Raw genomic sequence first — 96612 nt, 5'->3', positions numbered from 1 at the left:
TCTGTGATGAAGTGTCGAATAGAGTAAATATTGCATCGCCTCCTGCGATTTCAGTTACGTTAGATCAGAAACAAGATGAAACTTGTAATCCTGGTGATGATGCCTCTATAGAAGTAGTTGCTAATGGAGGAACACCTCCATTCCGATATCAACTAGAAAGTGAAGATAGCGGAGGTGTTATTTCAATACGGGTTCCATTCCAAACAACAACAACAATTTTTACAGGGTTGGATGCCAATAATGCGACTACAAATGTACTGTATAGAGTACGAGTTTTAGATGCCAATGACTGCCCATCAGACGAAACAATAGTTATAAACCCACCAGTACCTTTAGGATTAAATGCAATTGCACCAACGCTATTGACTTGTTCTGATAGTGAAGATGGTACAATTACTGCTACTGCTACAGGAGGCCAAGGACCTGGGACGTATTTCTTCATGTTAACATTCCCGGATGGTTCACAATCTGGAGCGATTGCAAGTACAACAGATACTTTCCAGTGGAATGATCTTAAACCAGGTAACTATATTGTTACGGTTACCGATAATTTAGCATGTGAAGCTGTTCAAGATCCTGTGATTATTAATGCTCCACCAGCTGTAACAATAGATGTAACCCAGGGGCCAATAACTTGTCTTGCTCCTAGTCCTAACCCGATAACGGTTACTGCAGGAGGAGGAACTCCTGGTGGATATGTGTTTAGTAGTGATGGAGTTACCTTTGTTGCTGGTAATATTTCAGCTACAGTCCATGAATTTACTTTACCTGCAGGAGATTATAATTTCTATGTGAGAGATGTGAATGGGTGTGTTTCTCCTGCGTCTAATACAATACCAGTACGAGATCCAGTTCCATTACAAGTAGCATTAGATTCTAGTAACACGTTTATTGTTTGTTTCGGTGAGCCAACAGGTTCTATTGATGCAAGTGTTACAGGAGGATTAGGTAATTATGGCTATCGAGTAACAGGTACAGATTACTTAGGAAACGCAGTAACATTACCTGGCCCATTAGCTACAGATACACAAACGGCAAGTTTCTTTGGCGATTTACCGGCAGGAACTTATAATTATACAGTAACTAGCGGAGATTGTGTAGATAGTGTAACACCTTTTGAAATACGTCAACCAACAGAATTTATAGCACAAGCGTTTGCAACGCCTATTTCATGTAATGGAGAGACGGACGGTACTATACGAGTAGCTGCAACTGGAGGTACATGGCCTCAATACTTCTACTCCTTATATAATAGTGCAGGAAATGCTGTGTTTACATTTATAGAAGATGACTCTGATGGTATTGATTTTGAGCATACGTTTACAGATTTACCAGCAGACACCTATCGAGTAGAAGTAGAAGATGCTAATGGTTGTCCAAGAACTATTATTGATATTCAGATTATAGAACCGGCACCAATTTTGGCTACTGTAAATGCTACAACTCCAGAGGATTGTGCGGGAGATATGAATGGTACAGCTACTTTATCTATTACAGGAGGGTTACCACCAACAAATCCAGCAGATCCTAGTTATTTCTGGAGTATTGATGGGGTAACTTATCAACCGGTTACCGATCCTGCGAATTTGTTTATAGATAATCTACCAGGAGGTACAACTACAGTATTCATTAGAGATTCTCAAAACAATGCAAACTGTCAGGGAGCCTTTAATATTGATATTGAACCAGGTGTTAACCTTGCTGGTGAACTCGTTCCAGAATTAGTATGTCCTATATTTGATTATAGTGATCCTACGAGTCCTGTGATGACTAGTGAAGAGCAATACTTTGTGAGTTTTGATATTGTTGAAGATTCACAAGGATTAGGTATTATTTATACTTTAAATGGTATAAACGGAACACCAAACCCACCTAATAATTCGAATTTGACAGGTAATTTTGAGGTTATCCCAGGAGAGTATGAAGGTATTATGGAATACCAAGGATGTACACGAACAGTAGATACTATCGAGATTCTTGAGTATACTCCATTGGCAATACCAGTTGCTCAAATGACTAATAATCCACAAGATCCTAATGAATATCAAATCATAGCATCAGGAGGAAGGCCATTTGAAAACACTCCTTTCTATGCATTCTCATTTACGATGCTAGAAGAAGGAATGACATTGGATCAATTAGAGCCTTCAGATTATACAGAATTAGATGGAAACATTTTTGTAATACGACAGACTGCTGATTATGTATTGCGTGTTGTTGATGCAGATGGTTGTGAGGTCCTTACGGTTCAGAATCTGACTTATATTAATATTCGTATCCCGAATTACTTTACACCGGATAGTCCTAATAGTACAGCAGAAGATCGTTTCTGGTATCCTAGACAGATTACTCCTAATATAGATGATCCTTTCTTCTTTGAGAACATGGAAGTAATCGTCTTTGATCGATACGGAAGAATGTTAGCAGAATTTAAAGGAGACCAACAAGGATGGGATGGTTTATACCAAGGAAAACAACTTCCATCAGGAGATTATTGGTATTCTATAATTCTGAATGATGTAGATAATAGAGAATTTACAGGCCACTTTACATTATATAGATAATATATAGAGCCTTAGTAAGTTATAAGACTATATGGTAAAAAGCCAGATGGTATAGAAAGAGAAAAGTTAATGATCTGTAATTTTTAATATTAGATGAAGAAGTATATTATCATATTTAGCCTATTTGCAAGTTATTGTACTTTTGCTCAGGAGTTTTTTGCTCCTGTACAAAACCAATATATTGCAGATAACCCATATTTGATATCCTCGGCCTACGCGGGTATTGGAGATTGTTGGCAGATCAGAGCTTCGGGTTTTGAGCAATGGGTAAGTATCGAGGATTCTCCAGGTACACAATCCTTATCAATAGATGGTAGAATATCTGACCGTTCGGGTGTAGGTGCAATTCTGTTTAATGATCAGAATGGATTTACCACTCAAAAAGGGATTCAGTTATCTTTTGCACACCATTTAACACTAAGTGAATATAATAATCAATACCTATCGTTTGGGATTAGCTATAAGTTTACCCAATTTGGTATCGACACTTCGAGGTTTAATAATGGAGACCCTGACAACCCATTTAATCCTGGATTAGCAGATATAAGTGTAAATGATTCTAATTTTGATATTGGATTGTTATATCGTATTGGTCGATTCTTTTTGAGTGCCAATGCTGTGAATTTATTACAGAAAGAGATTGATGATTTTAATCCAACCGAACCTTCACAAATACAGAACTATTATCTATATACTGGATATACATTCTATCATAGGTTTAGTGATATCGAGGTAGAGCCTTCTGTATTGTATCAAAACTTTGCAGGTGATGGTCGTTCTACAGCAGATCTTAACCTAAAGGTTCGTAAAATGCATCGTGAAGATTATTATTGGATAGGCGTTAGTCTTCGATCTTTGGTTGATCAGGATTTTAAACCACTTTCTGTATCTCCCATGTTGGGGATCAAAAAAGCTAATTTTTATGTTGCATATGGATATCAGATTAACGTAAACGAAGTTTTACAACCGACCACAGCAGCAGGATCACATATGATCACGCTAGGATTTGATTTTGGTTGTAGACAAAGTAAATGTGGATGTACCTATTAATAAGATTTTAAAAGAAATTCTAAAATCCTGCTTTAAACAAAGCAGGATTTTTTTTGCCTAATTATTTACTTCTAAAACTGTATAGCACCGATTAGATAGAAATAACACTAATTAATACGCTTCAGTACTATAAAATGTTTTATAAAGAAACTACATATAGCCCAAAGATGGCCACTACAAAGTAACAGGTGATTGTTAAGGCCCCTTGATAATCTTTTGCTACTCTTTGCCCAAAAAGCAACATTAAAAGCGTTATACAGGCTAAAAACATAGCCAAAACGGCATAGCATGTAATATCATCTGTAATAAGATAATAAATACCAATAACGCAACATACAGCCGTAATCATTTCAATGATTAAAACAATTGTTAAAAGAAGAGGAACCATATTCCCCATAAAAGTAGAAGCAAAATGTTCTTTTAGCCAACCAAGGTTTCCTTTCCAATCGATTATTTTATCGATCCCTGATTGCAAAAAAGTAATGAGAAGAAATAGTAAGATGGTTATTGAAACAATATTATTTATAAAATTATCCATGTGAGATTAGTTTAGAGTATCAAATATAGAATAAGATTTGAGACTAAAAAATGTTGATTTTTAATTTACTATCCTTAAGTATTAACAGGCAGTAAACTATACATTATGAACTTTTTTTATGTAATAATCGAGTAAGCTTTATCGAGAGATCGGTAAGGATTATTTTTGCATTACCATTTCGTTCTATATGATAAGCAGCATCTTGAAGTTCGTTACAGATATCCATAATATTGCCACCGTGTATAAAAGGAGCAAAGTTTTTTAATTTAAAACCATTTGTATTTGGTTCTAGAAAGACCAAATCTTCTGCACCATAATTAAGTAACATTGCTTGTCTGAAAAAATCCAGGCAATATTTTAGAAACTTTTTTTGTGTTTCTCTTCCTGTACCTGCAATAGATTCACTCCAGGTGATTAAGTCATTTACAGCAGACTTATTCCCTTTGGCTTTAAATGCTGTACGTACCCATTGTATAAACCAATCTTCAAATTGATCATCACCACCATCATGGTGTAGCAGGTGTAAAGCTTTACTATAATCACCATTAGCCTGATGTGCTATTTTTAAAGCATCGCTATCAGAAAGATTCTCTTTTTTCTGAAGCGCTTCTTTTATTACCTGTTCTCCCAAAGGAGGAAAATGTAATACCTGGCATCTGGATCTAATGGTTTGTATAAGCTGCTCCTCATCTTCTGTGATAAGTATAAATATGGTTTTCTCAGGAGGCTCTTCAATTAATTTAAGAAGCTTATTAGAAGCGGCAATATTCATTTTATCCGCCATCCAGATCAACATTATTTTATACCCTCCTTCATAGCTTTTTAGTGAAAGCTTTTTAACGATTTCAAGAGCTTCATCTACTCCTATTTGACCTTGTTTTTTTTCAATTCCAAGAGAAAGATACCAGTCAAAAATACTTCCATAAGGATTTTCATTTACAAAATGCCTCCACTCCTCTGCAAATTGATCAGATGTGGGATGTTTTTTTACCTTATCGTTTACAGCAACAGGATATACAAAATGCAAATCAGGATGCGCCAGATGATCAAATTTTACATTACATGACTCAAGACCATTTGTATTTTCCCCATTTTGATTTTGGCACAAAACGTATTGTGCATAGGCAATAGCCATAGGTAAAGTCCCACTACCATTTGGGCCAACAAAAAGCTGCGCATGAGGTATTCTTTGACGATCAGCACTGGTGGTCAAATAGCTTTTGATATGTTTTAAACCTAATATTTCTGAGAAAAGCATGGGCAAATATAAGAGATACCTAAAAAAGAAAGCAGATCTATAAGATATAAAACCTCATAAAAATTGAAGAATCCATAAATTACCAATACAGTAATTAAAACATGTGGTATTTATTTAACCTCAGGATGTGCACTCATAACAAGTATTACTTATTATCTCTCTCTAGAAAATCCTTTCTATAAATACCAGAGCTAAACACAAAATAAATTAGTGTTGACCTTCACAGAAAATTAGGAAGTTATAACCCTTTTAGATAAACTCCCAGTAGCAGAAGTACATATCCTGCTAGTACAAGCCAATTACTATTTGCTGCCAGAACAGGGTGAATATGTGAACCTAGAAGGCCTAAAAGAACAAGTACAATACTTATGATTACTGTAATTTTTTTTGGTGTGCGTGCAGATAAATTACTCATAATTAGATAGTTGTTTAGTGTTTTGTAAATACAATATAAAAATAATTTTTAACATAAAATCCTGTGTAGATATTTTACCAATGCAAACATGACGTTAATAGCTTCGAAGACTTATCTTATTCTAAGGTATCTAAATGGTAAGTATGAAAATAGGATAGAGTACTCGATTTTAAAATAAATATCAAGATGACAACTTTTTTGGTTTGATAGTAATACGATTATTTAACTATGATTCTTTTATTGAAAAAAGGGTTTTTATAAAAATTTGATAAAAGTGAAAAATTACCTCTGGTTTCGAGCAATTTTTCTATCAGATTTTGATGTTTTTAATGAAATAGAATTATTTTCGTTTGCGAAAAACCAATTCAGTATCATGAAGACAATTGACGATTTTAATTTTGAAAATAAAAAAGCATTAATTCGAGTAGATTTTAATGTTCCTTTAAATGAAAATTTTGAAGTAACAGATGACACTAGGATTCAGGCTGCAAAACCCACAATAATTAAGGTTTTGGAAGATGGAGGGAGTGCGATCTTAATGTCTCATTTGGGTAGGCCAAAAGGTGTTCAGGATGAATTTTCATTAAGGCATATCGTAGAAAAAGTTGCAGATATTCTTGGAGTTCAGGTAAAATATGTAGCTAACTGTGTTGGTCAGGAGGCAGAAGATGCTGTTGCAGCCTTAAACTCTGGTGAAGTTTTATTATTAGAAAACCTAAGATTTCATCCTAATGAAACAAGCGGAGATACTGGTTTTGCAGAACAATTATCAAAACTGGGAGATATCTATATAAATGATGCATTTGGTACAGCTCACAGAGCACATGCTTCTACTACTATTATAGCACAATTTTTTCCTGAACGAAAATGTTTTGGTAATTTATTAGCAAAAGAAATAGAAAGTATTGATAAAGTATTAAGAAGTGGAGAGAAGCCAGTGACTGCTGTTCTGGGAGGATCAAAAGTATCTTCAAAAATTACGATAATCGAGAATATTCTAGATAAAATAGATCACTTGATTATTGGGGGAGGAATGACTTATACTTTTATTAAAGCTCTCGGAGGCCAAATAGGGGATTCTATTTGTGAAGATGATAAACAAGAGCTGGCATTAGAGATTTTAAGAAAAGCTAAAGAAAAAGGAGTAGAAATTCACCTTCCTGTTGATGTATTGGGAGCAGATGCATTTGATAATAATGCAAACACTAAGGTTGTTGCTGTTAATACGATTCCTGATGGTTGGCAAGGACTTGATGTAGGGCCCGAGACAATGAAAGTTTTTCATGATGTAATTTTGAAATCGAAAACCATATTATGGAATGGACCATTGGGTGTTTTTGAAATGGAAAATTTTGCTAAAGGAACTATAGCATTAGGACACTCTATAGCAGAAGCTACAGCAAATGGAGCATTCTCTCTTGTAGGAGGAGGAGATTCTGTAGCAGCAGTAAAACAATTTGGTTTTGGCACTAAAGTAAGTTATGTTTCTACAGGAGGAGGAGCTATGCTAGAAAGCTTAGAAGGTAAAACACTACCAGGAATAGCTGCAATAGAGAATAAGTAGCGTGTAATTTTGTAAGAAAACACTTATTTTTTATAAAAATTATGAAAAAACGGGCGTTTTAACCGTTTTTTTAATGTTTTTAACGCTTTGATTTTTTGCAGTTTAGAAAAAAAAGTGCGATTTTCGCTGCTGTATTGTTGATAACATGTTAAAAACAATACAAATAGCCCCAATTTTCCGTTGAACTAAAAGCAAATGCATTTGTAAGATGAATAACTATTGCACATTATTTCTTTCTTTTCTATTAGTTTCGGTTTCGTTAATGGGACAAGAAACATCATCAGAGAAACAATCAACTCCTCCAAATACCAAGGAGATTGTACTTGATAAGACTCAGGATTTAAAACAAGATACAGTTCGAGTCGTAGATACAACTCAAGTAATCAAAACAACGGGAGAACTACAGACAACTACCATTACATCGACAAGTGTAAAAGATAGTGTGATTTACGTAGCAAATGACCATCCTAAGATGTCACAGTTAGACTCTATCTGGAAACAAGAATTATATAACTCTAGCCTTTTTGATACCATTTACAAATCAGTTACCGAACTGAAATATGAACCAGTAGAATATGTTGATCTTCCTACCGATACGTTAAAAGCAAGATTGGCAGAACTAAATGCACGTACACCTTTTAATGTAGAGTACAATCCTTCATTAGAGAGCGTGATCAAGAGATATTTAAAAAACAGACACAAACATTTAGAACGCTTAATGGCACTAAGCGAATTTTATTTTCCACTTTTTGAGCAGGAGTTAGACAATCAGAACATTCCGTTAGAAATAAAATACCTTGCTATTGTAGAGTCTGCTTTAAAACCTAGAGCAAAGTCCAGAGTTGGAGCTACAGGATTGTGGCAATTTATGTTTGGTACCGGTAAAATGTTTGGTTTAGAAGTAAGTTCATACGTAGATGAGCGTATGGATCCGATAATGTCTACCAAAGCTGCTTGCAAATATCTTTCTAATTTGTATAAAGTATTTGGAGATTGGGATCTTGCTTTGGCTTCATATAATTCGGGGCCCGGTAATGTAACCAAGGCCATTCGTCGTAGTGGAGGATATACAAACTATTGGAATATCAGACATAATCTTCCTAGAGAAACTGCGGGATATTTACCTGCTTTTTTGGCAACAATGTACATTTTTGAGTATGCAGACAAACATGGTTTCAAACCTAGAAAACCAGAGTTTGCCTATTTTGAAACCGACACCATTCGAGTAAAGCAAATGATCACATTAGATCAGGTTTCAGAATATATAAATATTGATATCGAAGAATTACAATTTCTAAACCCTTCCTATAAATTAGATATCATTCCATATATCAAAGATGAAGATTATGTATTGCGATTACCACTGGATAAGATTGGTCCTTTTGTTACTAATGAAGATCAAATCTATACATTGGCAAAGGCAGAATTTGATAAGCGCGAAAAACCATTACCTAAATACTTTGAGGCAAATGATCGGATTCGATATCGAGTACGTAGCGGCGACTATTTGGGAAAAATTGCGAGACGCTATGGCGTTAGAGTAAGTCAAATTAAAAAATGGAATGGTTTACGAAGTAATAATCTTAGAATTGGTCAACGTCTTACCATTTACCCTCGTAGGCCAGTAGTAAGTAAATCTAGAAAAACTACAACAAAAAAAACTTTAACTAAGGTTGCAGCTAATAGCTCAGAGGTATATACTGTTAAGACGGGAGACACTTTATGGAGTATTTCTCAAAAATTTAAAGGAGTATCTGTCGAAAATCTTAAAAATTGGAACGATATTAGTGGTAGTGGTATAAAACCAGGTATGACACTGAAACTTTCAAAATCATAACCGCTAACTATTATCTATCTTATGAGAAAATTATCCCTCGCAATTGTTTGCCTGCTTTGTATTTTTAGTTGTACAGAAGAGGTTAAAAAAGAAAAAAGCCAGAAGAGTCAGGAGTCTATGGCACACTCTAATGGAAGAATAAATCACCTTTCTGTGGTTGTAGATAATGAGCTATGGAACAGTAGTGTTGGTGATACTATAAGAAAATATTTTGGAGCCGAAGTACCGGGTCTACCTCAAGAAGAACCATTATTTACATTGCGACAAATACCAATGGAAGCCTTTACCGGACTTACAAAACAGAGTCGTATTTTTCTGTGGATCAAAAAAGAAGATGGAGGAGAAAATAAATATGGATTATTAAAAAATAAATTTTCTAATCCTCAAATCGGTGCTGTAATTTCTGGAGCTACCGATGATGATATTACCACTTTGATTCAGGAGAAACATGAAATGATCGTTTCAAAATATAAGTCTTTAGAAACTAAAGAGAAACAAGCTATTATCAAAAAGTCCTTAGAGAGAATTCCACAGCTACAGGAAAAATTAGGAATCACTTTAAATATTCCTTCTGCATATCGTATTGCCATTGAAGAAGACAAGTTTTTTTGGATACGTAAAAATATTAAGCATGGTAGTATGAATCTTATGATCTATGAATTACCATTAGGAACGGTAACCAAAGATTCTAATACAGTTTCTAGTATCATAAAAATGAGAGATTCTATAGGAACAGTAAAAATTCCTACTCCAGAAGTTGGTCATTTTATTACAGAAGAGGCATATGCACCTTATCTTTACGAAATTGAGTTAGATAATAGATTTACTTTCGAGACCAAAGGAACCTGGGAGATCAAAGATCGCTTTATGGCAGGTCCATTTGTTAATTATGCTATAGAAGACATTGCTAATAATAGATTAATGGTATTAGAAGGTTTTGTATTTGCTCCTTCGGTTAGTAAAAGAGATAATATGTTTGAGCTCGAAGCAATTATAAAAACAATAAAATTCGAGTAAGTCTCATATACATTGCAGAAATTTAATATCTATAGGTTTTAATTCACAACTTGTTATAAAAGACAGAAATCTCTTTTAAGAGAAAACACTTAAAATGAAGGTGTTTTTCTCAGGATTGGTATAAGAACTATTTAATCTTACTACTACTGAGTTTTTTAATTCTGAAAGTGCGTTTTTAACTAAGACCCTAGCAGCTAATTAATGTGAGTTTTAAAGTTTGTATATACTAGAGAAATTAAATATAAATAAGGGCTTATGAATCACTTTTTGCTAACACTATTATTGTTCTTTTTTTCGATAGGATTAAATGCTCAGAATAATAGTAGTTCATCGCGCTCTGCACAACAAGCTAATAATGACTACTTTAGTGTGCCTAGAGAAACATTATACCTGCATTTGGATAAAAGCACCTATATTACTGGAGAAGAAATATGGTTTAAGGGATATGCTTATGATCGACAAAATAATCTTCCTTCTTTTGGCTCAACAAATCTCAATGTTCAATTATTTAATCAAGAAGGAAAAGAACTATATAGTGGTTTGTTTTTTGGCTCTAGAGGTAATTTTAGAGGTAACATAAAAATTGATTCTACCTGGAATAATGGTAGCTACTACCTAAGAGCATCAACGAATTGGATGAATAATTTTATAGAAGATGAGTCCTATATAAAGAAAATAGAGATCATAAAAGAATCCATTTCCAAAGAAATTGTCACAGAAAAGTTAAGATATGATTTTCAGTTACTTCCCGAAGGAGGTTATCTAGTCTCGGAAACAGATAATAGCATCGGGTTTAAGCTCATTAATAATAGAGGTTATGGAGTACATTTCGATAAAGGGTATGTTGTTGATGATCAGGAAAATAGAATTGTTTCATTTGTGTCAAATAGATTTGGCATGGGTAAATTTAATATACATCTAAGATTAGGTAAAAAATATAAAGCCGTTATACAGTTCAAAAATGGTGAGAAAATACAAGTGCCGTTTCCTCAAATACAGACTAAAGGCATAGCTATAAATGTTGATAATATGCCAAGAGATTATGCGCTAATAGAGTTTAATACTAATACAAAAACATTGGAGGATTTAAACGGTGATCATTATTATTTATTGGTTAAACAAAACCATTTATCAAAGAAAATTCCTTTACATTTTTTACCAAACGAACTAAAGAGGAGAATCTCATTAAAAAGAGACGTTTTTTATCCAGGAATAAATACACTAACCGTGTTTAAAGAGAAAACTCCTATTGCAGAAAGATTATTGTTTAATTCTTTTGATAAAATTGTTGAGGACATTAGTGCTTCTGGCAACAAGACTATAAAAGATTCTTTATCGATAAATATCAAGGTGCCTGCAAAAAAAGGAGTGAGATATGATCTAAGTATTTCTGTATTACCTGAAGGCACAAAATCAAATAACCCCAATGATAATATTTATTCGGCAATGGTATTACGACCTTACTTAAAAGGTTTGATAGAGAATGAAATATATTATTTTACTGATGTAGATAGAAAAAAAAGGTATGATCTTGATTTATTATTGATTACTCAAGGCTGGAGTAAATATAGTTGGAAGAGAATCTTTAATAATAAACCTAACATATTGTATGGATTTAATCAAGGGTATAAACTGAAAGGAAAGATACAGGGAAAAAACAAAGATGATATATATAAATTATATATGCATCCAACTATATATCAAAAAGGTCATTTTATTGATGTTGATAATACAAATTCTTTTGAATTACCCAATTTTTTCCCTGAAAAAGGAGAAGAAATTAAACTTTCTGGGGTAACCTCTGATGATGTTTTTGTAGAGCCAAGATTATATTTGCAAATACTATTAGATCAGCATAAAAAGCCACTTAATGATATTGTTATTTCACAACAAAATAATATAGAAAGCAAAAATATAAACAAGAGCATAAAAATTCCTAAAGGGTTTATTGCCGATAATATTGAGGTTTTAGATGAAGTTTTGTTGAAGGCAAAAAGTAAAGAAGAATCAGAAAACACAAGTAAAGTACCATTGCTTAAATACATTAAAAATAATTCTAAAAAAATCACTCCTAAGATAGCTAGGGATTTCCCCGTCATATTAGACTATATTAAGTCTGTAGGAAGGTTTTATATACGAGATCAGAGACCAGTTACTTCAGATGTAGTTATTTACAGCCGTGCCCCAAGTTCTATAAATTTTCCTACTCAGGTTCCTGTATTTGTAGATAATGTTGAGTTAAGAGGCGATAAAAGTATATTAACAGTATTGCGAACTAATGAAGTAGATAGAATTTATATTGATAAAATAAGTTATGGTTTGGGTGCCCGAGGGGGTGCAGGGGCATCAATAAGGATATTTACTAGAAAAGTTCCTTTAGGATCAAAAATTGACGTCGATGAAAATTCTGTAGAATACACAATGGAAAAGGGATTTGAACCTGTTAAAGAGTTTTATAATCCAGGATATTCAAACTATCTTGATTTGGGATTTATAGATTATGGTTTGATTCATTGGCAACCTTGGGTCGATTTTAATAAAGATGGCTTTGGAACGTTTAAGATTAAGAATACCAACTTAGAGAACATTACACTTTTTATTGAAGGAATGGGGAGTGATGGAAGTTTGATATCCAAGATTCAAACAATACGTCTGAATTAGAATTTTGTGACACGTCTTGTATGTATAAAAGCAATTTTCTAAAAAATTGTAGAAAACTTTCTCTTCAGTATAAAATAATCTTTCATTTTTGGCATTATATTTAGCGATTCCAAAAACTTGATTTTATGAGTATCGTTTCTTTTATAGCGAAGCAGATTCCTGTTTCAGAAAAACAAATTGCGAAAACTATTTCCTTACTAGACGATGGGGCTACAATTCCCTTTATCTCTAGATATCGTAAAGAGATGACGGGAGATCTTGATGAGGTAGCTATTGGTGAAATTGTAAAACATAAAACTGCTTTTGAAGCTTTAGTAAAAAGAAAAGAAAGTGTATTAGCTACGATCAAAGAGCAAGAAGCATTAACTCCAGAGTTAGAGAAAAAAATCCTGTCTGCAGATACACTTACACAAGTAGAAGATTTGTATTTACCATACAAGAAAAAAAGAAAAACTAAAGCTTCTGTAGCCAAAGAGCAAGGGTTAGAACCCTTGGCTAAGATCATTATGCAGCAAAGAGAAGAAGAAATTCTTTTTGTAGCCTCACAGTACCTAAATGATACCGTTACTAGTGAAGAGCTAGCATTACAGGGAGCAAGAGATATTATAGCAGAATGGATTAATGAAGATGAAAAAATAAGAAATAGATTACGAAGACTATATCAACGCAAAGCTACAATAGCCTCTACCATAATTAAAACAAAAAAGGATGATGCAGCAGCTCAGAAATACTTACAATATTTTGATTGGGAAGAACCACTTCATAAATGTCCATCGCATCGGCTACTAGCAATTTTAAGGGCCGAAAATGAAAAAATAGTAAGAGTAAAAATTGCAGTACCAGAAGATGATGCATTAGATATCATAGATAGTGTGATGATCAAAACAAATGTTGAAGCTTGTACAGATCATATGTTTTTGGCTGGTTCTGATGCTTATAAACGATTGTTAACACCAGCAATCTCTACAGAAATACTCAATCAATTTAAAGAAAAAGCAGATGAAAATGCGATAAAAGTTTTTGCACAAAACTTAAAACAATTACTATTAGCCTCGCCACTAGGACAAAAGAGAATACTAGCTTTGGATCCAGGTTTTAAATCAGGATGTAAAGTGGTGTGCCTGGATAACCAAGGTGACTTACTGCATAACGAGAATATTTATCCTCATCCTCCACAGCGAGAAACTACAGGAGCCATTAAAAAAATACGATCTCTTGTAAATGCATATAAGATTGAAGCTATTGCTATAGGAAATGGTACCGCTGCTCGAGAAACAGAGGCTTTTATTAAAAAGATACCTTTTGATAAGCCAGTCCAGGTGTTTATGGTAAATGAAAGCGGAGCTTCGGTATACTCGGCGTCTAAAATTGCCAGAGCAGAGTTTCCTACTTATGATGTAACTGTACGTGGTGCAGTATCTATAGGAAGACGATTAGCTGATCCTTTGGCAGAATTAGTAAAAATTGATCCAAAAGCTATAGGAGTAGGACAGTATCAACATGATGTAGATCAAACCAAGCTCAAAAACGAATTGGATACGGTAGTAATGAGTTGTGTAAACGGTGTAGGTATTAATGTAAATACCGCTAGTGTTCCGCTATTAAGTTACGTTTCGGGTATTGGTGAAAAACTCGCAGAAAATATTGTAGCATATCGATCAGAAAATGGAGCGATACAATCACGCGAAGAGCTCAAAAAAGTACCAAGATTGGGAGGAAAAGCCTATGAGCAGGCAGCAGCTTTTTTACGAATTACAAGCCCTAAAAACCCACTTGATAATTCTGCAGTACACCCAGAGCGTTATAAATTAGTTTCGAAAATGGCAAAAGACGCAGGAGTTCCTATAAACGAATTAATAGGGAATAGAGAGGCTATTACAAAAATCAAACTACAAAACTATATTACCGATGAGGTAGGGCTTCCTACATTAACCGATATTGTGAGAGAATTAGAAAAACCTGGTGTAGACCCAAGAAAAAAAGTAACTGTCTTTGAGTTTGATCCTAATGTAAAAACCATAGAAGACATAAAAACAGGAATGAAACTACCAGGAATTGTAAATAATATTACAAATTTTGGATGTTTTGTCGATATAGGGATTAAAGAAAGTGGATTAATCCATATCTCAAAATTAGCAAACGAATATATTAGCGATGTAAATGCTGTAGTACAATTACATCAACACTTGATGGTTACCGTAATAGAAGTGGATATAAACAGAAAGAGAATTCAGCTTTCTCTTATAGACTAAAATATACAACCAAAAAACATTGTAATTTCTTGTTTTCATACTAACCACAAATTAATATCTCTATCAATTTGTCGATTATGAATTGAAAAGATACATTCATTAGCTGAAATTGTATAACTACCAATTCTATATCATAATTATTTTCTGATATGCATATGTTTGATTTTTAAGAATGTCTAATATTTAATATTTAAGACAAAAGAATCAATAAAAAGCACCTGTTTTATTTCTAAGGATTTAAGAACTATAACTTTTCTAGTACTATGGCTATTTAAAGAAAGCAATACCCTTGTTTTTAAAGCTTTAAGAAACTCAGGAAATTTTGGTAAGTAATTATGAAAAAATACTTGTATTTAATTTTAATATTTCTTTTTAAAATTGTTTCAGCGCAGACTATCGTCGATGTGCATACGGCTAACACAAATGTTATTGTTGTTGTTCTTGAAATGAGCGTAGAGAATCAGGATGTAATTCCCTCTACTTCAGGTTGGACTGTAAATGGCACTATTCCTGTTTCTATTGGAAGAGGAGCTGGTGTTTATGACGAAAGAAAGTATGATTGGACGGTGGGATATTATGAGATTTTTGTACGACATAATATATATCTCGAATTAAATCAAAATTTAGTAAATAATACAAACTATACTATAATAAGCCCCTACGGCACTACATCATTAGCTTTTTCTGATACCGAAGTATTTTGCGAATCAATTAAGGTAAATCAAGAAGGGTATAGTGGAAACGCAACAGGAAATTATGCCAACTTTGGTTATTACGGCGGCAATCTGGGATCCACAATGTTTGATGTGATACCAGATTATCAAGTAATTAATGAGAATAATACCGTGATTACTTCAGGAAAACTGATCTATTGGGGAGATGATACCGATATAGGACTGGCAACTTCTGGTGAACATGTATATAGGATAGATCTATCCAATGTTCCTGTAGGAGGACCATACCATATTGTTGTAAATGGGGTTGGCAGATCTTACTCCTTTGGTGTTGGGAATAATTATTTGCGTAAAATAGCCGAGGTTCATGCACGGGGGATGTTTCATCAACGTTGTGGTATCGAACTCAAAAGGCCATATACAGAATATGAAAGAGAAATATGCCATGAAGAAAGTGCTTTTACTATGGATACATGGTCTTCTTCGAGTTTTATTGATGTGCCGAACGATGCAGAAATGCATGCTGTTATAGGTGGATATCACGATGCAGGAGATTTTGACAGACGACCTTATCATACGGTTATTCCGATAACAATGCTTTCAACTTTTGAAGCATTTCCTCAAAATTTTATTGACAGGCAATATAATATTCCAGAATCAGGAAATGGAATTCCTGATTTTCTTGATGAAGCTTTATGGGGCGTTTTAATTTGGGAAAATTTACAACTCAATCAGGATAACTGGGATAACCCAGATGATTTTGGAGGCGTAATGCAAGGAACCGAAACCATGGCGCATCCGACATATGGAGCACATAGAGCAGATTATGAAGATGATCGCCAATATGGTACTTTTGAAGTTGGGATTAAAACAACTCTTGAAGCAGCCGGAATGTTTGCACAAGCTTCCAGGATTATCGAACCTTATGACTCTGACAGGGCTTCGGATTTGTTTGCAAAGGCCGAACAGGCATGGTCTTATATAGACAGAAATTATGTTTCCGGAACACATCGTGGAGCTATGTTGTATGCTGCCTTGCAAATGTATCTGGTTACCGCTATAGGTAATGATACAGAGGATGCACAGAATAGGTATCATACACTATTTAGAGAAGAAGTATTAAACACTATTATTAATGGAGGAACATGGCCAGACCAGTACTTAGGAGGTAATATGTCTGCAACAATTAAATCTTCTCAGTTTATTAGTTATTTGCTTGTAAGTGATATTTATACAGATCCCACTATCAGCGAAGGATTGCTAAATGCACTCAAATTTCAGGCTGATACCGGAGGATATATGGGTTGGAATGAAAATGATTTTCCATATGCACAAGGTGTTACAAAATATAATGGATGGGGAGCTTCTACTGCACAAGGTAGATATACAGAAGATCTGGGTTATATGATGCGGTTAAGCACTTCAGAAGAAGATAAGCAACATTATTATAACCAGATAAGCAATTATGCCAATTATTCTCTAGGGTTAAATCCACAAGGACATAGTTATGTAACAGGATTGGGAGATAAACAACCTATAAGTCCGGCACACCTCGATAGTTACTATACCAAATACGGTGAATTACCAGGCGGAGGTGCACAACCGGTCATCGGAAATGTTCCTGGTATAGTTATCTATGGTAGTACCGAGGGTAGAAGTGGGCAACCATATCAAAGAGTTATTACAGACAAACTTTATCCGGCTTGGGATGACTTACCTGGGTTAAGAAGATGGAGTGACGGATGGTCTCTTATTAACGGAAATGAATTTACTACATGGGAAACAATGGTTTGGAATGTATGTATGTTTGGAATCCTCTATGATGCTTCTATTGATGAAATAGAAGTAGTAGTAGAAGAAGAAGTAGATGATATGGAAGAATCTAACAACGAGTTTCTTATTTATCCTAATCCTTCAGAAAATACGATAAATATTAACTATTCTGAATTAGAAGGAACCAGAGTAGAGATAATAGATATGATAGGTAAAAGAATTTATCGTGAAGTGGCAAGTCAAAATGAACACTTTATTAGGCACTCGTTTGCAAAAGGAGTATATTTTTTAACTGTTTCTAAAAAAGGAGAAACTCTCGTTAAAAAGTTTATCGTTCAATAATAATTTGATGGTTTAATATATTACATTTTTAAAAAATAAAAATATAAAAAAACCCAACTCTCATGAAGTTGGGTTTTATATATAAGGTGTTTCAGAAATTATTTTTTCTCATCAATCTTAGGATCTTCTTCTTCTTTTGAGGCATCCTTAAATTCTTTTATACCACTACCAAGGCCTCTCATTAGCTCGGGAATCTTCTTTCCACCAAATAAAAGCAATACAATTGCTACAATTAGAGCAATTTGCCATGGGCCAATCATTCCTAAAAATATACTAGATAATATCATGATCTTAACTATTAGATTACAAAGTTAGCAAGAAATGATTAAATATATGTTTTTAGCTGTTAAAAAACGGATTTTTATATCAATTTTATCAAAATCAATAGACGATTTACCTATCAAAACCGTTGTGTTTATCTCTGACTGAATATTTACATCTCATAAGATTAACTTTTTGTAAGAAAGACGTTTTTGATTAAAATAATAACACAATAATTTGATAAAAAGACAAAATTAGAAGGTAAAATGTAAATTTCGCAGGTAAAAGGTAAACCCAAGATGAGTTCATTATGTATATTTGCGATTAATGATACCGATTTGATAACATTCTTTATTGAAGATGTAATCTATGGCAAAAAAGAACAAAGAACAAAAAAAAATTACCAAGAAGCTACTTAATAAGTATCGCTTGGTTATCCTTAATGAGGATACTTTTGAGGAACGAATATCATTTAAATTAAACAGACTTAATGTTTTTGTAATGGTTACTATTACCTCAATTGTTTTGGTAGCAGGAACCACTTTTTTAATTGCATTTACGCCGCTTAGAGAATATATCCCAGGATATTCTTCTACCTCACTCAATTTGAGAGCTAACAGATTGGTGGCTACTACAGATTCTTTGGAGTCAGTGATTAATATAAATCAGGAATATTATAAATCGATCAGAAAAGTACTTACAGGAGATGTAAAAACTGTAGAATTTGATATTGATTCTGCAATACAATCCCAAAAACTAAATCCTGAAGAGATCGATCTTAAACCTTCAGAACAAGATATAAAACTTCGTGAAGAAGTATCTAAGGAAGATAAATATAGTCTATTCGAAAGTGAAAAATCAAGCTCTGATTTTTCATTGTTTCCACCGGTAAAAGGTAACATTACTTCTAACTATAATATGAATGAAAAACATTATGGTATAGATGTAGCGGTCCCCAAAGATACCCCGGTAAAAGCAGCATCTTCTGGGACTGTAATTTTTTCTGAATGGACTGCAGAAACTGGTCATGTAATTATACTTAAGCATAGCAATAACTTACTTACAGTATATAAACATAATGCCTCTCTGACCAAGCGACAAGGAGAACAAGTTAAGGCCGGAGAAGTAATTGCTACAGCAGGCTCTACGGGAGAGTTGTCTACAGGGCCTCATTTACATTTTGAATTATGGCGAGATGGATACCCGACAGATCCTTCTAACTTTATTGATTTTGAACAATAATTATCTATGTCCTTAAAAACATTAGGAGCTAAAGTATTTGCTAAGCGAATTCGCAAAAAAATTAATAAATGGGCATCAAACCCAATAAAAACTCAAGAACAAGTTTTTGCAGACCTTATAGAAAAAGCAAAAAACACGGCCTTTGGTAAAGATCATAATTTTCAGGATATAAAAACATATTCAGACTTTACACAAAATGTCCCCATACGAGATTATGAAGAATTAAAATCATATGTAAATCGTGTTGTAGCTGGCGAGAATGATGTACTTTGGCCAGGAAAACCATTATATTTTGCGAAGACATCGGGAACTACAAGTGGCGCAAAGTATATTCCTCTTACCAAGGACTCTATGCCTACTCATATTAGAGCGGCTCGTAACGCGATTTTATGCTATATTGAAGAAACCAAAAAAGCAGATTTTGTAGATGGTAAGATGATATTTCTTCAGGGGAGTCCAGAGATGAGTGAAAAGAATGGAATATTATTAGGAAGACTCTCAGGAATAGTAGCGCATTATGTACCAAAATACCTTCAAAAAAATAGAATGCCTAGTTGGGAAACTAATTGTATTGAAGATTGGGAACAAAAAGTCGATGCTATTGTTGAAGAGACAGTACATCAGAATATGAGTGTGATAAGTGGTATTCCGCCATGGGTACAAATGTATTTTGAAAAACTACAGCAAAAGACAAATAAAACTATAGGAGAACTTTTTAAAGGCTTCGAACTCTTTATATACGGTGGTGTAAATTTTGAACCTTATAAAGCTACATTTGAAAAATTAATTGGCAGAAAAGTAGCAGGTATCGAATTGTATCCGGCTTCAGAAGGGTTTTTTGCATTTCAGGACAGCCAGAATGAAAAAGGAATGCTTTTGCAACTGGATTCGGGGATGTTTTATGAGTTTGTAAAGGCAGATGAGTTTTTTGAAGAAAATCCAAAGAGATTAACTATTGGTGAGGTCGAAATAGGAGTAAATTATGTAATGCTGGTTTCTACTAATGCTGGGTTATGGGCATATAATATTGGAGATACAGTATTGTTTACAAACACATCACCTTATAGAGTAATTGTTTCTGGTAGAATAAAGCATTTTATTTCAGCATTCGGAGAACATGTGATTGGTAAAGAAGTTGATCAGGCAATTAAAGATGGTATAGAAGCCACCGGGATAATGATTAATGATTTTACTGTAGCACCACAAGTTAATCCAGATCAAGGTGAATTGCCCTATCACGAATGGTTTATAGAATTTCTAGAAACTCCAGAAGATACGGGGAAATTAGCTTTAGAAATTGAGAATTCGTTGCGAAAACAGAATTCATATTATAATGATTTGATCGAGGGAAAAATATTGAGGACATTAAAAATAACTCCAGTTTCTAAAGACGGATTTAAAGATTATATGAAATCTGTAGGTAAACTAGGAGGGCAAAATAAACTTCCAAGACTTTCTAATGATAGAAATATAGTAGATGTACTCACAACTATAATAGACAAATAGTCCTAATTGAATTTTAATGTTCAGTTAGTATACTTATATTTGCTAGGAAAAATTTATGGCAAATCTTATATTACAAGGAAGAACAAGAGCTCAGGAAAGCTCTAGCGCAATTGAACGCATGTACATAACTATGCGCCATCTATTTAATAGAGGTTTTTATAAACCCATGGGAGTTTCTGGAGATACGCTTAGAGAGGCATTGTTAATACTTCGCCCAGAGATTTATGGCTCTGTCGCAGAAGAAAAAGTAGAACTTAATGGATTACTCTATGTTATTGATCGCTTACCATTTGGTATTGAAGAATGCCGATATATTAACTTAACAAGTGACGAAGGATATAAAAACTCTCACTTTAAAGCTATAGTACCTCCCAAAAGACGTAGGAACTGCTATCGTATAGATGATGAGCAAATGAATATCGAGATTACCAGAGGGCGATCAGAAATATATGATATTCTTACGCACCTTACCTTTTTATTTATAGAATCACATAAGATCATGAATCGAGTAGTGATTAATGAGCAGGGTAATGTTACCAGAGATTGGCAAAAATTAGAAAAAGCTGTAGCGTCTAAAAAAGATTTAACCAAAGCCGAAAGAGAAGTCGCTTTGACCCATACAGCTAATATTTTAGGAAGAACCTTTGAAGAAGTTTCTTCTGTATATGGTAGTTTTTCTTGCCCAGAAAACAAAGAGCGGTTTTTAGATATTATTTATTGGCTGGGTAAGCTGGCGATAGAAGAATCAATTGAAGATGAAAAGAGAATCGTAACCTTTAGTCCAGTATTAAGAGAAAGATTGGGCCATCATATTCATGGAGAGATTTGGGCAAATACGATTAAAAACAAATTAGAAGAATTAAATTTACTTGATCGCCCAATTCACATCATTAGTGCTAATATGCATAGTGTAATGAATACATTATATGCTTCTGTTGCTTTAAAAAATGAGTTGAAAGATAAAAGTATTTTTGACGTTTATGAGTCATTAAGTGATAATAAAAATGACAAACTAAGAGCAAAAGTACGAAAGTTAGCCTTGCAAAAAGGAATGACTTATATAGAAGATCAAAGTGGAGCAAATATAAATGTACAGATATTTGATACTGCTCAATATGCAGATTGTGAATATAAAAACCTAATAGTAGATATCGAAGATAGTGATAAACCTGTAATTATCGTAATGGATTATGCATTTGGAGAACAGGCATATGAGACGATGGATGAGCTATTAAAACCATATATAACTACCCAGGGAGCCAAAACACATATTGATGTTAAATCTATTTCTATTATGGGTAAAGCGGGCATTCTTGAAGGAGGAAAAGGAGATATTATGATACCATCTGCTCATGTTTTTGAAGGGACAGCAGATAATTACCCGTTTAAAAATCAGTTAAAAAAGAAAGAATTAGAAGGACATGGCATTGATATCTATGACGGAGCAATGATTACAGTTCTAGGAACCTCTTTGCAAAATAGAGATATTCTGAAGTTTTTTCATGATTCTACCTGGAATGTAATTGGACTGGAAATGGAAGGAGCACATTATCAAAAGGCGATACAATCAGCTTCTAAACTTAGAGGTAGTATCAGCCCAAAAGTAAAAGTACGATACGCTTATTATGCTTCAGATAACCCCTTAGAAACAGGGAGTACATTAGCTTCTGGAGGCTTAGGGACTACAGGAGTAAAACCAACATACCTAATAACTGAAAAAATAATAGAACAAATATTTAAAGAAAGATAGTAATTATGGGTAATGAAAATTACAATGACGAAATAGATTTAATGAAAGTTTTTGGAATGATCAAGAAGGGTTTTAAAATTTTTTTAAGATTGATTATTTCTGTAGTTGTATTCTATAAAAAAAAATGGATTTTATTTTTTATTTTGTTTGCTATTGGCGGGGTTACGGGTTTTTTACTAGATCAAAATCAAGGTGAAAAAGATATTCATATACAAGAAATTATAATCGAACCAAAATATAATAGTGCAAAGTATATTTATGATTTTATAGAAGAGTTGGGAAATAATTTTCAAGACGATAATTTTCTTAAGAATCTAGGAATTAACTTGGATCATGCTAAAAACATAAAAAAAATCTCTATTGAACCCGTGATAAAAGGCACAGATGTTTTGGATAATTTACAAGAGCGATATAAAAATAGAGATTTTTTTAAAGATATAATGACAGCATATGAAGAAGGTAAATTAGAAGAAGAAGGGTTTAGAGATTTTTATAAACATCATAAACTCACTATTAATTTCAACAAAAAAAATGAGTATAATAGTAAAATGATTTCGTCTATTTTAGGATATATTAAATCAAATCAATATTATACAGAAATATCGGATCTTACACTTAAACAAAACAAAATTGATATAGAACGAAATAAGAAATCATTACAATTTATTGATACGTATTTGAGTAATTTGGAAAAATCACCATTAAAGGCAGAAAACGAAGCCATTATTATTTCCTCAGGATCAGAATTGCCTATGGTTTCTATAGCCTCTCTGTTACAAAAGAAAGAACTTTTAATAGAGTTGATTAATGACCAGGAACGTGCTTTGATTCTTGACAAAGAAATGTTTTCTTTTGTCGACTATGGAGACGTTATCTCAAAACGCAAAAAACTATTCAACCGTATGATGTTTATAACCCCACTACTTCTTATAGGACTGGTTTCTTTATTCTACTTTCTTCGATATTTGAATGCAGAGATAAAAGAATTTGTTAAAGACGAATAATAATAGATTTTTACAATTTTTAATACTTGTTCTTTTAGGAAGTATGCCTTGTCAAAACCTATGAAAGAACTAATAAAAAGCAATAATTATGCTATATCCTTTAAAATTTCGACCAATTCTAAAAGAAAAAATATGGGGAGGGAATAAATTAAAAACTATTCTTAATAAACCTATAATAGATGAGAATACTGGTGAAAGTTGGGAAATATCAACGGTGGGTGATGATATTTCAGTAGTATCTAATGGGAAGTTAGAAGGAGAAAAACTAGATCACCTAATTAAGGAGTATAAAGAAGATTTATTAGGTAATAAAGTATATCAAGAATTTGGGGATCAATTTCCTTTGTTAATTAAGTATATCGATGCCAAAGAGGACTTATCTGTTCAATTGCATCCAAACGATGTATTGGCAAAGAAACGTCATAATTCTTTTGGAAAAACTGAAATGTGGTACGTTGTTCAAGCTGATTCTGATGCGAAGTTAATTGTTGGTTTTAATAAAGATACCACAAAAGATGAATATGAAACGTTCCTGAAAGAAGGGAAAATTACAGAATTGCTGAATTTTGAAAACATTTCAAAAGGAGACAGTTATTTTATTAAAGCGGGAAGAATACACGCAATTGGAAAAGGATCATTGATTGCTGAAATTCAACAAACGTCAGATATTACGTATAGAGTTTATGATTGGGATAGAAAAGACAGTAATGGAAATGAAAGAGAATTACATACAGATCTGGCATTGGATGCACTGGATTTTAAAGGAGATAGATCTTTTAAATTAGAATACGAAAAGGATAAAAACCAAATTAATAACCTTATTTCTGGCACATATTTCACAACAAATACACTTGAAATTAATCATGATTTAAAAAGAGATTACAAACACCTAGATTCGTTTAAAATCTTGATGTGTGTTGAAGGAAGTGGTGAAATAAGAATCGATGATAATTCTACAAGTATCTCATTTGGTGAAACAATATTGATTCCAGCTGAAATTGAAAACTTACAAATTATAAGCAATAGTCAAGGGATGAAATTATTAGAAGTTTATATCTAATATATTATGAAGGGAAACATATTAATAACTGGAGGTGCAGGATTTATAGGGTCGAATTTTGTGAACCTTATTTCAAAAAATGATGATTCAAAAATTATCAATCTTGATGCATTAACCTATGCTGCTGATCTTGCTAATATTGAAGTCCAAAATGACACAAATTATACTTTTATAAAAGGAAATATCTGTGATTGGAGTGTGGTTGAAAAAGTTTTTATAGAACATAATATTGATACCGTAGTTCATTTTGCTGCAGAATCTCATGTTGATAACTCTATTGAAGGCCCAAAAGCATTTATTGAGACCAATATTGTCGGGACTTTTAATTTGTTACAAGCTGCATATCAGACATGGATGAAAGCTCCAAATCAACCAAAGTTAGAATTTGAACACGCTCGCTTTTTACATATTTCTACAGATGAGGTCTACGGTACCTTAGGAAAAACAGGCCTTTTTACCGAAGAAACACCTTATGCACCAAATAGCCCATATAGTGCCTCAAAAGCGTCTTCTGATATGTTAGTTCGTAGTTACTTTCACACCTATGGCTTACCAGTGGTAACAACAAACTGCTCAAATAATTATGGTCCTAGACAGCATAATGAAAAACTGATCCCAACTATCATTAGAAAAGCTATTAATGAAGAAAATATACCTATATATGGTGATGGTAAAAATATAAGAGATTGGTTATATGTTTTGGATCATTGTAAAGGAATAGATTTAGTACTACGTACTGGGAAAATTGGAGAAACTTATAATATTGGAGGAAAAAACGAAAGAGAAAACATATATATTGCCACTACTATTTGTGAAATTTTAGACACTATAATTCCAAGGAGTACTACTAAATCATACAAAGACCTTATTACGTATGTTACAGACAGACCTGGTCATGATTTTAGATATGCCATTGATGCTTCTAAAATTGAAAATGAATTGGGATGGGATGCCGAAGAAAATTTTGAAACAGGTATCAAAAAAACAATACATTGGTATTTAGAAAAATATAAAGAACAATAGTTTCGTTTGATAATTTGAATGACTATTTCATACAATACATTATAGCAATGAAAGGAATAATATTAGCAGGAGGATCGGGAACACGTTTACATCCGCTTACACTAGCGATTAGTAAACAATTAATGCCGGTTTATGACAAACCAATGATATATTATCCTCTTTCTACATTGATTGCTGCAGGAATTAGAGAGATTTTAATTATCTCTACTCCTCAAGACTTACCATTATTCGAAAAACTATTGGGTGATGGCAAAACCTATGGTTGTCGATTTGAGTATGCTGTTCAGGATCAACCTAATGGACTAGCAGAAGCTTTTATTATTGGCGAAAAATTTATTGGCGATGATAAAGTAGCCTTAATACTAGGAGATAATATATTTTATGGATCTGGATTAGAAAAACTGTTAGAAAACAATAATGATCCCGATGGTGGTATTATATATGCATATCATGTTCAAGATCCAGAACGATATGGAGTTGTTGATTTTGATAAGAATGGAAAAGTTACTTCGATAGAAGAAAAACCAAAACAACCAAAATCAAATTATGCCGTACCAGGAATTTACTTTTATGATAATAAAGTAGTAGAAATTGCCAAAGCCATTATGCCAAGTGCTCGAGGAGAATTAGAAATTACCGATGTAAACAATGTATATCTACAACAAGGAAAATTAAAAGTAAGCATACTTGATAAAGGTACAGCCTGGTTAGACACAGGAACATTTAACTCTCTTATGCAAGCAAGTCAATTTGTTCAGGTTATAGAAGAACGACAAGGACTTAAAATTGGAGCCATAGAAGAAATAGCATATAAAAAAGGTTTTATTGATAAAAATCAGCTTCAGGAATTAGCAAAACCATTATTAAAAAGCGGCTATGGTAAATATTTATTACAACTAGATTAAGATGGAAATTCAATCTACATTTATTGACGGATGTTTTGTCCTTAAACCCAGAGTATTTGATGATAAAAGAGGCTCTTTTTTTGAGAGTTTTAATCAAAAAATATTTGAAGAAATTACTGGGTTAAAGGTCGATTTTATACAAGATAACCAATCTATTTCTAAAAGAGGAGTGCTTAGAGGGTTGCATTTTCAAACGGGTGACTATACGCAAGCAAAATTGGTTAGGGCAGTTAAAGGAGAAGTATTGGATGTGGTTGTTGACCTAAGACCTCATTCTAAAACATATAAAGAACACTTTTCTATTGTGTTAAATGATCATAATAATTTTCAGCTATTCGTTCCCAGAGGTTTTGCACATGGATTTATTACATTGAGTGAAAGTGCAATTTTTAGCTATAAATGTGATAACTATTATCATAAATCTTCAGAATCAGGAATCATATACAATGACCCTGACCTTTCAATTGATTGGAAATTAGACACTTCTGAAATTCAATTGTCAGACAAAGACAAAGATTTAGCTTTTATAAAAGATTTAAAATTATAATATCATAAAAAGCACACTTGTTTTTTAAGGTAAATACCTGATGTTAAAAAAAATGTTAACGCTCATTTTTGTTTAATTTTTTTTGTTAATTTGCTCTAGTTTCTTTTTAAATTATAAAAGAAAAACCTGATTTTTTTGGGAAAGCATACATACAAATGCTTTATAATTGACGTTTTTCCTACCCTATCGTCAAAATAATAACATTTCATTGATTCTAATAAATAAGAGACTTTTTGTACATGTTCTCCTGATTTTGAATCTGCGATATTATGTTATTTAATTTTATTTAAAGTTTATCAATTTTTGGGCATGATTGCTCTTTAAAACAAATTAACCTACGACGATGAAAGAAAACACTTCAGAAGAAATTGACTTGGGAGAATTATTTAGATTGATTGGAGATACCTTCAATAGATTTATCGGGTTTATTAGCAATATTTTTAAAAGCCTTTTCCATTTTTTTGTCTTATTTCTTAAGTTTATAAGAGTTCATTTTTTTAAATTTACTATTGCCATATTTATAGGAGCCATACTAGGAGGATATTTGGATTATAAATCCCAATCAGTATATAGATCTTCTATGATTATAGAACCTAATTTTAATAGTGTTCAACAACTATATAATAATATTGAGTTTTATAATCAGTTAGCTGGGCAAAGAGAAAACAAAGCTTTATCAGAAGCTTTACATATTAATGAAGAAGAAGCTCAGGATATTAGACACGTTAAGATAGAATCATTTTCTGATCAAACACAACGAATAAAACAATTTAGTGAGTTTATAAGTGAATTGGATTCTATATCTCAAAGAAAAGTTGATTATGACGATTATTTAAAAAATTTTAATGACATCAATGCAAAATTTCACAAAATACAGATAGAAGCAACATCTCCTGAGATTGCAAAAAAGTGCCAGAAAGCAATTGTAAAATCTATAGAGAACAATGAGTATTTTACACTTCAGAAAGAGATAAACGATAGAAATATTGCGCTTAAAGACTCAATTATAGAACAACAACAGGAAGAGATTAGTGAGTTACAGGCATTTTATAAGAAAATTAAAATTATAGAAGCTAAAAAACCTGATGGGACTACTAGCATCAATCTAGCTGAAAACCAACCAGATCAGGTGTCAGAGATTGAATTACTTAATCAAGCCAGAAAATTAAAGGATGAAAAAATTGAGCTAAATAATGAAAAAGCAAATACGAAGAATACCATTAATATTATTTCAGAATTTCCAAATAAAGGAGTATTGGTAAATGATTTTTTTAATAAAAAGATTGTATTAATGCCTATAGTATTTGTTACTGTCTTATTTTTGGCATTAATTCTTATTTCGTTGAACAAATATTTGGCGAGTTATGAAAAAAAAGAAATACAGAATTAAGTAAATTCATAAATGAAAGAATCATTGAAAAGGAAAAGTGTCTTGATTGTAGGATCAAAAGGTCAATTGGGACAATGTATAGAAAAAATTAAGAAAAACTATCCTGAATTACAATTGTATTTTGCCAGTTCTGAAGTCTTAGATATCACAAAAAATGAAGAGGTACAACATTTTTTTAAGAATAAGTCATTCAATTTTGTAGTGAATTGTGCTGCATATACCAACGTAGAGCAAGCAGAGAAAGAACCAGAAAAAGCTTTTTTGGTTAATGCAACCGGAGTACTAAACTTGGTACAAGCCTGCAAAGAATATAATATCACACTTATACATACATCTACCGATTATGTTTTTGATGGGGCTAAAAAAACTCCTTATGTCGAAGAAGATAAGCCAAATCCCATTAATGAGTACGGAAAATCAAAATTAGCTGGAGAACAGTATATTGAACAAGTATTTGAAAAATATTTTATTATTAGAACCTCTTGGTTGTATTCAGAATTTGGTCATAATTTTTTTAAAACCATTTTAAAAAAATCTGAAACGGAACAAGAGTTAACCATTACAACTTCAGAAACGGGTACCCCAACAAATGCAAATGATCTTGCAAAGTTTATTCTTGACTTAATTTTAGATGATAATCAAAAATATGGCCTCTATCATTTTAGTAACCTAGGTGCAGCGACTTGGTATGACTTTTGCCAAGAAATTCTTAAGGTTTCGGGTAAACTTGATGATATAATGCTTAAAAGAATAGATAATTACCATACTTTTGCACAAAGACCTAAGTATAGTGTTTTAAGTAAAGAAAAATGTATTGATTCTTTCCAATTCAAAATTTTGAATTGGAAAAATTCATTAAAAAATTTACACTCAATTATTCAATGAAAAAAAACCTAATTGTTTTTGGGACAAGACCTGAAGCTATCAAAATGGCACCATTGGTAAAAGAATTCCAAAAACACCCAGATAATTTTATAACTAAAGTTTGTATCACAGCGCAGCATCGAGAAATGTTGGATCAGGTATTATCTTTTTTCGATATAAATCCTGATTATGATCTGAATTTAATGAAACCTGATCAAAATTTATATACACTTACTGCAGATATTATTATCGGTTTAAAATCAATTCTTGAAGAGTTTCAACCTGATTATGTATATATACATGGAGATACCACAACTACTATGGCTTCAAGTATAGCAGCCTTTTATTCTGGAGCTACAGTTTGCCATGTCGAGGCGGGATTAAGAACATTCAATATGAAATCTCCGTTTCCTGAAGAAATGAATAGATGCGTAACAGGAATTGTATCTAATATTCATTTTTCACCTACTGAGACGTCAAAACAAAACCTTGTTAATGAGAGTAAATCTTTAGATTCTATATTGATAACAGGAAATACGGTTATAGACGCATTAAAATTTAGTGTTGAAAAGGTTAATGACAGTAAATTTGAAGATAAAGAGATAGAACAGCTTAAAAAAGTTGTTGATATAGATAAAAGATTAATTTTAGTTACAGGGCATAGAAGAGAAAATCACGGTCAAGGTTTTATAAATATTTGTGAAGCTTTAAAACAAATAGCAAAGGATAACCCTGATACTCAAATTATTTATCCGGTACATTTAAATCCAAATGTTCAGAAACCCGTATATAAGCTTTTAGACAACATCGATAATATCGAATTAATTTCACCTCTTTCTTATCCAGCTTTTGTATGGCTGATGAATCAATCTTATTTAATTATTACTGATAGTGGAGGAGTGCAAGAAGAAGCACCAAGTTTGGGAAAACCTGTTTTAGTAATGAGAGATACAACAGAACGACCTGAGGCTGTGGATGCCGGAACAGTAATTTTAGTCGGAACAAATAAAGACCGGATAATTTCTAAAGCAAATAAACTTTTGAAAGACGAAGTAGCTTATCAAAACATGAGTAAACTTCATAACCCATACGGAGATGGAAAAGCTTGCCAAAGAATAGTAAGTTATATATCAAAAAACTAAAAATGGAAAATAAGCCAAGTGTTGTTATGGTTGGTTTGGGTTATATTGGACTCCCAACGGCAGCCTTAATAGCTCAAAATAACGTGCATGTTCATGGAGTTGATATCAACCCAAAGGTAGTAGAAACTATTAATAAAGGAGAAGTTCATATTGTCGAACCTGAGTTGGATAAAGCAGTTTTGGAAGCTGTAACACATGGATATCTAAAAGCTGATACAAAACCAGTAAAAGCAGATGTTTATTTAATTGTGGTTCCTACTCCTTTTAAGGGTAAAAATGAACCTGATATTTCATTTGTAGAAGCTGCTACACTTGCAATAATTCCTTTGCTGAAAAAAGGTGACCTGTACATTATTGAGTCTACTTCTCCTGTTGGAACGACAGAGAAGATGATGGAATTAATTTATTCAGAACGTCCTGATCTGGAAGGGAAATTAAATATTGCATATTGCCCTGAGCGTGTATTACCTGGTAATGTTATGTATGAGTTAATACATAATGATAGAGTTATTGGAGGTATTGATGATAAATCAACAGATAAAGCGGTAAATTTTTACAAAGAATTTATTAAAGGTAGTTTACATAAAACTAATGCAAGAACGGCAGAAATGTGCAAGTTAGTTGAGAATTCTTCTCGAGATGTTCAGATTGCATTTGCCAACGAATTATCTCTTATTTGTGATAAAGCAAATATTAATGTATGGGAATTGATAAGTTTAGCGAATAAGCATCCAAGAGTTAATATTTTGCAACCTGGTTGTGGTGTCGGCGGTCATTGTATAGCGGTAGACCCTTATTTTATAGTTGCAGATTATCCGATGGAATCGCAAATAATAGGTAAAGCTCGTGAAATAAATAATTACAAATCTTTTTGGTGCGCAGAGAAAGTACAAACTGCTAAACTTGAGTTTGAATTACAATATGGAAGAAAACCAAGTATAGCTTTAATGGGATTAGCATTCAAACCAAACATAGATGATTTAAGAGAATCTCCAGCCAAATACATTGCACAGAAAGTATTACAAAATGCTAATAATGAAGAGTATTATATAGTAGAACCAAATATAGAAAGCCATACGGTATTTAAGCTTACTAATTATTTAGAAGCTATTGAAAAATCAGATATTATAGTGTTTTTGGTAGCACATGAAGAGTTTAAAAACTTAGATATAACAAAAGATAAAAAAATATTAGACTTTTGTGGAATCATTAAAGAAAAATAAATGGATTTAGATCAAAATAAGATTGCAATAATAGGTTTAGGCTATGTAGGTCTTCCATTGGCAGTTGAGTTTGCAAAAAAATATGAAGTTTTAGGGTTTGATATTGATACGAATAGAGTAAAAGAATTACAATCTGGGTACGATCATACCCTAGAAGTTACGGATGAGGATTTGCAAGAAGTTCTTCAAATTAAACTTAAAAATAAAGGCTTAACATTAAGTAGTGATACAAATGATTTAGCAGAAAGTAATATTTATATAGTTACAGTCCCAACACCAGTAGATAAAAATAATCGTCCAATTTTAACACCTTTGATTAGAGCATCAAAGATGATAGGCGGGTATTTAAAAAAAGGAGACATTATTGTATATGAATCAACTGTATATCCTGGTGTAACAGAGGATGAGTGCGTTCCAGTATTAGAAAAAGAAAGTAAATTAGATTTTAACAAAGATTTCTTTTGTGGGTATTCTCCGGAGAGAATAAATCCAGGAGATAAAAAACATACTGTTACAAAAATTAAAAAAGTCACTTCAGGTTCAACACATGAAGTAGCTTCAAAAATAGATGAATTGTATGCTTCTATCATTGAAGCAGGTACTTTTAAGGCATCTTCAATTAAGGTAGCAGAAGCAGCCAAAGTAATTGAAAATGCGCAAAGAGATATTAACATTGCATTCGTAAATGAGCTGGCAAAAATTTTCAATAAATTAGATATTGACACTCATGATGTTTTGGAAGCTGCAGGTACAAAATGGAATTTTCTACCATTTACACCAGGATTAGTTGGGGGACATTGTATAGGAGTCGATCCTTTTTATTTAGCACAAAAAGCACAGGAAGTAGGGTATCATCCGGAAATTATTTTAGCTGGAAGAAGATTGAATGATGGCATGGGAGAATACGTTGCATCCGAGGTTCTTAAACTAATGGTAAGAAACGAGATTACTATAAAAGGTGCCAAAGTTTTAATGCTTGGGATTACATTTAAAGAAAATTGTCCTGATATAAGAAATACTAAGGCCATAGATCTATATAGAAGTTTAGAAACGTTTAACATGAATGTAGATATTTATGACCCATGGGCTTCTAACCAAGAAGTAAAAGAGGTTTATAATATTGATTTGATTAATGAATTGAAAATGAAGTCATATGATGCAATTGTTCATACAGTTTCGCATAAAGAATTTTTGCAACTAGAATTAAACAACATAAAGAAAAGCTCTAATTCTGTCGTATATGATGTTAAAGGTAATTTAAACCAAAATTTGATAGATAAAAGATTATAATAAGCAATGTCTAAAATAAAAAATTCAAGGGTTTTAGTAACAGGAGGAGCTGGCTTTATAGGTTCTAATTTATTAGAAAGGTTATTAAAGCAGGATAACGAAGTTGTTTGTTTAGATAACTTTTCAACAGGAAAAAGGGAAAATATTATAGAGTTTGATAAGCACAAATCATTTAAGCTTATAGAAGGAGACATCCGAGATTATAAAACATGTAAAAAAGCAGTCACAGGCTGCGATTATGTTTTACATCAAGCAGCTTTAGGTTCTGTTCCAAGATCTATTAATGACCCCTTGACATCTAATGAAGTTAATGTATCTGGGTTTCTTAATATGCTAAAGTCTTCAGAAGAAGCAAAAGTCAAAAAATTTGTTTACGCAGCTTCTTCATCTACCTACGGAGATCATCCTGGTTTACCAAAAGTTGAAGATAAGATAGGTTCTCCACTATCTCCCTATGCAGTTACAAAATATGTAAATGAATTGTATGCAAAGGTTTTTTCAGATATTTATGAAATAAATACAATAGGGCTACGATATTTTAATGTTTTTGGAAGAAAACAAGATCCTAATGGGGCATATGCAGCGGTAATTCCAAAATTCATAAGTCTTTTGATGCAGAAAGAATCACCTATCATAAATGGTGATGGATCGCACTCTAGAGATTTTACCTATATTGATAATGTTATTCAGATAAATCAGCTAGCAGCACTAGCTGATGACAAAGCCAATAATACGGTATATAATGTTGCATATGGTGAGAATACAAGTTTAAATGGAATGGTAGATATTTTAAAAGACCTACTATCTCAGTATGATAAATCTATAAATCTGGTAAAAATCGTCAATGGTCCAGAGCGGAAAGGAGATGTTAAACATTCGTTAGCAGATATTTCAAAAGCTAAGGAGTTATTGCATTATTCACCTCAATATAGTTTTAAAGAAGGAATTAGAGAAGCTGTAGATTGGTATTGGAATAATTATGGAAATTAAAAATGATAAAATGGATTATTTTGTGCACGAAACTGCTGTGATCGACAATGGTTGTAAAATAAGATCTGGCACTAAGATTTGGCATTTTTCGCACATAATGACGGATTGCGAAATTGGAGAGTCATGTAATATTGGTCAAAACGTTGTAGTATCTCCTGGGGTTAAGTTGGGCAGAAATGTTAAAGTTCAAAATAATGTATCGATATATACAGGTGTTATATGTGAAGATGATGTTTTTTTGGGGCCATCTATGGTTTTTACAAATGTTATCAATCCAAGAAGTGCGGTAAATAGAAGAGGACAATACGCCCAAACAATTGTGAAAACAGGGGCTTCTATAGGAGCGAATGCCACTATTGTATGTGGGAATAACATTGGAGAATATGCTCTAGTAGGAGCGGGTGCAGTAGTTACAAAAACGGTTAAACCATATGCGCTTATCGTTGGAAACCCTGCAAAACAAATCGGTTGGGTTAGTGAATATGGTCATCGATTAAATTTTAAAAAGAATCATATAGCAGTTTGTCCAGAAAGCAATCAAGAATATGAATTTAACCCAAAGGATAATACGGTAAAAAGGATTAAATAATGATGATGAAAATAGATTTTGCTAATTTACCCAAAGCCTATCAAGAACATAAAACTGCTATTGATCAAGCAATGACTAGTGTAGTTTCTTCTTCAAGATTTATTATGGGAAAAGAAGTTGTTAAACTAGAAAATGCCTTACAAGAGTTTACGAAGTCAAAGTTTGCTATTACATGCTCATCTGGAACAGATGCTCTTTTATTGGCAATGATGGCTCTAGATATTAAACCTGGCGATGAGATCATTACTACTCCATTTACGTTTATAGCAACTGCAGAAACTATTGCTTTATTAGGAGCAGTTCCGGTATTTGTTGATATTAATCAAAACACTTATAATATTGATGTTAACTTAGTAGAAGAAAAAATTACATCAAAAACAAAAGCCATAATGCCTGTGTCACTTTACGGACAAGTTGCTGACATGGACGAACTTAATGCATTAGCTAATACGTATGATTTGGCTGTTATTGAAGATGCTGCACAAAGTTTTGGAGCCACATATAAAAATAAAAAAAGCTGCAATCTTTCTACAATAGGATGCACCTCCTTTTTCCCTGCAAAACCTTTGGGTTGTTTTGGTGATGGAGGAGCTCTTTTTACAAATGATGAAATTCTGGCTAATAAAATAAGTAGTATTAGAATACATGGTCAAACTCAAAGATATATTCATAAATATATAGGTATAGGTGGTCGACTTGATACTTTACAGGCTGCTGTTTTATTAGAGAAGCTTAAGCATTACGATAGAGATGTGGAAAGGCGTCAGAATGTAGCTAGAATGTATAACGAATTTTTAGAAGGTAAAACTAAGGTACCATTTATTGAAGAGCATAATACTTCTGTATGGGCTCAATATTCGATACAAGTAGAGAATAGAGATGAAGTTCAAAGAAAATTAAAAGAACTGGGTATTCCTACTGCTGTACATTATCCTAAACCATTACATTTGCAAGAATGTTTTTCATATTTGGGCTATAAGGAGAATGATTTTTTAGTTAGTGAAAGAGTTTCGAAACAGATTCTAAGTTTACCAATGAACCCATATTTAAAAATTGAGGAGATTAAATATATTACAGCAGTGTTAAAAGACTTATTATGAAAAATTTTGCCCTGATAGGTGCTTCAGGTTATATTGCACCGAGACACTTAAAGGCCATAAAAAATACAGGCAATAATTTAATAGTGGCTCTGGATAGATTTGATAGTGTTGGAATTATTGATAGCTATTTTCCAGATGCTGATTTTTTTGTCGAGTTTGAGCGTTTTGATAGACACATAGAAAAACTTCGCTATAAGGATGTGGAACTAAATTATGTAAGTGTATGTACACCCAACTATTTGCATGATGCGCACATTCGGTTTGCGCTCAGACATGGTGCTGATGCAATCTGCGAAAAACCTTTAGTTTTAAACCCATGGAATATTGATGCTTTGCTAAGAGTTGAAGAAGAAACTGGACAAAAAATATGGAATATATTACAGTTGCGAGTTCATAAAAGTATCATCGAATTAAAGAAAAAGATTGATGCCGCACCTAAAGATAAAATTTTTGATGTTGACCTTACTTATTTAACATCTAGAGGAAGGTGGTATTATACCTCTTGGAAAGGTGATGTTTCTAAGTCTGGAGGCATAGCTACAAATATTGGAGTTCACTTTTACGATATGTTATCTTGGATTTTTGGAAATGTTAAGAGCAATACTGTCCATGTCCATACTCATGATAGAGCATCGGGCTATTTAGAGTTTGAAAGAGCAAGAGTGCGTTGGTTTTTATCTATTAATTATGATATTCTTCCAGAAGAGATGAAAGCTAAAAATCAACGTACATATAGATCGATAACAATTGAAGGAGAAGAACTTGAGTTTAGTGGCGGATTTACAGATTTACACACAAAAGTTTATGAAGATATAATAGCCGGAAAAGGCTACGGCTTAAATGAGGCAAGGCAAGCTATTGAAATAGTACATGACATAAGAAATAAAAAACCAATTGGTATAAAGGGAGAGTATCACCCCTTTGCCAAAATGGAATTATCAAAACATCCATTTGGAAAACTCTATAAATAAAAAAACATAAACATGAAATTAAAGGATTCAAAGGTATTAGTAATCGGAGGAGCAGGATTTATCGGAGGATTTGTAGTAAGTGAATTATTAAAACATGATGTAAAAGAAGTTGTGATCTATGATAATTTCGCTCGCGGAAAACAAGAAAACATAAAAGAAAGTATAAAAGACCCTAGATGTTCGATATATCCCTTTGGTGGCGATGTAAGAGAAATTGATATTCTGGATACCGCAATGCAAGGTATGGATTATGTATTTCATTTGGCAGCTATGTGGTTATTGCACTGTAAAGATTATCCAAGAACCGCATTTGACGTTAATGTGGCGGGAACCTTTAATGTTTTAGAAGCGTGTGTAAAAAATAAAATTAAGAAATTGGTTTCTTCTTCTTCTGCCTCAGTATATGGCGATGCTATTGAAGTTCCAATGACCGAATCACACCCATTCAATAATAAAAACTTTTATGGTGCTACCAAAATTGCAGGTGAAGCAATGGCCACAGCTTTTAACGATCGATATGGATTAGAGGTAGTTGGATTAAGATATATGAACGTATACGGTCCCGGTCAGGATCAGCACGCTGTTTATAGTGGTGTGGTACCTATTATGTTAAATAAAATTGAAGCAGGAGAACAACCTGTGATAAACGGAGATGGTAGTCAAGCTTACGATTTTATATACGTTGAGGACGTAGCAAGAGCCAATGTGGCAGCTTTAGAATCAGACATTAAAATAGGTAATTACAACGTTGGGACCGAAGTTCAAACATCAATTAAAGAACTTTGTGATACCATTTTAGATTTAAAAAAATCTTCTTTAAAGGTTAAATATGTGCCGTATTCAGAAGATGATTCTAGAGCGTTGGTTCAAAATAGAATAGGTTCTCGTCAAAGAGCAGAGAAAGAAATCAATTTCAAATACAAATATTCGTTAAGAGAAGGATTACAAAAACTAATTGATTGGAGAATTAGTGAAGGAATCGATTCACCGAAATAAGTAATGTCAAAAAAAATTGCAATAGTAGGAGGCGGAATAATAGGCTTGGCAGTTGCTTATAAATTGTCAATGCTTAAAAGCGTAGGTAGTGTTACGGTTTATGAGAAAGAAAAAAATGTTGGCCAGCATCAATCTGGACGGAATAGTGGAGTATTGCATTGTGGTCTATACTACAAACCGGGTTCTTTAAAATCACTTTTGTCTGTTCAAGGGATTAGAGAAATGATTTCCTTTTGTCAGGAATATGATATCCCTCACGATATCTGCGGAAAGGTGGTTGTGGCCACTACAGATCAGGAGGAAAAATCACTAGAGACGTTAGCAGGAAGAGGAGATAAAAATGGATTGCAAGGGCTAAAATATCTTTCTAGTGATGAATTGAAGCAAAGAGAACCTTACGTCAAAGCAAAAAAAGCACTTTTGGTTCCTGAAGAAGGTATTGTTGATTACAAAAAGGTAATGTTAAAACTGGTAGATCTTATAAAAGAAAATGGAGGAAGAATTTTGACTGACACCAAGATTGAAAAAATACAAACTTCAAATGCAAATGAAGTTGTTATAAATACCGGTAATCAGGAAGAAACTTATGATTACTTGATAAGTTGTGCAGGCTTATATAGTGACCACTCTTATAAAAAGTTAACTCATGAAACTTCACCTCTAAAAATTATACCTTTTAGAGGTGAGTATTTGATGTTTAAACCAGAAATGAATCATATGGTTAATCATTTGGTTTATCCAGTACCTGATGCCAAATATCCTTTTCTTGGAGTTCATTTTACTAGACTTATGGGAGGAGAGAGGGAAGTTGGACCTAACGCTGTTTTTGCATTTAAACGAGAAGGATACAATACATTTAGCTTTTCTTCTAAAGAGGCTTTTGAATCACTTACTTATAAAGGATTACTGAAGTTTTTTAAAAACAATTTCGTATTCTCCATGGGAGAGTTAAAATCTTCTGTAGCCTCTTCTGCTTTTATTGCTAAGGCAAAGAAAATGATTCCAGAAGTTAATGCAGATATGTTTGTTAAAGGAAATGCGGGTGTAAGAGCACAAGCAATTTCTCCATCAGGGGAACTAATAATGGATTTTAATATTATTAGGAAAGATAGGCAAGTTCATGTTTTAAATGCACCAAGCCCTGGTGCTACGGCCTCATTAGCAATAGCATCTTATATTATCGATCAATACTTAAAAGAGTTAAAATAGTTACGAATTGTTTAAGCTATAAGTTTTAAAAAATAGAAACATGATAGAAAAAAGAAATATTCCAATCTCATTGCCTGTTACCGGAGAGGAAGAATGGCAAGCAGTCAAAGAACCATTAATGAGCGGATGGTTAACGTCGGGTCCTAAGGTAAGGCAATTCGAAAAAGAGTTTGCAAAGCGTCATGAAGTTAAACATGCACTTGCCGTTACTAGTGCTACTACCGCTTTACATTTAGCATTAGTTGCATTGGATATTAAAGAAGGAGATGAGGTTATTGTACCCGCATTTACTTGGGTTTCTACTGCAAATGTAGTTTTATATCAAGGTGCCAAAGTTGTTTTTTGTGATATCGATCCAACAACTTTTAATATTGATCCTAAACAATTAAAAAGCAAAATTACTAATAGAACCAAAGCAATAATGGTTGTTCATTTGTTCGGACTCTGTGCCGATATGGATGCTATCAAACAAGTTGCTGGTGATATTCCATTAGTAGAAGATGGTGCTTGTGCTGCGGGAGCTGCCTATAAAAACGTTCCAGCTGGTGGACTTGGAGATGTTGGATGTTTTTCTTTTCACCCTAGAAAATCAGTTACTACCGGAGAAGGAGGAATGATTACTACCAATAATGCTGAATTAGGAGAAAAGATGGGAATGCTTAGAAACCATGGAGCATCAATATCCGAAGAGCAACGTCATCACGGACCTAAACCTTTTATTCTTCCCGACTTTAATATGATGGGATATAACTATAGAATGACAGATTTGCAAGGAGCAGTTGGGATTGTTCAATTATCAAAACTTGATCTTTTTATTGATGAACGCCAAAAATGGGCGGATTTTTATAAGGAGAAATTGGGAGAAATAGAATGGTTTAAACTACCACAAGTTAACTCAGATTTTAAACATGGATGGCAAAGTTTTGTTGCTCTGATAGATGAAGATAAAGCACCATTTAGTAGAAATACTATTATGGAAAAACTCCAAGAACAAGGAATATCAACTCGTCCAGGAACACATGCTGTCCATATGCTTAATTATTATGCTGATAAATACGAAATAGAGCCTGACGAATTTCCAGGAGCTAAACTTGCAAATGATACTTCTATGGCGATTCCGTTACACAACAGAATGACCAAAGATGATTACGAATATGTTGTTCAAACTATTCTATCATTATAGTTATTTCCCAAATTAAAGATAAATGAAGAAGCTCGATTATATAGATCATATAGATGCACTAAGAGCCATTGCTGTATTATTAGTAATACTTTTTCACCTTGATTTTGATTTTGTAAAAGGTGGTTTTATAGGTGTTGATGTATTTTTTGTAATAAGTGGATTTTTAATTACCAGAATTTTAAAACACGAGTACGAAACTACCAGCAAAATAAGCTTTAAAAACTTTTATTCAAGAAGAGTAAGGCGATTGTTACCTTCTTTATTTTTAATGATTTTTCTTGTTTTTATTGCTGCTTTTTTAATTTTTGCTCCTTCAGATTTTATGAGGTTATCAAAAGTAATGCTAACCTCTTCCGTTGCGGTTTCAAATTTTTTCTTTTTAAGTGAAGCAGGGTATTTTGATATTTCGGCAAATTTAAAACCTTTGTTGCACACATGGTCATTAGGTATTGAAGAACAGTTTTACTTGATATGGCCAATCACGCTAGTACTTCTTTTTAAAATTAAGCAAAAGGTAAAAACCATTAGTGTGATTTCATTTTTATTTTTGTTGAGTCTAATTCTCACAATTTTGACAAACTACTATGGTGCACCAGAATTTTTAAATAAATTATTAACAGAGAATACAGATTTTTATAAAGATCAAAATTCACTTCAGTTTTTTTTGTTACCCTTTAGAATTTTTGAGTTTTTAATTGGTGCAAGCGTAGTTTGGCTGTACCCTTTGAAGATCAAATCTAAGATAGCAAAAGAAATTATTTTTGTAATAGGTATAATTTTATTGGTATTACCTGCGATGTTTTTTTCTAAAGACACTCCTTTTTTAAGTACTTTAAACATTATACCATGTATTGGAGTAGCTATTTTAATAGTTAATGGAAAAACAAGCCTATCCAAAGGTTTTTTCGAAAACAATTGGTTAAGAAAAATAGGTAATATAAGCTACACTTGGTACTTATTTCATTGGCCATTTATTGTATTTTACAAATATATTATAGAAAGAGAATTAAATATCATTGATCAATTATTTCTGTTTATTTTGCCATTATTAGTTTCATTAGTTGTATACAAGTATTACGAAACGCCATTACGATATAAAACCTATAGGATTTCAATTAAAAAAGATAGCTCTCTTGTTTATTTTGCTATTATATGCATCTTATTGATTGTAATTGTAAGAAATGATGTAATCTATAAGAAAGGATGGACTTGGAGAATCTCGGATACTAATATTGGACTTGCACAGAAATTAAAGAACCCAGAAGAATTTCATAAGAAAAATTATGGAGGATATGGTTTTACGGAAATGGGATTTCTGGGCAAAGGAAAAGGTAATTATACAGATTTTGTATTGATAGGAGATAGCCATGCAAGACATTATGCCTATGGCTTGGTTAACAACATCAATAAAAACCATAAAAAATCTATTACAGCTTCAAATGTTTCAGCTTTTGTTATGCCAGGATTCAAGAGAAAAGGAGTTGATGATATTAGAAAAGTGAGAGTAAACTATATATTAGAAGTTTTAGATTTAAATCCTCAGGCAATACCAATTATGAGCTATGATTGGTATTTTCAGATGGAAGTAAATAAAATACTGAATGACTCTTTGGGCGTTTTTGAAGATATTAATATTTCCGAAAAAGGTTATGAAAAGGTTATCAATAAAATCAAAAAATTTCATAAATTGATTGGTAACAGAAAAACGATACTTATAGGAAATGTCCCTAGACCATTTTCGTCAGTACCAATTCATAAATCCCTTTTTAAACCTAAATATTTGCAATATTTTTTCCCAGTAAAATCGGTTTATAAACAAGATAGCATTAGCTTAAAAACAAACACATATCTAAAGAATTATGCTGATAAAAATAATAACATCTATTTTTTAGATCCTGTTGACGTTTTTTGCAATAATGGAGATTGTATACAGTTTGAAAATGGGGAAATATACTATAGTGATGGCTCTCATTTGTCAAAAGAAGGATCGCTGAAATTTGTAGAATATTACGAAAAAGAGATTTTAAGAATTTTAGAATTATAATATATGTGTGGAATAGTTGGTATTTTTAATTTAAATAAAGAGGCTGTATATAGAGACGAATTAAAAACGATGACATCTCAAATTGCACATAGAGGACCAGATGGTCAAGGGTACTATGTGAAAAAGAACATAGGTTTAGCTCATAAAAGACTTGCTATTTTGGATACTTCTGATAAGGGAGCACAACCCATGGGATCTAAAGAAGGAAGATGGATTGTAGTTTTTAATGGTTGTATTTATAATTTTTCTGAATTAAAACAAGAACTCAAAACAAAAGGTCATACGTTTGTTTCTGAAACCGATACAGAGGTAATATGTGAGGGATTATCTGCCTATGGTACATCATTCTTTGAAAGATTAAATGGGATGTTTGCAATTGCTGCATGGGATACACAAGAAGAAGAATTGTATTTAAGTAGGGATAGATTTGGAATAAAACCTCTTTATTATTGGTTTAATGGAAAAACACTGTGTTTCTCTAGTGAAATAAAAGCAATTATAAAGCATTCAGATTATAAAATAGATGTTGATCTTAACGCCTTAAATGAATATTTTACGTTTCAAAATGTATTTTCGTATAATACTTTATTCAAAGGAGTCACGATGTTGCCTCCTGCAAATACAGTAAAAATAGATAAAGCCTCTACTTTTGTTAGACATAATTCATGGTGGGATTATGATTTTACAAAGACAGATGAAGAAATGTCTTTTGACTACGCAAAGACCGAAACCAAAAAACTTTTTGAACAAGCGGTAACTAGGCAAATGATTGCAGATGTTCCTGTGGGTTCATATCTTTCTGGAGGAATGGATTCTGGTTCTATCACAGCAGTAGCATCCAAACAGGTAGATAGACTATCTACATTTACCTGTGGTTTTGATATGAGTGAGGTGACCGGTAGAGAAGCTAATTTTGATGAGCGTAGAGATGCAGAGTTGATGGCCAACCATTTTAAAACCGAGCATTTTGAACAAGTTATGAATGCAGGAGATTTACGGTGGTCTTTACCCAAACTGGTATATCACCTGGAGGATTTAAGAGTGGGGATGTCATATCCTAATTATTATATTTCTCGATTGGCATCAAAATTTGTAAAGGTATGTTTACAAGGGACCGGAGGAGATGAATTATTTGGAGGATATCCCTGGAGATACTATAAGGTATTTGATGCTTTGGATCAACAAGAATTCTTTGATCAATATTATGATTTTTGGCAACGTTTGGTATTAGATAAAGATAAAAAAGAACTTTTTACACAAGAAATTTTTGACCAAATTGATATTAACGAACCAAGAAAGGTATTCGAAAGAGTATTTACTTTTAATGATAAATTAAAATATGATACTCCTGAGCAGCATATTAATAATTCTTTATATTTTGAAATAAAGACATTTTTACCTGGATTATTTTTGGTGGGTGATAAATTGGCGATGGCTCATGGCTTAGAAGAACGTTTTCCGTTTATGGATAATGATTTGGTTGATTTTGCCATGAAAGTTCCTGTAAAACACAAATTAGGGAATCTTAAGAAAGAGATAGCCCAGATCGACGAAAATAAACTATCTAATGAAAAGAAGACCCTTTCATATCGAGAATATGATGATGGTAAGAATGTATTAAGAAAAGCCATGCTGGATTTTATACCTGACTCTATTATTAATAGAAAAAAACAAGGGTTTTCGGCACCAGACGAAAGTTGGTATCGAGGAGAAAATGCTAAATATGTAGAAGAGTTACTTCTTAGCGAAAATACAATGAGTACAAAATATATAAATAAGGAATATATTTGTAAAATAGTAAAAGAGCATATAGAAGACCACATTAATCATCGACTACTTATCTGGTCTTTTATGAATTTTGAATGGTGGTGTAAAATATTTTTAAACGGAGAAAAAGTATAATTTCATGCAAAAACTTGTAATAATTGGAGGAAGCAATGCATTTTGGGAAATAAATGAATTGATTAAAGATATCAATTCAATAAAAGAGACATATGAAATTATTGGTGTTTTAGATGATAACAAAGATCTTTGGGGTAAAAAATTTGAAGATGTTCCTGTTGATGGACCAATTAAAAAAGTACATACCTATGAAGATAATGTAAAATTTGTTTTAGCTATAGGGTCTTTTAGAACAAGAATTGTAAGAAGTGAAATAATAGAAAATTTACATTTACCAGAAGAAAGATTTGTAACATTAATTCATCCAACAGCAAAAGTTTTTTCTACAGCAAAAATTAAAAATGGATGCATTATTCATTATGGATCTGTGATTTTTAATCATTCGATAATAGAGTCTTTTTCTGTTATTTCAGCCAATTGCGTTATAGGAGTTGGTAACCTTATAGGTAAAGGAGCATTACTGGGCTCTACAATAACTACTACAACAGGAGTTAAGATCGGCTCATTTAGTTTTATTGGCTCATCTACGTCTATTGGCGAAGGAATAGAAATTGAACCTGGAGCTCAGGTTGGTATGGGATCTCTGGTTTTAAAAAATATTAAGTCGGGATGTTTTGTTTTAGGGAATCCTTTAAGAGTACTTGACAAAATAGAAGTACCAGAAACAATTATTGAAGAATGGATAACAATAAAAAAAAATAACAATTAAAATTTTAGGATGGATATATTACATATAATTTTTGATGCTATAGATGAAATTAATTTAAGTTTAGAAGATGTTCAAATGGATAAAAATGAAGACACTGTTATTTTCGGAAAAGAAAGTGTTTTGGACTCTATGGATTTAGTGCATTTTATTTCCTTAATAGAAGAAAAGATTGAAGATGAAAGTGGAAACTATATATCTATTGCTGATGAAAACGCAATGTCTTTAGAAGTTAGTCCTTTCAAAACGGTAAAAACGTTAAAGGAATATATAAACCAACTTCTGTAATGAATAATTTCTCATTAGATAAAAAAATATTTCTAATTACTGGTACTAGTAAAGGTATTGGAAGATACCTTGCTGAATATTATTTAAAAGACGGGAATTACGTTATTGGATGTAGTAGGTCTAAGTCAGATTTAGTTAATGATAAGTATACTCATTTCGAAAAAGATGTCGCTAATGAAACTGATGTTTTAGAGATATTCAGATTTATAAGAAAACATTATAAAAGAATTGATGTTCTTATAAATAATGCTGCAATTAACCCAAGAATATTAACAGCTGGACTTTTACCTTACAAAATGATAGAGGATACGTATAAAGTTAATGTGTATGCTCCAATGATTTTTTGTAGAGAAGCAATTAAATTGATGAGTAGAAAAAAATATGGGCGTATTATTAATATGAGCTCTATGGCGGTAAAGCATGAAGTACGAGGAGAATCTTTATATACCTCAACAAAATCAGCTATAACTGCTTATACTAATGTTATATCTAAAGAAATATATGACTATGGTATAACGGCTAATGTTATAGCTCCTTCTGCTATTCCTACAGATTTATCCGCAAAGATTGATCAAGAAGCACTGCAAGAAGTCCTCTCAAGAAATGCAATTAAATCATTAGGAGAAATGAAAGACGTAAGTAATGCGATAGATTTTGTGATTAGTGAAGACTCATCTTCAATCACTGGGCAAGTAATATATTTAGGAGGAGTTTAATGATGGATTTTGAAATAAAGTGGAAAACAGTTGGCAAATGGAAAGTCAATGTATATTTCTTAAGCGATGGAGGTAATGATGTTTGGGTATTAGATCCAGGTGATGAATTTGAAGTATTAGATAGTTTTATTGAAGAATGTCAATATAATGTTTTAGGAATTCTTTTGACTCATGGACATTTTGATCATATTTCTTCTGCAGAAAAGATGAAACAAAAGTATGGGGTGAAAATTTTCATGCATTCAAAAGACAAAAGAATTATAAGACAAGCTAATCTTTTTAGAAAATTAGCTGGAGGAGTCGGGACCCAAATTACTCCAACGATAGATAGATTTTTGGATGAAGAAAAATCATTATCCTTAGGAAATAAAGAAATAAAAATCCATCATACACCTGGGCATTCACCAGGTAGCATTTGTTTAGAGTTTGGAAATAATCTAATAGTAGGAGATTTGTTTTTTTGGAACAAATTTGGCCGTACGGATTTACCTGGAGGTGATGAGAAAAATCTAAATTCATCGTTACAATTTATAGCAAATGAATTTTTAGGTTATACTTTTTATCCTGGGCACGGAACTCCTTTTATATTTGATAAAGAAAGAAAAAAATTAATATTAGATAAGCTTAATGGGAGTACAAATTAGTGAAATAGAATATTATCTTCCCGTTAATAAAAAAACGAACGAAGATTTACAAAGAGAAAACCCAGAATGGGATGTAGATAAAGTTGCATCAAAAACAGGAATATATTCAAGACATATTGCTGGTAAAGATGAAACTGCTTTAGATTTAGCAATTAAAGCTTTAGAAAAATTATTTACAAACACTTCTGTAAAAAAAGAAGATATAGATGGTATCATATTTTGTACTCAAAGTCCCGATTATCTAATGCCTTCTAATTCTTTTTTAATACACAAAAAATTTGAGTTTGATAAAAATGTTTGGACCTTTGATTATAATTTAGCTTGTTCGGGATACGTTTATGGTTTATGTATAGCTAGAGGATTTATAGAGACGAATATGGCTAAAAATATTTTGCTCATTACATCGGATACTTACTCTAAGTACATACACGAAAAAGATCGTTCTACGGTTAATTTATTTGGCGATGGTGCGGCGGTAACTATTGTTTCTAATAGTGATTCAGACAACGTCGGTATTATTGATGCTATGCTATCATCATCTGGAAAAGAATATAAATCGTTTTATATCCCATCAGGAGGTAGTCGTATGCCAAAAAATGAAACATCCAAAGAAGAGACTAAAGACTCAAGTGGGAACATTAAACATTCAGAGAATATACATATGAATGGTTTTGCTGTTTGGAAATTCATTTCTAGAATAGTTCCACAACAAATAGAGAAGATTTTAGAAAATAACAATTTGACTATTGATGATATAGACTTTCTAGGCTTTCATCAGGCAAGTAAACTTACATTAGAGTCTTTAGCAAAAGCTTTAAAAATATCTAACAATAAAATTTATACCAACTTGGACAAGATTGGGAATACAGTTTCTTCGTCTATACCAATTGCACTTAAAGATGCTATGGAAGAAAAAAAACTAAAAAGAGGCGATTTAATTGTTTTGTCTGGTTTTGGAGTTGGATTGTCTTGGGGAACCTTATTAATGAAATTTTAAAATGATGAATGCACAATTTTTAATAGATGCTTTTAAAGAATCATCTAACAATTTAGCAATTGTATGGAATGGAAAAGAGGTTAAATATGGAGGACTCTTAAAGGCCATTCAACAGGCCAACGATTTTTTAAGCGAAAACCAAATTTTATCTGGACAAGTTATTGCTTTAAAAGGAGATTTTACCCCTAATACTATTTCTCTTTTAATAGCTTTAATTAATAACAGAAACATAATTGTACCTTTTAATAATCCAATGAAGGATTCTGAAGAAGTGAAATTTGAAATAGCCAAAGTACAAAAAACAATTTCAGTAAACTTGGATACCGACCAGTGCAAAGTTGAAAATACTGGATTTGATGGAGATCATGAATATTATACTAGTTTGAGGAATTTAGGCGTGTCTGGGCTAGTACTATTTAGCTCTGGAACCTCAGGATTCCCAAAAGCAGCGGTTCATAATTTTCAAAAATTGCTTAAAAAGTTTAAAACATCTAGAAAATCGTTAAGAACTATTAATTTTCTTCTTTTTGATCATTGGGGAGGATTAAACACCCTTTTACATACCTTATCTAACTGTGGGGTTGTATTAGCTTTGTATAATAGAAAACCAGATTTTGTGTGTAAATTCGTGCAAGAAAACAAAGTGGAATTATTACCTGTATCTCCTAGTTTTTTAAACCTAATGATTTTAAGTGAAACATATAAGAAGTATGATTTGAGCAGTTTGAAGTTAATTTCTTATGGTACTGAGCCAATGCCTGAAACAACACTTAAAAGAGCGAAAGGACTTTTTCCTAATGTTAAATTTCAACAAACATATGGTTTAATAGAGTTAGGGGTTTTAAGATCTAAATCTAAAAGTGATGATTCTTTATGGGTAAAGCTAGGAGGAGAAGGTTATGATTTAAGAGTAGTAGATAATATGCTACAAATAAAGGCAGAATCTGCTATTTTAGGATATTTAAATGCATCTAGCCCTTTTACAGAGGATGGTTATTTTATAACAGGAGATCAAGTTGAAGTTGATGGAGAATATTATAAGATTTTAGGTAGAAAATCTGAATTAATAAATGTTGGAGGAGATAAAGTATACCCTCAAGAAGTTGAAAATGTTATTTTACAGATGGATAATGTAATGGAAGTGACAATATTTGGTCAGAAGCATGCAATTATGGGTAATATTGTTTGTGCTAAAGTTTTGTTGAAAGAAAAAGAAGATAAAAAAGTTTTTTCACGAAGATTGAAAGAATTCTGCAAAGGTAAACTTCAGTCATTTAAAGTTCCTGTGAAAATTGAGAACGAAGAAGAAGTTTTACACAGTCATAGGTTTAAAAAAACAAGAAAGTTTGATTAACATTGAATTTTTAAAATAAGATTTAAAAAATAATTTTTTAGAATGGGAAAATTAGAGATAGTTAATAGGAAGCCAGTTATTGATAGCCATAGCAAAATATGTACTACATGCATATATGACGAAAATGTTCCAGCTATAAAATTTGATGATGATGGGGTATGCAATTATTGTAAAATGATTGAAGATTTAAAAACCCAATACAAAACAGCAACCCCTGAAGGAGAAAAAGATTTTTTTGAAATTGTAGAACAAATTAAAAAACATGGTAATGGTAAAAAGTATGATTGTGTAGTAGGAGTTAGTGGCGGTACAGATTCTTCTTATATGATTATAAAAGCAGTAGAATGGGGCTTAAGACCATTAGCTGTTCATTATGATAACACATGGAATACAGCAATTGCCACTGAAAATATTCGAAAAATTTTAGGAAAATTAAATATAGACTTATATACTCATGTAGTTGATAACAAAGAAGCAGATGATATTTTTAAATCCTTTTTTTTAGCAAATGTACCAGAGATTGATGGTCCTACCGATATAGCTTTGGCAGAAACATTATATAGAGCAGCGAGTAAATTTGGTGTAAAATATATTCTTGAAGGGCATTCATTTATAGCCGAAGGAGTATCCCCACTAAGTAGTGCTTATGTTGATGGAGCATATATTAAAAACATTCACAAAATGTTTGGTAAAATTAAAATGAAAACGTTTCCAAACATGAATTTTGCTTCGTTTATGAAATGGATACTAGTAAAGAGAATTAAAAAAATAAGACCATTATGGTATATTCCATATTCTAAAAAAGATGCACAAGCATTTTTAGAAAAAGAATATGATTGGAAGTATTATGGAGGCCACCATTTGGAAAATAGAATGACAGCTTTTAATCATAGTGTATATTTTCCTCAAAAATTTGGAATAGATCAAAGAAATAATAGTTTATCAGCATCCGTTAGAGCAGGTTTATTATCACAAAAAGAAGCAATTAACGAGTACAATTCTAACCCTTTAGTAGAGGATGATTTAATTGGCTATTTCAAAAAGAGATTAAATCTAACAGATCAAAAATACGCCGATATAATGAATGGAGACAGAAAAACCTACAGGGATTATCCTACTTATAAAAAAAGATTTGAAAAATTGAGACCTTTATTTTTCATATTAGCAAAAGCAAACCTTGTTCCTATGAGTTTTTATATAAAGTACACTTCAAAAAGTGAAATGTAATGATTACAATTGTAGACTATGGAATGGGAAACCTGGGGTCTGTTTTTAATATGTTTAAGAAAATTGGGGTTACTTCAAAAATCACTTCTAATTTAAACGATATTAAAGCTGCCGAAAAAATCTTATTGCCAGGAGTAGGAGCGTATGATAATGCTATGAAAAGGATTAACGAATCTGGATTAAGAGAGGTGCTAGACTATAAAGCTTTAGAAGAAAGAGTACCCGTATTGGGTATATGTTTGGGCATGCAATTACTTACTCTAGGAAGTGAAGAAGGAAAAGAGAAAGGTTTAGGTTGGATTAAAGCACATACAAAAAAATTTCAGTTTGATAAAGCAACAAAATTAAAAGTTCCTCATATGGGTTGGAACAGAGTTTTTAATGCAATGCCAAGCAAATTAACCTCTAACTTACCAGATGAATCAAGGTTTTATTTTGTACATTCATATTACGTAGAAGTAGAAAACCAAGAAGATTCAATCCTTAAAACCACACACGGAATCGAATTTGATTCAGCAATACATCGGGATAATATTTATGGCGCACAGTTTCACCCTGAAAAAAGTCATAAATTTGGCATGAAATTATTCGATAACTTTGCTAAACTATAATCATGTTATTAACTAGAGTAATCCCATGCCTTTTATTAAAAGGCGATAGCTTAGTAAAAACAGTTAATTTTAAGAAACCTGATTATATAGGAGATCCGGTAAATACGGCCCGTATTTTTAATGAGCTTGAAGTAGATGAATTAACAGTTTTAGATATTACCGCTACAAATAGTAACAAGTTACCTGACTTTAAGATTCTTTCAGAGTTAGCTAACGAATGTTTTATGCCATTAGCTTATGGAGGTGGAATACGTGATTTTGAATCTGCAAAAAAACTCTTTGAGATTGGAATAGAAAAGGTGATTATCAATTCGTATGCTTTTGAGAAGCCAGAATTTATTACTCAATTAGCTGCACATTTTGGTAATCAAGCAATTGTAGCCTCTATTGATGTTAAAAAAAATGCGTTTAGCAAGTATAAAGTATATTCAAACTCTGGTAAGAAAAAACAAAAAACAGATGTTGTAGATTGGGCAAAACAGTTGGAAGAATTGGGTGCAGGAGAAATTATTTTAACTGCCATACATCAAGAAGGTACTTGGAAAGGGTTTGATACAAATTTAATAGAACAAGTGTCAAACGCAGTAGATATTCCTGTAATAGCTAATGGAGGCGCATCTTCTATCAATGATATAAAAGCAGCCGTAAAGGAAGGCCATGCATCAGCTGTGTGTTTAGGCAGTATGGTAGTCTATCAAAATAAAGGGATGGGTGTTTTAGTTAACTTTCCAGACCAAAAAAAAATAATTAATGCTTTAAAGTAAATGGGGGATAAATATAAATTTACATGGAAAAATATAGAAAAAGAATATGCATCTTTTCTAGATAATGGATATGAAATAATAACAGGTGAACAATATGTTAAAAACAAACCTAATTTACCCAAGAAAACAGTGGTAAACAGAATAGACATTGACTTTTCAGTTAAAAAAGCCGCTGTGTTATTAGATATTTTTGATAAGCTTAGAATAAAAGGAACATTTTTTGTCAGATTGCATGCACCAGAATATAATCCATTTTCGTTTGAAAACTATAGAATTTTGAAGCGATTATTAAATTCGGGTCATGAATTAGGCTATCATTCAGAAATTGTTGACCAATCAATTATTTGGAACGAATCTGCAGAAGAGTGTCTAAAAAGAGATATCGCAATACTTAGTAAGATGTTTAATTATGATGTTAAAAGCGTGGCTTCACATGGAGGAAATACAGGTTTTAATAATTTAGATTTCTGGAAGGACAAGAAACCAAAAGACTTTAATCTTTTATATGAAGGTTATGATAAGGAGCCAAATTACAACCTTTTTCAAGAGTCGTTCTATATTTCCGATTCAGAATGGACGCAATGGAAATGTTATAATAAAGGAATTTTACAGAGTGGAGATAGAAGAAGCCCTAGTGAACACATCCTGGATGGGCATGAATTAATCCATTTATTAATTCATCCAGACACCTATTTTAATAATCATTTTTACGAATAATACTTATGAAAAAAATTTATCTTAAAGAATTAATTTCAGTTATACCTAAAAGTATTAATTTCTCTGTTAAAGGAATTATAGAAGGGGTTTTTGTGACAAATACGCTTCCTATTATGTCTGCGAATGAAAATTCAATTTCTTTTATTGATAAGACAAGAAGTGAGCTAGAAAAAAACCTTTGGGCTTCAGAAACAAAATCAAAATTAATAATCACAGATTTAGATATTGATATAGCTAACAAAACCAACATAGTTACAGCGCATCCCAAATTACTTTTTTCTTTCTTAGTAAATGAATTTTTTGTCAGCAAAAAGAAGAAAGAAATTCATTCATCAGCAATTATTTCAGATAAAGCAATTATTGGAAAAAATTGCTTTATTGGACCTAACACACTTATTGGAGCGCATGTGAAGATTGGAAATAATTGTGATATTTATGGGAATGTCACAATTTACGAAAATGTGAAAATTGGTGATAATGTGAAAATAAATTCCGGAACTGTTATTGGGGCGGAAGGATTTGGTTATTTAAAAAGTGAATCATTAGGGACAATAAACTTTCCTCATCTAGGTGGCGTTATAATTGAAGATAATGTTGAGATTGGAGCGAACACAACTATAGATAGAGGTGCTTTAGGAAATACCATTCTAAAGAAAAATGTAAAAGTTGATAATTTAGTTCACATAGCACATAATGTTTATATTGATGAAGGGGCTTGGATAATTGCAAAAGCAATGGTGGCGGGTAGTGTCAAAATTGGAAAAAATACTTCGATAGCACCAGGGGCTTGTATAAGGGACGCTATAAATATTGGTAATAATGTTCTTATTGGTATGGGGGCAGTAGTAACTAAAAGTGTACCAGATAACCAGACTTGGACTGGAGTTCCTGCTAGAGAATTAAAAGATTATTTTAGGATACAAAAGGAGCTAAAAAAGTTTCTTGAATAATCTTTTTTATAACAATTTTTGATAATATTTGGTACCTATGAAAAAAGTTGCATTGATTGGAAATATGAATAATAATTTCTATGCTTTTTCGAGATATTTAAAAGAATTTTCTCACATAGAAGTTCATCTCTTCTTATTTCAAACAGATTATTTTCACCCATCAGATGATGCTTTCACTGAAAACTGGAAGGAATATACTTTCCAATTAAACTGGGGAAATTTAAAGACGTTTAATTCAAAAACTTTTAAACACATTAAAACTCAGTTCAGTTCATACAATTTTATTATTGGTTGTGGTTTATCACCAGCATTTTTATACAAAGCAGGATTAAAATTAGATGTTTTTGTTCCTTATGGTTCTGACTTGTATGACTCTCCATTTTTTAGGCTTAATAAACCAAGTATCTTGTATTATAGGATATTATGTTCAAAGGCACAAAGAAAAGGTATAAGAGAGGCTAAAGCAGTATTAATGATTCCAACAGGAGGTTTTTTGGAACAATTTCTTAATAAGATTAGTCCTAATGCGAATCACTTAAAATTAGGGGTTCCAATGCTCTATATCAAAGAATACACATCTGAAATTTTTAAGGAAAAAAAAAAGCAGTTTAATACAGTCAATAAAATCAATAATATAAAAGCCCAGGGGCGAAAAATTATTTTCCATAGTTCTAGGCATTGTTGGACAAAGAAACAAGGTGAATTTGAAAACAAAGGAAACAATTATTTATTTGAAGGGTTAAAGAAAGTTAAAGAAGAGAACAATGGTGTACTAAATTTTCATTTGGTTACATTTGAATATGGTGTTGATGTTGATTCAAGTAAGGAGCTTGCTAAATATTTAAATATTGAAGATCACATAACATGGGTTCCTAAATCGAGTAGGAAAGAAGTAATGATGATTTTAAGCACTGCCCATATTGTAGTTGGAGAACTCTATAATAGCTTTCTTTCCTATGGCGTAATCTATGAGGCTCTTGCATTAAAAAAAATTATTATCCATAAAAGAGAAGATCATTTGTATACTAATTATTATAAAGACTTATATCCAATGTTGTATGCAGATAGCTCAAATTCCGTTAAGGATTCACTAATATATATAAATGAAAATTCTGATGAAATACCCCAAATGGTAGAAGCCGGATATGAATGGTTCTTAAAATATATGGTTAAAAAACCTTTAGACGTTTTTTTATCTTTAATTAGTTCTTCATGAATCTACTTAAAAAAAGCCTTAATGATACATTTCTCTACTTCCTCGGTACAGCAGGAAGTAAAATATTAAGCTTTTTAATAATACCATTTATAAATACCTTCTTCACTGTTGAAGAGTTCGGAAGGTACGATTTGTTCTTAATTACAGTTAGTTTTATTTCATTAGCAATAGGGCTAGGTTTTGATTCAGGATTTGCAATTATCATTGTTGATAATAAAGACAATAAAAAGCTTTTAGGATATTTATTTACAAGATCATTATGGATATCCCTTATTTTTTTAGCACTAATATCTTTTTTTGGATATGGTATTAACAATTACTACAATTTCTTTTCTCAAATAGAATTTTTTTTACTTATAATGTATGTCTTTACAACCTATGTTTCTTTATCTGTTTTTAACTTTATTAGATGGCTAGGTAAGGCAAAGCAAGCGTCGTTTATAAATTTCATTTCTTCTTCTTTGGGTATCGTAATCGGGTTAGTTTTTGTGTTTTTTAGTACCAATAAAGAAATAGAAAAACTTTTTTTGGGAATGACCCTTGGCAGTTTTATAGGGATGATTATTTGTCTGTTTGTAGCAAGAGAATATTTAATATTTAAAAAATTAGAAGAAGGGAAAAGTAAATTGAAAGAATTAGTATCAATTTCTATTCCTTTTGTTCCTACATATCTTTCAAATTACTTAGTAGCCTATAGTGATAGAATATTAATTTTAACATTAATAGGAGATATGTATTTTGTTGGTTTGTATGCCTTATTATATAGAATTGCACAAATAGGAAACCTGATGTTAGGGATATTATCCAAAGGCTTTCTCCCAGTTATGTATAACAATTATAATACTGTAGAAGGGAAATTGTATAACAAGAAAGTTTTTGATTATTTTAATTTATTATTAGTCCCATTATTCTTTTTCATTCTTTTAATTAAAGATTTTTTAATAAAGATTTTAAGTGGTAAAAACTCAGAAGATTATCTGTCACATAGCGACCTTCTTCCAGCAATATTTTTGGCAATTATTATTTTTGGAGGGATGGGAATTAATGGATTTGGATATACAATAAAAAGAAAAACAATATATATTTCATTTATTACATTTGCTGGGGTATTACTAAATTTTTTATTGTCCTATGTACTAATAAAGTATTTAGGATTTTCAGCAATTATAATATCAACACTGGTAACATCAATATTCTCTACTATAATTTATACTTTTTATTCAGAAAAACTGTACAAATTTAATTATAATAAATTGATAATGATTGGGGTATATATTAGTCTTTTTGTTTTGAGTGTAGGTTTATTTTATTTTGATTTTTTTAGGGAGTAAATAGATTATTTTAGTTTTATATTTGATTAATATGTGTGGGATAGCAGGTTTTATAGATTTTAATAAGCAAACTGATGAACAAGTTATTAGTTTAATGACCAGCCAATTACGCCATCGAGGTCCAGATGGAGATGGTATTAGATATATTCAAAACAATGAATTTCAATTGGGTTTAGGACACAAAAGACTTTCAATCATTGATTTGTCTACTAGCGCAAATCAACCTATGGAGTACAAAAATTTAATTATTGTATTTAACGGGGAATTCTATAATTATAAAGAAATAAAAAAAGAATTAGAAGAGTTAGATCATAGCTTTATTACAGATTCTGATACCGAAGTTATTTTACACGCTTTTGATCAATGGGGAGAAAAGGCAGTAGATAAATTTATTGGAATGTTTGCGTTTTGTATCTATGATAAAAAAAGTGATGAATTATTTATCTATCGAGACAGACCTGGGGTAAAACCCTTATATTATTATTATGAAGATGGATTGTTTCTATTTTCTTCAGAATTAAAATCGTTTCATCAACATCCAAGTTTTAAAAAAGAAATAGATTTAGATTCAGTAGCTCTTTTCTTTCAATATGGATATGTGCCCCAACCACATTCTATCTTTAAAAATACGCATAAACTTTTATCAGGACATTTTTTGAAAATTAGTTTAAAGAATAAAGAATTTCAGATTAATAAATACTGGGATGTTTATGATCATTATAATAAGCCGAAACTAAAAATTTCTGAAAAAGATGCTTTAGATGAATTAGAAAAAATATTGATATCATCCTTTAAATATAGAATGATTGCAGATGTGCCTGTTGGCGTGTTCTTAAGCGGAGGTTATGATAGTACTATATTAAGTGCGATATTGCAAAAACACACTACAGAAAACATTAAAACTTTTACGATTGGGTTTAATGAAAGTAAATATAATGAAGCTACCTATGCAAAAGAAACTGCTACTTTTTTAGGTACAGATCATAATGAATATTATTGTACTGTAGATGATGCTAAAAAGGTGATCCCAAGTTTATCAATAATGTATGATGAACCCTTTGGAGATAGCTCTGCAATTCCAACATTTTTAGTTAGTAGAATGGCTAGAAATCAAGTTACTGTTGCTCTTTCGGCTGATGGAGGTGATGAGACTTTTGCGGGTTATGATAGATATTTTAATTTAGTAAAAAATTATAATACCTTAAACAATATTCCTGGGTTTTTGCAACCAATGATTGGAAATGTAGTTGGAACAAAGCTATCCAAAGCTATCATTAATAATATAACCCCTAAAACTGATACATTTTATGATGGACTATCTTTTGTTCTTAAGTCCAAAAGTCAAATGAAGGATTTGTTGATGGTTTCTGTGTCTAAAATGAGTAAAAATGAGGTTTTTCGAGCAATGAATAATAGTTTTTCTGTAAAAAAGAATTTCTTCAATGAAAATTCTGGACTTAGTTCTAATTCATTAGACACTTGTTTGGCGATGGACTATAAGACGTATTTGGTTGATGATATTCTTACAAAAGTCGATAGAGCTTCTATGGCTGTATCTTTAGAATCAAGAGAACCTCTATTAGATCACCGTATTATAGAATTTGTTGCTCAACTACCGGAAAACTTAAAAATTAAAAATGGAACGACTAAATATTTGTTGAAAGAGCTTACGCATAAGTATGTTCCAAGAGAAATGATTGATAGACCCAAAAAAGGTTTTTCAATTCCATTAATCGAATGGTTTAGAAAAGATTTAAAACCTTTATTACTCAATTATTTTGATGAAAAAAGATTATATAGTCAAGGAATATTTAATGTTTCCTACGCATTAAAGAATAAAAAGTTATATCTGAGTGGAGATGATAGTGTTTTTGACTATATATGGTATATGATTGTTTTTCAGATGTGGTATGATGAATGGATGTAGAAATTTAATTATATGAAATTAAAAACCATACACTTTACTTTTTTTACTTCAATAATTTTATTGCTATTGCTTGGGATTTATTATCGAGATTTCTCAAGTTTTATTACTTTTTTGTTATTTCAATATTTAGGGATATTGTTTTTTAAAAAACAACTTGAAATTGTAAAAAAACTACAAAAAATTTCTTTTTTCATTAATGTGAGTAGTGCAGTAATTATTACTCTTTGTTTTCAGTCTCTTAATGGGACCTGGTATTCTTTGGGACAGGATGACTTTGCTTTTTATAATATAGCTGATCAATTGTCGAGAGGGGCTCAAGTATTTTCGATTGATAAGGAACATTTCGAATGGGGAGCTATACAATATAAATTGTATGTTTTTGTATTTGCTTATTGGTTCAAAATTTTGAATATAATTGGTATCAAGTCAAACTTCTTTTTTCATCTTAATATCATAAATTCTTTCGTAGGATCATTTATAGCACCTTTTGTCTACAAAATAGGTTTAAAACTATTTAAGGATACCATTACTCCAAAAAAAGCAGCGGTTTTTTGCCTTTTATTTCCTACAATAATTTATTATTCTTCTGTAATTATTAGAGATTCTTGGATTATTTCTATTTTTTTAGTAATAGTATATCTTGTAATTAGTGATAAAAATCTTTTAAAAAAACTTATTCCAATTTTTATTCTATTGCTATGTGTTTTTTATTTAAGGAAATCTAGTGCTGTATTTATAACATTTTTTATATTATTATATTCTGCATTCAATACTAATAATGTATATATTGTTTTTTTTATAAACCGGGTAGTTCCTGTAGTTGTTTTAGCGATATTGATTTTATTTTTTGTGGCGATACAATTGCCTGCACCCAAAGTAGCACCTCCTACTACAGATATTCTGGATTATATTAGTTATACTGTAAATTTTTATCGGGAATTATCAACAGAAGAAGCCGCACAAAATTCTTTAGGCTTACGTCTTCGTCTTTCAAATAACCCCATTATATTGTTTGTCTATTATATCTATTTTTATCTTAGTCCGATTCCTCCACTTTTTATGAATAAGTTTAATTTGATTACTTTATTTTTGGGTGTTGGTAATCTTTTTTGGTATTTATTATCACCATTATATTTTATTCATACATTTCAATTAAAAAAAAATGCTGATAAAAGAGTTTTTATAAAAACTTTTTTTTGGTTCTTGATTTTGGTTTTAATTATGGTTGGAACAGCAACAGGAGAGCAAAGACATTTATTATTTATTTATCCTATAGTGATTTTAATTTCTGTTGATTATATTTTGAATCATAAAAACCAATTTTATAATTATATGTTGGTTTTTTTGATTATATCATTGATTAGCACACTACTTTATCTAATAGTAAAAATGATATTATGAAAATACTTTTAGTAATAGATAACTTGAATTCGGGAGGAGCTCAACGACAAATCACTAATTTAGGAGTGGGATTAAAAGAAATAGGAAATGAGGTGAGTTTCTTGGTCTATAATAAAGGAGATCATTTTGGACATGTTTTAGAAGAAAACAATATTCCTATTAATAAGTTCTATAAACGAAACAAATATGATTTAATTGCTATTTTTAGAGCTATTCTATTCATGAGAAAACAAAGATTTGATGCAATAGTAGCATTTTTATTTGTACCAAGTTTTTATGTGCTATTATTTAAAATAGTTACGTTTTCTAAAACGAAAGTTTTAGTTTCAGAAAGATCTTTTTATTCAAAAGAGAAGGAAGGTTTTAAAGAAAAAATAATTCGAAAATTATACAGATTTGCTAATACGATATCGGTAAATTCACTATCACAGACAAATTATTTAAAAAAGTCTCTTCCCAAGTTAAAGAATAAGATTGTTTATATTCCAAATGGGTTAAACGTAGAAAGTTTTAGTACTAAAGAAAACGCTAAATCCAAAGATAGATTAAATTTAGTAAGTGTAGGGCATGTAAATTCAAATAAAAATGTCAAACTTTTGATAGAAGCAGTTAAAATTTTGAAAAACAAACATAAAATTGAAGTTAAAATAAGTTGGCTTGGTAGAACCTATGAATTCTTAGAGCAAGAAAATAAATATTTTAAAGAGTGTCAGGATTTAATATCGAATTATAATTTACAAGACGATTGGAGCTGGATGGGTAAAGTTCAAAATGTACAAAATCATTTACTCATTGCCGATGTATTAGTACACACGTCTATTGGAGAAGGGTTTCCTAATGCTATTTGTGAAAGTTTAGCATGTGGATTACCAGTTATTGCGAGTAATGTGAATGATCATCCTTATATAATAAAAGATAATTTTAATGGATTCTTATTTGAGAATAATGATGTGACTGATTTAGCAAATAAATTACTAAAATTTAAGGACCTCTCTAATGAAGAAAAGATAAAAATAGAATCCCAATCTAGAATAACTGCAGAAAATAATTTTCAGTTATCCAAAATGATTACAAAATACAATGAAATGCTAAGTTAAAGATGATAAAATATTTGCAATCTTTTTTTAATTCGCCAAAAGCAACAGTCTTTTTTTTTAGTTTTATTGTTTTTACTCTTCCTTTAAAACATAATTTTAATTCTTTAAGCATAATTTTTATATCACTATTTGCCTTAGGTAATTTTTATTTTAACAGGCCCCGCCAAGTTTTACAATTTACAAAAGGTAAAATGTTGACTGCTTTTTTTGTTGTTACTATTTTAGGTATGATTTATACTGATAATACCAAAGATGGATTACAGTATTTACAAAAGATGATCCCTTTTTTAATTTTACCTATTGCATTTAACATGTTAAATTTAGGCAAAAAACAAAAAAGTAATATTCTATGGTCATTTTGTATTAGCTGTCTATTCGTATCCCTTTTCCTTTTTTTTACTAATCTGTATACTTTTTTATATCACCCAGATAATACTAATGTGTGGTATTATTCCGGTTTTACAAAAAGAATAGATATTCACCCTGCATATTATATGATGTTTCTAATTTTTAATACCTTTTTTTTATTAGAAGAGTTTCTAAATACAGTTTCAAAAAGGAGGAAAGTGGGAATTATATCAATTGTTTTGGTTTTTTTGATTCCAATCCTTTTTCTACAATCAAGGACAGGGATGGTTTCTTTTCTTGTAATTTTACTAATTTATTTAAGTATAAATCTTAAAAAGATAAAAAAGAGATATTTAATTACAATTTTCGTATTTATCTGTATTTCTTTGAGTATAGTTTATTATTTCGATTTTTTGTCTCGATTTCTCGAAGCATCTTCATCAATGCAAGAAAGAATGATGATATGGTCAGGTTGGTGGAATTCTTATAAAGAGAATCCCATATTTGGATATGGTACTGGAGATGCCCAAAATGCATTAGATTATGGGAATTATTTGTTAGGAAATAATTTTTTTATTTTTTATGAATATAATAGTCATAATCAATATTTAGATTCATTACTTAGATTTGGATTGATAGGTTTTGGTATTCTTGTGGTTATACTCATTAAAGGTTATCGTATTGCATTCAAACAAACCAATAATCTTTTATTGATTTTTTTAATTTTAGTAAGCATATTTTTCTTAACAGAAAATGTTTTGCAGAGGCAAAGAGGAATTGTGTTTTTTTCCTTCTTCTATTTATTACTTATTAATTTCAATTCTAATGAAGAGTAAATTAATTATAATGTGTGTTTTTCTATTTGGAAGACTAGCTTTTTCTCAAGAGAAAGAGGTTTTTTTAAGTTCTCGATTTCCAATTATTAAAACAGTTTATAATAAAAATTTGGACGCCTTATTTTTTAATAAATTTAATAAGAACGAAATACACTTAAGTACTTTTGATAACAGTTATTCTACTATTTTTAATGGAATTGGATCAGCTGTTTTAGATTTTGATGTATCTATAAATGGCGAATATGTAGTAACAACGAATCAAGATAATTCAATTATTGTTTGGGGAGTTAAGCCCAAAGAAATGTTGTATAAATTTGATCCAGATCAAGGATTACTTCAACGGGTTCGTTTTTTTAATGATACTAGCGATTTCTTTTCAATAGGAGAAAGAGGACAACTTAAAAAATGGAATATAAAGGGACAATTACTTTATGAGTTAAATATTTCAGGAACTACTTTAAATGCTATCTCAATTTTTGATGATAAAATAATTGTTGGAGGGCATGATAAAAAAATAAGAGTGATAAATGATAAAGCACAAAAAATTGTAAGAGAAAAATATTTAGGGAAAATGATTACCTGTATTTTATTCAATAGCGATCGAAATTTAATATATATAGGTGATGACAAAGGAACTCTTCATGTTTTAGATATAAATCTAAATAATATTAATTCAATAAAGTTACATGAAAACATAATAACAGATTTAATTTTGATTGATCATAAATATTTGATTTCTTCAAGTTGGGACAAAACAATAAAGCTTATGACGATTGAAGACTATATAATTCAAAAAAGTTTTTCCGGACATAAAGATTATATTTTTTCATTAACACTTAAAGCTAGGAATCTATTCTCTTGTTCAAGAGACAAAAGAATTTTGAAATGGGACTTAGAAAAGTTTTTAAAGTGAACATTTAATTATAAATCAAAATAACTTTTTATGAATATGAACAATAAAAACATTCTTTTTGTAGGTTCGTTTAGCGAGAAAACAAAGTATAAACATGTAGGAGGTGTTATGTTTGCTTGTGATACTTTAATAAATGCTTTAAAGAATGATTTTAATTGGGTTTTAATTGATTCTACAGCCTCTACCAATAAGCATAGAGGGATGTGGGAACGTTCGATAAATGCAGTAAAAAGAATATATAAGTTGATAAAGCATCTGATTTTAAGTAAAATAGATATAGTTATATTGTTTTCTGCAGATGGATTTAGTTTTGTAGAAAAAGGAGTAATGGCTTTATTGTCTAAATTATTTAGAAAGAAAGTGATTTTTGCTTCACGATCTGGATTTCTTCTAGACGATGTAAGCTCATCCTTATTTTTTCGTAAGTGGGTAAAATTTGTTTTATCCAAAGTTGATATAGTGTTGTGTCAAAGCGAGTTTTGGAAAGAATTTTTTTTAGACTTGGTAGGAGATGAAAACATAAATAAATATGCTGTAATTCACAACTGGATTGATTCGAATTTATATTTCAATAATAGATCAGCTTATATTGAAAGAGCACCTGAAAAAACAATTAATATATTATTTTTGGGATGGGTAACAAGGAACAAAGGTATTTTTGACATTATAGAAGCAGCAGACAAACTAAGAAATAATAAGATTAAATTTATTATTGCAGGTGATGGAGATGCCTTTAAGGAAATAGTTGAAATAGTTGAAAGGAAAGAATTAACCCATATGTTTGATTTTAGAGGCTGGGTTAAAGGAAGTGATAAGTTAGAACTTTTTAAAGAAAGTGATATTTATATTTTGGCTTCTTATAAAGAAGGCTATCCAAATGCTTTGATGGAAGCAATGGCATCAAGTCTCCCCGTAATTTCATCGAAAGTAGGTTCAACACCCGACTTAATTCAAAATAATGTAAACGGATATTTGTTTCAAGCTGGTAATATAAATCAATTAGCAGAAAAAATATTAGTACTTGTTCAAGATAGAGATGAACGAAAACGTATAGCAAATAATGCGAAAGAACGTATAGCAAATAATAACACTATAGAAATAGGAAGCCATAAGTTTAAGCGATTACTTAAATCTCTTTAATAGCAAAATTTTATTAAAAAACAGTTACTGATGTTTTCTTTGAAAAGAGAAAAATGCATGTTTTGGACACAGATGGAGTTTTAATTGTTTAGTTTTTAGAAAAGGTTTTTTAGAATATTAATATAGGGTGTTGTGTTGTTTGTAAAAGATAAAAGCAGAAAACAACTATACTTAGTAGATCTTGAAAAGAAATTAGCTTACTGAAACTTAAGTAATCAAAGTTATTCAAACCCTTAAAAGATATTTTTTTGATGATAAAATTTTTAAACGAAAAAGAGTTTTTCAATGTCATTTTTCACAAGCATTTATCTACTTTTGTCAGATAAATATATTTGCTTTGATTAGAAGTGAAATAAGAAGAAAAAATAGTTTATGTGTGGTATAATAGGGTATTTCGGTGACAGATATGAGCAATTTTCAAATGAAAAATTATTAGAACTATTAACGCATAGGGGACCAGACAATATAGACGATGTTTTAGGAGATAAATTTTATCTAGGTCAAACAAGGTTATCAATAGTTGATCTTTCAGAAAAAGGAAATCAACCTATGATTTCTCAAGATAAGAGGTATGTAATTGTTTTTAATGGTGAAATATATAATCATAAAGAGCTTAGGAAAAATGAGTTAAGTAATGTTGAGTTTAGATCTCAAAGTGATACAGAAACATTATTGTATGGACTAATAAAAGAAGGATCTGCTTTCCTAAATAAACTCAATGGAATTTTTTCCTTTTCCTTTTTAGATATACAAACAGGAGATTTTTTACTTGCTAGAGACCAGTTTGGTGTAAAACCCTTATATTATTTTCTTAGCAAGGAGGAACTTTATTTTTCATCCGAAATTAAGGCAATTAAGCCTTTTATGAAAAAGAAAGATATTGATTTAGGGGCATTGAAAAATTATATAAATTTTTTATGGGCCCCTGGGGAGTTAACGCCGTTTAAGAGTATTAGAAAATTGTTACCTGGACAATTAATACAAGGAAATATATCATCGATATCTAATGTAGAGAAAAGAAAATATTATTCTATTCCATTTAATAACAAAACATTTTCTAACCTAACAGAAGAAAGACTGATTGATTTACTTGATGAAAAACTTAATAAAGCCTTAAGCAGGCAGATGATGTCTGATGTCCCTCTAGGTTTTTTTCTTTCAGGAGGACTAGATTCAAGTTTATTAGTAGCCATAGCAAGGAAGCAGTTTCCTAATAAAAAAATAATTTGTTACACTATAAAAAGCAACCTGAGTAAGGCTGAAGGCTTTGAGGAGGACTTATTTTATGCTAAACAGGTCGCAGAGTTTTTAAATGTTACCCTTAGAGTAGTTGATGCTGGAGTTGATGTTTTGCAGTATTTTGACAAGGTAATTTATCATCTGGATGAACCTCAGGCTGATCCAGCTCCCATTAATGTTTATAATATTTGTAAACTAGCAAGAGAAGATGGTATTAAAGTATTGATAGGGGGAACAGCTGGAGATGATGTTTTTTCTGGATATAGGAGACATCAAGCCTTAAGAATTGAGCCAATTATAAGGTTTTTTCCAAAAATTTTCAGGAAAACACTAAAAATAGCATTGAGTAGATTAAAAAAAAGGAATGCTAATTTTAGAAGATTGTCGAAACTTACTAAAGATATTCATCTTTCTAAGATAAATCGTATGATTGGTTATTTTGATTGGAGTGATAAAAAACTTGTTGAAGAGTTATTTTTAGTGCCTAATGAATATGATTTAAAACAATATTTTTATCAATTAATTGAGCAGATAAAGAATCAACCTTCTGATTTAAATAAAATGTTATATTGGGAGTTAAATACATTTTTACCTGATCATAATTTAAATTATACTGATAAATTAAGTATGGCAACAGGAGTTGAAGTAAGGGTTCCTTTTTTAGACAAAGAACTAGTTGAGTTTTCAACAAAAATACCACCACAATTCAAATTAAAAGGAACAGAAACAAAATATATTCTCAAAAAAGTTGCTGAAAAATACCTTCCAAATGAAGTTATTTATAGGTCTAAAACAGGATTTGGCGCACCTGTTCGTGAATGGATTTTAAATGATATGAATTCTATTATTGAAGAGTACTTAGGTGAAAATACTATTAAAAAAAGAGGTATTTTTAATTATACAAAAGTTCAAAAACTTATAAAAATGAATAAGGAGGGGATAATTGATGCCTCTTATACTATTTGGGCTTTATTGGCTATTGAATCTTGGATGAGACAGTTCTATGACTAGTAATGTAAAAAACTTATTGAGATAGAAAACCTTTAAAAAGAATTTATATTTAAAATAAATGAAACAAATCATACAAGACCTTAAAAACGGAGAAACAATCTTAGAAGAAGTACCTGTGCCTATGGTAAAATCTGGGCATGTATTAATTAAAACAACTAAGTCTCTAGTGTCCTTAGGTACCGAAAGAATGTTGGTAGAGTTTGGTAAAGCTAATTTTATCCAGAAAGCACGTCAGCAACCAGATAAGGTGAAAATGGTTTTGGATAAAGTAAAAACAGATGGTCTTAAACCTACTATGGATGCTGTTTTTAATAAACTCAATCAACCATTACCTTTAGGATATTGTAATGTGGGTGAGGTTATCGCTGTAGGTAGAGGAGTTACAGAGTTTAAAGTGGGTGACAGAGTGGCATCTAATGGAAATCATGTAGAATATGTAAATGTCCCTAAAAACTTAGTGGCTAAGATCCCTGATAATGTTACAGACGAAGAGGCCGCTTTTACGGTAATAGGATCTATAGGTTTACAAGGAATTAGATTACTAAACCCAACGTTTGGAGAAACAATCGTAGTTGTTGGTTTAGGACTTATTGGTTTAGTTACTGCCGAGTTATTATTAGCAAACGGATGTAATGTTATTGGTTTTGATTTTGATCCCGAAAAAGTAAGGATTGCAAAAGAAAAAGGAATTATAGCCATTAATCCAGCAGAAGGTACAGATCAGGTAAAATTTGTAGAATCGTATACCAATAAGATTGGTGCGGATGGTGTGATCATTACAGCATCAAATAAAAGTAATGAGATTATTTCGCAATCTGCCAATATGTGTAGAAAGAGAGGTAGAGTAGTTCTTGTAGGAGTTATTGGATTAGATATAAGTAGAGCAGATTTTTATGAAAAAGAAATTTCTTTTCAAGTATCTTGTTCGTATGGCCCTGGTCGATATGATGAAGAATATGAACAAAAAGGTAATGATTACCCGATTGGTTATGTGCGATGGACAGAGAAAAGAAACTTTGAGGCCATATTAACCGCAATTTCCAAAGGAACATTAGATGTAAAACCATTAATCACAGAACGAATACCATTACAAGAGTATCAAAAGATTTATGGCGATATGAAAAACTCAAGATCGATTGCCTCGATTCTAGAGTATGATAGTACCGAGATACCTAAATCAACGGTCTCTGTTACACAAAAATCTTTTGAAGGTAAAAAAGGGGTAATCGGTATTGTCGGTGCAGGTAACTTTACAAGCTCTACCATACTTCCTAACCTGAAAAAAATTAATGCAGATATAAAGTATATAGCTAGTTCAGGAGGATTATCTTCTACAATTATGGCCAAGCGTCATAATATTGCAAATTCAACCTCTAACTACAAAGAAATTTTAGAAGACAATGATGTTGATTTAGTATTTATCACCACACAGCACAATATGCATGCTTCAATGGTTTTAGAAAGTCTCAAAGCTAGTAAAAGTGTTTTTGTTGAAAAACCACTAGCACTTACAGGTATTGAGCTTGAAGAAATCATAACAGAATACAATACTCAAAATGTAAACGTTTCAGTTGGATTTAATAGACGTTTTGCACCTTTAGCAAAAAAGATGAAGAAGCTTTTAGGAAGTGACAATACACCAATTAATATTGTTGCTACAATGAATGCTGGTTTTATTCCAGCCGACGTTTGGGTACATGATATGGAAGTTGGTGGGGGAAGAATCATTGGCGAAGCATGTCATTATATCGATTTATGTACTTATTTGGCAGATAGTAAAGTAACAGCAGTTTGCATGAATGCAATGGGGTTAAATCCTGAAGAAAATACAGATAATGCCAGTATTCTTTTAAAATATGAAAATGGAACCAATGCTGTAATCAATTACTTTGCAAATGGAAGCAAAGCATACTCCAAAGAACGTGTTGAAGTGTATTCTCAAGAACGTACTTTAATAATGGATAATTGGAGAAAACTAAAAGCTTTTGGTTTTAAAGGAGGTAAAAATACTTCGTCAAAACAAGATAAAGGTCATTATAATCAGTTTAATGAGCTTATTAAACAACAGCAAAAAGGGGGAAAGCCAATTATTCCTTTTGAAGAGATAGTAAATACAACAAAAGCATCTTTTGCAGCTATAGAATCTCTTAAGCAAGGAAAATGGATCGAAGTAAACTAATATTACTTATACATACGGTAAAATACCTTCGATTAAAACAGATTTATTATCAACTGTATTATTTGATTCGAAATAGGTTTTTTAAAAGGAATTATACAAAGCAGTTAAAAAAAGAAATTCTTCCTTTAAATTGGAATGATTCATTTTTGTATCCAAATAGTTTTACAAAAGAAAATAAGTTTATATTTCTTAATTTGCCTTACCAGTTTACAGATAAAATAGATTGGAATTATGCTAATTTCGGAAAACTGTGGACCTATAATTTGAATTATTTTGATTTTTTAAATCAAAAAGATTGTTCTGTAAATGAAGGTCTAGCATTGATTAATGATTATATAAAAAATGAAATCAATTTAAAAGATGGGAAAGAACCTTACCCTATTTCATTAAGAGGGATTAATTGGATTAAGTTTTTATCCAAAAATAAAACCTCAAATGTTGATATTGACCAGACCTTATACAATCATTATGAGACTTTAATTCATAATCTAGAATATCATTTGCTGGGGAATCATTTATTAGAAAATGGATATTCATTATTATTTGGAGCATATTATTTCAAAGATGAAATTTTATATAAAAAATCAAAACAAATTTTGAAACAAGAGCTTACCGAACAAATTTTGGATGACGGAGCGCATTTTGAACTCTCACCGATGTATCATCAAATTTTATTACATCGTTTGTTAGATTGTATTAATCTTGTTCAGAACAACTTTTGGAAAGAAGATAACTTGTTACTTTTTCTGAAAAAAAAGGCAATTCAAATGACTTCATGGTTAGAAGAGGTAACATATCAAAATGGAAGTATACCAATGGTGAATGATAGCACATATGATATTTCGCCTACTTCTGGGCAACTATTTGAATATGCTAAAAGACTTAATCTTCATTGGAATAAAGGTAATCTTATGGATTCTGGCTATCGAATGTTTAGGAACAATAACTATGAGTTGTTTGTAGATGTTGGTAATATAGGACCAGATTATCAGCCGGGTCACGCGCATTCAGACACTTTTAGTTTTGAATTATATGTAAAAAACAAACCAATACTAGTTGATCCAGGAATTTCTACTTATGAGAAAAATGATAGGAGATTAAAAGAACGAGGAACAAAATACCATAATACAGTAAAAATTGGAAATCAGGATCAGACACAAGTTTGGGATGGATTTAGAGTAGCAAAAAGAGCAAGAATTGTTAATCAACAAGAAAAGGAAAATATACTTGAAGCTACTCATGACGGTTATAAAAATTTTGGAATTACCCACACTAGGAGATTTTTGTCTAATGATTATAAAATCTTAATAAACGATATAATTTCTAAAGAAATTAACAAAGAACAGATTGCTTTTTTTCATTTTCATCCAGATATAAAGGAACTAGAGATTTCAAATACCCAAGTATATTTACCAAAGGAAAATATTGATATAAAATTTGACAAAGAATTGCTCAAAATTGAAGAAGAAAACTACGAGTATGCTTTGGGGTTTAATAAAAGAGAAACAGCAAAAAAAATAAAAGTGTATTTTAAAACCACTTTGTCAACCACCATAAGCATATAAAATATAATGAAGTTACTTTTCCTGACTGATAATTTTCCTCCAGAAGTTAATGCTCCGGCAACTAGAACTTATGAACATTGTAGAGAATGGGTGAAAAAGGGAGTAGATGTTACTATAATTACTTGTGCTCCAAATTTTCCAAAAGGAAAAGTGTTTGAAGGGTATAAAAATAAATTATATCAAAAAGAAATAGTTGATGGCATAAAAGTTATACGTGTTTGGACATACATATCTGCGAATAAAGGGTTTTTGAAAAGAATCCTGGACTATATGAGCTTTATGATGAGTTCTTTTCTTGCAGGATTATTCATTAAAACAGACCTTATTGTGGCTACTTCGCCTCAGTTTTTTACAGCAATTTCGGGTCGGTGGCTGGCATTTTGGAAGCGCAAAAAATGGATTATGGAAGTAAGAGATTTATGGCCTGAATCAATAAAAGCTGTCGGCGCTATGAATACAAACCCTGCAATACGTTTTTTTGAATTTCTTGAAAGAAAGATGTACAAAAAAGCGTATAAAATTGTAGTTGTAACCGATTCTTTCAAAGAAATTTTATCTAAAAAACATCATATTGAAGAATCAAAAATAGAGGTGATCAAAAATGGAGTAAACACCACATTGTTTACTCCTATTGCTAAAGAAAAAAGAGTATTAAAAAAATTAGAATTAGAAGATAAAATAATAATTGGATACATAGGAACCCATGGTATGGCACATGCATTAGATTTTATATTAAAATGTGCTCAAAAAATTGAAGATAAACAAATACATTTTTTGTTTTTGGGAGATGGAGCAAAAAAAGAAGAGCTATTACAACTTAAAAAAGAACTAAAATTAGATAATGTTACAATGTTGCCTTCAGTTTCAAAAAAAGAGGTTGTAGATTATATTTCGATTATTGATATCGCTTTGGTAAATCTTAAAAGGTCTGATACATTTAAAAATGTATTGCCATCAAAAATATTTGAACTATGTGCAATGCATAAACCCATATTATTAGGTGTTGAAGGTGAAGCTAAAAAATTGATAGAAAAATATAATGTAGGAGAAACTTTTGAACCAGAAAATGAGAAAGTTTTTTTGAATAAAATCATGATTTTGAAAGATTCACAAAATAAGAAAGAAAATTTTGAAAGCCTTATCAAGGATTTCGATAGAAAAAATCTGGCAAAAAAAATGCTGATGTTTATTGAAGATTAAATTTTAATCTAAAAACTTTCTCTACTTTTACCATATTTTCAAAATTTATAGCGAGTTGAATTTTTTAGAAACAGCAGTATTAATTTTTATAGGATCATTTTTGTTGACATATTTAACAATACCTAAAATTATAGGTGTTGTTTCGTATAAGAGATTAATGGATGCTCCCAATGAAAGAAGTTCTCATAAAATACAAACACCTAGTTTAGGAGGTGTAGCTTTTTATTATACATTAATAATAGGTTTGTTCTTTATTAATAGTTGGGATACCAATGGTGAAATCATACATATCATTCCTGGACTTACGATTTTATTTATTATTGGTCTTAAAGATGATTTGGTGGTTTTGTCTCCAGGCTCTAAGTTAATTGCTCAGCTTGTAGCGGTATCTTTTGTTGTAGCAAGTAGTGGTTTTACAATACACTCTTTGAATGGGTTTTTTAATATAGAAGAAATACCATATTATATTTATTTTCTTATTGCTGTATTTATTATGGTAACAATAATAAACTCATATAATCTTATAGATGGGATAGATGGTTTAGCCTCAATTGTAGGAATAGTTATTTTAATTATTTATACAACTATCTTTTATTTAACTAAGGAATATTTTTATGCTTTGATAACAATTAGCTTAAATGCCTGTTTACTTGCATTTTTTGGGTATAATGTGTCATCGACAAAAAAAATATTTATGGGAGATACCGGATCATTAATTGTCGGATTTGTGATTAGTATTATGACGTTAAAATTTTTAGCTCTAAAACCATCTTCTTCTGCAGAATTACCATTCTTTTTGGAAAATATTCCATTGATTGCAATAAGTATTCTTATTGTTCCACTTTTTGATACAGCCAGAGTTTTTGCTATTAGAATTGCAAATAAGAAAAGTCCATTTTCACCTGATCGCAATCATACCCATCATGTTCTTATAGATTATTGGGGTTTATCTCATAAACAAGCTAGTTATTTAATAGGTGGATTTAATATAATTTTTGTAGTATTATTTATTGTTTTAGGTAGTGCGACTAAGAATTTATGGTTATTCATAACGTTGTTAGTTAGCGTAATAATTTTGAGCTTTATTTTTTTCAGATTTAATTATAATTTTACTTCATTGAAGCAAAAGATTCTGTTTAGAAGAAAAGTAAAAGCTATGAAAGAAAATTTGAAACCCAAAACAAAAAAGGATAAAGACAATAAATGAAGATAGCAGTAATAGGTTCTGGATATGTTGGATTGGTTACAGGAACCTGCCTCGCGGAGACGGGGAATGAAGTTGTGTGTATCGACATAGATAAGAATAAAGTTCAAAAATTAAATAACGGAGTTGTTCCAATATATGAACCACATCTTGATATATTATTTGATAGAAATATAAAAGCAGGAAGACTAAAGTTTACGACTTCTCTCAAAGAAGGCTTAGAACATGGTGAGGTTATCTTTTTAGCATTACCCACTCCAGAAGAAGAAGATGGCTCTGCAGATTTATCATATGTTATTGGTGTTGCAGAAGATATAGGTCGGTTGCTTAATGAGTATAAGGTAATAGTAGATAAGAGTACTGTTCCGGTTGGGACAGCAGAAAAAGTTCGAGATACTATTGCAAAGTATACAACATGCGATTTTGATGTAGTTTCAAACCCTGAGTTTCTAAGAGAAGGCTTTGCAGTAGATGATTTTTTAAAACCTGAACGAATTGTTGTGGGGTCAAGCTCTGATAGGGCAATAGAGCTTATGAAAAAATTATATAAGCCTTTTGTACGATCTGGTAACCCTATAATTGTGATGGATGAAAAATCTGCAGAACTTACCAAATATGCAGCAAATTCTTTTCTGGCAACCAAGATTACATTTATGAATGAAATCGCAAATTATTGCGAAAAGGTTGGTGCAGATATCGATAAAGTACGAATAGGAATAGGAACAGACTCTAGAATTGGAAAGCGTTTTTTATTTCCAGGTATAGGATACGGAGGTTCTTGCTTTCCTAAAGATGTAAAAGCACTTCTTAAATCAGGTAAAAATTCGCAATATGATTTTAAAATTCTGGATGCAGTAATTAAAGTAAATGATAGTCAGAAAATTGCATTATTACCAAAGATCAACACATATTTTGATAATGATTTGTCTAACAAGACATTTGCAATATGGGGCTTAGCTTTTAAGCCAGAGACAGATGATATTAGAGAAGCACCTGCATTATATCTGATTGATGAATTGCTGAAAGAAGGAGTACAGATTAAGGCATTTGATCCAGAGGCAATGAAAAATGTAGCTCATAAATATGGAGATAAGATTGATTTGGTCACTACTATGTATGAAGCGGTTCAGAACGCAGATGCACTAATCATTTGTACAGAATGGAGTATTTTTAGAACTCCGGATTTTGATAAAATAAAAGAAGGACTAAAAAGACCTTTGATTTTTGATGGAAGAAATCTTTATGACATTGTCGATATGGAAAAAGAAGAGATTTCCTATTTCTCTATAGGGAGGAAAGATATTAAATTATAACTATGCAAAAAGTTTTAATTACAGGAGCAGCTGGTTTTTTGGGATCTCATCTCTGTGATCGGTTTATTAAAGAAGGTTTTCATGTGATTGGTATGGATAACCTAATCACAGGTACGCTAAAAAATATTGAACACCTGTTTAAACTAAAGCATTTTGAGTTCTATCATCATGATGTAACCAAATTTGTTCATGTTCCTGGTACATTAGATTATATATTACATTTTGCATCTCCTGCTAGTCCTATAGATTACCTTAAGATTCCTATTCAAACATTAAAAGTAGGGTCTTTGGGTACGCATAATCTTTTAGGTCTTGCAAAAGAAAAAAATGCTAGAATTCTTATTGCATCAACTAGCGAAGTTTATGGTGATCCTTTAGTGCATCCACAAAGTGAAGATTATTATGGTAATGTTAATGCAATTGGACCCAGAGGTGTATACGATGAAGCAAAACGTTTTCAGGAGTCAATTACAATGGCATATCACACCTATCACGGTTTAGAGACAAGAATTGCACGTATCTTTAACACGTATGGCCCAAGAATGAGATTAAATGATGGTCGAGTAGTACCAGCATTTATCGGACAAGCATTAAGAGGTGAAGACTTAACTATATTTGGCAATGGATTACAAACTCGATCCTTTTGTTATGTAGATGATTTGGTAGAAGGAATTTATAGGTTACTTTTTAGTGAGTATGTATATCCCATAAATATAGGTAATCCTGATGAGATTAAAATCAAAGATTTTGCTGAAGAAATTGTAAAACTAACCGAGACACACCAAAAAGTAATTTATAAACCATTACCAATTGATGATCCGTTGCAACGACAACCAGATATTGGTAAAGCAAAAGAAATTTTGGATTGGCAACCAAAAATAAGTAGGTCAGAGGGAATGAAATTAACTTTAGACTATTTTAGGAGTTTCTCTACAGAAGAATTACAAAAGAGTGAACATAGAGATTTTCAATAAAACCTTTTTTGTCGATCCATTATCATAATAGAACTCTTTAAAAATCGTTAGCTATCTCATAATACATCTTATAAAAAGTGCAACTAGTTAAGATAATAAACCAAGCAACCAACATGTTTTATAAAGAAGATCATTGGGTTGTAATGATCTTTTGGAATAGCTTGTATATTGCCTTTTTTTTATTACCATTAGGGATCAATCTTCCAACTCCATTTTTTATAATTTCGATCATTTTTGGGATCGGTATGATGTTTAGAGCTGAAAAGAAATTTGTTCTGGATAAATCATTATTACTTTTTCCGTTATATTTTATTGTGATGTCTTTTGGATTGATTTATACTGATAATTTGATCAGTGGATTCGATTTAGTACAACGATCTCTTTCATTATTATTATTTCCTTTAATTTTTCTTTTTGTTAAAGAAGATGCTGCTACGGTAAAAAAACTATTTGACTTTTTACTTATGGGGCTAATTGTCTCATTTTTCATTAATGTTTTTAAGGCAGGTAATAGCTTAACATGGCATATTATTGATGAAAAAGAAAGCATAGAAATTCTTGTGTTTATAGAGGGAATTGTAAAAAATTGGCATTATTTTTTTGTAGGATCTCTATTTTCCAGATCGGTTAATGCTAATTATATTTCTATATATATATTATTGGTATTAAGTTATTACCTTAAAAACAAGTTGAAATCTCGAATACAGCTAGCAGTAGTTATTCTTTTATTTCTATATCTTTTTTTATTGGCTTCAATTGCGGCTTATCTTATTTTGTTTGTGATGTCGATATTATTGATTTTTGATATTAGGGATAAACAAAAGAAATATACCATGACCATTATTTTTTTGATGGGATTATTACTGTTTTTAAATAATCCAAGGGTATTTGATTTTTATTCCAGAATAAAAGATTTTAGTAATGTAAGAGAATATTATGATACCACAGCATCAGAAAAATCAAGACTGTTGGCATGGGATGCCAGTATCAAATTGATTAAAGATGCTCCTGTATTTGGTTATGGAGTTGGAGATGCAAACGATGTTTTGGTTCAAAAGTATAAGGAGTTAAATTACATTCTTAATTACAAAAGCAAGTATAATGCCCACAATCAGTTTCTACAAACGTATTTACAAACAGGCATTGTTGGGTTTGGGGTTTTAGTGTGTATTTTTGTCATATTGGCAATGCGTATGAAAAGAAGTAGAAATGAATTTTCAGTCTTTTTGATTCTTTTTATATCATTAATATTCGAATCTATGTTAGTTCGATTTAATGGTATTGTATTCTTCTCTATTGTTACTCCTTTGCTTTTAAAAAAGAGAAGTATTTTAAGTAGTAGGATTATTCGCAATGATGGCAGTGAACAAAATTAAAATAAGATATGGTAACATCTGATTATTAGATGCAAGATCGTTTTAATTTGAGAAGCACATAAAAAAATCATGAGTTTTTATATAGAAAGAATTAGCTATACAACTACGAATAAACTATTTTTGGGCTCATAAAAACAAGCCATAATACATCATGAATATTTTAGTACTCGGATCAGGAGGTAGAGAACATACATTTGCTTATAAAATTGAACAAAGTCCGATTTGCGATGCCTTATTTGTTGCACCTGGTAATGCAGGAACGGCTGGTATAGCTACTAATGTAGCTATTGCAGTTACAGATTTTCCTGCGATCAAAAACTTAGTGTTACAAGAGAACATTGAAATGGTTGTAGTTGGCCCAGAAGACCCATTGGTAAGAGGAATAAGTGATTATTTTGCTGAAGATAGCCAATTGAAAAATGTTGTAGTTATTGGTCCATCAAAAGAAGGAGCACAATTAGAAGGAAGTAAAGAATATGCCAAAGAGTTTTTAATAAGACACAATATACCTACAGCAGCATATCAAAGTTTTACTGCAGCTACTGTTGATGATGGAAAACAATTTTTAGAAACTTTACGGGCGCCCTATGTGTTAAAAGCAGATGGTTTGGCAGCAGGAAAAGGTGTATTAATTCTTCATGACATAGATGAGGCAAAAGCCGAACTTGAAAATATGCTAACCAACAAAAAATTTGGTGCAGCGAGTGAGAAAGTTGTGATCGAAGAATTTCTTGATGGTATAGAGCTTAGCGTTTTTGTACTTACCGATGGTAAAAATTACTTAACCTTACCAACAGCCAAAGATTACAAACGTATTGGAGAAGGAGATACAGGGTTAAACACAGGAGGTATGGGGGCTATCTCACCAGTTCCTTTTGTAGATGATATACTTATGACCAAAATCGAAGAACGTATTATTAAACCTACTGTAAAAGGATTAGAAAAAGAAAATATAGATTATAAAGGTTTTATTTTTATCGGGCTTATTAAAGTAGGCGATGATCCAAAAGTAATTGAATATAATGTACGCATGGGCGATCCAGAAACCGAGGCAGTCCTACCGAGAGTAAAGACAGATTTAGTACAATTATTTCAGCATGTTGGAAATCAATCACTGGATAAGGTCACTCTCGAGTTGGATAAACGTAGTGCCGCTGCCGTAGTAACTGTTTCTGGAGGATATCCAGAAGCTTATGAAAAAGGAAAAGAGATTACAGGAATAGATACGATTACAGATTCTATTGTTTTTCATGCAGGTACATCTCTTGAAGGTAGTAAAGTAGTTACTAGCGGGGGGAGAGTAATGGCTATAACCTCATTAAATGAAGATTTTAGAAAGGCTGTTAAAACATCATATCAAAGTATAGAAAAACTTAATTTTGATAAAATGTATTATAGAAAAGACCTGGGATTCGATTTGTAACGAGCATCGCTTTGATATAAGACAATTAAAAAGGCGTTTAATTTATTATAAATTAAACGCCTTTTTAATATTAAATACCTGAGAAATCTTAAGAATTACTTCTTAATCACACGGTTTTAGTTTAGAAATGAATGTGCAGTAGGATCTCTATTCTCCTCATTATTATCATTAAATTTCTTTAATTCCTTCATCCAATATATAAAAGCAGCAAAACCAATAAACATAAACGCCCAATTAAGCATATTAGCACCAAACCAGCTTTCTAACTCTAATGCTCTAAACCAGTCAAAAGGAATAAATAATATGTCTACAAAAAGGGATGCTATTGCTTCAAAAAAATCTTTCATAACTTGTTCTATATTTTTTTTGTAAAAAGTCTAAAGAGGTAAACTAAAAACTTTTTATAAATTAGTTCAATAATACCTAAAGACAATACCATACTATTGTCTGGTGCAAAAATATAAAAAATAGTAGTGTTATCAAGCTTTTTTAGTAAATCAAAACCCATTAATTACATTGCTGTGGCATTGTATATGAGTATACTGTTTGGTATTGCCCATTATAGAAAGGGTTTTGAGGTAGAAAGTAGTCATATCTTGCTAACAGCTACTGGTATTTTTTTGTATATTTTACCAATGTTAGCTCTTAATTTTGTGGCACAAAAAAACAACCTTACCAATAAAGGTACTTTTACAATACTTTTATATGCTTTTCTTACCGCAATATTACCAAATTCTCTAACCAGTTTTCCTATTTTATTAGCAAATGTATTTGTATTACTAGCGCTACAAAATATCCTACATCTGCGAAATGAAAAAAATATTAAGGCCAAAATCTTTAATGCATCAATCTTCATCGGCTTAGCTTCGTTAGCTTATTTTTGGAGTATTGGGTTTATCATTTTGGTTTTTTTAGGAATATTGTTTTTCGATCCCAAAAACTATAGAAATTGGATTATTCCTTTTATTGGGATTAGTATGATCTATGTGTTTGCAAATTGTTTTACACTGTTATTTTATGATTCGTTTTTTGCAATTGCAACTTATGTTGATCCGATATCATTTTCGTTTCATACTTATTTTATAAAAGAACACCTTTTCTCTGTAGGGATAATATCTATCTGTATTGTATTCTTTTTCTCAATATACCTTATCAAGTTTGGTAGAAAAACAGCGAATACAAAACCTATATTACGAGTTGTTATTATCTATTTGATTGTGGCGATTGTAATAGCAGCTATTGCACCAAGAAAAGATACTTCTGAGTTGTTTTTTATAGCAACACCTCTTTCTCTTATTGGTACTACATATCTCGAAATGAATTATCATCAATTTGCTAAAGAAATTAATATTTGGGTATTCATCTTGCTTCCATTTACAGTATTATTGTTCTAAATAATATATGATAAGAGCTTATAGCGTATTACAATCCTCGTTAGAAACATATTATACCTAACTCAACCATATAATTTTTGTTGAGGTAGATTGAATTATCATATGCTAAATACTATTGCAAAATATAATACCTTTGTACCTGCCGAAAAAATAAGGTTGCGCACATATGATTGTTCTGTATATTGTGAATTAATACAGTTAAAACTGATTTTGGAAGAATTGGCTTTAACAACAAATTGCGAGTAATTCGACGCTCATAAAACACAATATAGAAAACATATGAAGATACTTTATAGAATATTTACAATTTCAGAAAAATAATAGCACAGATGTTTACCGATAAAGCAAATTCCATTTTTAAAGAAGTTATAGAAAAATACCATGTGATCGATAGTGTTGATCAAGAGTTTTCAAATCCATATGATAGTAAATCACAGGCAATAGAGCATTTGCTATATCGAAAATGTTGGATTGATACCGTGCAATGGCACTATGAAGATATCATACGAGATCCAGAAATTGATCCAATTGCAGCCTTAAAGCTAAAACGACAGATTGATGCTTCTAATCAGGATCGAACAGATATGGTAGAATATATTGATAGTTATTTTTTAGAATTGTATAAAGAGATAACGCCAAAGACAAATGCTACCATTAATACAGAAAGTCCAGCATGGGGAGTAGATAGATTGTCTATTTTGGCATTAAAAGTATATCATATGCATGTAGAAACGATTCGCGAAGGGGCTACAGATACTCATAAAGCAGCATGCCAAAACAAGTTGAATGTATTACTAGAGCAACAAGTAGACTTGTCTACCGCTATTGATACATTGTTGAATGATATCGAAAACGGGGATAAATACATGAAAGTGTATAAGCAAATGAAAATGTACAATGATGATGAATTAAACCCAGTATTACGTGGCGGGAAGTAATCTAAAGAAATCTAAAAATTCTGAAACGAACGTTCTGGTGATTCGCCTCTCGGCTATGGGTGATATAGCAATGACAGTTCCTGTTTTAAGAGTTTTTAGAGCTACCTATCCCGATGTAAAACTAACAGTACTTACCCGAAAATTTTTTGAACCCATATTCTCTGATATTGAAAATCTAGAGGTGTATTATGCAGATGTAAATAATAAACATAAAGGCTTTATTGGGCTTACGCGATTATCCAATGAATTGCGTAAACAAAATATAAACGCTGTTGCCGATATGCATAATGTATTACGCTCTAATGTACTTAAAACTTTATTTTTGTTACGAGGGATAAAAACAGTTCAAGTAGATAAAGGTCGCGCAGATAAAAAAGCATTGACTCGATCAAAAAATAAGGTATTCAAACAATTAAAAACAACACACCAACGATATGCTGATGTCTTTTCTGCATTAGGTTACCCTATTGATCTCACAACTCATGAATTCCCGAAAAAACAATCGTTAACACCAGAAATTCTTTCTATAACCCAAAATTCAACAAAAAAATGGCTGGGTATTGCACCATTTGCACAATATGATAGTAAGACCTATCCATTGGCATTAATGATTGAGGTAATCGAGACCTTGGATAAAGAAGATAGGTATGAAATTTTCCTCTTCGGAGGAGGTAAACGAGAAATGGATATTCTAAATAATATAGAAAGCAAGTATAAGAATGTAACCAATATCGTTGGGAAACTATCTTTTGAAGATGAGCTAAAACTTATAGGTAACTTAGATGCTATGGTATCAATGGATAGCGGTAATGCACATTTAGCAGCAATGTACGGAGTGCCAACAATTACACTATGGGGAGTAACGCATCCGTTCACTGGTTTTATGCCTTTTGAGCAACCTATGGAACGTGCTGTTTTACCAAATTTGGCAAAATATGACCAGATTCCAACTTCAATTTATGGTAATAAAGTACCTCCCGGTTATGAAAAAGTGATGCATACCATAAAACCAGAAACCGTGGTAGACGCGATTAACAAATTATGATAAAATTGCCGTTACGGGGATTTTGAATATCACATGACTACTTTTCTAATAAGGATTGTCGATTCTATTATACATCATCAAAATCAACAGTAATCGAAGCAGTGGTTGGGTGCGCCTGGCAAGCCAAAACTAGTCCTTCTTCTATTTCTCCATCGGTAAGAATGCTATTCTTTTCCATTACAGCATTGCCTTCGGTGATTTTGCAAATGCAAGAACTACACACTCCTCCCTGGCAGGAATAAGGAGCATCAATATCCTGGTCTAGCGCTGCATCAAGAATTGTTTTTTTCTGATCCATAACAAAACTAAACTCCTCATCATCTACCAATACTTTAATATTCGATTTTCCTTCAAGATTAGTATCTATTTCTGTTGCAGAAGCACTACTAGTAAAGAGTTCAAAATGGATGTTATCTTTGGTAATGCCGTTGTCTTGTAAAATTGAAGTTACTGTATTGATCATTTCTTCGGGACCACATAGATAGAATGAAGTAAAAGAAATGTCTTTAAATTTATTTTTTACGACATAATTTACAGTTGACTTTTCTATTCTTCCAAAGTGTGCGTTATCTTCCTGACTTCTACTATATATAAATTCTATAAATAGACGATCAGAATACTTTGCTTGTAATTCTAATAATTCTTTATGAAAAATAGTCTCTTCTGGAGTCTTATTTCCGTAAACCAAAACAAAACGACTATTGGGTTCTTCTTCAAGAACAGCTTTGATCATACTCATTACGGGAGTAATACCACTACCTGCTGCAAAAGCAGCATAAGAATTATTTGCTTGAGTATTAGGAGTAATTGAGAAATTACCTTCGGGAGTATGAACTTCGAGTACATCGCCCTCTTTTAATTTGTTATTCGCAATAACCGAAAATGTACCTCCGGGTATTTCTTTAACAGTCACTTTAAGAATATTACTTTTTGGAGAACTACAAATAGAATATGCTCTACGTACTTCTTTTCCTTCTACTTCGGTTTTGATAGTAATGTATTGACCTGGAATAAAAGAATAGGCACTCTGTAATGTTGTTGGTACTTCGAATGTTATAGAAACTGCCAGGGGAGTTTCTCGAGTAATATGTTGTATGGGTAATTTATGAAAATCTGACATTGTATTGTACTAAAAAACCTAATTTGAAAACTTCAGTATTAAGAAGAATTCAAAATAGACAGTTGTATGGGTCCGATAATATATCGGAATCTCATTTTTTAAATTTGTGACAAAAATAGTAAATGCAACCAGAGAAGATAGCCTTTACGAAAAAATTTAAGCAGTTCTTAATTGTTTTTTGTAACAAAATCTCATTTTTGATTACTAAATAGTTAAATACATCTTAACTATGTTTACCCGCTTCATCAATTTACAATGGAAATCTTTTTGGCGATCAGCTTCTTTAACCTCTGGATTATTTATGAAGTTCTTTATGGGGTTTTGGGCACTTTGGTTTATTGTGATGATGGCTTCGGGGGGAATCGGCGCCTTTTTTTTAATTAAAGAAGAGTTTAATCTGGACCCTCTAGAAACCATAAACAGGTTTTTAATATATTGGCTAGTAGTCGATTTATTGTTTAGATATGCCTTGCAAAAAATGCCGGTTATTAATATTAAGCCTCTGTTGATCCTTCCTTTCAAGAAAAGAAAAATCGTTTCTTTTGCTTTTGGAAAAACAGTATTTTCATTTTTTAATATTATTCATGCTTTCTTTTTTATTCCATTTTCTATTGTATTGATTGGAAATGAATATCCAGTATTTGATGTGTTATTATGGAATATAGGATTGGCTGCATTAATCTACAGTAATAATTTCCTAAATATTATTTTAAACAAAAAAGACAATCTTATATTTATCATAGGAGGTGTTTTGGCAATTCTAGGAGGATTACATTATTTTGAATATTTTGATATTACAACATATACAACTCCATTTTTTAAAGGATTATATGAAATTCCTTTTTTGATATTGATTCCTATAGCGATCCTGTTGTTTTTAATAACCATATCGTTTCGATCCTTTGTAACCGACCTGTATCTGGATGCAGGATTAGCTACTAAAACCAAAAATGTAAAAACAGAAAACCTGGAGTGGTTAGATAGATTTGGTAAGACTGCAACCTTTCTTAAAAATGACATAAAACTCATAAAAAGAAATAAGCGAGCCAGGTCTACAGTTTTGGTGAGTATTCTATTCTTATTTTACGGATTGTTGTTTTTCACAGGATCTGTAGAGGCATATGATGGACCCGTTTGGAGAATTTTTGCTGCCATTTTTGTCACCGGTGGATTTCTATTAAGTTTTGGACAGTTCGTACCGAGTTGGGATAGTTCGTATTACCCATTAATGATGAGTCAAAATATTCGCTATAAGGAATATTTATCTTCTAAATGGTGGTTAATGGTAATTGCAACATTGATCTCTACGGTATTAGCATCTGGGTATTTGTATTATGGATGGGAAGTATATCTTGCTATCGTGGTAGGAGCGATCTATAACATAGGAGTGAATTCTCATGTGGTATTATGGGCAGGAGCCTATGTAAAAACACCTATTGATTTAACCAGTAACAAAAATGCATTTGGAGATAAGCAAGCCTTTAATGCTAAAACCTTACTACTATCATTGCCTAAAATGGTTTTACCTATGATATTATATGCAATAGGTCATTATGCGTATAGCCCTTATGCAGGATATGCTCTTGTAACTGTTGCGGGTATTGCAGGATTCGCATTTAAAGATGCAGTTTTTAATAAAATAGAAAGGATTTATAGAACAGAGAAGTATAAAACGATCTGGGCGTACAAACAAAAAAAATAAGAAACATGATATCAGTACATAATCTAACTAAAACATATACCGGAAATACCGTACTTAATATTGAATCTCTAGAAATACAGAAAGGAAAGAGTTTTGGTCTGGTGGGTAATAACGGAGCAGGAAAAACAACTTTATTTAGTGCTATATTAGATCTTATTCAACCGACAACAGGGTATATCGAAAATAAAGGAATTAAAGTTAATGAAAGTGAAGAATGGAAATCGGTTACTTCAGCATTTATTGACGAGACATTCTTGATAGGGTATCTTACTGCAGAAGAGTATTTTTATTTTATAGGAGAACTTCGTGGGCAAAATAAAGCCGATGTAGATGCATTATTATCTGGTTTTGAAGACTTTTTTCATGGTGAGATTTTAGGGCAAAAAAAATACTTAAGAGACCTCTCTAAAGGGAATCAGAAAAAAGCAGGTATTGTAGCTGCACTTATTGGTAATCCAGAAGTAATTGTTCTAGATGAACCCTTTGCGAATTTGGATCCAACTACACAAATTCGATTAAAAAAAATAATTAAAGAACTATCTACAGATCCTAATATTACAGTTTTAGTGTCTAGTCATGACCTAATGCATGTTACAGAAGTATGCGAGCGAATTGTAGTGCTGGATAAAGGACAAGTAGTAAAAGATCTTTCTACATCAGAAGAAACGCTTAGAGAGCTTGAGGCACATTTTGGTGAAGAAGAATAAGAAAACATGCTATCTTTTATTGTATTTAAAAGATAGCATGTTTGATTAGTTACATTTTACCCATCTGCCACTGCTGCCGGTTTCATCCCATTTGTGAGCATTTCCTCCTTCGCAATTAGGAAATCCAGTAGCGCAACGTTTTGTTTCTGTGATTGTAACAACATATTTTTTTTCACAAAGCCAAAGACAACTCCAATGTTTTTTACAAGATACATCTGTATAAGTACGCTCTCTGGTTGTTCCACAGTCATCTGTTCCTCCACAAACCCAACCTCCTGTAAGATCTTCAGAAAACTCTACATTTACAAGTTTGTCTGGTATTGTATTGTTTTTAAAACTAGTGAGCATAAAAACAAAAATTATAATTGCTGTTATGGATAACAAAGCGGGCTTAATTGTTTTTTTCATTTCTTGTGGTTTCATAATTATATTATTTTAAAAGTTAATAAAAGAAGTTTAGGGACAATTTGAAGATGAAGAAAACCCTATAAAGACGTTTCTATACTCATCGGTTGCTATTTCCATTCCTCCACAAAAATGGTATTTTCTATCTTCTCTATATTTAGTACAAACGCCAAGCAAACAAGAAGAACAAAATTCACGCTGAGGCCTCCAACCAGTGGTGCAATCCATATTTTCTAAGGTAGGTTTTTTTAAGTTGTTGGCATTTAGATTTTCTAATGGAGTCATTAAGAAAATGGATAATAAAATTGCACATAATAAGACAAGCGAAGTTTTTATGAATTTCACTTTTGATGTTAAGAAATACTTTTTCATGATTTGTTGTATTTAAGTGATTAATAAATTATTACTCAGCATAAAATTATTGACCAATCATGATTTATGACATATAAAAAACCTTGTAAAACGTTAACTTAAATTATTCTTTACTCTTTCTTTTATTTAAGTTTCGATATTTAGAGGGTGTTGTAGCGGTATGCTTTGTAAAGGCCTTATAAAAAGTGACCTTATTATTAAAACCAGACTCTGTAGCAATAGCTTCTATTTTATAAATGTTGTATGCAGTGTCTTTCAATAATTTTTGAGAATATGTTACCCTATGTTTGTTTACGTAATCATTAAAATTTTCTTGAATAAATTCAGAAAAAGTCTGTGAAATTTGATAAGGTTTCACATTAAGTTCTTCAGCCAAATACCTAATGGTGAGATCATTTTTTAGAAATATCGAATCATAAATAAATAGATTGGTAATTTTCTTTTGAATTTGAACCATATCGTCATGATCCAATGTAGAGTTCGAATATTTTTTTTTAATCTCTTTCAGAAATTGAGGATTTTTATAGAGAATAATCCCAACAACAAAAATCATGATGTTGTTAAACAAATAATAGTAAGCAAATTGACGCCAGCCATCAGCGAATAGAGTAAGGAATGAAATAATCAGAGTAGAACAGATGTATATAATCGCAAGTGTAAATAAATATACTAATACGTTTGAAGAGAGTTTGGCCTTGTTTTTTTTGGTTATATAAATAATGGCAATTGCGTATAGTAGTTGATGAATGGCCCTGGCGTAATTTATTGGCATAATTTGATCTAAAAAACGTTCTCTCATATATTGTAAACGTTCTTCATTGGGTAACATTAAAATGTCTATTATGAGAATATATGTAATTACGAATGCTATAAAATGTAAACTATCAATTTTTGAATATCGGTTTTTGTCATAGATAAAAGAATGAAAATGAAACCATAAAAAAGGACCATAAAGAAAACCCATATCAAAATAAAACCACCCTAAAAACTCGGGATAAATTATAGATAGTTTACTGGTTCCATAAAGAAATACTAATATTTCCAAACCAAATATTCCCGAAAAAAAAGCAATTGTCCAGCTTTTTAGGTTTTTAGAATGTTTGAAGAAAACTCCACCAGAAATAAATAGAATTATGAATGCCTGTATGAGAAGAAAATACCTTATGATGGTCATAAAAAATGGATTAACTACTCTACTTTTTTGTTAGTACCAATACAACACTTTGGAAAAGAGAATAGCAAGAAGTCTTTCGATATTAAAAGAAAGATTATTAGAAGATGTGTTCTTTATTTTAAAGGGTACCAAAAAAAATTGTTTTCAGCACCCTGTTATTTTTGGATTAATTAGAAAAAAGTATTTAATTCCAACATGTGCCACCTGGCTGTAGACCAGGATAAGAATCTAAAAAGCATAATTCTACGGCATAACAACATCCCTGACCCCCAGGGCAATCTTGATGACTGGTACAAAGCCTGTGAGCACCACCCATAATTTTTTGCTGTTGTTTTTTGTTTAGTGCCTTACCTAAGTTTAACAATTTTGATTTCATAATAAGAGTTTTAAGAGATTTTTGCCTTAAACATTTATAGACACTTAAGACATGAGTCTAAAATTTTGATAGGATAATAGTCTATAAAAATCACAATGAATTTATTGAATAATTTTTACCTAGAAAACAAATCACGATCATATTTAACATTTTGATAATCAATAAAATGTTGATGTTGTGATTTCCTTAATTTTGGATATAATATTTTGATCAATAATCGATATAGTAAAAAAAGAGAGCTTAAGCCGAGAAAAAGATGTTAACAACCGGTTTTTTAACGAAAGAAATGTATTTTTACAACGCACACATAATTTTTGTGTACAATCAACACACTAAAAGTCAAGTTTTTTAGTTATCACACGTATAAATTTATCTGGTTTGGGCAGAAAATTATTAAAGATCGCACTGATATTGCTTTTGGCAATTGTAGGATTTGCTTGTTCTCGTAAAAAGGACAAGTTTATAAATCGTACATGGCATGATGTTACTACAAAAAATAATACGCTATATAATGGCCGATTGGCTTTTGATATAGGTAAGGAAGATATCATTCAGTCTTATAAAGACAATTTCTGGGAGTTACTACCCGTAGAAAGGATGATTGTAAGTGAAGATGTTAGACTTCCTAATGAGGTACTTAATAAAAACTTTGATAAGGCAGAGGAAAAGGCTGTAAAAGCAATCCAAAAACATAGCATGCTTATTGATAATAAGGAACGTAACCCTAAAATCGATGAAGCATTTTTGCTATTAGGCAAAGCTCGTTATTTTGAACAACGTTTTGTACCGGCATTAGAAGCTTTTAACTACATTTTATATAAATATCCCACAAGTAATACGATCAATCATGCCAAAGTATGGAGGGCCAAAACTAATCTTCGCCTTGATAATAACGATAAAGCGATAGAGGATCTTACCCGAATGATCGAGCAGGAGTTTATGAAACCTCAGGATTATGCCGATGCTGTAGCTATGATGGCTCAGGCGTATATTAACTTAGAAAGAAAAGACTCTGCTGTTACTTATATTACCAAAGCTGCCGTTCATACCAGAAAAAATGAAGAGAAAGGCAGATATTTGTATATAAAAGGACAATTATTAAATGAGTTAGGCTATAAGGATAGTGCAAATTACGCTTTTGATCAGGTTATTGAACTTAATAGAAAGGCGCCCAGAAAATATATGATGAATGCCTATATGGCAAAAGCTCGAAATTTTAATTATGAGAATGGCAATAAAGAAGAGTTTCTTGAATTATTAGCTGATCTTGAAAAAAATCGAGAAAATCGACCGTTTTTAGATAAAATATACAATCAAAAAGCAGTCTATTTTAAAACTTTGGATTCTATTGATCTGGCTGTAGCATATTATAATAAATCATTACGAACAAAGTCTGAAGATAAATACTTAGAATCCCTTAATTATTATACTCTTGGAGATATTAGTTTTGATAGAAAAGAGTATGCTATCTCTGGAGCGTATTATGATAGCACACTTCAGCGAATGATTGTAGATTCAAAACGATATAGGGTACTAAAGAAAAAGAGAGACAATCTTGAAGATGTTATTTTATATGAAGGTATTGCCAAAACAAATGATAGTATTCTTACTGTTTTGGCCATGTCGCCAGAACAAAGAATAACGTATTATGCAGAGTATACCAATGCGTTAAAAACAAAAGCTATAGAAGAAGAAAAAGCTGCAGAAATTGCCAGAATAAAGGAAAACTTACCTGTAGAACAAAGGTATAGACAGCCAGGTTCTGGATTTGGAACAGATACTAAAGGGCCAAAGGTAGAAGGAGGAATCTTTTATTTCTATAATCAGACTACTGTAGCTTATGGTAAAACTGCATTTAAAAGAACATACGGGAACAGAGAATTACAAGACAATTGGAGAGTTTCAAGTATTTCTAATCCAGGTGCTGTTTCTGCAATAGAGGAAGAGAAAAAGGATGAATACTCTATCGATACCGATCCAACATTTGATCCGCAAACCTATATTGCTCAATTACCGACCGATCCTTCAGCTATAGATAGTCTTCAAACTGATCGTAATTTTGCCTATTATCAACTAGGAGTTATATATAAAGAGAAATTTCAGGAATATGGATTAGCTATAGATAAATTCGACAACCTATTGCAGAGCAATCCCGAAGAACGATTAATTATTCCTTCTAAATATAATTTATACAAAATCTATTTGGCACAAGGAAACACCTCGAGATCTAATGCAATGATGCAGGATATTATTAATAATCATGGAGAATCGAGATATGCCAAAATTCTTCAGAATCCTGATGAAGCATTAAAAGATGATGAAAACAGTCCTAAATCTATATATAATAGGTTGTATAGGGATTTTCAGAACCAAAAATATGCGTCTGTAATAAAAGAAAGCAATGAGATGATTATAAAATTTGGAGGAGATGAAGATTTTTTACCCAAATTCGAATTATTAAAAGCTCAGGCGATAGGACGATATAGGGGATTTGAAGCCTATAAAGAAGCACTTAATTATGTGTCTCTTAATTACCCTCAAAGCCCAGAAGGTAAAAAGGCACAGGTGATCTATCAGGTTACGATTCCGCAAATTCAGGATAATGCATTTTTGACTAATACAGACGAGCAGAATAACCATAAGTTGATTTATGCATTTTCTGCTTTTGGAGACAATCAAGCACAAGCATTAAGAGAACAAATAGAAGCCATTATCAAAGAACTTCGATATGAGAAGATGAAAGTTTCCTTAGATGTATATAATAAAGATCAACAATTTGTAGTTGTACATACAAACGGGAGTAGATTAGCAGCAGAAGGATTTGGAGAATTATTGTCTTTGGGTAAAACCGAAGACACCCGTGGTGTTGATTTAACAAAGTGGAACAGGAAAAAGAAATATTATGAAAAAGTAGAGGCTGCGTATTTTACGATAGCATCTCCAAATTATCGAGTACTTCAGATTCATAAAAATCTTGAAGAATATGCTCAATCAGAACCAGAATTAGAAACCGAATAATCATTTAATCCCCCTTATATATTATGTTTTCAGACAATAAAAAAGGAAGAGACTACGGCAGTACGACCGATTTCTCTCGTAACCAAAACAAAATCTCAGAAGGAACTAAAATCGTAGGAGATGTTATTTCTGAAGGTGGTTTTAGAATTGAAGGTACTATCGAAGGAACTTTTAAAACTACTGGCAAAGTAGTAGTAGGAACATCAGGCTTTATTAAAGGTACGTTAGAGTGCTCTGATGCAGATTTCGAAGGTAAGTTCTCAGGAACTCTTAACGTATCAAATACCTTATCTTTAAAACCAACGGCACATATCGAAGGCGAAGTTACTGTGGGTAAATTAGCTGTTGAACCAGGAGCAAACTTTAATGCATCTTGTTCTATGAAAGGTAATGTGAAATCTTTGAGCAAGCCTAGTGAACAGAAAACTTCACAATCGCAAACAGCACAAGGACAAGGAAAATCAGCTTAGATTAGAAGTTTGTATTTGCAGTATTAAGTTTTCTCTTGATTGAGTGAATACAAACTTCTAATATAAAAAATGTAACTATAGATAAAGGGCATGAAAAATATCAATTTCATAAGAACATTTACTAAAAAAATAGTTACAGGACACCAAAAAGGGAGTCTCCTTATAGAGCTGAAGGAGAAGAAAACTTCTCTTTAGTAAATAATCTCGAACGATTTAGTGATTACTTATTCTGGTCATGCTATTAGAGACGAGATCAGACAATAGATTTTCTGTATATTAGAATGTTTATTTAAAACGATGTTTTTTCTTAATAAAAGAAACCTTGAAAAATAATAATCGGGGTAAGAAAACCTTTAATAAATATATTGCCCTTACAGGAATAGCTTTCCAAATGGGAGCTACCATATTCCTATGTGCTTATGCCGGAAAAAAACTAGATGCCTACTACGAATTGGATAAACAATGGTTTACCATGGGGTTTATTCTTTTTGGGGTAACCGCTTCTATCTATCTGGTGATTAAGCAACTCAATCGGATTAATAAATCGGATTAATTACTTATTAGATTTTTAAATTTCTTAAATGTTTAGAAAATTTAGATATTTGAAGAGTTTATTTTTTTGAATAAAGAATTTTAATACGCTAATGGGAAAGAACGTATTCCGTTTTTTATTTCTTTTCACTATTGTAATAGCAGGCAGTTATTTGATCCATATGAGCATCATAAATGCCTTTTTACTCGAAAGAAATATTAATATTATCAAGCTTTCATATATATTCAATAGCATATTTACCTTTGTGTTTACTTTCATTATACTGTTACTAAGTAAAAAATTTAAAGACCAACTTGGTTTTATTTTTATGGCAGGTAGTCTTATAAAAATAGGAGTTTTTATTGCTATCAGTAAGCTTAGTGATTTCGAAATCAATAAAAATGTCTTTCTCGATTTTTTTATAGCCTATCTAATCTGTTTAATCCTCGAAGTCTATTATGTCTCGAAGATTTTGAATTCTGATAAATAATTGATTTTCAGAAACTTAATCATTTTACAATAATCTTAAACTTATTTAGTCAAAATAGTTTAAGAATCTAACATAATTATGTACATTTGCACCGAAATTTAGGAACCGAAATTTTACGCGTAATGCAAAAACATACTGTAGTTAAAATTTTATTGATTTTTAGTCTGGTCTTTACGACAGGAAACTTATTTGCCAAAGAATCCGAGAAAAAGGAAAATGAAGGAGAAGGAGGTTTAAAAGAACGAATCAAAGAATTTATAGATCATCACCTTCAAGACTCATATGATTTTACATTGTTTTCTGATGAAGAAGCAAACAAGCATTATGGCTTTCCTTTGCCTGTGATTTTATGGGATAATGGACTAAAAGTTTTTTCTTCCTCTAAGTTTCATCATGGTGAAACTGTTGCAGAAGTTGATGGTAATTATTATAAATTATACCATTCCAAAATATACAAAACAGATGCATCGGGAACGATCAATTATGATGAAGATCATCATGCTACCAATGCAAAACCACTTGATTTTTCGATTACCAAAAATGTAGTAAGTATGCTATTAATTAGTTTACTTATGTTTTTTATGTTTAGAAGTCTTGCAAAATCATATAAGAAAAATAATGGTATTCCTACAGGTGTAGGACGTTTCTTAGAGCCTTTGGTTTTGTTTATAAGAGATGATATTGCTATCCCTAATATTGGTGAACATAAATATAAGAAGTACATGAGCTTTTTGCTTACCGTTTTCTTCTTTATTTGGTTTTTGAACCTTTTAGGAATGACTCCTCTGGGAGTAAATGTTACAGGAAATATTGCAGTAACTTTTGCATTGGCATTAATCGTGTTTTTAATCACTAATTTAACAGCGAATAAAAATTACTGGGGTCACATTTTCTGGATGCCAGGCGTGCCAACTTTTATGAAAGTTGTTTTAGCACCTATAGAATTGTTAGGAGTTTTTATCAAGCCATTTTCATTAATGATTCGTTTGTATGCAAACATGACTGCAGGTCACGTGGTACTAATGAGTATTATCGGAATGATATTCTTGTTTAAAAACTGGATCGGTGGTCCATTATCATTTGGATTAGCTTTTGCACTATCAATATTAGAATTATTGGTTGCAGCATTACAAGCTTATATATTTACGATGTTGTCTGCGCTATACTTTGGTATGGCAAATGAAGAGGCACATCACTAGAATTTGAACGTTTAATTTTTAATTATATAATTATGGAAATTCCAGGAATTGTTGGAGCAGGTTTAATCGTAATAGGTGCTGGTATTGGTATCGGTAGAATTGGTGGTCAGGCGATGGACGCTATCGCTCGTCAGCCAGAAGCTTCTGGTAAGATACAAACAGCTATGCTTATTGCAGCTGCACTTATCGAAGGTATTGGATTTGCTGCGTTATTCGCATCTTAATTTACAAACAACAGCTATAACGGTTGGTTATAGCTGTTGTTAATTAGATTTTTTAAAATTAAACACTAAAGAAATTAATATAATTAATAATGGAGAAGTTAATAAATGATTTTTCGTTTGGTCTGTTTTTCTGGCAGATTTTAATCTTTGTAGGTTTACTATTATTATTAAGGAAATTTGCATGGAAACCTATTTTAGAGGCTGTTAGCAACCGCGAAGAAGGAATCAAAAATGCATTAGAATCTGCAGAAGAGGCAAGAAAAGAAATGCAAAACCTTCAGGCAGATAATGAGCGAATCTTAAATGAAGCGAGAGCAGAACGTGATGGGATGCTTAAAGAAGCTAGACAGCTTAAAGAAAATATGATTTCAGATGCTAAGTCTGAAGCGCAGGCAGAAGCCGATAAAATTGTAGCACAAGCACAAGCTACTATCGCTAGTGAGAAAAAGGCAGCAATTGCAGATCTTAAGAATCAGGTAGCTGGACTTTCTGTAGAGATTGCAGAAAAAGTAGTAAGAAAAGAATTATCTGGCAAAGGGAAACAACTAGAATTAGTTGAGTCTATGTTAGAGGATGTTACTTTAAATTAAACTAAATGAGTAGAGCAGCAATACGTTATGCTAAAGCAGTTTTGAGCTTGGCTCAGGATAAAAAAGCTACTGAAGATGTTCAGAAGGATATGCAAAGTATTATCGCGACAATTAGCGATAGCGCCGAGCTCAGAATGGTGTTAAATAGTCCGTTGATCAAAAGTGAAGTTAAACTTGCTTCATTGCGTGAGATTTTTAAGAGTACTGGTGAGATTACACAAAAACTTTTTGATGTATTAATCGAAAATAAAAGAGTGAATCTGTTAGACGATGTAGCTAAGCAATATAGTATTTTGTTTGATGAGTTAAACAATACTCAGGTTGCAAAAGTAACTACAGCAGTACCATTAGATAAAGGGTTAAGTGCTAAAGTTTTGGCTAAAATTAAAGAATTAACAGGTAACGAAGCTACAATAGAAAATGTAATCGATGAAAGTATTATCGGTGGATTTATTCTTAGAGTAGGTGATTTACAGTATAATGCAAGTATAGCAAATAAGCTTACAAACTTAAGAAGAGAATTAAGTAATTAATACATACGTTTATAAATTTAATAATAAGAGGATGAGTGTTTATACTCTTTCTTTCAAACTATTATAAAATGGCAGAAGTGAATCCTGCTGAAGTATCAGCAATATTAAAACAACAATTATCTGGATTTGAAGCATCAGCTTCATTAGAAGAGGTAGGAACAGTATTACAAATAGGGGATGGTATCGCTCGTGTATACGGATTGTCTAATGCTCAATATGGAGAACTAGTACAATTCGAATCTGGTTTAGAAGGTATCGTACTTAACTTAGAAGAAGATAATGTTGGGGTAGTACTTTTAGGTTCTTCAACCGAAGTTAAAGAAGGTGCAACTGTAAAACGTACACAACGTATCGCATCTATTAATGTTGGAGAAGGAATCGTAGGTCGTGTAGTGGATACATTAGGTAACCCTATCGATGGTAAAGGTGCAATCGAAGGAGAAACTTTCGAAATGCCATTAGAGCGTAAAGCTCCTGGTGTAGTTTTTCGTCAACCAGTAAATGAACCTCTTCAGACAGGGATCAAATCTATCGATGCGATGGTACCAGTAGGACGAGGACAACGTGAATTAGTTATTGGTGACCGTCAAACAGGTAAAACGACGGTTTGTATCGATACTATCCTTAATCAAAAAGAATTTTATGATGCTGGTGAACCAGTATACTGTATTTATGTTGCCATTGGGCAAAAAGCATCTACAGTAGCAGGTATCGCAAAAGTATTAGAAGATAAAGGAGCAATGGCATATACAACTATTGTAGCGGCTAATGCTTCAGATCCTGCTCCAATGCAGGTATATGCTCCATTTGCTGGTGCTGCGATCGGAGAATATTTCCGTGATACAGGACGTCCTGCTCTAATCATCTATGATGATTTATCAAAACAAGCGGTAGCATATCGTGAAGTATCTTTATTATTACGTCGTCCACCAGGTCGTGAGGCTTATCCTGGAGACGTTTTCTATCTTCACTCTAGATTATTAGAGCGTTCTGCAAAAGTAATTGCAGATGATACTATTGCTAAGGATATGAATGACCTTCCTGATTCTTTAAAAGATAAAGTAAAAGGAGGAGGATCATTAACTGCATTACCGATTATCGAAACGCAAGCAGGTGATGTATCTGCATATATCCCTACAAACGTAATTTCGATTACAGATGGTCAGATATTCTTAACATCAGATTTATTTAACTCTGGTGTACGTCCGGCAATTAATGTGGGTATTTCTGTATCTCGTGTAGGAGGATCTGCACAGATTAAATCAATGAAAAAAGTAGCAGGTACGCTAAAATTAGATCAAGCACAGTTTCGTGAATTAGAAGCATTTGCTAAGTTTGGATCTGACCTTGATGCGGCTACCTTAAACGTAATCGAAAAAGGAAAGCGTAACGTAGAGATTCTTAAGCAAGCACAGAATGATCCATATACAGTAGAAGATCAGATTGCAATCATCTATGCAGGTTCTAAAAACCTATTAAGAGATGTACCTGTAAATAAAATAAAAGAATTTGAAAGTGATTATATAGAATATCTTAATGCCAAGCATAGAGATACACTAGATACTTTAAAAGCAGGAAAATTAACAGACGAGGTAATCGATGTGTTAATGGCTGCTTGTAAAGAAATTTCAGCAAAATATAAAAACTAGTATTAAAGTACAGCGTATTAGATTCTAATACGCTGTACTTAATAAAATAAAGTTTACTATTTAGAATGGTGTTGATCTAGAAAGTGCTCATTACTAACTACTCAATACTCAATACTAAGAAAAATGGCAAATTTAAAAGAATTACGTAGTAGAATTACCTCTGTATCTTCAACGATGCAAATTACAAGTGCCATGAAAATGGTATCTGCAGCAAAGTTGAATAAGGCACAGATGGCGATTACTGCAATGCGTCCTTATGCAGATAAACTTACCGAGCTATTGCAAAGCTTAAGTGCTTCGCTAGAAGGAGATAGTGCAAGTACATATGCAGAAGAACGTGAAGTGAATAAAGTATTGATAGTAGCAATTGCTTCTAATCGTGGTCTAGCCGGTGCTTTTAACTCTAATATTGTTAAAGCTGTAAGAGAGCTATATCAAAATGAATACGCAGGTAAACAAGTTGATTTTGTTACTATAGGTAAAAAAGTTAATGATGTTGTTTCAAAAACACATACAGTAGTAGCAAATAAAAGCTCGGTGTATGATGATCTTACTTTTGCTAATGTTGCGGATATCGCCGAAGAATTAATGGAGCTGTTTACTAATGGTTCTTGCGATAAGATCGTTATTGTGTATAATAAATTTAGAAATGCAGCTTCTCAGGATGTTACTACAGAGCAATTCTTACCAATTGTGCCAATAGAAAGTGATAAGAATGTAAATCTAGATTATATCTTCGAACCTTCTAAAGAAGAAATTGTAGAGCAATTAATTCCTAAGTCACTTAAGACGCAATTGTATAAAGCAATACGAGACTCATTTGCATCAGAACATGGAGCACGTATGACAGCGATGCATAAAGCAACAGATAATGCTACAGAGCTTAGAGACGCGCTTAAGTTGTCATATAACAAAGCAAGACAAGCTTCTATTACTAATGAAATTCTCGAAATTGTTGGTGGTGCCGAAGCCTTAAATAACTAATTGTAGTTTAATATTAATTCAGTCTGGCTAGAATTATTATAATAAAATACCAAGACCTCATAAGTTTTCTTATGAGGTTTTTTGTTTTTTCAACAGGTGTTTTGCCTATTTCCCTATCTTTAGTGAAACTAAAATTACCAGAACTATAGTTTTTGGTATCAATTTTGTTTTTAAATACTTAAAATATCAAAAATGATAAATTTGAGAACAATAAGTACAACAATTGGTATTTTATTAATACTGATTACACATATACAATGTGCCAGCAGTCAGCAAATAGATATGAAAACACCTATAGTCATTAAAGATGTTTATTTTCAGAAATGGGTAGCTGGCGCTGAAGGCGGAGGTTCTGGTTTTATGCTATATATAGAAGTTAATTCGACATCAGATGTGCAATTAGAGTATGCGTATTTTAAAGGTAAAAAGATAGAACTGGGACATAAAACTAATGAACTTGTATATGTAGGTCATCATACTTATCCTTCTAGAAGACAAGATCTGATTATGAGTGACGATCCTAAGCAAGAGTTTAAGAACCAGTTGCCGGCAGTTGAAAAAAAGCCTCCTTTCCAACTTAAAGCTAATGAGTGCATTGTTGCGTATACCAAAAAGGGTAAAAAAGGGTATTTTAAATTAAATAATGTACCCGAAAAAGAAGAATAATAAGTTGAATTGCTGTACTATTTTTTTGCCCAGTACACCTATTTTTAATACTATTGGAAATTGTAAAGAAAAACTAGTCATGTATTGCATTTAAAATGACAATACGTAACTAGAAATACCATTTTTTGAATAAAAGAGAATAATCAACACTATAAATCTATAAATAGGAAATGAAAAAAGTAATTACTTTATTGGTGTGTACAATACTAATGTTAGGAAGT

Annotated in this window: 84 protein-coding genes (1 of these 84 cut by a window edge); 74 read left to right on the top strand and 10 right to left on the bottom strand. The window is 31.6% G+C overall.

Annotated elements, in window-relative coordinates; translation table 11 throughout:
* Both Z053_RS28470 and Z053_RS0113155 read left to right on the top strand, forming a co-directional pair.
* Positions 1 to 2564, top strand: a 2564-nt coding sequence (locus Z053_RS28470; protein ID WP_152538304.1) for a T9SS type B sorting domain-containing protein, incomplete at its 5' end; no start/stop codon positions are given.
* Positions 2565 to 2657: 93 nt separating this feature from the next.
* On the top strand, positions 2658 to 3614 hold the full coding sequence (locus tag Z053_RS0113155) for a PorP/SprF family type IX secretion system membrane protein (protein WP_025665478.1): 957 nt from the start codon (positions 2658 to 2660) through the stop codon (positions 3612 to 3614).
* Positions 3615 to 3753: 139 nt separating this feature from the next.
* Here the strand turns inward: Z053_RS0113155 and Z053_RS0113150 are convergent, their stop codons facing one another.
* From Z053_RS0113150 to Z053_RS31510, 3 genes are all read right to left on the bottom strand, one after another.
* Positions 3754 to 4152 (bottom strand): hypothetical protein, encoded by a 399-nt coding sequence (locus tag Z053_RS0113150; protein ID WP_025665477.1) that lies wholly within the window; start codon positions 4150 to 4152, stop codon positions 3754 to 3756.
* A gap of 103 nt (positions 4153 to 4255) precedes the next feature.
* Positions 4256 to 5410, bottom strand: coding sequence for a DNA polymerase III subunit (locus Z053_RS0113145; protein ID WP_025665476.1), 1155 nt, complete (start codon positions 5408 to 5410; stop codon positions 4256 to 4258).
* Positions 5411 to 5648: 238 nt separating this feature from the next.
* Complete coding sequence (locus Z053_RS31510; protein WP_159099250.1) at positions 5649 to 5825, bottom strand: hypothetical protein; 177 nt, start codon at positions 5823 to 5825, stop codon at positions 5649 to 5651.
* Between the two features lie 373 nt (positions 5826 to 6198).
* On the opposite strand from Z053_RS31510, the gene Z053_RS0113135 reads away from it, so the two are divergent.
* The 6 genes from Z053_RS0113135 to Z053_RS0113110 all read left to right on the top strand — a co-directional run bounded on the left by Z053_RS0113135 (position 6199) and on the right by Z053_RS0113110 (position 17945).
* Entirely contained in the window at positions 6199 to 7389 is a 1191-nt protein-coding gene (locus Z053_RS0113135) for a phosphoglycerate kinase (protein ID WP_025665475.1), read from the top strand.
* A 208-nt stretch (positions 7390 to 7597) separates the two neighbouring features.
* A complete protein-coding gene (locus tag Z053_RS0113130; protein WP_035096077.1) occupies positions 7598 to 9226 on the top strand; it encodes a LysM peptidoglycan-binding domain-containing protein in 1629 nt (542 codons plus the stop codon).
* Between the two features lie 21 nt (positions 9227 to 9247).
* Complete coding sequence (locus tag Z053_RS0113125; protein ID WP_025665473.1) at positions 9248 to 10243, top strand: DUF4837 family protein; 996 nt, start codon at positions 9248 to 9250, stop codon at positions 10241 to 10243.
* A 255-nt stretch (positions 10244 to 10498) separates the two neighbouring features.
* The gene (locus Z053_RS0113120) at positions 10499 to 12904 is read left to right on the top strand and encodes a hypothetical protein (RefSeq protein ID WP_025665472.1); all 2406 of its coding nucleotides are present in this window, start codon (positions 10499 to 10501) and stop codon (positions 12902 to 12904) included.
* 125 nt (positions 12905 to 13029) lie between these two features.
* A complete protein-coding gene (locus Z053_RS0113115) occupies positions 13030 to 15156 on the top strand; it encodes a Tex family protein (RefSeq protein WP_025665471.1) in 2127 nt (708 codons plus the stop codon).
* A gap of 335 nt (positions 15157 to 15491) precedes the next feature.
* Positions 15492 to 17945, top strand: coding sequence for a glycoside hydrolase family 9 protein (locus Z053_RS0113110; protein ID WP_025665470.1), 2454 nt, complete (start codon positions 15492 to 15494; stop codon positions 17943 to 17945).
* A 98-nt stretch (positions 17946 to 18043) separates the two neighbouring features.
* Here the strand turns inward: Z053_RS0113110 and Z053_RS0113105 are convergent, their stop codons facing one another.
* On the bottom strand, positions 18044 to 18232 hold the full coding sequence (locus Z053_RS0113105; RefSeq protein WP_025665469.1) for a twin-arginine translocase TatA/TatE family subunit: 189 nt from the start codon (positions 18230 to 18232) through the stop codon (positions 18044 to 18046).
* A 343-nt stretch (positions 18233 to 18575) separates the two neighbouring features.
* Between Z053_RS0113105 and Z053_RS0113100 the strand changes: the two genes are divergently transcribed.
* The 50 genes from Z053_RS0113100 (at position 18576) to purD (ending at position 76803) form a co-directional block, all read left to right on the top strand.
* On the top strand, positions 18576 to 19448 hold the full coding sequence (locus Z053_RS0113100; protein ID WP_025665468.1) for a M23 family metallopeptidase: 873 nt from the start codon (positions 18576 to 18578) through the stop codon (positions 19446 to 19448).
* 6 nt (positions 19449 to 19454) lie between these two features.
* Positions 19455 to 20954 (top strand): GH3 auxin-responsive promoter family protein, encoded by a 1500-nt coding sequence (locus tag Z053_RS0113095; protein WP_025665467.1) that lies wholly within the window; start codon positions 19455 to 19457, stop codon positions 20952 to 20954.
* A gap of 55 nt (positions 20955 to 21009) precedes the next feature.
* On the top strand, positions 21010 to 22704 hold the full coding sequence (locus Z053_RS0113090) for a DUF6909 family protein (RefSeq protein WP_025665466.1): 1695 nt from the start codon (positions 21010 to 21012) through the stop codon (positions 22702 to 22704).
* Positions 22705 to 22709: 5 nt separating this feature from the next.
* The gene (locus tag Z053_RS0113085) at positions 22710 to 23708 is read left to right on the top strand and encodes a hypothetical protein (RefSeq protein WP_025665465.1); all 999 of its coding nucleotides are present in this window, start codon (positions 22710 to 22712) and stop codon (positions 23706 to 23708) included.
* An 88-nt stretch (positions 23709 to 23796) separates the two neighbouring features.
* Entirely contained in the window at positions 23797 to 24768 is a 972-nt protein-coding gene (locus Z053_RS0113080) for a type I phosphomannose isomerase catalytic subunit (protein ID WP_035096075.1), read from the top strand.
* A 6-nt stretch (positions 24769 to 24774) separates the two neighbouring features.
* Positions 24775 to 25791 carry a dTDP-glucose 4,6-dehydratase gene (gene rfbB, locus Z053_RS0113075; RefSeq protein ID WP_025665463.1) on the top strand — a complete coding sequence of 339 codons (1017 nt, stop codon included), beginning with the start codon at positions 24775 to 24777 and terminating at the stop codon, positions 25789 to 25791.
* Between the two features lie 47 nt (positions 25792 to 25838).
* Entirely contained in the window at positions 25839 to 26696 is an 858-nt protein-coding gene (rfbA, locus tag Z053_RS0113070; protein ID WP_025665462.1) for a glucose-1-phosphate thymidylyltransferase RfbA, read from the top strand.
* A 1-nt stretch (position 26697) separates the two neighbouring features.
* The gene (gene rfbC, locus Z053_RS0113065) at positions 26698 to 27243 is read left to right on the top strand and encodes a dTDP-4-dehydrorhamnose 3,5-epimerase (RefSeq protein ID WP_025665461.1); all 546 of its coding nucleotides are present in this window, start codon (positions 26698 to 26700) and stop codon (positions 27241 to 27243) included.
* A 343-nt stretch (positions 27244 to 27586) separates the two neighbouring features.
* Positions 27587 to 28633, top strand: coding sequence for a hypothetical protein (locus Z053_RS0113060; RefSeq protein ID WP_025665460.1), 1047 nt, complete (start codon positions 27587 to 27589; stop codon positions 28631 to 28633).
* 12 nt (positions 28634 to 28645) lie between these two features.
* Positions 28646 to 29518, top strand: a complete 873-nt coding sequence (rfbD, locus tag Z053_RS0113055) for a dTDP-4-dehydrorhamnose reductase (RefSeq protein ID WP_025665459.1) — start codon at positions 28646 to 28648, stop codon at positions 29516 to 29518.
* Positions 29515 to 30639: a non-hydrolyzing UDP-N-acetylglucosamine 2-epimerase gene (wecB, locus tag Z053_RS0113050; protein WP_025665458.1), complete on the top strand. Its 1125-nt coding sequence runs from the start codon at positions 29515 to 29517 to the stop codon at positions 30637 to 30639. Before rfbD ends, wecB begins: the two co-directional genes overlap by 4 nt.
* A gap of 2 nt (positions 30640 to 30641) precedes the next feature.
* Positions 30642 to 31862 carry a UDP-N-acetyl-D-mannosamine dehydrogenase gene (gene wecC / locus Z053_RS0113045; protein WP_025665457.1) on the top strand — a complete coding sequence of 407 codons (1221 nt, stop codon included), beginning with the start codon at positions 30642 to 30644 and terminating at the stop codon, positions 31860 to 31862.
* Positions 31863 to 33152 carry a nucleotide sugar dehydrogenase gene (locus tag Z053_RS0113040; protein ID WP_025665456.1) on the top strand — a complete coding sequence of 430 codons (1290 nt, stop codon included), beginning with the start codon at positions 31863 to 31865 and terminating at the stop codon, positions 33150 to 33152.
* A gap of 6 nt (positions 33153 to 33158) precedes the next feature.
* Positions 33159 to 34142, top strand: a complete 984-nt coding sequence (locus tag Z053_RS0113035; RefSeq protein ID WP_025665455.1) for an SDR family oxidoreductase — start codon at positions 33159 to 33161, stop codon at positions 34140 to 34142.
* Positions 34132 to 34731, top strand: coding sequence for an acyltransferase (locus tag Z053_RS0113030; protein WP_241459827.1), 600 nt, complete (start codon positions 34132 to 34134; stop codon positions 34729 to 34731). The genes Z053_RS0113035 and Z053_RS0113030 overlap by 11 nt, the downstream gene beginning before the upstream one ends.
* Positions 34731 to 35831, top strand: coding sequence for a DegT/DnrJ/EryC1/StrS family aminotransferase (locus tag Z053_RS0113025; RefSeq protein WP_241459826.1), 1101 nt, complete (start codon positions 34731 to 34733; stop codon positions 35829 to 35831). Before Z053_RS0113030 ends, Z053_RS0113025 begins: the two co-directional genes overlap by 1 nt.
* Entirely contained in the window at positions 35828 to 36802 is a 975-nt protein-coding gene (locus tag Z053_RS31080; protein WP_025665452.1) for a Gfo/Idh/MocA family protein, read from the top strand. The genes Z053_RS0113025 and Z053_RS31080 overlap by 4 nt, the downstream gene beginning before the upstream one ends.
* Before the next feature lie 12 nt (positions 36803 to 36814).
* Positions 36815 to 37798, top strand: a complete 984-nt coding sequence (locus tag Z053_RS31075; RefSeq protein WP_025665451.1) for an NAD-dependent epimerase/dehydratase family protein — start codon at positions 36815 to 36817, stop codon at positions 37796 to 37798.
* A gap of 3 nt (positions 37799 to 37801) precedes the next feature.
* Positions 37802 to 39007, top strand: a complete 1206-nt coding sequence (lhgO, locus tag Z053_RS0113010) for an L-2-hydroxyglutarate oxidase (protein WP_025665450.1) — start codon at positions 37802 to 37804, stop codon at positions 39005 to 39007.
* Positions 39008 to 39047: 40 nt separating this feature from the next.
* The gene (locus Z053_RS0113005; RefSeq protein WP_025665449.1) at positions 39048 to 40190 is read left to right on the top strand and encodes a DegT/DnrJ/EryC1/StrS family aminotransferase; all 1143 of its coding nucleotides are present in this window, start codon (positions 39048 to 39050) and stop codon (positions 40188 to 40190) included.
* Positions 40191 to 40212: 22 nt separating this feature from the next.
* Positions 40213 to 42234, top strand: coding sequence for an acyltransferase family protein (locus Z053_RS0113000; RefSeq protein WP_025665448.1), 2022 nt, complete (start codon positions 40213 to 40215; stop codon positions 42232 to 42234).
* Between the two features lie 3 nt (positions 42235 to 42237).
* Positions 42238 to 44136, top strand: a complete 1899-nt coding sequence (asnB, locus tag Z053_RS0112995) for an asparagine synthase (glutamine-hydrolyzing) (RefSeq protein ID WP_025665447.1) — start codon at positions 42238 to 42240, stop codon at positions 44134 to 44136.
* 4 nt (positions 44137 to 44140) lie between these two features.
* Entirely contained in the window at positions 44141 to 44845 is a 705-nt protein-coding gene (locus Z053_RS0112990; protein WP_025665446.1) for a PglD-related sugar-binding protein, read from the top strand.
* Between the two features lie 9 nt (positions 44846 to 44854).
* Positions 44855 to 45130, top strand: coding sequence for a hypothetical protein (locus Z053_RS0112985; RefSeq protein WP_025665445.1), 276 nt, complete (start codon positions 44855 to 44857; stop codon positions 45128 to 45130).
* Positions 45130 to 45846 carry an SDR family NAD(P)-dependent oxidoreductase gene (locus Z053_RS0112980; protein ID WP_025665444.1) on the top strand — a complete coding sequence of 239 codons (717 nt, stop codon included), beginning with the start codon at positions 45130 to 45132 and terminating at the stop codon, positions 45844 to 45846. Before Z053_RS0112985 ends, Z053_RS0112980 begins: the two co-directional genes overlap by 1 nt.
* Positions 45846 to 46490 (top strand): MBL fold metallo-hydrolase, encoded by a 645-nt coding sequence (locus Z053_RS0112975; RefSeq protein ID WP_025665443.1) that lies wholly within the window; start codon positions 45846 to 45848, stop codon positions 46488 to 46490. The genes Z053_RS0112980 and Z053_RS0112975 overlap by 1 nt, the downstream gene beginning before the upstream one ends.
* On the top strand, positions 46474 to 47487 hold the full coding sequence (locus tag Z053_RS0112970; RefSeq protein WP_025665442.1) for a 3-oxoacyl-ACP synthase III family protein: 1014 nt from the start codon (positions 46474 to 46476) through the stop codon (positions 47485 to 47487). Before Z053_RS0112975 ends, Z053_RS0112970 begins: the two co-directional genes overlap by 17 nt.
* Before the next feature lies 1 nt (position 47488).
* The gene (locus Z053_RS0112965; RefSeq protein ID WP_206539214.1) at positions 47489 to 48841 is read left to right on the top strand and encodes an ANL family adenylate-forming protein; all 1353 of its coding nucleotides are present in this window, start codon (positions 47489 to 47491) and stop codon (positions 48839 to 48841) included.
* A gap of 42 nt (positions 48842 to 48883) precedes the next feature.
* Positions 48884 to 50068 (top strand): N-acetyl sugar amidotransferase, encoded by a 1185-nt coding sequence (locus Z053_RS0112960; RefSeq protein WP_051476044.1) that lies wholly within the window; start codon positions 48884 to 48886, stop codon positions 50066 to 50068.
* Positions 50068 to 50679, top strand: coding sequence for an imidazole glycerol phosphate synthase subunit HisH (hisH, locus tag Z053_RS0112955; RefSeq protein WP_025665439.1), 612 nt, complete (start codon positions 50068 to 50070; stop codon positions 50677 to 50679). Before Z053_RS0112960 ends, hisH begins: the two co-directional genes overlap by 1 nt.
* A 2-nt stretch (positions 50680 to 50681) precedes the next feature.
* Positions 50682 to 51443: an AglZ/HisF2 family acetamidino modification protein gene (locus Z053_RS0112950; protein WP_025665438.1), complete on the top strand. Its 762-nt coding sequence runs from the start codon at positions 50682 to 50684 to the stop codon at positions 51441 to 51443.
* The gene (locus Z053_RS0112945) at positions 51444 to 52160 is read left to right on the top strand and encodes a polysaccharide deacetylase family protein (RefSeq protein WP_025665437.1); all 717 of its coding nucleotides are present in this window, start codon (positions 51444 to 51446) and stop codon (positions 52158 to 52160) included.
* A gap of 5 nt (positions 52161 to 52165) precedes the next feature.
* Positions 52166 to 53110, top strand: a complete 945-nt coding sequence (gene lpxD, locus Z053_RS28465; protein WP_025665436.1) for a UDP-3-O-(3-hydroxymyristoyl)glucosamine N-acyltransferase — start codon at positions 52166 to 52168, stop codon at positions 53108 to 53110.
* 37 nt (positions 53111 to 53147) lie between these two features.
* On the top strand, positions 53148 to 54326 hold the full coding sequence (locus Z053_RS0112935) for a glycosyltransferase family protein (protein WP_025665435.1): 1179 nt from the start codon (positions 53148 to 53150) through the stop codon (positions 54324 to 54326).
* The gene (locus Z053_RS0112930; protein ID WP_025665434.1) at positions 54323 to 55657 is read left to right on the top strand and encodes an oligosaccharide flippase family protein; all 1335 of its coding nucleotides are present in this window, start codon (positions 54323 to 54325) and stop codon (positions 55655 to 55657) included. The genes Z053_RS0112935 and Z053_RS0112930 overlap by 4 nt, the downstream gene beginning before the upstream one ends.
* A gap of 31 nt (positions 55658 to 55688) precedes the next feature.
* Positions 55689 to 57584 carry an asparagine synthase (glutamine-hydrolyzing) gene (gene asnB / locus Z053_RS0112925; RefSeq protein WP_025665433.1) on the top strand — a complete coding sequence of 632 codons (1896 nt, stop codon included), beginning with the start codon at positions 55689 to 55691 and terminating at the stop codon, positions 57582 to 57584.
* 12 nt (positions 57585 to 57596) lie between these two features.
* On the top strand, positions 57597 to 58985 hold the full coding sequence (locus Z053_RS0112920) for a hypothetical protein (RefSeq protein WP_025665432.1): 1389 nt from the start codon (positions 57597 to 57599) through the stop codon (positions 58983 to 58985).
* Positions 58982 to 60082, top strand: a complete 1101-nt coding sequence (locus Z053_RS0112915; RefSeq protein ID WP_025665431.1) for a glycosyltransferase — start codon at positions 58982 to 58984, stop codon at positions 60080 to 60082. Before Z053_RS0112920 ends, Z053_RS0112915 begins: the two co-directional genes overlap by 4 nt.
* 2 nt (positions 60083 to 60084) lie before the next feature.
* A complete protein-coding gene (locus Z053_RS32140) occupies positions 60085 to 61266 on the top strand; it encodes an O-antigen ligase family protein (RefSeq protein WP_025665430.1) in 1182 nt (393 codons plus the stop codon).
* Positions 61256 to 62179, top strand: coding sequence for a WD40 repeat domain-containing protein (locus Z053_RS0112905; protein WP_025665429.1), 924 nt, complete (start codon positions 61256 to 61258; stop codon positions 62177 to 62179). The genes Z053_RS32140 and Z053_RS0112905 overlap by 11 nt, the downstream gene beginning before the upstream one ends.
* Before the next feature lie 30 nt (positions 62180 to 62209).
* The gene (locus Z053_RS0112900) at positions 62210 to 63319 is read left to right on the top strand and encodes a glycosyltransferase family 4 protein (protein WP_035096069.1); all 1110 of its coding nucleotides are present in this window, start codon (positions 62210 to 62212) and stop codon (positions 63317 to 63319) included.
* Positions 63320 to 63691: 372 nt separating this feature from the next.
* Positions 63692 to 65569: an asparagine synthase (glutamine-hydrolyzing) gene (asnB, locus tag Z053_RS0112895; RefSeq protein ID WP_025665427.1), complete on the top strand. Its 1878-nt coding sequence runs from the start codon at positions 63692 to 63694 to the stop codon at positions 65567 to 65569.
* Between the two features lie 58 nt (positions 65570 to 65627).
* Complete coding sequence (locus tag Z053_RS0112890) at positions 65628 to 67748, top strand: bi-domain-containing oxidoreductase (protein WP_025665426.1); 2121 nt, start codon at positions 65628 to 65630, stop codon at positions 67746 to 67748.
* Positions 67730 to 69313 (top strand): alginate lyase family protein, encoded by a 1584-nt coding sequence (locus Z053_RS0112885; RefSeq protein ID WP_025665425.1) that lies wholly within the window; start codon positions 67730 to 67732, stop codon positions 69311 to 69313. Before Z053_RS0112890 ends, Z053_RS0112885 begins: the two co-directional genes overlap by 19 nt.
* Positions 69314 to 69319: 6 nt before the next feature.
* Positions 69320 to 70513, top strand: coding sequence for a glycosyltransferase family 4 protein (locus Z053_RS0112880; protein WP_025665424.1), 1194 nt, complete (start codon positions 69320 to 69322; stop codon positions 70511 to 70513).
* Between the two features lie 55 nt (positions 70514 to 70568).
* Positions 70569 to 71720, top strand: coding sequence for an MraY family glycosyltransferase (locus tag Z053_RS0112875; protein WP_025665423.1), 1152 nt, complete (start codon positions 70569 to 70571; stop codon positions 71718 to 71720).
* Positions 71717 to 73030 (top strand): UDP-glucose dehydrogenase family protein, encoded by a 1314-nt coding sequence (locus Z053_RS0112870; protein ID WP_025665422.1) that lies wholly within the window; start codon positions 71717 to 71719, stop codon positions 73028 to 73030. The genes Z053_RS0112875 and Z053_RS0112870 overlap by 4 nt, the downstream gene beginning before the upstream one ends.
* A 2-nt stretch (positions 73031 to 73032) precedes the next feature.
* A complete protein-coding gene (locus Z053_RS28460) occupies positions 73033 to 74004 on the top strand; it encodes a UDP-glucuronic acid decarboxylase family protein (RefSeq protein ID WP_035096066.1) in 972 nt (323 codons plus the stop codon).
* A gap of 113 nt (positions 74005 to 74117) precedes the next feature.
* Positions 74118 to 75380, top strand: coding sequence for an O-antigen ligase family protein (locus Z053_RS0112860; RefSeq protein WP_025665421.1), 1263 nt, complete (start codon positions 74118 to 74120; stop codon positions 75378 to 75380).
* 151 nt (positions 75381 to 75531) lie between these two features.
* The gene (gene purD, locus Z053_RS0112855; RefSeq protein ID WP_025665420.1) at positions 75532 to 76803 is read left to right on the top strand and encodes a phosphoribosylamine--glycine ligase; all 1272 of its coding nucleotides are present in this window, start codon (positions 75532 to 75534) and stop codon (positions 76801 to 76803) included.
* 116 nt (positions 76804 to 76919) lie between these two features.
* Here the strand turns inward: purD and Z053_RS0112850 are convergent, their stop codons facing one another.
* Positions 76920 to 77150, bottom strand: coding sequence for a DUF6341 family protein (locus Z053_RS0112850; protein WP_025665419.1), 231 nt, complete (start codon positions 77148 to 77150; stop codon positions 76920 to 76922).
* Between the two features lie 126 nt (positions 77151 to 77276).
* On the opposite strand from Z053_RS0112850, the gene Z053_RS0112840 reads away from it, so the two are divergent.
* The 3 genes from Z053_RS0112840 to Z053_RS0112830 all read left to right on the top strand — a co-directional run bounded on the left by Z053_RS0112840 (position 77277) and on the right by Z053_RS0112830 (position 80180).
* Positions 77277 to 78197, top strand: coding sequence for a DUF6427 family protein (locus Z053_RS0112840; protein WP_152538302.1), 921 nt, complete (start codon positions 77277 to 77279; stop codon positions 78195 to 78197).
* A 329-nt stretch (positions 78198 to 78526) separates the two neighbouring features.
* Entirely contained in the window at positions 78527 to 79135 is a 609-nt protein-coding gene (locus Z053_RS0112835) for a DUF4254 domain-containing protein (RefSeq protein ID WP_025665417.1), read from the top strand.
* Complete coding sequence (locus Z053_RS0112830; protein ID WP_241459825.1) at positions 79122 to 80180, top strand: glycosyltransferase family 9 protein; 1059 nt, start codon at positions 79122 to 79124, stop codon at positions 80178 to 80180. Before Z053_RS0112835 ends, Z053_RS0112830 begins: the two co-directional genes overlap by 14 nt.
* A gap of 67 nt (positions 80181 to 80247) precedes the next feature.
* On the opposite strand, the gene Z053_RS0112825 is transcribed toward Z053_RS0112830, so the two are convergent.
* The gene (locus Z053_RS0112825) at positions 80248 to 81300 is read right to left on the bottom strand and encodes a ferredoxin--NADP reductase (protein ID WP_025665415.1); all 1053 of its coding nucleotides are present in this window, start codon (positions 81298 to 81300) and stop codon (positions 80248 to 80250) included.
* A gap of 229 nt (positions 81301 to 81529) precedes the next feature.
* On the opposite strand from Z053_RS0112825, the gene Z053_RS0112820 reads away from it, so the two are divergent.
* Both Z053_RS0112820 and Z053_RS0112815 read left to right on the top strand, forming a co-directional pair.
* Positions 81530 to 83002, top strand: coding sequence for a DUF5687 family protein (locus tag Z053_RS0112820; RefSeq protein ID WP_025665414.1), 1473 nt, complete (start codon positions 81530 to 81532; stop codon positions 83000 to 83002).
* Between the two features lie 5 nt (positions 83003 to 83007).
* Positions 83008 to 83709 carry an ABC transporter ATP-binding protein gene (locus Z053_RS0112815; RefSeq protein WP_025665413.1) on the top strand — a complete coding sequence of 234 codons (702 nt, stop codon included), beginning with the start codon at positions 83008 to 83010 and terminating at the stop codon, positions 83707 to 83709.
* Positions 83710 to 83754: 45 nt separating this feature from the next.
* Here Z053_RS0112815 and Z053_RS0112810 read toward each other — a convergent pair whose 3' ends face one another.
* The 4 genes from Z053_RS0112810 to Z053_RS0112795 form a co-directional block, all read right to left on the bottom strand.
* On the bottom strand, positions 83755 to 84132 hold the full coding sequence (locus tag Z053_RS0112810) for a hypothetical protein (RefSeq protein WP_025665412.1): 378 nt from the start codon (positions 84130 to 84132) through the stop codon (positions 83755 to 83757).
* 33 nt (positions 84133 to 84165) lie between these two features.
* Positions 84166 to 84399: a hypothetical protein gene (locus Z053_RS0112805; RefSeq protein ID WP_025665411.1), complete on the bottom strand. Its 234-nt coding sequence runs from the start codon at positions 84397 to 84399 to the stop codon at positions 84166 to 84168.
* A 190-nt stretch (positions 84400 to 84589) separates the two neighbouring features.
* The gene (locus Z053_RS0112800) at positions 84590 to 85660 is read right to left on the bottom strand and encodes a helix-turn-helix domain-containing protein (RefSeq protein ID WP_025665410.1); all 1071 of its coding nucleotides are present in this window, start codon (positions 85658 to 85660) and stop codon (positions 84590 to 84592) included.
* Positions 85661 to 85844: 184 nt separating this feature from the next.
* Positions 85845 to 86036 (bottom strand): hypothetical protein, encoded by a 192-nt coding sequence (locus Z053_RS0112795; protein WP_025665409.1) that lies wholly within the window; start codon positions 86034 to 86036, stop codon positions 85845 to 85847.
* 378 nt (positions 86037 to 86414) lie between these two features.
* Between Z053_RS0112795 and porW the strand changes: the two genes are divergently transcribed.
* The 11 genes from porW to Z053_RS0112735 form a co-directional block, all read left to right on the top strand.
* Positions 86415 to 89054 carry a type IX secretion system periplasmic lipoprotein PorW/SprE gene (porW, locus tag Z053_RS0112790; protein WP_025665408.1) on the top strand — a complete coding sequence of 880 codons (2640 nt, stop codon included), beginning with the start codon at positions 86415 to 86417 and terminating at the stop codon, positions 89052 to 89054.
* A gap of 23 nt (positions 89055 to 89077) precedes the next feature.
* Positions 89078 to 89524 carry a bactofilin family protein gene (locus tag Z053_RS0112785; protein WP_025665407.1) on the top strand — a complete coding sequence of 149 codons (447 nt, stop codon included), beginning with the start codon at positions 89078 to 89080 and terminating at the stop codon, positions 89522 to 89524.
* Positions 89525 to 89846: 322 nt separating this feature from the next.
* Entirely contained in the window at positions 89847 to 90077 is a 231-nt protein-coding gene (locus Z053_RS0112780; protein ID WP_025665406.1) for an AtpZ/AtpI family protein, read from the top strand.
* A gap of 591 nt (positions 90078 to 90668) precedes the next feature.
* Positions 90669 to 91745: a F0F1 ATP synthase subunit A gene (atpB, locus tag Z053_RS0112770; protein ID WP_025665404.1), complete on the top strand. Its 1077-nt coding sequence runs from the start codon at positions 90669 to 90671 to the stop codon at positions 91743 to 91745.
* A gap of 32 nt (positions 91746 to 91777) precedes the next feature.
* Entirely contained in the window at positions 91778 to 91969 is a 192-nt protein-coding gene (gene atpE, locus Z053_RS0112765) for an ATP synthase F0 subunit C (RefSeq protein WP_024769779.1), read from the top strand.
* 89 nt (positions 91970 to 92058) lie between these two features.
* Positions 92059 to 92559 (top strand): F0F1 ATP synthase subunit B, encoded by a 501-nt coding sequence (locus Z053_RS0112760; protein ID WP_025665403.1) that lies wholly within the window; start codon positions 92059 to 92061, stop codon positions 92557 to 92559.
* Positions 92560 to 92564: 5 nt separating this feature from the next.
* Positions 92565 to 93092, top strand: a complete 528-nt coding sequence (atpH, locus tag Z053_RS0112755) for an ATP synthase F1 subunit delta (RefSeq protein ID WP_025665402.1) — start codon at positions 92565 to 92567, stop codon at positions 93090 to 93092.
* A 68-nt stretch (positions 93093 to 93160) separates the two neighbouring features.
* Positions 93161 to 94741: a F0F1 ATP synthase subunit alpha gene (atpA, locus tag Z053_RS0112750; protein ID WP_025665401.1), complete on the top strand. Its 1581-nt coding sequence runs from the start codon at positions 93161 to 93163 to the stop codon at positions 94739 to 94741.
* Positions 94742 to 94864: 123 nt separating this feature from the next.
* Positions 94865 to 95725 carry an ATP synthase F1 subunit gamma gene (gene atpG, locus Z053_RS0112745; RefSeq protein ID WP_025665400.1) on the top strand — a complete coding sequence of 287 codons (861 nt, stop codon included), beginning with the start codon at positions 94865 to 94867 and terminating at the stop codon, positions 95723 to 95725.
* A gap of 201 nt (positions 95726 to 95926) precedes the next feature.
* Complete coding sequence (locus Z053_RS0112740; RefSeq protein WP_152538300.1) at positions 95927 to 96391, top strand: hypothetical protein; 465 nt, start codon at positions 95927 to 95929, stop codon at positions 96389 to 96391.
* A gap of 170 nt (positions 96392 to 96561) precedes the next feature.
* On the top strand, positions 96562 to 96612 hold the 5' portion of the coding sequence (locus Z053_RS0112735; RefSeq protein ID WP_025665398.1) for a hydrolase/aminopeptidase. It continues 1821 nt past the right edge of the window; 51 of the gene's 1872 nt are visible here — the first part of the coding sequence; it begins with the start codon at positions 96562 to 96564; its stop codon lies beyond the right edge, outside the window.

It is taken from the genome of Aquimarina megaterium XH134 (genome assembly GCF_000520975.1).
Lineage (GTDB): Bacteria > Bacteroidota > Bacteroidia > Flavobacteriales > Flavobacteriaceae > Aquimarina > Aquimarina megaterium.
Note: the sequence above shows the minus strand (reverse complement) of the source record. Positions and strands in the feature narration are given on the sequence as shown.

What these genes read in the sequence shown, in the direction of transcription:
- Z053_RS0113080 (WP_035096075.1), top strand. Translation starts at nt 23,797, where the DNA reads ATGCTATATCCTTTAAAATTTCGACCAATTCTAAAAGAAAAAATATGG.
- asnB (WP_025665427.1), top strand. Translation starts at nt 63,692, where the DNA reads ATGTGTGGTATAATAGGGTATTTCGGTGACAGATATGAGCAATTTTCA.
- atpB (WP_025665404.1), top strand. Translation starts at nt 90,669, where the DNA reads ATGCAAAAACATACTGTAGTTAAAATTTTATTGATTTTTAGTCTGGTC.
- Z053_RS0112800 (WP_025665410.1), bottom strand. Translation starts at nt 85,660, where the DNA reads ATGACCATCATAAGGTATTTTCTTCTCATACAGGCATTCATAATTCTA.
- Z053_RS0113145 (WP_025665476.1), bottom strand. Translation starts at nt 5,410, where the DNA reads ATGCTTTTCTCAGAAATATTAGGTTTAAAACATATCAAAAGCTATTTG.
- wecB (WP_025665458.1), top strand. Translation starts at nt 29,515, where the DNA reads ATGAAAAAAAACCTAATTGTTTTTGGGACAAGACCTGAAGCTATCAAA.
- Z053_RS0113030 (WP_241459827.1), top strand. Translation starts at nt 34,132, where the DNA reads ATGGAAATTAAAAATGATAAAATGGATTATTTTGTGCACGAAACTGCT.
- Z053_RS0112820 (WP_025665414.1), top strand. Translation starts at nt 81,530, where the DNA reads ATGTTTACCCGCTTCATCAATTTACAATGGAAATCTTTTTGGCGATCA.
- Z053_RS0112880 (WP_025665424.1), top strand. Translation starts at nt 69,320, where the DNA reads ATGAAGTTACTTTTCCTGACTGATAATTTTCCTCCAGAAGTTAATGCT.
- hisH (WP_025665439.1), top strand. Translation starts at nt 50,068, where the DNA reads ATGATTACAATTGTAGACTATGGAATGGGAAACCTGGGGTCTGTTTTT.
- Z053_RS0112785 (WP_025665407.1), top strand. Translation starts at nt 89,078, where the DNA reads ATGTTTTCAGACAATAAAAAAGGAAGAGACTACGGCAGTACGACCGAT.
- Z053_RS0112810 (WP_025665412.1), bottom strand. Translation starts at nt 84,132, where the DNA reads ATGAAACCACAAGAAATGAAAAAAACAATTAAGCCCGCTTTGTTATCC.
- Z053_RS0112760 (WP_025665403.1), top strand. Translation starts at nt 92,059, where the DNA reads ATGGAGAAGTTAATAAATGATTTTTCGTTTGGTCTGTTTTTCTGGCAG.
- Z053_RS0112825 (WP_025665415.1), bottom strand. Translation starts at nt 81,300, where the DNA reads ATGTCAGATTTTCATAAATTACCCATACAACATATTACTCGAGAAACT.
- Z053_RS0113155 (WP_025665478.1), top strand. Translation starts at nt 2,658, where the DNA reads ATGAAGAAGTATATTATCATATTTAGCCTATTTGCAAGTTATTGTACT.
- Z053_RS0112960 (WP_051476044.1), top strand. Translation starts at nt 48,884, where the DNA reads ATGGGAAAATTAGAGATAGTTAATAGGAAGCCAGTTATTGATAGCCAT.
- Z053_RS31075 (WP_025665451.1), top strand. Translation starts at nt 36,815, where the DNA reads ATGAAATTAAAGGATTCAAAGGTATTAGTAATCGGAGGAGCAGGATTT.
- atpE (WP_024769779.1), top strand. Translation starts at nt 91,778, where the DNA reads ATGGAAATTCCAGGAATTGTTGGAGCAGGTTTAATCGTAATAGGTGCT.
- asnB (WP_025665433.1), top strand. Translation starts at nt 55,689, where the DNA reads ATGTGTGGGATAGCAGGTTTTATAGATTTTAATAAGCAAACTGATGAA.
- Z053_RS0112890 (WP_025665426.1), top strand. Translation starts at nt 65,628, where the DNA reads ATGAAACAAATCATACAAGACCTTAAAAACGGAGAAACAATCTTAGAA.
- Z053_RS31510 (WP_159099250.1), bottom strand. Translation starts at nt 5,825, where the DNA reads ATGAGTAATTTATCTGCACGCACACCAAAAAAAATTACAGTAATCATA.
- Z053_RS0112900 (WP_035096069.1), top strand. Translation starts at nt 62,210, where the DNA reads ATGAATATGAACAATAAAAACATTCTTTTTGTAGGTTCGTTTAGCGAG.
- Z053_RS0112990 (WP_025665446.1), top strand. Translation starts at nt 44,141, where the DNA reads ATGCAAAAACTTGTAATAATTGGAGGAAGCAATGCATTTTGGGAAATA.
- Z053_RS0113100 (WP_025665468.1), top strand. Translation starts at nt 18,576, where the DNA reads ATGGCAAAAAAGAACAAAGAACAAAAAAAAATTACCAAGAAGCTACTT.
- Z053_RS0112915 (WP_025665431.1), top strand. Translation starts at nt 58,982, where the DNA reads ATGAAAATACTTTTAGTAATAGATAACTTGAATTCGGGAGGAGCTCAA.
- Z053_RS28460 (WP_035096066.1), top strand. Translation starts at nt 73,033, where the DNA reads ATGCAAAAAGTTTTAATTACAGGAGCAGCTGGTTTTTTGGGATCTCAT.
- Z053_RS0112860 (WP_025665421.1), top strand. Translation starts at nt 74,118, where the DNA reads ATGTTTTATAAAGAAGATCATTGGGTTGTAATGATCTTTTGGAATAGC.
- Z053_RS0112835 (WP_025665417.1), top strand. Translation starts at nt 78,527, where the DNA reads ATGTTTACCGATAAAGCAAATTCCATTTTTAAAGAAGTTATAGAAAAA.
- rfbC (WP_025665461.1), top strand. Translation starts at nt 26,698, where the DNA reads ATGGAAATTCAATCTACATTTATTGACGGATGTTTTGTCCTTAAACCC.
- purD (WP_025665420.1), top strand. Translation starts at nt 75,532, where the DNA reads ATGAATATTTTAGTACTCGGATCAGGAGGTAGAGAACATACATTTGCT.
- Z053_RS0113085 (WP_025665465.1), top strand. Translation starts at nt 22,710, where the DNA reads ATGGGTAATGAAAATTACAATGACGAAATAGATTTAATGAAAGTTTTT.
- rfbA (WP_025665462.1), top strand. Translation starts at nt 25,839, where the DNA reads ATGAAAGGAATAATATTAGCAGGAGGATCGGGAACACGTTTACATCCG.
- Z053_RS0113060 (WP_025665460.1), top strand. Translation starts at nt 27,587, where the DNA reads ATGAAAGAAAACACTTCAGAAGAAATTGACTTGGGAGAATTATTTAGA.
- Z053_RS0112850 (WP_025665419.1), bottom strand. Translation starts at nt 77,150, where the DNA reads ATGAAAGATTTTTTTGAAGCAATAGCATCCCTTTTTGTAGACATATTA.
- wecC (WP_025665457.1), top strand. Translation starts at nt 30,642, where the DNA reads ATGGAAAATAAGCCAAGTGTTGTTATGGTTGGTTTGGGTTATATTGGA.
- Z053_RS0112970 (WP_025665442.1), top strand. Translation starts at nt 46,474, where the DNA reads ATGGGAGTACAAATTAGTGAAATAGAATATTATCTTCCCGTTAATAAA.
- Z053_RS0113135 (WP_025665475.1), top strand. Translation starts at nt 6,199, where the DNA reads ATGAAGACAATTGACGATTTTAATTTTGAAAATAAAAAAGCATTAATT.
- Z053_RS0112945 (WP_025665437.1), top strand. Translation starts at nt 51,444, where the DNA reads ATGGGGGATAAATATAAATTTACATGGAAAAATATAGAAAAAGAATAT.
- Z053_RS0113105 (WP_025665469.1), bottom strand. Translation starts at nt 18,232, where the DNA reads ATGATATTATCTAGTATATTTTTAGGAATGATTGGCCCATGGCAAATT.
- Z053_RS0113115 (WP_025665471.1), top strand. Translation starts at nt 13,030, where the DNA reads ATGAGTATCGTTTCTTTTATAGCGAAGCAGATTCCTGTTTCAGAAAAA.
- Z053_RS0112965 (WP_206539214.1), top strand. Translation starts at nt 47,489, where the DNA reads ATGATGAATGCACAATTTTTAATAGATGCTTTTAAAGAATCATCTAAC.
- Z053_RS0112975 (WP_025665443.1), top strand. Translation starts at nt 45,846, where the DNA reads ATGATGGATTTTGAAATAAAGTGGAAAACAGTTGGCAAATGGAAAGTC.
- Z053_RS0112885 (WP_025665425.1), top strand. Translation starts at nt 67,730, where the DNA reads ATGGATCGAAGTAAACTAATATTACTTATACATACGGTAAAATACCTT.
- lpxD (WP_025665436.1), top strand. Translation starts at nt 52,166, where the DNA reads ATGAAAAAAATTTATCTTAAAGAATTAATTTCAGTTATACCTAAAAGT.
- Z053_RS0113130 (WP_035096077.1), top strand. Translation starts at nt 7,598, where the DNA reads ATGAATAACTATTGCACATTATTTCTTTCTTTTCTATTAGTTTCGGTT.
- Z053_RS0113125 (WP_025665473.1), top strand. Translation starts at nt 9,248, where the DNA reads ATGAGAAAATTATCCCTCGCAATTGTTTGCCTGCTTTGTATTTTTAGT.
- Z053_RS0112985 (WP_025665445.1), top strand. Translation starts at nt 44,855, where the DNA reads ATGGATATATTACATATAATTTTTGATGCTATAGATGAAATTAATTTA.
- Z053_RS31080 (WP_025665452.1), top strand. Translation starts at nt 35,828, where the DNA reads ATGAAAAATTTTGCCCTGATAGGTGCTTCAGGTTATATTGCACCGAGA.
- Z053_RS0113025 (WP_241459826.1), top strand. Translation starts at nt 34,731, where the DNA reads ATGATGATGAAAATAGATTTTGCTAATTTACCCAAAGCCTATCAAGAA.
- rfbD (WP_025665459.1), top strand. Translation starts at nt 28,646, where the DNA reads ATGAAAGAATCATTGAAAAGGAAAAGTGTCTTGATTGTAGGATCAAAA.
- Z053_RS0112795 (WP_025665409.1), bottom strand. Translation starts at nt 86,036, where the DNA reads ATGAAATCAAAATTGTTAAACTTAGGTAAGGCACTAAACAAAAAACAA.
- Z053_RS0112920 (WP_025665432.1), top strand. Translation starts at nt 57,597, where the DNA reads ATGAAATTAAAAACCATACACTTTACTTTTTTTACTTCAATAATTTTA.
- Z053_RS0112870 (WP_025665422.1), top strand. Translation starts at nt 71,717, where the DNA reads ATGAAGATAGCAGTAATAGGTTCTGGATATGTTGGATTGGTTACAGGA.
- Z053_RS0112935 (WP_025665435.1), top strand. Translation starts at nt 53,148, where the DNA reads ATGAAAAAAGTTGCATTGATTGGAAATATGAATAATAATTTCTATGCT.
- lhgO (WP_025665450.1), top strand. Translation starts at nt 37,802, where the DNA reads ATGTCAAAAAAAATTGCAATAGTAGGAGGCGGAATAATAGGCTTGGCA.
- Z053_RS0112905 (WP_025665429.1), top strand. Translation starts at nt 61,256, where the DNA reads ATGAAGAGTAAATTAATTATAATGTGTGTTTTTCTATTTGGAAGACTA.
- Z053_RS0113110 (WP_025665470.1), top strand. Translation starts at nt 15,492, where the DNA reads ATGAAAAAATACTTGTATTTAATTTTAATATTTCTTTTTAAAATTGTT.
- atpA (WP_025665401.1), top strand. Translation starts at nt 93,161, where the DNA reads ATGGCAGAAGTGAATCCTGCTGAAGTATCAGCAATATTAAAACAACAA.
- Z053_RS0112950 (WP_025665438.1), top strand. Translation starts at nt 50,682, where the DNA reads ATGTTATTAACTAGAGTAATCCCATGCCTTTTATTAAAAGGCGATAGC.
- Z053_RS0113040 (WP_025665456.1), top strand. Translation starts at nt 31,863, where the DNA reads ATGGATTTAGATCAAAATAAGATTGCAATAATAGGTTTAGGCTATGTA.
- Z053_RS0113005 (WP_025665449.1), top strand. Translation starts at nt 39,048, where the DNA reads ATGATAGAAAAAAGAAATATTCCAATCTCATTGCCTGTTACCGGAGAG.
- Z053_RS0112930 (WP_025665434.1), top strand. Translation starts at nt 54,323, where the DNA reads ATGAATCTACTTAAAAAAAGCCTTAATGATACATTTCTCTACTTCCTC.
- asnB (WP_025665447.1), top strand. Translation starts at nt 42,238, where the DNA reads ATGTGTGGAATAGTTGGTATTTTTAATTTAAATAAAGAGGCTGTATAT.
- Z053_RS0112980 (WP_025665444.1), top strand. Translation starts at nt 45,130, where the DNA reads ATGAATAATTTCTCATTAGATAAAAAAATATTTCTAATTACTGGTACT.
- Z053_RS0112815 (WP_025665413.1), top strand. Translation starts at nt 83,008, where the DNA reads ATGATATCAGTACATAATCTAACTAAAACATATACCGGAAATACCGTA.
- Z053_RS0113035 (WP_025665455.1), top strand. Translation starts at nt 33,159, where the DNA reads ATGTCTAAAATAAAAAATTCAAGGGTTTTAGTAACAGGAGGAGCTGGC.
- atpH (WP_025665402.1), top strand. Translation starts at nt 92,565, where the DNA reads ATGAGTAGAGCAGCAATACGTTATGCTAAAGCAGTTTTGAGCTTGGCT.
- rfbB (WP_025665463.1), top strand. Translation starts at nt 24,775, where the DNA reads ATGAAGGGAAACATATTAATAACTGGAGGTGCAGGATTTATAGGGTCG.
- Z053_RS32140 (WP_025665430.1), top strand. Translation starts at nt 60,085, where the DNA reads ATGATAAAATATTTGCAATCTTTTTTTAATTCGCCAAAAGCAACAGTC.
- Z053_RS0113095 (WP_025665467.1), top strand. Translation starts at nt 19,455, where the DNA reads ATGTCCTTAAAAACATTAGGAGCTAAAGTATTTGCTAAGCGAATTCGC.
- Z053_RS0113150 (WP_025665477.1), bottom strand. Translation starts at nt 4,152, where the DNA reads ATGGATAATTTTATAAATAATATTGTTTCAATAACCATCTTACTATTT.
- Z053_RS0113090 (WP_025665466.1), top strand. Translation starts at nt 21,010, where the DNA reads ATGGCAAATCTTATATTACAAGGAAGAACAAGAGCTCAGGAAAGCTCT.
- atpG (WP_025665400.1), top strand. Translation starts at nt 94,865, where the DNA reads ATGGCAAATTTAAAAGAATTACGTAGTAGAATTACCTCTGTATCTTCA.
- Z053_RS0113120 (WP_025665472.1), top strand. Translation starts at nt 10,499, where the DNA reads ATGAATCACTTTTTGCTAACACTATTATTGTTCTTTTTTTCGATAGGA.
- Z053_RS0113000 (WP_025665448.1), top strand. Translation starts at nt 40,213, where the DNA reads ATGAAGAAGCTCGATTATATAGATCATATAGATGCACTAAGAGCCATT.
- Z053_RS0112805 (WP_025665411.1), bottom strand. Translation starts at nt 84,399, where the DNA reads ATGACTCCATTAGAAAATCTAAATGCCAACAACTTAAAAAAACCTACC.